At 71.0% G+C, this 115,343-nt stretch carries 99 protein-coding genes, 2 pseudogenes and 1 riboswitch (2 of these 102 running past the window's edge); of the genes and pseudogenes, 79 read left to right on the top strand and 22 right to left on the bottom strand.

The features are described 5' to 3' along the window. The 11 genes and pseudogenes from thrS to LX14_RS15560 form a co-directional block, all read left to right on the top strand. Positions 1-1,771, top strand: the 3' portion of a protein-coding gene (gene thrS, locus LX14_RS15610; protein ID WP_253648263.1) for a threonine--tRNA ligase. The gene continues 284 nt to the left of window position 1, outside the view; the window shows 1,771 of its 2,055 coding nt (coding positions 285-2,055); its start codon lies beyond the left edge, outside the window; the stop codon is at positions 1,769-1,771. Further along, positions 1,768-2,325 carry an ATP adenylyltransferase gene (locus tag LX14_RS15605; protein ID WP_253648262.1) on the top strand — a complete coding sequence of 186 codons (558 nt, stop codon included), beginning with the start codon at positions 1,768-1,770 and terminating at the stop codon, positions 2,323-2,325. The genes thrS and LX14_RS15605 overlap by 4 nt, the downstream gene beginning before the upstream one ends. Before the next feature lie 4 nt (positions 2,326-2,329). After that, positions 2,330-3,016 (top strand): phosphatidylinositol phosphate synthase, encoded by a 687-nt coding sequence (gene pgsA, locus LX14_RS15600; RefSeq protein ID WP_253648261.1) that lies wholly within the window; start codon positions 2,330-2,332, stop codon positions 3,014-3,016. Next, entirely contained in the window at positions 3,013-3,939 is a 927-nt protein-coding gene (locus LX14_RS15595) for a phosphatidylinositol mannoside acyltransferase (protein ID WP_253648260.1), read from the top strand. Before pgsA ends, LX14_RS15595 begins: the two co-directional genes overlap by 4 nt. After that, a complete protein-coding gene (locus LX14_RS15590; protein WP_253648259.1) occupies positions 3,936-5,060 on the top strand; it encodes a glycosyltransferase family 4 protein in 1,125 nt (374 codons plus the stop codon). Before LX14_RS15595 ends, LX14_RS15590 begins: the two co-directional genes overlap by 4 nt. A 48-nt stretch (positions 5,061-5,108) precedes the next feature. Continuing rightward, a pseudogene (locus LX14_RS15585) lies at positions 5,109-5,597 on the top strand (LemA family protein); the annotation flags it as partial. Positions 5,598-5,773: 176 nt separating this feature from the next. Beyond that, positions 5,774-6,706, top strand: a complete 933-nt coding sequence (pdxS, locus tag LX14_RS15580) for a pyridoxal 5'-phosphate synthase lyase subunit PdxS (protein WP_253648258.1) — start codon at positions 5,774-5,776, stop codon at positions 6,704-6,706. Positions 6,707-6,776: 70 nt separating this feature from the next. Next, the gene (locus LX14_RS15575) at positions 6,777-7,568 is read left to right on the top strand and encodes a PP2C family protein-serine/threonine phosphatase (RefSeq protein WP_253648566.1); all 792 of its coding nucleotides are present in this window, start codon (positions 6,777-6,779) and stop codon (positions 7,566-7,568) included. A 91-nt stretch (positions 7,569-7,659) separates the two neighbouring features. Further along, on the top strand, positions 7,660-8,520 hold the full coding sequence (locus tag LX14_RS15570; protein WP_253648257.1) for an acyl-CoA thioesterase: 861 nt from the start codon (positions 7,660-7,662) through the stop codon (positions 8,518-8,520). After that, positions 8,517-9,119, top strand: a complete 603-nt coding sequence (gene pdxT, locus LX14_RS15565) for a pyridoxal 5'-phosphate synthase glutaminase subunit PdxT (RefSeq protein WP_253648256.1) — start codon at positions 8,517-8,519, stop codon at positions 9,117-9,119. The genes LX14_RS15570 and pdxT overlap by 4 nt, the downstream gene beginning before the upstream one ends. A 114-nt stretch (positions 9,120-9,233) precedes the next feature. Next, on the top strand, positions 9,234-9,986 hold the full coding sequence (locus LX14_RS15560) for a YebC/PmpR family DNA-binding transcriptional regulator (RefSeq protein WP_253648255.1): 753 nt from the start codon (positions 9,234-9,236) through the stop codon (positions 9,984-9,986). A gap of 6 nt (positions 9,987-9,992) precedes the next feature. Here LX14_RS15560 and LX14_RS15555 read toward each other — a convergent pair whose 3' ends face one another. After that, the gene (locus tag LX14_RS15555; protein ID WP_253648254.1) at positions 9,993-10,598 is read right to left on the bottom strand and encodes a nucleoside/nucleotide kinase family protein; all 606 of its coding nucleotides are present in this window, start codon (positions 10,596-10,598) and stop codon (positions 9,993-9,995) included. 101 nt (positions 10,599-10,699) lie between these two features. Here LX14_RS15555 and ruvC point away from each other — a divergent pair, with 101 nt between their 5' ends. The 8 genes from ruvC (at position 10,700) to LX14_RS15515 (ending at position 19,346) form a co-directional block, all read left to right on the top strand. Further along, the gene (ruvC, locus tag LX14_RS15550; RefSeq protein ID WP_253648253.1) at positions 10,700-11,248 is read left to right on the top strand and encodes a crossover junction endodeoxyribonuclease RuvC; all 549 of its coding nucleotides are present in this window, start codon (positions 10,700-10,702) and stop codon (positions 11,246-11,248) included. Beyond that, entirely contained in the window at positions 11,245-11,847 is a 603-nt protein-coding gene (gene ruvA / locus LX14_RS15545; protein WP_253648252.1) for a Holliday junction branch migration protein RuvA, read from the top strand. Before ruvC ends, ruvA begins: the two co-directional genes overlap by 4 nt. Continuing rightward, entirely contained in the window at positions 11,844-12,947 is a 1,104-nt protein-coding gene (ruvB, locus tag LX14_RS15540; RefSeq protein ID WP_253648251.1) for a Holliday junction branch migration DNA helicase RuvB, read from the top strand. Before ruvA ends, ruvB begins: the two co-directional genes overlap by 4 nt. Before the next feature lie 127 nt (positions 12,948-13,074). Then, positions 13,075-13,461 (top strand): preprotein translocase subunit YajC, encoded by a 387-nt coding sequence (gene yajC, locus LX14_RS15535; protein WP_253648250.1) that lies wholly within the window; start codon positions 13,075-13,077, stop codon positions 13,459-13,461. Positions 13,462-13,631: 170 nt separating this feature from the next. Next, the gene (gene secD / locus LX14_RS15530; RefSeq protein WP_253648565.1) at positions 13,632-15,122 is read left to right on the top strand and encodes a protein translocase subunit SecD; all 1,491 of its coding nucleotides are present in this window, start codon (positions 13,632-13,634) and stop codon (positions 15,120-15,122) included. Further along, positions 15,119-16,324 (top strand): protein translocase subunit SecF, encoded by a 1,206-nt coding sequence (gene secF, locus LX14_RS15525; protein ID WP_253648249.1) that lies wholly within the window; start codon positions 15,119-15,121, stop codon positions 16,322-16,324. The genes secD and secF overlap by 4 nt, the downstream gene beginning before the upstream one ends. Further along, positions 16,321-16,872, top strand: a complete 552-nt coding sequence (locus tag LX14_RS15520; protein ID WP_253648248.1) for an adenine phosphoribosyltransferase — start codon at positions 16,321-16,323, stop codon at positions 16,870-16,872. The genes secF and LX14_RS15520 overlap by 4 nt, the downstream gene beginning before the upstream one ends. A 29-nt stretch (positions 16,873-16,901) precedes the next feature. After that, on the top strand, positions 16,902-19,346 hold the full coding sequence (locus tag LX14_RS15515; protein WP_301283720.1) for a RelA/SpoT family protein: 2,445 nt from the start codon (positions 16,902-16,904) through the stop codon (positions 19,344-19,346). Positions 19,347-19,400: 54 nt separating this feature from the next. Here the strand turns inward: LX14_RS15515 and LX14_RS15510 are convergent, their stop codons facing one another. After that, a complete protein-coding gene (locus LX14_RS15510; protein ID WP_253648247.1) occupies positions 19,401-20,444 on the bottom strand; it encodes a peptidylprolyl isomerase in 1,044 nt (347 codons plus the stop codon). Positions 20,445-20,669: 225 nt separating this feature from the next. On the opposite strand from LX14_RS15510, the gene LX14_RS15505 reads away from it, so the two are divergent. Together LX14_RS15505 and hisS are read left to right on the top strand one after the other, a co-directional pair. Next, positions 20,670-21,392: an MBL fold metallo-hydrolase gene (locus LX14_RS15505; RefSeq protein WP_253648246.1), complete on the top strand. Its 723-nt coding sequence runs from the start codon at positions 20,670-20,672 to the stop codon at positions 21,390-21,392. After that, positions 21,389-22,693 (top strand): histidine--tRNA ligase, encoded by a 1,305-nt coding sequence (gene hisS, locus LX14_RS15500; protein ID WP_253648245.1) that lies wholly within the window; start codon positions 21,389-21,391, stop codon positions 22,691-22,693. The genes LX14_RS15505 and hisS overlap by 4 nt, the downstream gene beginning before the upstream one ends. A 7-nt stretch (positions 22,694-22,700) precedes the next feature. On the opposite strand, the gene LX14_RS15495 is transcribed toward hisS, so the two are convergent. The 3 genes from LX14_RS15495 to ypfJ form a co-directional block, all read right to left on the bottom strand. Further along, positions 22,701-24,347, bottom strand: coding sequence for an ABC-F family ATP-binding cassette domain-containing protein (locus tag LX14_RS15495; protein ID WP_253648244.1), 1,647 nt, complete (start codon positions 24,345-24,347; stop codon positions 22,701-22,703). Beyond that, a complete protein-coding gene (locus tag LX14_RS15490; protein WP_253648563.1) occupies positions 24,344-25,936 on the bottom strand; it encodes a DUF885 domain-containing protein in 1,593 nt (530 codons plus the stop codon). The genes LX14_RS15495 and LX14_RS15490 overlap by 4 nt, the downstream gene beginning before the upstream one ends. Positions 25,937-26,082: 146 nt before the next feature. Further along, positions 26,083-26,946, bottom strand: a complete 864-nt coding sequence (ypfJ, locus tag LX14_RS15485; protein WP_253648243.1) for a KPN_02809 family neutral zinc metallopeptidase — start codon at positions 26,944-26,946, stop codon at positions 26,083-26,085. Positions 26,947-27,093: 147 nt separating this feature from the next. Here ypfJ and aspS point away from each other — a divergent pair, with 147 nt between their 5' ends. The 14 genes and pseudogenes from aspS (at position 27,094) to aroB (ending at position 45,532) form a co-directional block, all read left to right on the top strand. Next, positions 27,094-28,902, top strand: coding sequence for an aspartate--tRNA ligase (aspS, locus tag LX14_RS15480; protein ID WP_253648562.1), 1,809 nt, complete (start codon positions 27,094-27,096; stop codon positions 28,900-28,902). Positions 28,903-28,916: 14 nt separating this feature from the next. After that, entirely contained in the window at positions 28,917-29,882 is a 966-nt protein-coding gene (locus LX14_RS15475; RefSeq protein ID WP_253648242.1) for a DUF389 domain-containing protein, read from the top strand. Continuing rightward, positions 29,854-32,481, top strand: coding sequence for a circularly permuted type 2 ATP-grasp protein (locus LX14_RS15470; RefSeq protein ID WP_253648241.1), 2,628 nt, complete (start codon positions 29,854-29,856; stop codon positions 32,479-32,481). Before LX14_RS15475 ends, LX14_RS15470 begins: the two co-directional genes overlap by 29 nt. Before the next feature lie 101 nt (positions 32,482-32,582). After that, positions 32,583-33,476, top strand: a complete 894-nt coding sequence (locus LX14_RS15465; RefSeq protein WP_253648561.1) for a transglutaminase family protein — start codon at positions 32,583-32,585, stop codon at positions 33,474-33,476. Between the two features lie 96 nt (positions 33,477-33,572). Further along, the gene (locus LX14_RS15460) at positions 33,573-34,703 is read left to right on the top strand and encodes a hypothetical protein (protein WP_253648240.1); all 1,131 of its coding nucleotides are present in this window, start codon (positions 33,573-33,575) and stop codon (positions 34,701-34,703) included. A 13-nt stretch (positions 34,704-34,716) separates the two neighbouring features. Next, a complete protein-coding gene (locus tag LX14_RS15455) occupies positions 34,717-36,144 on the top strand; it encodes a replication-associated recombination protein A (RefSeq protein ID WP_372505403.1) in 1,428 nt (475 codons plus the stop codon). Between the two features lie 112 nt (positions 36,145-36,256). Then, positions 36,257-38,926 carry an alanine--tRNA ligase gene (gene alaS, locus LX14_RS15450; RefSeq protein WP_253648238.1) on the top strand — a complete coding sequence of 890 codons (2,670 nt, stop codon included), beginning with the start codon at positions 36,257-36,259 and terminating at the stop codon, positions 38,924-38,926. Further along, on the top strand, positions 38,923-39,411 hold the full coding sequence (gene ruvX, locus LX14_RS15445) for a Holliday junction resolvase RuvX (RefSeq protein ID WP_253648237.1): 489 nt from the start codon (positions 38,923-38,925) through the stop codon (positions 39,409-39,411). The genes alaS and ruvX overlap by 4 nt, the downstream gene beginning before the upstream one ends. Next, positions 39,408-41,186, top strand: coding sequence for an endolytic transglycosylase MltG (locus LX14_RS15440; RefSeq protein WP_253648236.1), 1,779 nt, complete (start codon positions 39,408-39,410; stop codon positions 41,184-41,186). The genes ruvX and LX14_RS15440 overlap by 4 nt, the downstream gene beginning before the upstream one ends. Next, the gene (locus LX14_RS15435) at positions 41,177-42,031 is read left to right on the top strand and encodes a shikimate dehydrogenase (protein WP_253648235.1); all 855 of its coding nucleotides are present in this window, start codon (positions 41,177-41,179) and stop codon (positions 42,029-42,031) included. The genes LX14_RS15440 and LX14_RS15435 overlap by 10 nt, the downstream gene beginning before the upstream one ends. Before the next feature lie 96 nt (positions 42,032-42,127). Continuing rightward, positions 42,128-42,511, top strand: coding sequence for a prepilin peptidase (locus tag LX14_RS15430; RefSeq protein ID WP_253648234.1), 384 nt, complete (start codon positions 42,128-42,130; stop codon positions 42,509-42,511). A 79-nt stretch (positions 42,512-42,590) separates the two neighbouring features. Next, positions 42,591-43,811, top strand: a complete 1,221-nt coding sequence (gene aroC / locus LX14_RS15425) for a chorismate synthase (protein ID WP_308214125.1) — start codon at positions 42,591-42,593, stop codon at positions 43,809-43,811. Positions 43,812-43,873: 62 nt separating this feature from the next. Continuing rightward, a pseudogene (locus LX14_RS15420) lies at positions 43,874-44,347 on the top strand (shikimate kinase); the annotation flags it as partial. Between the two features lie 69 nt (positions 44,348-44,416). Beyond that, positions 44,417-45,532, top strand: a complete 1,116-nt coding sequence (aroB, locus tag LX14_RS15415) for a 3-dehydroquinate synthase (protein WP_253648559.1) — start codon at positions 44,417-44,419, stop codon at positions 45,530-45,532. Positions 45,533-45,569: 37 nt separating this feature from the next. Here the strand turns inward: aroB and LX14_RS15410 are convergent, their stop codons facing one another. Beyond that, entirely contained in the window at positions 45,570-46,055 is a 486-nt protein-coding gene (locus LX14_RS15410) for a B-4DMT family transporter (protein WP_253648233.1), read from the bottom strand. Between the two features lie 83 nt (positions 46,056-46,138). Between LX14_RS15410 and LX14_RS15405 the strand changes: the two genes are divergently transcribed. From LX14_RS15405 to LX14_RS15285, 25 genes are all read left to right on the top strand, one after another. Beyond that, complete coding sequence (locus tag LX14_RS15405) at positions 46,139-47,239, top strand: M24 family metallopeptidase (protein ID WP_253648232.1); 1,101 nt, start codon at positions 46,139-46,141, stop codon at positions 47,237-47,239. A gap of 70 nt (positions 47,240-47,309) precedes the next feature. Continuing rightward, positions 47,310-47,873, top strand: a complete 564-nt coding sequence (efp, locus tag LX14_RS15400) for an elongation factor P (protein WP_253648231.1) — start codon at positions 47,310-47,312, stop codon at positions 47,871-47,873. Positions 47,874-47,904: 31 nt separating this feature from the next. Next, positions 47,905-48,387: a transcription antitermination factor NusB gene (nusB, locus tag LX14_RS15395; RefSeq protein ID WP_253648230.1), complete on the top strand. Its 483-nt coding sequence runs from the start codon at positions 47,905-47,907 to the stop codon at positions 48,385-48,387. A 128-nt stretch (positions 48,388-48,515) separates the two neighbouring features. After that, the gene (gene pyrR, locus LX14_RS15390) at positions 48,516-49,133 is read left to right on the top strand and encodes a bifunctional pyr operon transcriptional regulator/uracil phosphoribosyltransferase PyrR (RefSeq protein WP_308214124.1); all 618 of its coding nucleotides are present in this window, start codon (positions 48,516-48,518) and stop codon (positions 49,131-49,133) included. Next, the gene (locus tag LX14_RS15385; RefSeq protein ID WP_253648229.1) at positions 49,133-50,074 is read left to right on the top strand and encodes an aspartate carbamoyltransferase catalytic subunit; all 942 of its coding nucleotides are present in this window, start codon (positions 49,133-49,135) and stop codon (positions 50,072-50,074) included. Before pyrR ends, LX14_RS15385 begins: the two co-directional genes overlap by 1 nt. Further along, entirely contained in the window at positions 50,075-51,412 is a 1,338-nt protein-coding gene (locus tag LX14_RS15380) for a dihydroorotase (RefSeq protein ID WP_253648228.1), read from the top strand. 56 nt (positions 51,413-51,468) lie between these two features. Next, the gene (locus LX14_RS15375) at positions 51,469-51,999 is read left to right on the top strand and encodes a PH-like domain-containing protein (RefSeq protein ID WP_253648557.1); all 531 of its coding nucleotides are present in this window, start codon (positions 51,469-51,471) and stop codon (positions 51,997-51,999) included. Further along, positions 51,996-53,177 (top strand): glutamine-hydrolyzing carbamoyl-phosphate synthase small subunit, encoded by a 1,182-nt coding sequence (gene carA, locus LX14_RS15370; RefSeq protein WP_253648227.1) that lies wholly within the window; start codon positions 51,996-51,998, stop codon positions 53,175-53,177. The genes LX14_RS15375 and carA overlap by 4 nt, the downstream gene beginning before the upstream one ends. Next, a complete protein-coding gene (gene carB, locus LX14_RS15365; RefSeq protein WP_253648226.1) occupies positions 53,177-56,503 on the top strand; it encodes a carbamoyl-phosphate synthase large subunit in 3,327 nt (1,108 codons plus the stop codon). Before carA ends, carB begins: the two co-directional genes overlap by 1 nt. Beyond that, positions 56,500-57,324, top strand: coding sequence for an orotidine-5'-phosphate decarboxylase (pyrF, locus tag LX14_RS15360; protein WP_253648225.1), 825 nt, complete (start codon positions 56,500-56,502; stop codon positions 57,322-57,324). The genes carB and pyrF overlap by 4 nt, the downstream gene beginning before the upstream one ends. Before the next feature lie 406 nt (positions 57,325-57,730). Further along, complete coding sequence (gene mihF, locus LX14_RS15355; RefSeq protein ID WP_253648556.1) at positions 57,731-58,045, top strand: integration host factor, actinobacterial type; 315 nt, start codon at positions 57,731-57,733, stop codon at positions 58,043-58,045. A gap of 88 nt (positions 58,046-58,133) precedes the next feature. Beyond that, entirely contained in the window at positions 58,134-58,712 is a 579-nt protein-coding gene (gene gmk / locus LX14_RS15350; RefSeq protein ID WP_253648224.1) for a guanylate kinase, read from the top strand. A 106-nt stretch (positions 58,713-58,818) separates the two neighbouring features. Next, positions 58,819-59,106 (top strand): DNA-directed RNA polymerase subunit omega, encoded by a 288-nt coding sequence (gene rpoZ, locus LX14_RS15345; protein ID WP_253648223.1) that lies wholly within the window; start codon positions 58,819-58,821, stop codon positions 59,104-59,106. Positions 59,107-59,143: 37 nt separating this feature from the next. Beyond that, a complete protein-coding gene (coaBC, locus tag LX14_RS15340; protein ID WP_253648222.1) occupies positions 59,144-60,406 on the top strand; it encodes a bifunctional phosphopantothenoylcysteine decarboxylase/phosphopantothenate--cysteine ligase CoaBC in 1,263 nt (420 codons plus the stop codon). Positions 60,407-60,572: 166 nt separating this feature from the next. Next, complete coding sequence (metK, locus tag LX14_RS15335) at positions 60,573-61,802, top strand: methionine adenosyltransferase (RefSeq protein WP_372505401.1); 1,230 nt, start codon at positions 60,573-60,575, stop codon at positions 61,800-61,802. Between the two features lie 70 nt (positions 61,803-61,872). Continuing rightward, the gene (locus tag LX14_RS15330) at positions 61,873-63,915 is read left to right on the top strand and encodes a primosomal protein N' (protein WP_253648220.1); all 2,043 of its coding nucleotides are present in this window, start codon (positions 61,873-61,875) and stop codon (positions 63,913-63,915) included. Between the two features lie 96 nt (positions 63,916-64,011). Beyond that, positions 64,012-64,602, top strand: coding sequence for a peptide deformylase (def, locus tag LX14_RS15325; protein WP_253648219.1), 591 nt, complete (start codon positions 64,012-64,014; stop codon positions 64,600-64,602). Next, positions 64,599-65,546, top strand: a complete 948-nt coding sequence (gene fmt, locus LX14_RS15320) for a methionyl-tRNA formyltransferase (protein ID WP_253648218.1) — start codon at positions 64,599-64,601, stop codon at positions 65,544-65,546. Before def ends, fmt begins: the two co-directional genes overlap by 4 nt. After that, positions 65,501-67,039: an RsmB/NOP family class I SAM-dependent RNA methyltransferase gene (locus LX14_RS15315; protein WP_301283784.1), complete on the top strand. Its 1,539-nt coding sequence runs from the start codon at positions 65,501-65,503 to the stop codon at positions 67,037-67,039. The genes fmt and LX14_RS15315 overlap by 46 nt, the downstream gene beginning before the upstream one ends. A 50-nt stretch (positions 67,040-67,089) precedes the next feature. After that, positions 67,090-67,743, top strand: coding sequence for a ribulose-phosphate 3-epimerase (gene rpe / locus LX14_RS15310; RefSeq protein WP_253648555.1), 654 nt, complete (start codon positions 67,090-67,092; stop codon positions 67,741-67,743). A gap of 52 nt (positions 67,744-67,795) precedes the next feature. Beyond that, entirely contained in the window at positions 67,796-68,782 is a 987-nt protein-coding gene (gene ribD, locus LX14_RS15305) for a bifunctional diaminohydroxyphosphoribosylaminopyrimidine deaminase/5-amino-6-(5-phosphoribosylamino)uracil reductase RibD (RefSeq protein WP_253648554.1), read from the top strand. Between the two features lie 61 nt (positions 68,783-68,843). After that, positions 68,844-69,003, top strand: a riboswitch (FMN riboswitch). Between the two features lie 52 nt (positions 69,004-69,055). After that, a complete protein-coding gene (locus LX14_RS15300; RefSeq protein ID WP_253648216.1) occupies positions 69,056-69,697 on the top strand; it encodes a riboflavin synthase in 642 nt (213 codons plus the stop codon). Further along, the gene (locus tag LX14_RS15295) at positions 69,694-71,016 is read left to right on the top strand and encodes a bifunctional 3,4-dihydroxy-2-butanone-4-phosphate synthase/GTP cyclohydrolase II (protein ID WP_253648215.1); all 1,323 of its coding nucleotides are present in this window, start codon (positions 69,694-69,696) and stop codon (positions 71,014-71,016) included. The genes LX14_RS15300 and LX14_RS15295 overlap by 4 nt, the downstream gene beginning before the upstream one ends. Then, the gene (gene ribH / locus LX14_RS15290; RefSeq protein ID WP_253648214.1) at positions 71,013-71,498 is read left to right on the top strand and encodes a 6,7-dimethyl-8-ribityllumazine synthase; all 486 of its coding nucleotides are present in this window, start codon (positions 71,013-71,015) and stop codon (positions 71,496-71,498) included. Before LX14_RS15295 ends, ribH begins: the two co-directional genes overlap by 4 nt. Next, positions 71,495-71,968, top strand: coding sequence for a PH domain-containing protein (locus tag LX14_RS15285; protein WP_253648213.1), 474 nt, complete (start codon positions 71,495-71,497; stop codon positions 71,966-71,968). The genes ribH and LX14_RS15285 overlap by 4 nt, the downstream gene beginning before the upstream one ends. Positions 71,969-72,299: 331 nt before the next feature. Here LX14_RS15285 and LX14_RS15280 read toward each other — a convergent pair whose 3' ends face one another. Beyond that, positions 72,300-74,270 (bottom strand): gamma-glutamyltransferase family protein, encoded by a 1,971-nt coding sequence (locus LX14_RS15280; protein WP_253648212.1) that lies wholly within the window; start codon positions 74,268-74,270, stop codon positions 72,300-72,302. Between the two features lie 52 nt (positions 74,271-74,322). Here LX14_RS15280 and uvrC point away from each other — a divergent pair, with 52 nt between their 5' ends. From uvrC to ppc, 9 genes are all read left to right on the top strand, one after another. Continuing rightward, positions 74,323-76,422 carry an excinuclease ABC subunit UvrC gene (gene uvrC, locus LX14_RS15275; RefSeq protein WP_253648211.1) on the top strand — a complete coding sequence of 700 codons (2,100 nt, stop codon included), beginning with the start codon at positions 74,323-74,325 and terminating at the stop codon, positions 76,420-76,422. Then, positions 76,419-77,390, top strand: coding sequence for an RNase adapter RapZ (rapZ, locus tag LX14_RS15270; protein ID WP_253648210.1), 972 nt, complete (start codon positions 76,419-76,421; stop codon positions 77,388-77,390). The genes uvrC and rapZ overlap by 4 nt, the downstream gene beginning before the upstream one ends. Further along, positions 77,387-78,448 carry a gluconeogenesis factor YvcK family protein gene (locus LX14_RS15265; protein WP_253648209.1) on the top strand — a complete coding sequence of 354 codons (1,062 nt, stop codon included), beginning with the start codon at positions 77,387-77,389 and terminating at the stop codon, positions 78,446-78,448. Before rapZ ends, LX14_RS15265 begins: the two co-directional genes overlap by 4 nt. 103 nt (positions 78,449-78,551) lie before the next feature. Then, positions 78,552-79,529, top strand: a complete 978-nt coding sequence (gene whiA, locus LX14_RS15260) for a DNA-binding protein WhiA (protein WP_253648553.1) — start codon at positions 78,552-78,554, stop codon at positions 79,527-79,529. A gap of 124 nt (positions 79,530-79,653) precedes the next feature. Next, entirely contained in the window at positions 79,654-80,673 is a 1,020-nt protein-coding gene (gene gap / locus LX14_RS15255) for a type I glyceraldehyde-3-phosphate dehydrogenase (RefSeq protein WP_253648208.1), read from the top strand. A 14-nt stretch (positions 80,674-80,687) separates the two neighbouring features. Continuing rightward, complete coding sequence (locus LX14_RS15250) at positions 80,688-81,899, top strand: phosphoglycerate kinase (RefSeq protein WP_253648207.1); 1,212 nt, start codon at positions 80,688-80,690, stop codon at positions 81,897-81,899. Positions 81,900-81,903: 4 nt separating this feature from the next. After that, positions 81,904-82,692, top strand: coding sequence for a triose-phosphate isomerase (gene tpiA / locus LX14_RS15245; RefSeq protein ID WP_253648206.1), 789 nt, complete (start codon positions 81,904-81,906; stop codon positions 82,690-82,692). A gap of 74 nt (positions 82,693-82,766) precedes the next feature. After that, positions 82,767-83,000 carry a preprotein translocase subunit SecG gene (secG, locus tag LX14_RS15240; RefSeq protein ID WP_253648205.1) on the top strand — a complete coding sequence of 78 codons (234 nt, stop codon included), beginning with the start codon at positions 82,767-82,769 and terminating at the stop codon, positions 82,998-83,000. Between the two features lie 67 nt (positions 83,001-83,067). Further along, positions 83,068-85,899, top strand: a complete 2,832-nt coding sequence (gene ppc / locus LX14_RS15235) for a phosphoenolpyruvate carboxylase (RefSeq protein ID WP_253648204.1) — start codon at positions 83,068-83,070, stop codon at positions 85,897-85,899. Between the two features lie 70 nt (positions 85,900-85,969). Here the strand turns inward: ppc and pgl are convergent, their stop codons facing one another. From pgl to tkt, 5 genes are read right to left on the bottom strand one after another with little or no spacing between them, the layout of a single operon-like run. Further along, positions 85,970-86,710, bottom strand: coding sequence for a 6-phosphogluconolactonase (gene pgl, locus LX14_RS15230; RefSeq protein ID WP_253648203.1), 741 nt, complete (start codon positions 86,708-86,710; stop codon positions 85,970-85,972). Next, positions 86,707-87,630, bottom strand: coding sequence for a glucose-6-phosphate dehydrogenase assembly protein OpcA (locus LX14_RS15225; RefSeq protein ID WP_253648202.1), 924 nt, complete (start codon positions 87,628-87,630; stop codon positions 86,707-86,709). Before LX14_RS15225 ends, pgl begins: the two co-directional genes overlap by 4 nt. Positions 87,631-87,661: 31 nt before the next feature. After that, the gene (zwf, locus tag LX14_RS15220) at positions 87,662-89,203 is read right to left on the bottom strand and encodes a glucose-6-phosphate dehydrogenase (RefSeq protein ID WP_253648201.1); all 1,542 of its coding nucleotides are present in this window, start codon (positions 89,201-89,203) and stop codon (positions 87,662-87,664) included. 8 nt (positions 89,204-89,211) lie between these two features. Further along, complete coding sequence (gene tal, locus LX14_RS15215) at positions 89,212-90,330, bottom strand: transaldolase (protein ID WP_253648200.1); 1,119 nt, start codon at positions 90,328-90,330, stop codon at positions 89,212-89,214. Continuing rightward, positions 90,327-92,435: a transketolase gene (gene tkt, locus LX14_RS15210; protein WP_253648199.1), complete on the bottom strand. Its 2,109-nt coding sequence runs from the start codon at positions 92,433-92,435 to the stop codon at positions 90,327-90,329. The genes tal and tkt overlap by 4 nt, the downstream gene beginning before the upstream one ends. Positions 92,436-92,739: 304 nt before the next feature. Between tkt and LX14_RS15205 the strand changes: the two genes are divergently transcribed. Beyond that, positions 92,740-93,714 carry a heme o synthase gene (locus LX14_RS15205; protein WP_372505421.1) on the top strand — a complete coding sequence of 325 codons (975 nt, stop codon included), beginning with the start codon at positions 92,740-92,742 and terminating at the stop codon, positions 93,712-93,714. Between the two features lie 15 nt (positions 93,715-93,729). Here LX14_RS15205 and LX14_RS15200 read toward each other — a convergent pair whose 3' ends face one another. After that, positions 93,730-94,713 carry a quinone oxidoreductase family protein gene (locus LX14_RS15200; protein WP_253648197.1) on the bottom strand — a complete coding sequence of 328 codons (984 nt, stop codon included), beginning with the start codon at positions 94,711-94,713 and terminating at the stop codon, positions 93,730-93,732. A gap of 59 nt (positions 94,714-94,772) precedes the next feature. Between LX14_RS15200 and LX14_RS15195 the strand changes: the two genes are divergently transcribed. Next, on the top strand, positions 94,773-95,120 hold the full coding sequence (locus LX14_RS15195; RefSeq protein WP_253648196.1) for a hypothetical protein: 348 nt from the start codon (positions 94,773-94,775) through the stop codon (positions 95,118-95,120). A 27-nt stretch (positions 95,121-95,147) separates the two neighbouring features. Here the strand turns inward: LX14_RS15195 and LX14_RS15190 are convergent, their stop codons facing one another. The 4 genes from LX14_RS15190 to mptB form a co-directional block, all read right to left on the bottom strand. After that, positions 95,148-96,098, bottom strand: coding sequence for a COX15/CtaA family protein (locus LX14_RS15190; RefSeq protein WP_253648552.1), 951 nt, complete (start codon positions 96,096-96,098; stop codon positions 95,148-95,150). Positions 96,099-96,163: 65 nt separating this feature from the next. Continuing rightward, positions 96,164-96,973 (bottom strand): ABC transporter permease, encoded by an 810-nt coding sequence (locus tag LX14_RS15185; RefSeq protein WP_253648195.1) that lies wholly within the window; start codon positions 96,971-96,973, stop codon positions 96,164-96,166. Beyond that, positions 96,970-97,905, bottom strand: a complete 936-nt coding sequence (locus LX14_RS15180) for an ABC transporter ATP-binding protein (RefSeq protein WP_253648194.1) — start codon at positions 97,903-97,905, stop codon at positions 96,970-96,972. Before LX14_RS15180 ends, LX14_RS15185 begins: the two co-directional genes overlap by 4 nt. Positions 97,906-97,975: 70 nt before the next feature. Then, complete coding sequence (gene mptB / locus LX14_RS15175) at positions 97,976-99,781, bottom strand: polyprenol phosphomannose-dependent alpha 1,6 mannosyltransferase MptB (RefSeq protein WP_372505420.1); 1,806 nt, start codon at positions 99,779-99,781, stop codon at positions 97,976-97,978. A 262-nt stretch (positions 99,782-100,043) separates the two neighbouring features. On the opposite strand from mptB, the gene LX14_RS15170 reads away from it, so the two are divergent. Genes LX14_RS15170 through LX14_RS15140 form a run of 7 tightly spaced genes read left to right on the top strand, consistent with a single transcriptional unit; the run spans position 100,044 to position 106,552 of the window. Beyond that, a complete protein-coding gene (locus LX14_RS15170; protein WP_253648193.1) occupies positions 100,044-100,886 on the top strand; it encodes a helix-turn-helix transcriptional regulator in 843 nt (280 codons plus the stop codon). After that, entirely contained in the window at positions 100,873-102,324 is a 1,452-nt protein-coding gene (gene sufB, locus LX14_RS15165; RefSeq protein WP_253648192.1) for a Fe-S cluster assembly protein SufB, read from the top strand. Before LX14_RS15170 ends, sufB begins: the two co-directional genes overlap by 14 nt. Positions 102,325-102,365: 41 nt before the next feature. Continuing rightward, complete coding sequence (gene sufD / locus LX14_RS15160) at positions 102,366-103,556, top strand: Fe-S cluster assembly protein SufD (RefSeq protein WP_253648550.1); 1,191 nt, start codon at positions 102,366-102,368, stop codon at positions 103,554-103,556. Between the two features lie 45 nt (positions 103,557-103,601). After that, positions 103,602-104,375, top strand: a complete 774-nt coding sequence (gene sufC / locus LX14_RS15155) for a Fe-S cluster assembly ATPase SufC (RefSeq protein ID WP_253648191.1) — start codon at positions 103,602-103,604, stop codon at positions 104,373-104,375. A gap of 34 nt (positions 104,376-104,409) precedes the next feature. Then, complete coding sequence (locus LX14_RS15150) at positions 104,410-105,684, top strand: cysteine desulfurase (RefSeq protein WP_253648190.1); 1,275 nt, start codon at positions 104,410-104,412, stop codon at positions 105,682-105,684. 5 nt (positions 105,685-105,689) lie between these two features. Then, complete coding sequence (gene sufU, locus LX14_RS15145) at positions 105,690-106,184, top strand: Fe-S cluster assembly sulfur transfer protein SufU (RefSeq protein WP_253648189.1); 495 nt, start codon at positions 105,690-105,692, stop codon at positions 106,182-106,184. Beyond that, positions 106,181-106,552 carry a metal-sulfur cluster assembly factor gene (locus LX14_RS15140; protein WP_253648188.1) on the top strand — a complete coding sequence of 124 codons (372 nt, stop codon included), beginning with the start codon at positions 106,181-106,183 and terminating at the stop codon, positions 106,550-106,552. The genes sufU and LX14_RS15140 overlap by 4 nt, the downstream gene beginning before the upstream one ends. A gap of 30 nt (positions 106,553-106,582) precedes the next feature. Here the strand turns inward: LX14_RS15140 and LX14_RS15135 are convergent, their stop codons facing one another. Both LX14_RS15135 and LX14_RS15130 read right to left on the bottom strand, forming a co-directional pair. After that, positions 106,583-107,773 (bottom strand): lycopene cyclase family protein, encoded by a 1,191-nt coding sequence (locus LX14_RS15135; RefSeq protein ID WP_253648187.1) that lies wholly within the window; start codon positions 107,771-107,773, stop codon positions 106,583-106,585. Beyond that, positions 107,766-108,551 carry an SDR family oxidoreductase gene (locus LX14_RS15130; protein WP_253648186.1) on the bottom strand — a complete coding sequence of 262 codons (786 nt, stop codon included), beginning with the start codon at positions 108,549-108,551 and terminating at the stop codon, positions 107,766-107,768. Before LX14_RS15130 ends, LX14_RS15135 begins: the two co-directional genes overlap by 8 nt. A gap of 98 nt (positions 108,552-108,649) precedes the next feature. Between LX14_RS15130 and LX14_RS15125 the strand changes: the two genes are divergently transcribed. Further along, positions 108,650-110,278, top strand: a complete 1,629-nt coding sequence (locus LX14_RS15125; protein ID WP_253648185.1) for an ABC-F family ATP-binding cassette domain-containing protein — start codon at positions 108,650-108,652, stop codon at positions 110,276-110,278. 21 nt (positions 110,279-110,299) lie between these two features. Here LX14_RS15125 and LX14_RS15120 read toward each other — a convergent pair whose 3' ends face one another. The 3 genes from LX14_RS15120 to LX14_RS15110 all read right to left on the bottom strand — a co-directional run. Continuing rightward, a complete protein-coding gene (locus tag LX14_RS15120) occupies positions 110,300-111,823 on the bottom strand; it encodes an acyl-CoA synthetase (protein ID WP_253648184.1) in 1,524 nt (507 codons plus the stop codon). A gap of 68 nt (positions 111,824-111,891) precedes the next feature. Continuing rightward, on the bottom strand, positions 111,892-112,464 hold the full coding sequence (locus tag LX14_RS15115) for a TetR/AcrR family transcriptional regulator (protein ID WP_253648183.1): 573 nt from the start codon (positions 112,462-112,464) through the stop codon (positions 111,892-111,894). A gap of 92 nt (positions 112,465-112,556) precedes the next feature. Then, positions 112,557-115,343 carry the 3' portion of an aconitate hydratase gene (locus tag LX14_RS15110; RefSeq protein ID WP_253648182.1) on the bottom strand. Its footprint extends 18 nt past the window's final position, so the window shows 2,787 of its 2,805 coding nt (coding positions 19-2,805); its start codon lies beyond the right edge, outside the window; its stop codon occupies positions 112,557-112,559.

Here is a 115,343-nt window from a genome sequence, read left to right as displayed (position 1 = left end):
CGGTCCGCCGATCACCGATGGCTTCTACTACGACTTCGACGTCGCCGAGCCGTTCACGCCCGAGGACCTGGCGGCCCTCGAGAAGAAGATGAAGCAGATCATCAAGTCGGGGCAACGGTTCTCCCGTCGCGTGTACGAGTCCCTCGACGCCGCGAAGGCCGAGCTGGCGGGCGAGCCGTACAAGCTCGAACTCGTCGACGACAAGGGCTCCGCCGACGACCCCGAGGTGATGGAGGTCGGCGGGGGCGAGCTCACCGCCTACGACAACCTCAATCCCCGTACCGGCGAACTGATCTGGTGCGACCTCTGCCGAGGCCCGCACGTCCCGACCACCAAGTACATCGCGGCGTTCAAGCTCACCCGCAGCTCCGCCGCCTACTGGCGCGGTGACCAGGCCAACGCCGGTCTGCAGCGCGTCTACGGGACGGCGTGGGAGTCGACCGAGGCGCAGGACGCCTACCTCGAGCTGCTCGCCGAGGCCGAGAAGCGTGACCACCGGCGTCTCGGTGTCGAGCTCGACCTGTTCAGCTTCCCCGACGAGCTCGGTTCGGGCCTGCCGGTGTTCCACCCCAAGGGCGGCATCATCCGCAAGGAGCTCGAGGACTACTCGCGGGCGAGGCACTCCGCCGCGGGGTACGAGTTCGTCAACACCCCGCACATCACCAAGGGGCACCTCTTCGAGGTGTCGGGGCACCTGGACTGGTATCGCGACGGCATGTTCCCGGCGATGCACGTCGACGAGGAACTCAACGAGGACGGCACCGTCCGCAAGCCGGGCCAGGACTACTACCTGAAGCCGATGAACTGCCCGATGCACAACCTGATCTTCCGGTCGCGGGGACGGTCGTATCGCGAGCTGCCGCTGCGCATGTTCGAGTTCGGGTCGGTCTACCGGTACGAGAAGTCCGGGGTCATCCACGGACTGACCCGCGTGCGTGGCATGACCCAGGACGACGCCCACATCTACTGCACCCGCGAGCAGATGGCCGGCGAGCTGACGTCGTTGCTGACCTTCGTCCTCGACCTGCTGAAGGACTACGGCCTCGACGACTTCTACCTCGAGCTCTCGACGCGGAACCCGGAGAAGTCCGTCGGCTCGGACGACGCCTGGGAGGAGGCGACCGCGACGCTGGCCCAGGTCGCCGCCGAGTCCGGGCTCGACCTCGTCCCCGACCCGGGCGGTGCGGCCTTCTACGGCCCGAAGATCTCCGTGCAGGTCAAGGACGCACTCGGGCGGCACTGGCAGATGTCGACCATCCAGCTCGACTTCAACCTGCCCGAGCGGTTCGAGCTCGAGTACACCGGCAACGACGGCGCCAAGCACCGCCCGGTGATGATCCACCGCGCCCTGTTCGGCTCGATCGAGCGCTTCTTCGGTGTGCTCACCGAGCACTACGCGGGCGCGTTCCCGGCGTGGTTGTCGCCGGTCCAGGTGATGGGCATCCCCGTCGCGGAGGACTACGTCCCGCATCTGCAGGGCGTGGTCGACGCGTTGCGCGAGCAGGGCATCCGGGCCGAGGTCGACGCGTCCGAGGACCGGATGCAGAAGAAGATCCGCAACCACACCACGGGTAAGGTCCCGTTCATGATGCTCGCCGGCGACCGCGATCTGCAGGCGGGCGCCGTCAGCTTCCGGTTCCGCGACGGCACGCAGGTCAACGGGGTTCCCACGGCCACCGCGGTGGACGCGATCGTCGACTGGGTGCGCCGCCGCGACAACGCCTCGCCGAGTGCGGCCCACTTCGACCAACTGGTCTCGGAGCCGACGTGACCGAGGAGTCGATCCGCGACGAGGGCGCCGGCGAACCCGACCGGTTGACCCGTCTGTGGAGCCCACACCGGATGTCGTACATCACGGGGTCGATCAAGTCCCCGGCCGGAGGGTCGGCGTCGTCGAGCCACCCCTTCATCGACATCCCGCTGATGTCCGACGAGGACGGTCTCGTCGTCGCGCGCGGGGAGAGCGTCTACTGCGTGCTCAACCTGTACCCGTACAACCCGGGCCACTCGATGGTCGTGCCCTACCGGCAGGTGGCCGACCTCGAGGACCTGACACTCGCCGAGAGCACCGAGTTGATGGCGTTCACGCAGCGGCTCATCCGTGCGATCAAGTCGGTGTCACGTCCGCACGCGTTCAACGTGGGACTGAATCTCGGTGCGGCAGCAGGCGGTTCGCTGGCCGAACACCTGCACATGCACGTGGTGCCGCGCTGGGGCGGCGACGCCAACTTCATCACCGTGATCGGTGAGACCAAGGTGATGCCGCAGCTGCTGCGCGACACCCGGGAACTGCTCGCCCAGGCGTGGTCCGCCGTCGAGGGATGAGCTGATGGCCCGTTTCCTGAGCATCCGAGGTCGCGCGGGGATGAGCAAGGTCAACGTCCCCATCGCGCGGGTGCTGCTGAAGGCGGGTCTCACGCCCGACTCGATGACCGTCATCGGCACCGTCGCGTCGGTCGTGGCCGCGGTGACCCTGTTCCCGATGGGCCACCTGCTGGCCGGGTCGCTGGTGATCTGGCTGTTCGTCATGTTCGACATGATCGACGGGACGATGGCCCGCGAACGTGGGGGCGGCACGCGTTTCGGCGCCGTCCTCGACGCGACGTGCGACCGCATCGCCGACGGCGCGATCTTCGCGGCGCTGGGTTGGTGGTGCCTACAGACCGAGCACCACCCCGTGCTGTTCGTGGGCATGATGATCTGTCTCGTCACCTCGCAGGTCATCTCGTACGCCAAGGCGCGCGCGGAGGCCAGCGGTCTCGACGGCAACGGCGGGCTCATCGAGCGCCCCGAGCGGCTCATCATCATCCTGGTCGGCGCCGGCATCAGCGAGCTCGGCATGCCGTGGCTGATCCACGTCGCGGTGTGGCTGCTCGCGGTCGGCAGCGTCATCACCGTCGGGCAACGGATGCTGTCGATCTCGCGATCACCGGGTGCCCGCGATCTCCTCCCGATCGACGCGCCTGCAGCGCCCGTCGGAGACACGCCGACCGCAGAGCAGGACCCGACTCGGTGAGCCTCGCCGAACGCGCCGCCGCGCTCGGCTACGGCGCGGGGTGGTCACTCGTGCGCCGACTACCCGAACCCTGGGTGCGGGCGGCGTTCGACGCCGCCGGTGGTCGCGCGGGTGGCAACGGCGGACCACAGCAGTTGCGACGCAACCTCGCTCGGGTGCTCGCCGTCGACGCCGACGATGTCCCCGACGAGCTCATGCGCGCGGCGACCCGGTCCTACGCGCGGTACTGGCGCGAGGCGTTCCGGTTGCCGTCGATGGACTTCGCCACCGCCGCATCGCGTGTCCACGTGGCGCCCCCGGATCTCGCCGAATTCGAGAAGGCGTACGCGCAGGGTCGCGGAGTGGTGTTCGCCCTGCCGCACAGCGGCAACTGGGACATGGCCGGGGTCTGGTTGGTGAACCGCATCGGCGGGTTCTCCACCGTCGCCGAGCGGTTGCGCCCGGAATCGCTCTTCGAGCGGTTCGTGGCATACCGCGAGAGCCTGGGGTTCGAGATCTTCCCGCTCAGCGGGGGAGAGACGCCCCCTTTCGAACTCCTCGCCGACCGCCTCCGCGCCGGCGGCGTGGTGTGCCTGCTGGCCGAGCGTGATCTCGCCGAACACGGTGTGCCGGTGACGTTCTTCGGCGAACCGACCCGGATGCCCGCCGGCCCGGCCAAGTTGGCCATCGAGACCGGTGCGGCACTGCTTCCCGTCCACCACTGGTTCACCGACACCCACGGCTCGCAGATCTCGTGCGACCCACCGGTCGACGTCAGCGGAGGCCTCGCCGCGGCGACGCAGGCCATGGCGGACGTGTTCGCGCGCAACATCGCCGCCCATCCGCATGACTGGCACATGCTGCAGCCGCTCTGGGAGGCCGACTGGTCACAGCGGCGGCGTGAGCGCATCGGCGACGCGTCCGACGGCGGGGGCGCCCGGTGAAGATCGGCATGATCTGCCCGTATGCCTTCGACACCCCCGGGGGTGTGCAGGCCCACGTCGTGGAACTCGCCCAGGTGTTCATCGAGCGCGGACACAGCGTCAGCGTCCTCGCGCCGGCCGGCGACGACGTCGTCCTGCCCGACTACGTCGTCTCGGTCGGGCCGGCGCTCGCGATCCCCTACAACGGCTCGGTGTCGAAGGTGAACTTCGGTCCCGCGGCCTACCGCCGCCTGCGCACGTGGATCCGCGACGGCGAGTTCGACGTGTTGCACGTGCACGAGCCGAACGCGCCGAGCATCTCGATGCTGTCGCTGTTCGTCGCCCAGGGGCCGATCGTGACCACCTTCCACACCTCGACGACGAAATCGTTGTGGCTGAGCATCTTCCAGGGAATCCTGCGCCCGTACCACGAGCGGATCGTCGGCAAGATCGCCGTGTCGGAGTTGGCCCGTCGCTGGCAGATGGAATCCCTCGGCTCCGACGCCGTCGAGATCCCCAACGGCATCCACGTCGCCGCCTTCGCCGACGCCGAGCCGCTCGACGGTCACCGCCGCGAAGGCAAGACCATCCTGTTCCTCGGCCGGTACGACGAGCCACGCAAGGGCATCGACGTGCTGATGCGGGCACTGCCGTCGATCGTCGCCGCCGTGCCCGACGTGTCGGTGCTCGTGGTCGGCACCGGTCACGAGCGGGCCCTGCGGCGCCGCGCGGGAGCGTTGTCGGACCATCTCGAGTTCCTCGGTCAGGTCGACGACGCCACCAAGGCCCGCGCCCTGGCGTCGGCGGACGTCTACGTCGCCCCGAACCTCGGCGGGGAGAGCTTCGGCATCGTGCTCGTCGAGGCGATGGCCTCCGGCGCGGCGGTCGTCGCCAGCGATCTCGATGCGTTCCGGCGCGTCCTGGACGACGGGCGCGGCGGTCGACTGGTCCGGGCGGGCGAACCCGCGGCCCTCACGACCGCGGTGGTCGAACTGCTCCGGGACGACGAGGCGCGCGCGGATCTCGTCCGGACCGCCCACGAGGTCGCACTGCGCTACGACTGGTCCCGCATCGCCGACCGCATCCTGCAGGTCTACGAGACCGTGACCGTCGGCGCCGACCCCGTGTTCGTCAGCGACTGACGCCCGGCCCACACGTCCCCGCCCGACCCCGAGGAGGAATCAACCCCGATGACGGTGTCCGCACTGACCGTCCTCATCATCGCGATCGTCGTCGTGGTGATCGGTGTCGGCGTGGGGTGGGTCTACAAGACCGCCAACCGCCTCGACCGGCTCCACGTCCGCGTCGACCTCGCCTGGCAGGCCCTCGACGGCGCCCTGGCCCGGCGTGCCGTGGTGGCGCGGGCCATCGGGTCGGGGCTCGGTCCCGACGGTCGCGAACTCATCGCGTCCGCCGACCGCGCCGAGCGTGCCGATCGCGGCGACCGGGAGGTCGCGGAGAACGCGGTGTCGGCCCAGCTCGCGGGGGTCGACCACTCGACCCTGCGCGCCCAGTTGGTGTCGGAGCTGGCCGACGCGGAGACCCGGGTGATGATCTCGCGGCGCTTCTACAACGACGCCGTCCGCGACACCCTCACCCTGCGCCGGCGTCGGCCGGTGCGGTGGTTGCAGCTCGGTGGCACGGCGCCCGAGCCGCGCTACCTCGAGATCGTGGAGCGCGTCTCTCCCTGATCGCGCCCGCTGCACGCCGGTGTGAGCCCGCGCACGGGCTTGCGGCGTCCCCCTACCCGTGCGCCTAAACTCTCGGTGGACAGCAGCTGTACGCGCCACGCGTCCGGCTCCGCGCACCATGGCGGTGCGCGTGACCACGGGTAATTCAGGAGACGAAGACCACGATGACCACCGTCAACGGCCACGGACACGACTCGACCGAGTCCACCGCACCGACGGGAGCGGGCACGGCGCGCGTGAAGCGCGGCATGGCCGAGATGCTCAAGGGCGGCGTGATCATGGACGTCGTCACCCCCGAGCAGGCCAAGATCGCCGAGGACGCCGGAGCGGTCGCCGTGATGGCGCTCGAGCGCGTCCCCGCCGACATCCGCGCCGAGGGTGGCGTGTCGCGCATGAGCGACCCCGACATGATCGACGGGATCATCGCCACGGTGTCCATCCCGGTGATGGCCAAGGCGCGCATCGGGCACTTCGTGGAGGCGCAGATCCTGCAGAGCCTCGGTGTCGACTACATCGACGAGTCCGAGGTCCTCACCCCCGCCGACTACACCCACCACATCGACAAGTTCGCGTTCACCGTCCCCTTCGTGTGCGGTGCGACGAATCTCGGTGAGGCACTGCGCCGGATCACCGAGGGCGCGGCCATGATCCGGTCGAAGGGCGAGGCCGGGACCGGCGACGTCTCCAACGCGACCACCCACATGCGGACCATCGGTGGCGAGATCCGGCGCCTCACGTCGCTCTCGCCCGAGGAGCTCTACCGCGCGGCGAAGGACCTGCAGGCCCCCTACGAGCTGGTCGCGGAGGTCGCCCGTCTGGGCCGGCTGCCCGTCACCATGTTCACCGCCGGTGGCATCGCCACCCCGGCCGACGCGGCGATGATGATGCAGCTCGGTGCCGACGGTGTGTTCGTGGGATCCGGGATCTTCAAGTCCGGCAACCCCGCCGAGCGTGCGGCCGCCATCGTGCAGGCCACCACGTTCCACGACGATCCCGACGTCCTGGCGAAGGTGTCGCGGGGACTCGGTGAGGCGATGGTCGGCATCAACGTCGAGCAGATGCCCGTCGCGCACCGCCTCGCCGAGCGCGGCTGGTAGGCACGACGATGGGTCGGGGGACCACGTCGTGGCGAGACGCCCGACGTCCACACCGGTCGAGAGCGACACGGTGAGCACCGACGCGGTCCCGTTCCGTGACGCGACCGTCGCGGGCGTCCAGCGGCGGGGCGACCTGGAACTCCTGTGGTCGGCCGTCAGCGACGTCGGCCTGGTCCGGGAGACCAACGAGGACGCGGCTTTCGTCGCCGACGGCCGTTTCCTCCTCGCGGACGGCATGGGCGGTCACGACGGCGGTGAGGTGGCCAGCGAGAACGCCCTGACCGCTCTCGCGACGGTGCAACCCGGCGAGATGGCGCAGACCCGCGAGGCCGTGGTCACCGCACTCGGCGACGCCCAACACCGCATCGAGGACATCTCCCCGGGCAGCGGCCGCCGGGCGGGCACCACGGTGACCGGCGCGGTCGTGGTGACGTACGAGGACGTCGATCAGTGGCTGGTCCTCAACATCGGCGACTCGCGCACGTACCGGTGGTCGCCGGACTCCTTCGAGCAGGTCACGTCCGACCATTCGCAGGTCCAGGAACTCGTCGACGCGGGGTATCTCACGCCGGAACAGGCTCGCGTGGACCCGCGCCGCAACGTCATCACCCGGGCGCTCGGCGCCGGCATGGACGCCGAGGCCGACTTCTTCCTGTTCCCGGTGGTCCGGGGCGAGGTGCTCCTGGTCTGCTCCGACGGCCTCACCGGTGAGCTGCCGGACGGCGAGATCGCGGCCATCGTCGCCGAGCACGCTGTGGCCGACGGTCCGGATCCGGCCGCGCTCGCCACGGAGCTGGTGCAGGCGACACTCGCGCTCGGGGCCCGTGACAACGTCACCGTCGTCGTCGTGATGGTGCGCTGAACCACATCGGGACGCCGCGATGTCGGCATTCCGGGCCCCGGATGGGAAGATCTGACCCCGTGACCAGCTTCCCCCGGGTATCGGTGTCCTGATGGCGACCATCGAAGAGATCCTCGAACTCGAACGCGTCGACGCCGACATCTACCGCGGCAAGGCGCACACCAGCCAGCTGCAGCGCACCTTCGGTGGGCAGGTGGCCGGTCAGGCGTTGGTGTCGGCGACACACACCGTCGCCCCGACCCATCGCGTGCACTCCCTGCACGGCTACTTCCTGCGGCCGGGCAACCCTGATGCGCCGACGATCTTCCTCGTCGACAGGATCCGTGACGGCCGGTCGTTCTGCACGCGTCGGGTCACCGGCGTGCAGGACGGTGAGGCGATCTTCACGATGTCCGCGTCGTTCGGTGTGCCGTCGGAGGGGCTGACCCACCAGGACTCGATGCCGCCCGCCCCCGATCCCGACGATCTGTCCGATCAGCGGGAGGAGATGACCGAGGCCCAGCGCTCGGTCTTCCGCGAGTGGGAGAACTTCGACCTGCGGATCGTCCCGAAGGACCAGCTGGTCACCAACCCGCACTTCGCGTCGCAGCAGCGTGTGTGGTTCAAGTACCGCCACCCGCTCCCCGACGACCAGGTCTTCCATGTCTGCACGCTGGCGTACATGAGTGACATGACGTTGCTCGGGTCGGCGAAGGCGATCCACCCGGACGAGAACCCGCAGAGCGCGTCGCTCGACCACGCCATGTGGTTCCTGCGACCCTTCCGCGCCGACGAGTGGCTGCTCTACGACCAGACGTCACCGTCGGCGGGGGACGGCCGTGCGCTGACCCAGGGCCGCATCTTCGACCGCGACGGTCGGATGGTCGCCGCCGTCACGCAGGAGGGACTCGCCCGGACCGGGCGACCCATGCCAGTCGACCAGCACGCCAAACGCTCCGGTCAGGACGCGTGACCCCCCGCGTCGGGGTCCTCGCGCTGCAGGGCGACGTCCGCGAACACGTCGCCGCCCTCGCCTCCGCCGGCGCGACCGGTGTCGCCGTCCGCCGCCCCGAGGAGCTCGACGGCCTCGCCGGCATCGTCCTGCCCGGCGGCGAGTCCACGACGATGAGCCGACTGCTCGGACTGGTCGGACTGTTCGAGCCGCTCCGGGAGGCACTCGCCGCCGGACTGCCCGCCTTCGGGTCGTGCGCCGGGATGATCCTGCTCGCGTCGGAGGTGCTCGACACCCGCCCCGACGCGCGTCACCTCGACGCCCTCGACATCACGGTGCGGCGCAACGCGTTCGGCCGTCAGGTGCAGTCCTTCGAGACCGATCTCCCCGTCGACGGTGTCCCGGGCGAGCCCGTGCGGGCGGTCTTCATCCGGGCGCCCTGGGTGGAGGCGACGGGTCCCGGTGTCGAGGTGCTCGCGCGCGTCCCGGACGGTCCTGCCGCGGGGCGCGTCGTCGCGGTCCGGCAGGGGTCGGTGCTGGCGACGTCGTTCCACCCGGAGGTGACGGGCGACGGCCGCGTGCACCGCATGTTCGTCGACATGGTCTCGGCGAGCGCCTGACCCGCGATGACGTGCGGGTAGACTCGGCCCGCTGACGAGACGAGTGTGTGTGCGACCGCCGACCCCGGGTAGTCCCGGACGACGACGGCGGCTGCGGAGAAAGGGGCATGTGCGATGAGCGGCCATTCCAAATGGGCCACCACCAAGCACAAGAAGGCGGTGGTGGACGCCAAGCGCGGCAAGATGTTCGCCAAGCTGATCAAGAACATCGAGGTCGCGGCGCGCACCGGTGGTGGTGACCCCGCCGGCAACCCCACCCTCTTCGACGCCATCCAGAAGGCCAAGAAGTCCTCGGTCCCCAACGACAACATCGAGCGTGCCCGCAAGCGCGGCGGTGGCGAGGAGGGTGGCGGCGCCGACTGGCAGACCATCACCTACGAGGGCTACGGGCCCAACGGCGTCGCCATCCTCATCGAGTGCCTGACCGACAACCGCAACCGTGCGGCCGGCGAGGTGCGCACGGCGATGACCCGCAACGGCGGCACCATGGCCGACCCGGGCTCGGTCTCCTACCTGTTCACCCGCAAGGGTGTCGTCACCCTCGAGAAGCACGGCCAGAGCGAGGACGACGTCCTCACCGCCGTCCTCGACGCCGGAGCCGAGGAGATCACCGACCTCGGCGACTCGTTCGAGATCCTCAGCGAGCCCACCGATCTCGTCGCCGTCCGCACCGCGCTGCAGGTGGCGGACATCGACTACGACTCCGCGGAGGCCAGCTTCCGGGCGTCGGTCGACGTGCCCGTCGACGCCGAGGGTGCCCGCAAGGTGTTCAAGCTCATCGACGCGCTCGAGGACTGCGACGACGTGCAGGAGGTCTACAGCAACGTCGACGTCTCCGACGACGTCCTCGCCGAGATCGACGCCTGAGCCGCGTCAGTCCTGCCGGAGTGCGGGTCGCTCGGGGTGCTCGTAGCGCACCTCGAGATCAGCGGGATCGGATCCCGCCGCGTGCTCGAGCAGGGGAGTGATGGTCCACTGCTCAGTGTCCGGGGTGCGACGCCGGAGCGCCCCCTCACTCATCCGCAGCGCGACGGTCACGTCCACATCGAGCTCGCTGCCGACCAGCAGGGCCCCGGCGATCAGCACCACCTGATCCGCACCGGCGTCCCGCGGGGTGTCCCGGAACGACCGGTCCCGGTCCGGGTCCCAGAGGCGCGGTAGCCACGTGCCCCGCTCGCGCAGCGCGTCGACGACCTCACGCCGGAGCGCCGGATGGTCGAACCATGCTGTGCGGTAGGAGTGTTCGTCGGTGCGGCCCCATTCCATGCGGAGCGACGCGGGTCGCAGCCAGTGGCGTGTGTCGACGACGTCGGCGGCGCGTCCCGTCGAGCGCAACAGGTGCGCCACCTCCTGCGCCAGGGCGACGGGATCGGCCGCGTCGGCCCCGTCCACGGCGACGACCACCCGGCCGCGGCGGGCGGCGATCGTGTCCGCGCATTCCCGGACGAGTCCCTCGGGGGTCAGTGGTCGGTACCGCATCGGCTCCCATTGTCCCGTGTCGGTCCGCGGCGACGTCGGCCGCGCCGGTTAGGATCTCGAACAACTGTTCGTCTCGATGGGTGTCCCCGGAGGTCGTGAGAGTGCGTGTGATGGGAGTCGACCCCGGGTTGACGCGGTGCGGTATCGCGCTGGTGGAGTCCGGCGCGGGTCGCGCGGTGACCGCCCTCGACGTCGACGTGGTGCGTACCCCGACCACGATGGAGCTCGCGGAGCGCCTGCTCGCGGTGCACACCGCCGCAGCCCACTGGCTCGACACCCACCACCCCGACGTCGTCGCCGTCGAGCGGGTGTTCGCGCAGAACCAGGTCAGCACCGCGATGGGCACCGCGCAGGCCGGTGGCGTGGTCGCGCTCGCCGCGGCGCAGCGCGGGATCCCGGTCCGGTTCCACACCCCCAGTGAGGTGAAGGCCGCGGTCACCGGGAGCGGACGGGCCGACAAGGCCCAGGTGACGGCCATGGTCACCCGCATCCTGGGGATGCAGACCAAACCGAAACCCGCCGACGCCGCCGACGCGCTGGCGTTGGCGATCTGTCACTGCTGGCGCGGTCCCATCGCGGAGCGCCTCGCCCAGGCGCAGGCCCGCGCCGCGGGAGCGGGCGGCACGCGGACCTCGTGGGTGCAGCGATGATCGCGTCGCTGCGAGGACCGGTCATCCACATCGCGCTGGACCACCTCGTCATCGAGTGCGCCGGCGTCGGCTACCGCGTGCTCACCACCCCGTCCACGCTCGCCGGGGTGCAGCGGGGGACCGAGACGACGCTGCTGACGTCGATGATCGTGCGCGAGGACTCGATGACGCTGTACGGCTTCACCGAGCCCGATGCTCGCGACCTGTTCGCGCTGCTGCAGACGGTCACCGGTGTCGGCCCGCGGCTGGCGCTGGCCACGCTCGCGGTTCTGGAGCCCTCGGCGCTGCGCGCCGCACTCGCCGATTCCGACACCAAGGCGCTGTGCACGGTTCCCGGTGTCGGCAAGCGCGTGGCCGAACGCCTGGTGGTCGAGCTGCGCGACAAGGTCGACCGCCCCCACGCCGGCCCCGCCGAGGGTGGCGGACTCGCCGTGTCGATGAGCGTCCGCGACCAGGTCGTCGAGGCCCTCGTCGGCCTCGGCTTCGCCGTCCCGGCCGCGGAGAAGGCGGTGACCGCGGTGCTCGCCGACGACCCCGACGCCGACTCCGCCCGCGCCCTGCGCGCGGGCCTCGTCCTGCTCGGGAAGACCACCCGGTGACCGACGACGACCTCGACGACGACCGCGCCGTCAGCCCGTTCACCGTCGCCTCCGACGGCGATCTCGACGCGGGCCTGCGCCCGAAGTCGCTGGCGGATTTCATCGGTCAGCCCCGCGTGTGTGAGCAGCTCGAGCTCGTCCTGGCCGGTGCGCGCGGGCGTGGCGGCACGCCGGACCACATCCTGCTGTCGGGCCCGCCGGGGCTGGGCAAGACATCGCTGGCCATGATCATCGCGGGCGAGATGGGCTCCGCGATCCGCGTGACGTCGGGCCCGGCGTTGGAACGCGCCGGGGATCTGGCGGCGATGCTGTCGAACCTCGTCGAGGGCGATGTCCTCTTCATCGACGAGATCCACCGGATCGCCCGCCCCGCGGAGGAGATGCTGTACCTCGCGATGGAGGACTACCGCGTCGACGTGGTGGTGGGGAAGGGCCCCGGCGCCACCTCCATCCCGCTCGACGTCGCCCCGTTCACCCTGGTCGGCGCGACCACCCGCTCGGGGTCGCTGACCGGCCCGCTGCGGGACCGGTTCGGGTTCACCGCCCACATGGAGTTCTACGAACCGGCCGAACTCGTGCGGGTGCTGGTGCGCTCGGCGGGGATCCTCGGGGTGAGCATGCGACCGGACGCCGCGACGGAGATCGCCGGACGGTCCCGCGGCACGCCCCGTATCGCCAACCGCCTGCTGCGCCGCGTCCGCGACTACGCCGAGGTCCGCGGCGACGGCACCGTGACGCTCGACGTCGCCCGTGCGGCCCTGCGTGTCTACGACGTCGACGAACTCGGGTTCGACCGTCTCGACCGTGCGGTCCTCGACGCCCTGGTCCGTGGTTTCGGTGGCGGACCGGTGGGGGTGTCGACGTTGGCGGTCGCGGTCGGGGAGGAGCCGTCGACCGTGGAGGAGGTGTGCGAGCCGTTCCTGGTGCGTGCCGGAATGATCGCGCGCACCCCGCGGGGCCGCGTGGCGACCGCCGCCGCCTGGCACCACCTGGACCTGACGCCGCCTGCCGGGGCCATGACGGGCGCTTACGGCGTGCGGACTCGTGACCTGCAGAGCGAGGCTCTCTTCGACACCGACGACGGACCGCCCGGGATCTGAGCGTCGCCGCGGTCCCCGGCGTGGCGCCCGGAAGGGCCCGCTCGGCGGGTCGGATGGCACACTGGACGCGTCCCGTCGACCCCCGAGGCGTCGACACACCCTTCTGTTCACGAGGTCGTTTCACCCCATGGAAATCCTGTTCCCGGTCATCCTGCTCATCCTGGTCGGCTTCATGCTGCTCACCGCCCGCCGTCAGAAGAAGGCACAGGCGCAGACCCAGCAGATGCAGGACTCGTTGCAGATCGGCTCGCGGGTGCAGACCACGTCGGGCGTCTACGGCACCGTGACCGGCCTCGACGACGGTGTCGTCGACCTCGAGCTCGCCCCGGGATACGTCACCCGCTGGAACCGGCTCGCCGTCCGTGAGGTCGTCCACGCCGACGACCTGAGCAGCTCGTTCCCCGGCGCGCCCGTCGCCAAGGCCTCCGACGACACCGAGGGCGGCGGCACCGAGGGCGACGCCGTCGCCGACCGTCGCGTCGCTCTCGAGAAGGACTCCGAGCGGGAGGTCTGAGGGCCGCACCCCGCGCGCACCGGTTGCCCGCGGGGTCCACGTAGCCTGTCTGCGGACCGTCGGCACCCCGACGGTGTTCCACCTGCTTCACCCGAGGAGTCGTTGCGCCCGTGGCCCCGTCCAAACGCGAGACCCCGCCCCTGGTCATCGTGGGCGCATTCCTGCTGCTCATGGTGATCGTCTATGTGCTCGTGTTCTTCACGGGTGGGGGCGGCGCGAAGCCCAAGCTCGGTATCGACCTGCAGGGCGGCACGCGCGTCACCCTCACCGCCCGCACGCCGGACAACAGCGCCCCGGCGAAGGATCAGCTCGACCGGGCCAAGCAGATCATCGAGCAGCGCGTCAACGGTCTCGGTGTGTCCGGGTCCGAGGTGATCATCGACGGCAGCAACCTGGTGATCACCGTCCCTGGCACCGACGGCCGCCAGGCCCGGACCCTCGGGCAGACCGCCCGGCTGTACGTGCGGCCCGTCGTCGACGTCAAGGCGGCGACACCCATGCAGCCGGTGCAGCAGCCCGCGGATCAGCCCGCGGCCCAGGCGATCGCCGCGGCGAAGGCGGCGCGCCAGGCCCCGGCGAACGCAAACACCACGCAGCTCGAGGCTCAGCTGGCCAAGACGAACTGCAACCCGCGCAGCACCGATCCGCTGCAGGGCAACGACGACCCGAACCAGTTCCTGGTGTCCTGCTCCCAGGACGGGGCGCAGGTCTACCTCCTCGGCCCGGAGATCATCGACGGCCGCGACATCGCCAACGCGACGGCCACCACCACGCAGCAGAGCGGCGCCTGGATCGTGCAGGTGGAGTTCCGCGGTGCCGCTCGCGACTTCTGGCCGAAGTACACCGGCGAGAACGTCGGCAAGCAGACGGCCTTCACCCTCGACTCGCGGGTCGTCAGCGCCCCGCAGATCCAGGGCGCCATCACCACCCCCACCACGGAGATCAGCGGCAACTTCGACCAGGCCGGAGCCAAGGACCTCGCGAACGTCCTGAAGTACGGGTCGCTGCCACTGTCGTTCAAGTCGTCCGACGCCGAGACCGTGTCGGCCACACTGGGTCTGGCGTCGCTGCGGGCGGGCCTCATCGCCGGCGCGATCGGCCTCGTCGCCGTGCTGATCTACGCGTTGCTGTACTACCGCATGCTCGGCTTCCTCACCATGCTGTCGCTGGTCGCGTCGGGCGTCATGGTCTACGGCATCCTGGTGCTGCTCGGACGGTGGATCAACTTCACCCTCGACCTGTCCGGCATCGCCGGACTCATCATCGGCATCGGCATGACGGCCGACTCGTTCGTCGTCTACTTCGAACGCATCAAGGACGAGATGCGGGAGGGCAGGAGTTTCCGATCCGCGGTACCGCGCGGCTGGGCACGCGCCCGCCGCACCATCTGGTCGGGCAACGCCGTCAGCTTCATCGCCGCCGCCGCCATCTACTTCCTGGCCATCGGTGAGGTCCGCGGGTTCGCCTTCACCCTCGGCCTGACGACCATCCTCGACATCGTCGTCGTCTTCCTGGTGACGCATCCGCTGGTGGTCCTGGCGAGCCGGAACTCGTTCCTGGCCAAGCCGTCGGTCAACGGGCTGGGTGCCGTGTCGCAGGTGGCGCGGGAGCGCAGAGCCGCCGCGGCGGGACAGACACGGCAGGAGGAGGCGCTGCGATGAGCAAGGACACCCAGACCGCCCGTGACACCGATGTGGTGATCGAGGACGACGCCACCGAGGCGCGCAACCGGTCCGTGGCGCAGAAGCACTCGCTGCTGTCGCGTCTGTACACCGGCACCGGAGCGTTCGAGATCGTCGGCAAGCGGCGCATGTGGTTCTCGATCACCGCGGGCATCGTCGCTATCTGCCTGCTCTCGATCGTCTTCCGCGGCTTCACCCTCGGCATCGACTTCGAGGGCGGCACCCAGATCTCGTTCAAGAACACCTCGCAGACCTCGACGTCGGCGGTGGAGAGCGTCTTCTCCGACACGCTCGGTCGTGACGCGGAGTCGGTGCAGACCGCGGGCTCGGGGTCGAGCGCGACGGTCCAGGTCCGTACCTCGACGCTGTCCCAGGCCGAGACCGAGGAGGTCACGCGGGCGCTGTCGCAACGGTTCGGTCCGACGCTCACGGCCGACGACATCAACTCCTCCGACGTCAGCTCGACCTGGGGCGGGGAGGTGACGCAGAAGGCCCTCATCGCGCTCGCGGTGTTCCTCGTGATCGTGCTCGTCTACATCGCGGTGCGCTTCGACAAGGAGATGTCGCTGGCCGCGATGGCGACCATGTTCTTCGACATCATCGTGACCGCCGGTGTGTACTCGCTGGTCGGTTTCGAGGTCACCCCGGCGACGGTCATCGGTCTGCTCACCATCCTGGGCTTCTCGCTCTACGACACCGTCGTCGTGTTCGACAAGGTCGAGGAGAACGTCCGCGGCGTGCTGCACACCACCCGTCGGACCTACGCCGAACAGGCGAACCTGGCCGTCAACCAGACCCTCATGCGGTCCATCAACACGACGGTCATCTCGGTCCTGCCGATCATCGCGCTGATGATCATCGCCGTGTGGTTGCTCGGCGTCGGCACCCTCAAGGACCTCGGGCTCATCCAGCTCGTCGGCGTCGTCGTCGGCACGTTCTCGTCCGTGGCGTTCGCCACGCCGTTGCTGGTGACGCTCAAGGAACGGCGCAAGGACATCCGCGACCACACCCGCAAGGTCCTGGCCCGTCGCGCCGGCACCGACGGCACGGACACGGCCCTGGCCGCAGCCGCGCCCCGACGAACGTCGCTGTCGAAGTCCTCGAGGTCCTCGTCACCGACCCCCACGGCCGACGACGTCGCCGACGCGCGCCCGTCCGGCAAGCGGAACCGACGACGGTGACCGCTCCTGCCCTGGATCGGGCGCGCGACGCGATCGCAGCCCACACCCGGCTCGTCCCCGACTTCCCGGAGCCGGGGATCCAGTTCAAGGACCTCACACCCGTCCTCGCCGATCCCGACGGGCTCGCGTCGGTCACCGCCGCCCTGGCGGAGGCGGCCGGTGAGGTCGACCTGGTCGCCGGCATCGACGCCCGCGGGTTCCTGCTCGGCGGTGCCATCGCCCTGCATCTCGGGGTCGGGGTGGTGGCGGTCCGCAAGGCCGGCAAGCTCCCGCCGCCGGTGCATGCCGAGAGCTACGACCTCGAGTACGGCTCCGCCTGCCTGGAGATCCCCGCCGACGGTGTCGCGCTCGCCGGACGCCGCGTGTTCGTCGTCGACGACGTCCTGGCGACCGGCGGCACCCTCAACGCCGCCATCGCCCTGCTCACCGCCGCCGGCGCACGGGTCGCGACCGCGGCCGTCGTCATGGAGATCGACGGACTCCCCGGTCGCGACGTCGTCCTCGCCGCCCACCCGGACCTCGTCCTGACGGGTCTGACCACGGGGTGAGGGCTACCATCGCGTCCGAGGAGGTGTAGATGGCCGACGACACCACCACGGGCGCACGGCGCGACGCGTCCACCGACGTCGCGCCCGGCGATCCGCGCCCCGAGGCCGTGCACCCAGGGTCGACGGACACCGGCGCGGGCGGCGCCGACACCACCGCGAGCGACACCGCGCCGACCGAGGCGCCCACCGCCGCCGAGGCCGTCGCGCACTCGTCGGGGTCCTCGGCATCACGGCGTGTCCGGGCCCGCCTGGCGCGGCGGATGACCGCGACGCGCAACCCGATCCGGCCGGTCCTGGAGCCGCTCGTCGCCCTGCACCGCGACCTGTACCCCAAAGCCGACGTCGTGCTGCTGCAGCGCGCCTACGACGTCGCCGAACGCCATCACGAGGGCCAGTTCCGCAAGTCCGGTGACCCCTACATCACCCATCCGCTGGCCGTGGCGACGATCCTCGCCGACCTCGGCATGGACACCACGACGCTGGTCGCGGCGCTGCTGCACGACACCGTCGAGGACACCGGGTACAGCCTCGAGGCGCTCGGCGCCGATTTCGGCGACGAGGTCGCGCACCTCGTCGACGGGGTGACGAAGCTCGACAAGGTCGCGCTGGGCAACGCCGCCGAGGCCGAGACGATCCGCAAGATGATCATCGCGATGGCTCGCGACCCGCGGGTGCTGGTCATCAAGGTCGCCGACCGACTGCACAACATGCGGACCATGCGCTTCCTGCCACCGGAGAAGCAGGCCCGCAAGGCGCGCGAGACCCTCGAGGTGATCGCGCCGCTGGCCCACCGCCTGGGCATGGCGACGGTGAAGTGGGAACTCGAGGACCTCGCGTTCGCGATCCTGCACCCGAAGCGGTACGAGGAGATCGTGCGACTCGTCGCCGACCGTGCGCCGTCCCGCGACACCTACCTGACCAAGGTCCGCAACGAGATCACGGCGTCCCTCACAGCCGCTCGGATCACCGCGACGGTGGAGGGACGCCCGAAGCACTACTGGTCGATCTACCAGAAGATGATCGTCAAGGGCCGCGAGTTCGACGACATCCACGACCTGGTCGGCATGCGCATCCTGTGCGACCAGATCCGTGACTGCTACGCCGCGGTCGGGGTCGTGCACTCGCTGTGGCAGCCGATGGCCGGACGGTTCAAGGACTACATCGCGCAGCCGAGATTCGGTGTGTACCAGTCGCTGCACACCACCGTCGTCGGACCGGAGGGCAAGCCGCTGGAGGTGCAGATCCGTACCCGCGACATGCACCGGACCGCGGAGTTCGGCATCGCGGCGCACTGGCGCTACAAGGAGACCCGCGGCCGCAACGGCGCCAAGCACGACGACGCCGCCGAGATCGACGACATGGCGTGGATGCGTCAGCTCCTCGACTGGCAGCGGGAGGCCGCCGACCCGGGTGAGTTCCTCGAGTCGCTGCGCTACGACCTCGCGGTCAAGGAGATCTTCGTGTTCACCCCCAAGGGTGACGTGGTGACGCTGCCCGCGGGGTCGACCCCGGTCGACTTCGCCTACGCCGTGCACACCGAGGTCGGTCACCGATGTATCGGCGCCCGGGTCAACGGACGGCTCGTCGCGCTGGAGCGGACGCTCGAGAACGGCGAGGTGGTGGAGGTGTTCACCTCCAAGGCCCCCAACGCCGGTCCGTCGCGCGACTGGCAGGGCTTCGTGGTCTCACCCCGGGCGAAGGCCAAGATCCGCCAGTGGTTCGCCAAGGAGCGTCGCGAGGAGGCCCTGGAGGCCGGCAAGGACGCCATCGCCAAGGAGGTCCGTCGCGGCGGACTCCCGTTGCAGCGACTGATGAACGCCGAGTCGATGGCGGCGATCGCCGCCGAGCTCCGCTACGCGGACGTGTCGGCGCTGTACACGGCGATCGGCGAGGGCCACGTGTCCGCGCGCCACGTCGTCGGGCGTCTCGTCGCCGCGCTCGGTGGGATGGACGGCGCGGAGGAGGAACTCGCCGAACGGTCCACGCCGTCGACGATGCCGTCGCGCCCGCGCCAGACCGGGGACGCCGGTGTCGTGATCCCCGGCGCCGACGGGGTGCTCGCGAAACTCGCGAAGTGCTGTACGCCGGTGCCCGGCGACGAGATCATGGGCTTCGTCACCCGTGGCGGCGGCGTCAGTGTCCACCGCACCGACTGCACGAATGCCGGTGCGCTGCAGGATCAGTCGGAACGCATCATCGAGGTCACGTGGGCGCCGTCGCCGTCGTCGGTGTTCCTCGTCGCCATCCAGGTCGAGGCGCTGGACCGGTCACGCCTGCTCTCGGACGTGACGCGTGTCCTCGCCGACGAGCGCGTGAACATCCTCTCGGCGTCGGTGACGACCAGCCGCGACCGTGTCGCCATCAGCAAGTTCACGTTCGAGATGGGTGACCCCAAGCACCTGGGTCACGTCCTCAACGTGGTGCGCAACGTGGAGGGCGTGTACGACGTCTACCGCGTGACGTCCGCGTCCTGACCCACGCCGCCCCGCCCCCGAGCGTGCTCACGCCCGGCGGGATGCGGCAGAGCGTCAGGAGACGGTGGCCTTCTCGACCGTGACGGGGAGCTTGGGTGTGCCGTCACCCTGCGTCGGCGCATAGGTCACCGCGCCGGTCTGCGGGTCCTGCGACGGGCGGATCGTCGGGGTGATGCCGCCCTTGGAGACCTTGTCCAGGATCGGCAGGCCCGAGGGGTCGACGGACCCGATGACGGTGTAGTTCGGCGGCAGCTGACTGTCGTTGATGACGAGGAACATCTGCGCCGAGCCGGTGTTCTGGCCCTGCGCCTGTCCGCCCTGACCCGACTGGTACTGGTTCGCGATGGCCACGGTGCCCCGCGGGTACACCGCGGTGCTCGGGACGCCGAGCGCCGCGAGCTGCGGGTCCTGCGGCACCACCTTGAGGTTTGTGGGGAACTCGTCGGGGCTGGTCCACCCGGGGCCGCCCGCGCCGGTGCCCGTGGGGTCGCCGCACTGCAGGACCGCGATCTTCCCGGCGCCGCCCTCGGTGAGGCGGTGGCACGGGGTGTCGTTGTAGTACCCCTCCTTGATGAGGGACACCACGGCGCCGACGTTGCACGGCGCCTCGGAACGCTTCAGCGTGATGGGCAGCGTTCCCTGCGTGGTGACGAAGGTCGCCTGCAGGTCGCCCTTCTTGAGCTGACGGTCCGCGGGGACCTGCTCCTTGCGCTGCTTGGACTTGCCCTGGACGAACTGGTCGCGGAACTGTTCGGCGAGCGTGCGCTGCTCCGGCGAGAGGTTCGCCGGCACCTGCGGCGGCGTCGCGAAGGGGTCCTGGTCCGCCGGTGTGGGCGTGTACGCACAGGCCACGTAGCGCGCCTTCTCGCGGTCGTCGAGGACCTTCTTGGTGATCAGGGTGGCGCCGGTCGCGACGACGGCGACGACGACGACCAGCGACGTCGTCAGGATGATGCGCTTGCGGCGCCGTGCGGCCGCCTGCTGGGTGGTGAGGCGCTGCTCGAGCTTCCGCTTGGCCTCGGCGCGTCGCTGTTCGTTCGTGAGGTGGTCGCCGTCGCCCGGGGTGTCGTCCCCGCCGGGGTGCTCGGTGTTCGCCACAGCTCTCCTGACCTCGATCGATGACGGTGACCCGACCTCGTGCCGGGGCCCGCGCACACCCATCCGGGGCGCGGTCGACGGTGCGTCGCGGTCGATCTGCGACGCCCGGTGCCGGTGTGAGTGTGCCAGCAGTACCTGTGAACTGTGCCGCCCGGGTCGCTGGGGCGCAGGTCCGTGGGCGTGTTTGCCATGATGGTGGTCTAACCACGACAGGAGCGCCCACGCATGCTGATCACCGGGTTCGCCGCCGGCGTCTTCGCGACGAACTGCTGGATCGTCGCCGACCGGCCGGGCGCCGACGCCGTGATCGTGGACCCGGGCCAGGATGCGGCCCCCGCCGTGGCCGAGCTGGTGAGCGAACACGACCTGCATCCCGTCGCGGTCCTGCTGACCCACGGGCACCTGGACCACACCTGGGACGCGGTGGCGGTCTGCGAGCAATACGGCATCCCCGCCTACATCCATCCCGCCGACCGGGCGATGCTGTCCGACCCGGCCGCGGGTATCGGTCCCGCACTGTCGTCCCTCATCGGGGACCTGACCTTCTCCGAGCCGGAGAAGGTGATCGACTTCGTCGACGGCGAGGCCGTGGAGCTCGCCGGGATCCGCTTCGACGTCGACGCCGCCCCCGGCCACACCCGAGGATCGGTCCTGCTGTCCACCACGGTCGTCACCGACGACGCGGACGTCCCGGTGTGCTTCGCCGGCGACGTGTTGTTCGCGGGGTCCATCGGCCGGACCGACCTGCCCGGCGGCGACCATCAGCAGCTGCTCGACAGCATCGCCGCCACCCTGCTCACCCGCACCGACGACACCCAGGTCTTGCCCGGACACGGGCCGCAGACGACTGTCGGCCGCGAGCGGGCCACCAACCCCTTCCTCGCGGGCCTGCCGGGATCCCGTCCCGACGCCGCCTCGCACCCCACGAAAGGACGCCACGGACTGTGAGCGCCGACGCGCCATCACCGACCAGCCCCGCAGCCTCGGCCCCCACGGCCTTTCAGGCACCGCGGGGTGTACCCGACTACCTGCCGCCGGCGTCGTCGCGGTTCCTCGCCGTGCGCGACGAACTGAGCCGCGCCGCGCGTCTGGCCGGGTACTCCCACGTCGAGTTGCCGGTCTTCGAGGACACGGCGCTCTTCGCCCGCGGGGTGGGGGAGTCCACCGACGTGGTGTCGAAGGAGATGTACACCTTCGCCGATCGGGGCGAGCGGTCGGTGACGTTGCGTCCCGAGGGCACCGCCGGGGTGATGCGGGCGGTGATCCAGCACGGTCTCGATCGCGGCCAGCTGCCGGTGAAGCTGACCTATCACGGCCCGTTCTTCCGGTACGAGAAGCCGCAGACCGGCCGCTACCGCCAGCTGCAGCAGGTCGGTGTGGAGGCCATCGGTGTCGACGATCCCGCACTCGACGCCGAGGTCATCGCCATCGCCGACGAGGGTTTCCGTCGCCTCGGGCTGACCGGTTACCGGCTGGAGCTGACCTCACTGGGTGACGACACCTGCCGGCCGCAGTATCGGGAGGCGTTGCAGCGGTTCCTTTTCGGGCTTGACCTGGACGACGAGACCCGGCGCCGTGCGGAGATCAACCCGTTGCGCGTCCTGGACGACAAGCGCCCGGAGATCCGGGCCGCCACCGCCGACGCGCCCCTCATGCTCGACCACCTCTCGGACTCGGTGGCCGAGCACTTCGCCGCGGTCCGGCGTCACCTCGACGCCCTGGGCGTGCGCTACGAGGTCAACCCGCGCCTGGTCCGCGGGCTCGACTACTACACGAAGACCACCTTCGAGTTCGTCCACGACGGTCTCGGCGCGCAGTCGGGGATCGGTGGGGGCGGTCGCTACGACGGCCTGATGCGGCACCTCGGCGGCAAGCAGGAGCTGTCCGGCATCGGATACGGACTGGGCGTGGACCGCACCGTGCTCGCGCTCGAGGCGGAGGGCATCACCGCCAACGACCGGCCCCGCTGCGTCGTGTTCGGTGTCCCGATGGGCGATGCCGCCCGCGACCGGATGGTCGCCCTCGCCGGTGAGCTGCGATCCCAGGGTGTCGCCGTCGACATCGCCTACGGCGGACGGGGTCTCAAGGGCGCCATGAAGGCCGCGGACCGGTCCGGCGCCCGCTTCGCACTCGTGCTCGGCGACCGCGAACTCGAGGCGGGTCAGGTCGAGGTCAAGGACCTCACCGACGGCTCGCAGCGCACCGTCGCTCTCGACGCCGTCGTCGCCGAGGTCGCCGGGACCGTCTGAGGCACGCTCACACGAGCGTGTCCTCGAGCCGTCCGGCGTCCATCGACCACCGACGGGTCGCGCGGACGGTGTCGAGCATGCGGCGGTCGTGGGTGACCAGGAGCAGGGTCCCGTCGAACGACTCCAGCGCGGACTCGAGCTGTTCGATGGCGGGCAGGTCGAGATGGTTGGTGGGCTCGTCGAGGACGAGCAGGGTGACGCCACGGGCCTGCAGCAAGGCCAGGGCGGCGCGGGTGCGTTCGCCGGGGGACAGGCTCACCGCGGGGCGCAGCGCGTCGTCGCCGCGCAACCCGAACTTGGCCAACAGGGTGCGCACGTCGGGTTCGGTCCACTCCGGGACCTGCGCCCAGAACGCCTCGGTCAGCGAGTGCTCACCGACGAACGCCCCGCGGGCCTGGTCGATCTCACCGACCTCGACACCCACGCCGTGGCTCACCGAACCGCGATCCGGTGTCGTCCGGCCCAGGACGACCGACAGCAGTGTGGTCTTGCCGGACCCGTTGGGGCCGGTGAGCAGGATGCGGTCACCGGCGTCGATCCGGGTCGTGATCGGACCCAGGGTGAACGCGTCCCGGGTGACGACGACGTCCTGCAGGGTCGCCACCACGCCGCCACCCCGCGGCGCGCGCGCGATCTCCATCCGCAGCTCCCACTCCTTGCGGGGCTCCTCGACGACGTCGAGCCGGTCGATCCGTCGCTGCGTCTGCCGTGCCTTCGCCGCCTGCTTCTCGGTGGACTCCGCCCGGTGCTTGCGGGTGATCTTGTCGCCGTCGGTCGCCTTGCGTCGGGCGTTGCGCACCCCGTGTTCGAGCCAGTTCTGCTGTGTGCGGACGCGGTCCTCGAGGGTCGTCCGGGTGTCGGCGTACTCGTCGAACCGTTCGCGGGCGTGGCGCCGCGCCACCTCGCGCTCGACGAGATACGCCTCGTAGCCACCCGAGTACGCCGCGATCGTCTGCTGCGCACGGTCCAGCTCGACGATGCCCGTCGCGCACCGCGCCAGGAACTCCCGGTCGTGACTGACCAGCGTCGTGGCGGCCGTGGACTCCCGGACGAACCGTTCGAGGCGGGCGAGGCCCGCGAGGTCGAGGTCGTTGGTCGGTTCGTCGAGGAGCAGGATGTCGTGGCGGGACAACAGGATCGCGGCGAGACCGGCGCGGGCCGCCTGCCCGCCCGAGAGCGCCGTCATCGCAAGGTCCGCCGAGACGTCGAGTTCGACGTCGGCCAGCACCGCGCCGACACGTTCCTCGAGATCGGCCCCACCCAGCGCCAGCCACCGCTCCAGGGCCGGCGTGTAGGGATCGGCGTCGCCGGCCGACGGGTCGGCCAGCGCGGCGGCCGCGCTGTCCATCGCCTCCTGCGCCGCGAGGACCCCGGTGCGGCGGGCGAGGAAGTCGCGCACGGTCTCACCGGGGATCCGGTCGACCTCCTGCGTGAGGAGGCCGACGGTGGCGTCAGGTGGGGACACCTCGACGACACCGGTGTGGTCGGCGGTGGACACCCCGGCGACGAGCGACAGCAGCGTCGACTTGCCCGCGCCGTTGGCACCGACGAGCCCGACGACGTCCCCGGGGGCGACCACGAGATCGAGATCCTCGAAGAGGACGCGGTTGCCGTGTGAGGCACCCACTCCCGCGAGTCGCAGGACCGCGCTCACGAACCGATCAGCTCCGACCGCAGCACGTCGAGGCTCACCCCACCCAGGCGCAGGGCCCTGGTGTGGAAGTCCTTGAGTGACGCGTCGGGGTGGGCGGCGGTGAACTCGTCGCGTGCCTGTTCCCAGATGCGTTGCCCGAGTGCGTAGGACGGCGCCTGACCCGGCCAGCCCATGTAGCGGTTGAGCTCGAAACGCAGGACCGTACGGTCCATCGCGACGGCGGCGGTGAGGAACTCCCACGCCTTCTCCGCGTCCCAGGTCCCGCCCCCGACCGAGTCGGGTGCCTGCAGGCCGCAGTGCACACCGATGTCGACGACGACCCGGGCCGCCCGCAGGCGCTGCGAGTCGAGCATGCCCATCCGGTCGCCGTCGTCGTCGAGCCATCCCAGCGACGCCATCAACCGTTCGGCGTAGAGCGCCCAGCCCTCACCGTGACCGGAGGTGAACGACGCGAGCTTGCGCCACCGGTTGAGCTCGGGGCTGACCATCGCCGACCCGATCTGCAGATGGTGCCCGGGCACACCCTCGTGGAAGACGGTCGTCGTCTCCTGCCACGTGTGGAAGACGGTCTGCTCTGGCAACACCGACCACCACATGCGGCCGGGACGGCGACGGTCCTCGCTCGGTGCCGTGTAGTAGATGATCCCGGTCGCCGACGGCGCCAGCCGACACTCGAGTGCGGTGAGGTCGGCGGGGATGTCGAAGTGCTCGTCGCGCACCGCGTCCAGCGACCGGTCCGACAGGTCCTGCATCCACGCGACGAAAGCGTCGCGGTCAATCATCTGGTAGCGGGGGTCGTCGTCGAGCGCGGCCAGCGCGCCCGCGACCCCGGCGCCGGGGGCGATGCGTGCGGCGAGTTCCTCCTGCTCGGCGACGATGGATCGCAGGTGGTCGAGGCCCCAGGCGTAGGCCTCGTCGGGATCGATGTCGGTGCCCACGAACTCCGCGGAGTGCAGACGGTAGCGATCGCGTCCCACGGCGTCGGCGGGATCGGACCGGTCGAGGACCTCGTCGCGCAGATATCCCTGCAGTCGTGTGAACGCCTCGCCGGCGGCCGAGTGCGCGAGGTCCAGCACACCAGCGACGGACGGGTCGGCGGCGGTCGCGCGGTCGACGGTGGCGCGGACCGCGTCGGCCGCGGTCCCGCACTGCAGCGCCACCTGCTCCACCTGACGGCGCGCGGGAGCCGGGCCCGTGGTCAGACGTCGGGCAAGGCCGGCGATCACGGTGTCGACGGCGACGGGCAGAGCGGTCACGCGGGACACGACGGCGTCGCGGTCGTCGGCGGTCTCGACCGGCATCAGATCGAAGACGTCCCGCAGGTTCTGCAGAGGCGACTCGATGACGTTGATCTCCCCGAGCCGCAGACCGGCGTCGTCCACGGCGATCGACCGACGGAGCTGGTCGGTCATCGTGGCGACCGTGACCCGGTCGACGTCGTCGACGACGGGCGCCGCCGACAGGCGACGGACCGTGTCCCGCGCGATGTCGGTGCGTTCGGCGACGGCAGCGGGGGAGTAGTCGGTCAGCCGTGAGTCATGGCCCGGCACACCGAGCCCCGTGGCGAGCACCGGGTCGGCCACGCACATCCGCTCGAGGTGGTCCTCGGCGATCGCGTCGACCTCGGTGGGGGTGCGGGCGGGGGTGCTCACGATGGGACTCCTTCGTCGCTGTCGGTGTCAACGGCTCGTGCGCGTCCGTCCCGGGATCTCGGACGGTCGCCGGGTGTGGTGGGTCAGAGAGTGCGGGTGGAGAACGTGTCGCACGTCGCCGGGTCGCCGGAGCGGTACCCGGTGGTGAACCAGCGGGTCCGCTGGGCGGCGGAACCGTGGGTCCATCCCTCGCTGTCGTCGCGTCCCGAGAGGGTGTCGTCGCCGATGGCCTTGGCCGTCTGGATCACGTCGGCGATCTGCTGGTCGGTGATGGGCTCGAGCATGGCGCCGGCGCCCTTGTCGGCGTGTTCGGCCCAGACCCCGGCGTAGCAGTCGGCCTGGAGTTCGAGCCGCACCGATCCGGAGGTGGCTCCCTTCGACCCGAGCCGCTGCGCCTTCTCCATGGTGCCCATGAGGTTCTGCACGTGGTGCCCGAACTCGTGGGCCACCACGTACTCCTGCGCGAGGGGTCCGTCGCTGCCGCCGAGCTGATCGGACAGGGTGGTGAAGAACGTCGGGTCGAAGTACGCGGTGCGGTCGCCGGGGCAGTAGAACGGGCCGACCGACGACGACGCCGATCCGCATCCGCCCGTCGAGATCGCGTCCGCGAAGATCACGGTGCGCGGCTTCTCGTACCCGCGCACGAGCGTCGGCCACACCCGGTCGAGGCTGTTGGTGGTGGCGACGATCCGACAGATGCTGTCGGAGTTGGCCTTCGCGACGGTGCAGCTGTCGATCTGCTGCTGGATCGCCTGATTCGTGGTGCCCTGCGGTGCCGACGTGCCGGAGTCGCCGCCGAGGATGTCGCCGGGGTTGACGCCGAAGAGGACCGCCACGATCGCGACGACGAGTCCGACGCCACCGCCGAGGGCGACGCGGCCCCGTCCGCCGCCACCACCGCCGGACACACCGCTGGTGTCGAGCGGACCGTCACCCTGGAACGTCATGCCACCCCTCGCGCCGCGTGGCCCGGCGAGGAGTCACGCCGGACATCCGCCCCCGACGGCTGTCGAGTCGGACATCTGATCGTACGTAGGATGAGCGACGCCGTGGGGCCGACCGCCACCACCGACTCCACCGTCGAAAGGACGCACGTGCTGCGCACGCATTCCGCCGGATCCCTCCGCGCCACCGACGCCGGGGGCTCGGTCACGGTCGTCGGCTGGGTGGCCCGCCGCCGCGACCACGGCGGTGTGGTCTTCATAGATCTGCGCGACAGCACGGGCCTCGTGCAGGTCGTGTTCCGCGACGAGGCCGTCGCCGAGGCCGCGCACCGTCTGCGCGCCGAGTTCTGTGTGCGCGTCGTCGGTGACGTCGAGGTCCGCCCGCAGGGCAGCGAGAACGCGGCCCTCGCCTCGGGTGCCGTCGAGATCAACGCGACCGACCTCGAGGTGCTCAACGCCTCGGCGCCCCTGCCGTTCCAGCTCGACGAGACGCCGGGCGAGGAGGCGCGTCTGCGCTACCGCTACCTCGACCTGCGTCGCGAGGGCCCGGGGAACGCCCTGCGACTGCGCTCGAAGGTCAACGCCGCCGCGCGGGGTGTCCTGGCCGGCCACGACTTCGTCGAGATCGAGACCCCCACGCTGACGCGCTCGACGCCGGAGGGCGCGCGCGACTTCCTCGTGCCCGCACGCCTGCGTCCCGGGTCGTTCTACGCACTCCCGCAGAGCCCGCAGCTGTTCAAGCAGCTGCTCATGGTGGCCGGGATGGAGCGGTACTACCAGATCGCGCGGTGCTACCGGGACGAGGACTTCCGGGCCGACCGCCAGCCCGAGTTCACCCAGCTCGACGTGGAGATGAGCTTCGTCGACCAGGACGACGTCATCGCCCTGGCCGAGGAGATCCTCGTCGCGCTGTGGTCGCTGATCGGTGTCACGGTGCAGACCCCCATCCCACGCATGACCTACGCCGACGCGATGCGTCGTTACGGCAGCGACAAGCCCGACCTGCGGTTCGACCTCCCCCTTGTCGAGTGCGCGGAGTTCTTCTCCGACACCCCGTTCCGCGTGTTCCAGGCCGAGTACGTCGGTGCGGTCGTCATGCCCGGCGGCGCGAGCCAGCCGCGACGTCAGCTCGACGCGTGGCAGGAGTGGGCCAAGCAGCGCGGCGCGAAGGGCCTGGCCTACGTCCTCGTCACCGAGGACGGCACCCTCGGTGGGCCGGTCGCGAAGAACCTGTCCGACGCCGAACGCGAGGGCCTGGCCGCCCACGTCGGGGCGAAGCCCGGCGACTGCGTCTTCTTCGCCGCCGGCGGGGCCAAGACCTCCCGGGCACTCCTCGGTTCCGCCCGCGGTGAGATCGCCCGGAAGCTCGACCTCATCGACGACACCGCGTGGGCCTTCACCTGGATCGTCGACGCCCCGCTGTTCGAGCCGACCGCCGACGCGACCGCCGGTGGCGACGTCGCGGTCGGATCCGGCGCGTGGACCGCGGTGCACCACGCGTTCACCTCGCCCAAGCCCGAGTCGCTCGACACCCTCGAGTCCGACCCCGGTGCGGCACTGGCCTACGCCTACGACATCGTCTGCAACGGCAACGAGATCGGCGGCGGCAGCATCCGCATCCACCGCCGCGACGTCCAGGAGCGGGTCTTCGCGATCATGGGCATCGACAACGCCGAGGCGCAGGAGAAGTTCGGGTTCCTCCTCGACGCGTTCTCCTACGGCGCTCCGCCGCACGGCGGCATCGCCTTCGGCTGGGACCGCATCACCGCGCTGCTGGCGGGGGAGTCGTCTATCCGTGAGGTCATCGCCTTCCCCAAGTCCGGCGGCGGCGTGGATCCCCTGACCGATGCACCCGCGCCGATCACCCCGGCGCAGCGCAAGGAGTCCGGGATCGACGCGAAGCCCGCACCGCGGGGCGACGCCGAGGCCGCGGCCCCGGCAGCACCGCCGCAGGGCTGAGTGGACACGCGCGGGTGCTCCACCTGCGGGTGATCGTCCCGACCGCCGGGTCCGACGAGGTCGTCGGGTTCCTGCGGTCCGCGGTCGGCGCGACGCACCTCGTGGTGAGTCCAGGTGCCGCCATCGACCCTGCCGGCGACCTCGTGCAGGCCGACGTGACCCGGGAGGCGGCCGACGCAGTCCTCGACGGCCTCACCGGGCTCGGTGTCCACCGCGAGGGTTCGATCACTCTCGAACCCCTCGACACCGTGATCTCCGATGCGGCGATACGTGCGGAACGGGAGGCGCCCGGTGATCCCGACGACGCCATCGTCTGGAACGAGCTCACCCGGCGCACCCGCGACGACGCCACACTGAGCGTCACCTTCCTCGCGTTCCTGGTCATCGCGTGCCTGCTCGCCGCCGTCGGCGTCGTCACCGATTCACCGGTGACGGTCGTCGGCGCCATGGTCGTCGGACCCGAGTTCGGTCCGTTGGCGGGGATCGCCGTGGGGATCGTCGCGCGTCGCGCCGACCTCGCCCGACGGTCGCTCGTCGCGCTGCTCGTCGGCTTCCCGCTGGCGATGGTCGTCACCGGTCTGGGTGCCGTGCTGGCCGAGGCGACCGGTCTGGTCGAGCTGCGCGATGTCACCGCGGCCGATCAGGTCGACTTCATCTACCAGGTCGGGGTGTTCTCGTTCGTCGTCGCGATCCTCGCCGGGGCGGCCGGGATGCTGTCGCTGGTGTCGGCGAAGTCGGCGGCGCTCGTCGGGGTGTTCATCTCGGTCACGACCGTGCCCGCGGCGGGATACGCGGTCATCGCCGCCACGCTCGGCCAGTGGGCCGTGGCCGCCGAGTCGGCCGCACAGCTGGTCGTCAACATGCTCGGCATCGTCCTCGCCGGTGTCGCGGTGCTCGTCGTCCACGACCTCGTCGCGCGTCGCCGGGCCGCAGCCACAGTAGGGTCCACGGGTGAGCTCGGTACCGACACCACGCGCTGACGCCGCCCCCGCGGGTCTCGTGGAGGGCTACCGGCGGAGCCGCTTCTCGCTGTTCGACCTCGTCGGCCACGACACCGTCTCGGACACCGCAGGCCACGACGAGTTCTTCGACACCGACGGGTCCGTCCGACCGCAGTGGTCGGACCTGGTGGACGCCTACGCCCGCGCCGGCGAGGCCGGTCTCGCACGTACCGATCTGCGGCTGGCGGGGATGGTGGCCGACGAGGGGATCACCTACACACCGACCGGCGCGACGAGCACGACGGTCGACCCGGTCACGTGGGAACTCGACAGCGTGCCCCTCGTCCTGGACGGTGACACCTGGGCGGACGTCGAGGCCGGTGTGGCGCAACGCAGTCGGCTCCTCGACGCGCTGCTGACCGACCTGTACGGCCCACAGCGCACCATCGAGACCGGGATCGTCGCGCCGGAGATGGTCTTCGGTCATCCGGGGTGGATCGCCAAGGTCGCCGCGGGCGCGGCCGTCGGGTCACGCGCGTTGTTCCTGCACGCCGCCGACCTGGGCCGCCTCGCCGACGGCAGCATGACGGTGTGGGGTGACTACACGGGCGCGCCGTCGGGGATCGGGTACGCGATGGCGGACCGCCGCCTCGTCTCGCGCGCACTGGCCGGGCCGTTCGGGCGGGCGGTCCCGCGTCCCATCACCTCGTTCGCCGCGACCCTGCGGGTGTCGCTGGTCGACGCGGCGCCCTCCGGGGTGGAGGACCCCACGGTGGTGGTGTTGAGCCCCGGCTCGCTGTCGGAGACCTACTTCGACCAGATGTACGTCGCCTCGCAGCTCGGTGTCCCGTTGGTGGAGGGGTCGGACCTGCTGGTGCGGGGCGGCGCCGTGTACATGCGGTCCCTGGGCAGCCTCAAACGCGTCGACGTGATCCTGCGCCGGGTCGACGCCGCCTGGTGTGATCCGCTGGACCTGCGGACGGACTCCCGGTTGGGGGTGGCGGGGCTGGTCGAGGCGATCGCCCGCGGGTCGGTGACGGTGGTCAACACGCTCGGCAGCCAGGTGGTCGAGAACCCGGCGCTGCACACCCGGGCCGCCGCGCTGTCGCGCGCCCTGCTCGACGAGGACCTGCTGCTGGCACCGGTCGACACGTGGTGGGCGGGCGACGCGAGCGGCTGCGCCGAGATCACCACGCGCATCGGTGATCTGGTGCTCGACAACGTCCACACCGGTGAACGGCTGCTCGGCCCGCACCTCGACGCGTCGGCGCGGGAGGACCTCCGCGCCCGCGTGCAGGCACAGACATGGCAGTGGGTCGGACGCGCGTGTCCCACCTTCTCCGTCGCGCCGAGTTCCACCCGCGTCGGCCCGGGGGGACCGCGATCGGGGCGTCTGCGACCCGCCCCTGTCGGGGTGCGTACGTTCGCCGTCGCGCACGGCTCCGGGTACACCGTCATGCCGGGCGGGCTCGGACTGGTACTCGCCGACGGGGCCCCCGGCGGTGCCATGGTGTCGGTGGCCGCGAAGGACGTGTGGGTGGTGGCGCCGGAGCCGTCCGACGGCGCCCGCGTCGCCGAGACCGTCGCGGCGGTGTCGATGCCGAGCACCGGTGCCGCCATCGACCGGTCGGCGCTGTCCCCCCGGGTGCTGGCCGATCTGTTCTGGCTCGGTCGGTACGGCGAACGCGCCGAGCAGACCGTCCGGATGGTGCGCGTCGCCTGCGAACGCCACCAGTCGCAGCGGCACCGTCCCCGCCCCGATGACGTCGACGTGGTGCGCCGCTACCTCGACGGCGTCGCGACGGCCACCGGCACCGAGCACCTGCTCCACGACGACGACGATCCCGTCCGCGTCCTGACGCGCATGACGACGAACCGCACCGTGCCGGGGACGCTCGCCCACGCCCTGGACCACCTCGCGGCGTCGGCACGCGCGGTCCGCGATCAGATGTCCACCAGCACATGGATGGTGCTGGGCACCGTGGAGCGGGCCATGGCGGATCTGCGGACGGAGGACGACCCCGACCTGTCCGACCTGGCCCGTGCGCACGAACACATGCTGTACGGCCTGCTGGCGATGGCGGGGTTGCAGGCCGACTCGATGGTCCGCGACCCCGGGTGGCTCTTCATGGACGCCGGACGCCGCCTCGAGCGCATCATCGCCGTCGCCGAACTGCTCCGCGGCGTCGCGGTCGATCCCGGGGACGCCGTCGTCGAACAGGGTCTGCTCGACGCGTTCCTCGTCGCCAACGAGTCGTCGGTGATCTACCGACGCCGCAACCGTGGTGTCCTGCGCCTGCGGTCGGTGCTGATGCTGTCGGTCCTCGACGAGACCAACCCCCGGTCGGTGATCCATCAGCTCGACGCGCTGCGCGACGACAGCGAGCGCCTGCCCGACGAGGTCCGCTCCGCCGGGGTGGACCGGACCGTGGGCGATCTCGTCGCCGACCTCCGCCGCGTCGACGTCGCCGACCTCGTCGCCGTCGACGAGACGGGCCGCCGGGCCGAGCTCGACCGGCTGCTCGGTGGGCTGTCGGCCGGTGCGCGATCCATCTCGGACCTGTTGGGCCGCACGCGCTTCGCGCCGCCCCGTGACCTGCAGCCCCTCTGGGGCGGCGCACGATCGCAGGTCCCGTGACCCCCGACATCACCACCACCACCACCACGGACGCCGCGGCCCCGCACTCCGCCGCGACGGAGACCGCGCTCCCGGTCACGGCCGGGACCCGGCGTTACGCCGTGACCCACCGGACCACCTACGACTACGACGCCGTCGTCGGTGCGTCCTTCGGCCGGTGCCATCTGCTGCCCCGCGACATGCCCGGCCAGCGTGTTCTGCGATCGGCCGTCACCGTCGATCCCGAACCGGCCGACCGGTCGACCGGCGTCGACGTCTTCGGCAACGCCGACACGTACTTCCACGTCCGCACGCCGCACCGACGCCTCGAGGTGACCGGGACGTCGCTCGTCGAGGTCGACCCGATCCCGCCGGACCTCGTGGAGCGCGGCGTCGCCCTCGACCCGTGGGAGGACCACCGGCCCGGCGCGACCCGCCACCCGCGGTCGGTCGTCTACGTCCTCGACCTCACGCCGCCGGAGATCACCGAGGCCGTGCACGAGTACGCCGAGGGCGTCCTGACGCCGGGGCGGCCCCTCATCGACGTCGTGCGCGACCTGACGACCCGCATCAACACCGACTTCACCTACCGGTCCGGGTCGACCGCGGTCAGCACCCGTGTCGACACCGTCATGGCGCGCCGCGAGGGCGTGTGCCAGGACTTCGCCCGTGTGGCCGTCGCCTGTCTGCGCAGCAGGGGACTCGCCGCGCGGTACGTCTCCGGGTACCTCGCCACCGAACCGCCCCCGGGGCGGGAGCGCGTCGTCGGTGCGGATGCGAGCCATGCGTGGGCCGCGGTCGGCACCTCCGACGGCCGGTGGATCGCGTTCGACCCCACCAATGACACGCTGGTCGGTGAGAGGCACGTCACAGTTGCCTGGGGACGTGACTATGATGATGTTCCGCCGCTGCGTGGCGTGATCTACACCGACTCGACGTCGAGCACGATCTCGGTCTCGGTCGATGTCGCCCCGCAGCCGCCGACGCCCGACAACCGGGCGGACGCCCGCACGTAAGAAGAGCCGTGCGGGTCACTGGGCCCGTCGACTGCGAACGGACGCGACACCGCGCGAGCGGGGGCGTCGCTGTCGCGTTGGGTAGGTTGAACACCGATGACCGTGATCACCGAACCGCGCCTCGCCGGCGCCGTCGCGACCGCAGAGCGCGTTCTCAGCTCGCGAGCCGGCGTACAGGTGGGTCTCACCGATCCGGAGGATCTCGGGGGCAGCGGTCGCACCGACGTGGTGCGTGTGCGCGTCGCCTCCAACCCCGTGACCATGGACCGGACCCTGGTGGTCAAGGTCTGGCCGACCGACGAGCCCGGCGACGCGTTCGCCCGTGAGCTCGCGTCGTACAAATACGCCACCGCGCTCCCGACGCCGTCGCGTCCCGGCCCGCATCTCATCGCGTTCGACCACCGTGCCCGGGTCATCGTCCTGAGCGACCTCGGCCACGGCCGGTCGATGTCCGACCTGCTCGCCGGGGCCGATGCGGACTCCGCGGCCCGCGCGGTCAGTGCCTGGGGCCAGGCCCTGGGTCGCATGCACGCCGCCACCGTCGGCGGCGAACAGGACTTCGCCGCGCTGCTGCGTCATGGGCCCGACCGCAGCACCGCCGAATCGCTCGCCGTCCACCTCGACGCCGGGGTGTCCCAGGCGCCGTTGATCCTCACCGAGGTGCTGGGTGTCGGAGCGGTCCCGGAATTCGTCGACGTCCTGCGCCGCGGCGCGGACCTCGTCCGCGAGGGGGAGCACCGCGCGTTCAGCCCGTCGGACGTCGGCCCGCCCAACATCCTCATCAACGACGCCGGCGTGCAGTTCATGGACTACGAGTGGGGCGGCTTCCGCGACGCCACCCTCGACATCGCGTACGCGATGCTCACCTGCGTCGGCGATCTGGCCCCCGGGCTGCGCAGCCGCCGCGACGACCTGACGACGTCCATGGTCGACGCCTGGCGGTCGGAGGTGCAGTCGATCTGGCCCGCACTCGGCCATGACGGCGAACTGCACCGCAAGCTCATCGTCGCCCGCACCCTGTGGGTGTGGATGTCGACCCTGTGGCTGCTCCCGGTCGACCTCGGCGACGACAGTCATGCACGTGGCCTGGCCCTGCGCACCGGCGATCCGTCGCTGGTCGTCGGCCGGTGGCGCGATCTCGTGGCGGCGGCCCGGCGTGCGGCGCCCGACATCGCCGACTGCGCCGAGTCGATCGCCGAGGCGCTGGACGCGGCCTGGCTCCGGTGAGACCGCACGGCGGGTGCCGGTGAGCGACCGCGACACGCTCGACGGCACCGACGACCAGGGTCTCTTCGACGCCCCTGCCGCGCCCGGTGACCCGCTCCCGGCCGCGTCGACCCCGGCGGCCCCGACGTCGGGACCGCTCGCGGTCCGGATGCGACCGGGATCGCTCGACGAGGTCGTCGGACAGGGACACCTGCTCGCGCCCGGATCCCCGCTACGACGCCTCATCGACGGCTCCGGAGCGGCGTCGGTGCTGCTCTACGGCCCGCCCGGCACGGGCAAGACAACGCTGGCGTTCCTCATCTCGTCGGCCACCGGACGACGGTTCGTCGCGCTGTCGGCGCTGTCGTCGGGGGTGAAGGAGGTGCGGGCGGTCATCGAGACGGCCCGCCGCGCCCTCATCGCCGGCGAACAGACCGTCCTGTTCATCGACGAGGTCCATCGCTTCTCCAAGACGCAGCAGGACGCGCTGCTCGACGCCGTCGAGAACCGCATCGTCCTGCTCGTCGCGGCGACCACGGAGAACCCGTCGTTCTCGGTGGTCGCGCCGCTGTTGTCCCGGTCGCTGGTGCTGCAGCTGACCCCGCTGTCCGACGACGACCTGCGCGTCGTGCTCAGCCGCGCCGTCGACGACCCGCGGGGCCTGGACGCCCGGGTGTCGGTCTCGACGGAGGCCCTCGACCACATCGTCGCCCTCGCCGGCGGCGACGCGCGCCGCGGCCTGACGGCCCTGGAAGTCGCCGCGGCCGCCGCGCAGGACCGCGCCGACGGGAGCGGGACACCCACGGTCGAGCTGCCCGACGTCGAGTCCGCGATGGACCGCGCCGCGGTGCGCTACGACCGGGACGGTGACCAGCACTACGACGTGACCAGCGCGTTCATCAAGTCGATCCGCGGCAGCGACGTCGACGCCGCGGTGCACTACCTGGCCCGGATGATCGCCGCGGGGGAGGACCCCCGCTTCATCGCCCGGCGGCTGATGATCCACGCCAGCGAGGACATCGGGATGGCCGACCCGACCGCGTTGCAGACGGCGGTCGCCGCCGCGCAGGTGGTCGCCCTCGTCGGGATGCCCGAGGCCAAGCTCGCGCTGACCCAGGCGACGATCCACCTCGCCACCGCCCCGAAGTCGGGCGCCGTCGTCGCGGCCATCGGTGCGGCGATGTCGGATGTCGGCGCGGGCAAGGCGGGCGCTGTCCCCGCGCATCTGCGCGACGGCCACTACGCGGGCGCGGCCGCCCTCGGCAACGCGCAGGGCTACCGCTATCCGCACGACGACCCGGGCGGCGTGCTCCCGCAGCAGTACCCACCCGACGAGCTGGTCGGCGTCGACTACTACCACCCCACCGACCACGGCAACGAGCGGTCCATCGCCACGCGGGTCGAGAGACTGCGGGCCATCGTGCGCGACACGTGGGGCGGGAGTGGACGGTCGCACCGGTAGGGTGGACTCGCTCTGCCGGGCCCACCTGGGCGACCGGCGCCCCCGTGGCCGCAGTGACGGCCGGACTCCACGTCCGGGGTGGGCACCATGCGGACAGTGAGGACCACAGAAGGTGCAGACCCACGAGATCAGGAAGCGATTCCTCGATCACTTCGTCGCGGCCGGTCACACCGAGATCCCGAGTGCCTCCCTCGTCCTCGACGACCCCAACCTGCTGTTCGTCAACGCCGGGATGGTGCCGTTCAAGCCGTACTTCCTCGGCGAGCGCACCCCGGAGTCCCCCCGCGCCACCAGCATCCAGAAGTGCGTCCGCACCCTCGACATCGAGGAGGTGGGCATCACCACCCGCCACAACACCTTCTTCCAGATGGCGGGCAACTTCTCCTTCGGCGACTACTTCAAGCGTGAGGCGATCGCCTTCGCGTGGGCACTGCTGACGAACCCCGTCGCCGACGGCGGCTTCGGCATCGACCCGACCCGACTCTGGCCGACGGTCTACCTCGACGACGACGAGGCCGAGGCGATCTGGCGCGACGAGATGGGTGTGCCGTCCGAGCGGATCCAACGCCGCGGCATGAAGGACAACTACTGGTCCATGGGTGTCCCCGGTCCCTGCGGCCCGTGCTCGGAGATCTTCTACGACCGCGGACCGGAGTACGGCGTCGAAGGTGGCCCCGAGGCCGACGAGGACCGCTACATCGAGATCTGGAACCTCGTCTTCATGCAGAACGAGCGGGGGGAGGGCACCACCAAGGACGACTACCCGATCCTCGGCCCGCTGCCGCGCCCGAACATCGACACCGGCATGGGTGTCGAGCGCGTGGCGACGATCCTGCAGGGCGTCGACAACGTCTACGAGACCGATCTGCTCAAGCCCGTCATCGACACCGCGGAGCGACTGACCGGCCGCACGTACGGTGCCGGCGGCGAGGACGGGCACGCCGCCGACGTGCGCTTCCGCGTCATCGCCGACCACGCCCGCACCGCGGTGATGCTGATCTCCGACGACATCACGCCGGCCAACGACGGGCGCGGGTACGTGCTGCGGCGACTGCTGCGTCGCATCGTCCGCTCCGCGCGCCTCCTCGGCGCCGAGCAGCCGACGATGGGCGACTTCGTCGACACCGTCATCGCGACCATGTCGCCGTCGTATCCCGTCCTCGCCGAGAAGGCCGCGTCGATCCGCGCCACCGCGGTGGCCGAGGAGCAGGCGTTCCTCGGGACGCTCGCCGCCGGATCGAGACTCTTCGACGACAGGGCCACCGCCACCCGGGAGGCCGGACGCACGGTGATCAACGGCACGGACGCGTTCACCCTCCACGACACCTACGGCTTCCCGATCGACCTCACCCTCGAGATGGCGGCCGAGGCCGGACTGTCGGTGGACGAGCAGGGGTTCGCCGACCTGATGCGCGAGCAGCGGCAGCGCGCCAAAGCCGATGCGCAGGAGAAGAAGTCGGGTCACGCCGACCTGTCCGTGTTCCGCGAATTCCTCGACCGCGGCCCGACGGAGTTCACCGGCTTCGACGAGCTCGTCAGTGACGCAACGGTTCTCGGTCTGGTGACCGGGACCACGACGGTCCCGGTGGCCACCGCGGGCGCCACCGTCGACGTCATCCTCGACCGCACGCCGCTCTACGCGGAGTCCGGCGGCCAGACCGCCGACGTCGGCTCCATCTCGACGTCGGCGGGAGCGCGGGCGCGCGTCACCGACGTCCAGAAGGTCGCCAAGTCCGTGTATCGCCACAGGGTGACCGTCGAGGCGGGGGAGTTCGCCGTCGGAGACACCGTCCTCGCGAGCGTCGACCCGCAGCACCGCCGTGGCGCGACCCAGGGCCACTCCGGCACCCACCTCGTCGGCGCCGCGCTGCGGCAGGTACTGGGTTCCGGTGCGACGCAGGCGGGTTCGCTGAACCGGCCGGGATACCTCCGATTCGACTTCCGGGCGAACGGTCCGTTGGACGAATCCCAGCGCGCCGAGGTCGAGGACATCGCCAACGCCGCGGTCGAGTCCGACCACGAGGTCCACACGTTCGAGACCGGCCTCGACGAGGCCAAGGCGATGGGCGCCATGGCGCTGTTCGGGGAGAACTACGGCGACCGCGTGCGTGTCGTCGAGATCGGCGGGCCGTTCTCCATGGAGCTGTGCGGCGGTACCCACGTCGGGTCATCGGCGCAGGTGGGCCCGGTCACCCTGATCGGGGAGTCGTCGAACGCATCCGGCGTTCGCCGTGTCGAGGCCTACGTCGGACTGGACTCCTACCGGCACCTCGCCCGCGAGCGCGCGCTGTTGGCTGCGGTCTCGTCGACGCTGAAGGTCCCCGGCGAGGACGTCCCCGACCGCGTCGCGACGCTCGTCGAGCGGTTGCGTGACGCCGAGAAGAGTCTCGAGAAGCTCAAGGCGGAGGCCGCGCGCGCGTCGGCGTCGTCGGTCCTCGACGACGCCGTGCGTGTCGGCGACACCCTGGTGGTGGCGGCGCGCCTGGCGGACGGTCTGACCGGGGGCGATCTGCGGTCGCTCGCGACCGACCTGCGGGGGAAGCTCGGCGGGGAACGGGGCGTCGTCGCCCTCTTCTCTGTCACCGACGGCAAGGTGCCGTTCGCGGTCGCCGTCACGCCCGCGGGACGGGACGCCGGACTCTCGGCGGGTGCGATCGTCGCAGATGTGGCCCCCGTCGTCGGGGGACGCGGCGGCGGCAAGCCGGATCTCGCTCAGGGCTCGGGGACCGACCCCGGCGGGATCGACACCGCCGTGACCCGCGTGCGACGGGCCGCCGGGTGAGTGGACCGGTGGCGTCCCACCCCCGAGGTCGTCGACTCGCCGTCGACGTGGGGAGTGTGCGCATCGGCGTCGCCACATGTGATCCTGACGGGATGCTGGCGACACCGGTCGAGACCGTGCCCCGTGTCGGCGACGGACGCGATCTGCGTCGACTCGCCGACCTCGTGACGGAGTACGACGCCGTCGAGGTGATCGTCGGCCTGCCGCGCAACCTCCGCGGGGAACACGGCCCGGCCGCCCAGGCGGTCACCGCCTTCGCCGACAGCCTGCGCACCCGAGTCGACCCCGTGCCGGTGACGATGCACGACGAGCGCATGACCACCGCGGTGGCGGGACGGGCACTGCGTGCCGGGGGCCGGACGTCGCGACAGCAGCGCGCGATCATCGACCAGGCCGCCGCGGTCGAGATCCTGCAGTCCTGGCTGGACCAGCATCTGCGCCGACCCCACGACCGTGACGACCTGACCGGGACCGTCGACCGATGAGCGACAACCCGAACCGTCACCACCGGCGCCCCACCGACGGGGACACCGCCGACGGCCGTTTCCTGCCCCGGGTCGAGCCCGGCGCACACCCCCACGCCCACCGCAGGGCCCGCCCGGGACCCGACGACGGCGGCCCCCCGCGTGCACCCCGCCCGCGGATCCCGAGGGAGAACCAGGCCGGCACAGGCCGACAGGTCCCCGTCGACCCCTACGCGGCCGGGTGGACGGAGCCGCGCCGCGCCCGGCCCGAGGTGATCCCGCCCGCCGAACCCGCCGGTCTCGACCCCCGCGCCCGCGCCGACAGTCCCGCCTATCGCGACGGCGCCACCCCGCGCCGCGACGAGCAGTGGGAGCGCCCGCTGCGCGGGCAGCAACGCGACGTGTCGACCTCCGACGCTGTCACTCGCAGTTGGGCCCCGGTCGATCCCCGCGTCCGTGACCCCCGCGTCGACGACACCGAGGCCCGCGGTGCCCGGTTCGACGACACCGAGGCGCGCGACAGACGCGCGTTCGCCCCGCCCGAGACGGACGGGGGCCCGACCGCCCCCCCGCTCGACCGCACGGTCGACGACCGTGACCGTCGCGGTGCCGGTGACCGCCCACGCCGCCGTGGAGGCGCCGCCACCGCCCGCACGCGCCGCCGCCGCCGTCGTGTCGCGCTCGCCGGGGTCCTCGTCGTCATGGTCGCCCTCGTGTGCGGACTCGGGTACGCCGGACTGCGACTGACCGGGTTCTTCGTCGACGACGAGGACTTCAGCGGCAGCGGTGGGCGCGGGGACGTCCTGGTCCAGATCCCCGACGACGCCTCGCTGACGCAGTTTGGCCAGATCCTCACCGATCAGGGCGTCGTCGGCAGCGTGCGCGCGTTCACCGACGCCGCCGACGGCAAGCCCATCTCGGCCGGCTTCTACAAGCTGCGGACCCACATCTCGGCCTCGTCGGCGGTGTCGATGCTCGACGGCGACGACAACCGCGTCGGACGGTTGGTGATCCCCGCCGGACGCCAACTCGACACGAAGCAGTCCTCGGACGGGTCGGCCACCACCGGCATCTTCGCGATGCTGTCGCAGGCGACGACCGTCACCATCGACGGGAAGCGTCGCGGCGTCACCGCCGAGCAGCTCGCCCAGGCTGCGGCGACCGCGAGCCCCGCCGACCTCGGTGTGCCGTCGTGGGCGACCGACCGCGTGCAGCAGCTGACCGGCGACCACCGCCGCATCGAGGGACTGATCGCGCCGGTCGCGTGGGAGGCGATCGACCCGTCCCTGTCGCCGACCGCGATGCTGCGCTACCTGATCTCCACCAGCGCTGGATATTTCGAGCGGTGGGGTCTCACCCGTGAGGGCAGCAGCGGGCTCGACCCGTACCAGACGCTGGTCGCGGCGTCGGTGGTCGAGAAGGAGGTCGCTGACCCCGCCGACTACGGCAAGGTCGCCCGCGTCATCGTCAACCGCCTGGCGAAGAACCAGAAGCTGGAGATGGACTCGACGGCGAACTACACCGCCGCGGTGGTCAACATCGACGTGTCCGGCGACGCCTACACCGCGGACACGAAGTGGAACACCTACCGCGTCACCGGGCTGCCGGCCACCCCGATCGGCTCGGTGGGGGAGAACGTCGTCGCCCCGACCGTCGACCCGCCGGCGGGCAACTGGTTGTACTTCGTCGCGGTCGACGCGCAGGGCACCACCGTCTTCACCGACGACTACCAGCAGCACCTGCGCAACCGTCAGCGCGCCTGCGACAACAAGGTGCTCTCCGTCGGGTGCCAGTGAGCCGTACCCCCGAGGTCGCAGGCGGATCCGTGCGGCACGCAGCGGTCCTCGGTCACCCGATCGACCACTCGCGCTCGCCGGATCTGCACCTCGCGGCATACCGGGCGCTGGGTCTGGACGGGTGGACCTATGACCGCATCGACTGCACCGAGGACCGCCTGCCCGCGCTCGTCGACGCTCTCGACGAATCGTGGGTGGGGCTGTCGGTGACCATGCCGGCCAAGGTGGCCGCGCTGCGACATGCCGATACCACGACCGATCGGGCGCGACTCGTCGGCTCGTCGAACACGCTGGTGCGGACCGCATCCGGTGGATGGCACGCCGACTGCACCGACATCGACGGTGTCACCGGCGCTCTCGCCCGGATCGGGGTCACCGACCTCACGAGTCGCGACGCGATCCTGCTCGGGGCCGGCGGGACCGCTCGCCCGGCGCTCGCCGCGCTGCACGCCGCGGGCGTCGCCGAGGTGGGCGTGGTCGTCCGGGACGCTGCACGCGCGGGGGACCTCCGACAGCTCGCCGACGATCTCGGCGTCGCGGTCGTCGTCCTGCCGTTCGAGGATGCGCCCGAACTGCGCGACCGGTGCGCGCGGGCCGGTGTCGTGGTGAGCACCGTGCCCGTCGCTGCTGCCGCCGTGATCGCCGACGCCGTCGCGTCGACGACGCACCTCGTCGACGCCATCTACGACCCGTGGCCCACACCGCTGGCCTCCGCGGTGGAAGCGGGCGGCGGTGTGGTCGCCGGAGGTCTCGTCATGCTGGTGAACCAGGCGTACGCACAGGTGGAGGCCTTCACCGGACGACCTGCACCCCGGGCCGAGATGGCGGCTGTCGTCGGCCTCTGAGCCGCACTGTCCCCAGAACCGACTCCATCCCCAGGATCACGTCCCCGGGCGCGGCAATCCGTCGCGGTGTCCCGTCGGACGCCGCACGATCCCGGGGTGGAGATCCCCGTCGTCGCGTGGCTGCTGGTGCTGTCCGGGACCGACCTGCGGGAGCAGCGCCTCCCCAACGCGCTGACCCTGCCGGGTGTCCTCGCGGCCCTGTCGGGCGCCGCTGGGGACACGTCCGTCGCGCTCGCGGTGCTCGTCGCCGTCACGCCGTATGCGGTCGCCTTAGCGGTGCGCGGATGCGGCGCGGGGGACGTGAAGCTCGCGGTGGTGGTCGGGGCACTCGCAGGTGACCCGCTGAAAGCGTCCGGCGCCGTGGTGCTGGCCGCGGTCCTGACCCTGGTGGCGGCGCCCGTCGCCGCCCGCGCCCGCGCCGGCCGCGGCATCGCGCACGGTCCGGCGATGGCCGCGGCGGTGCTCGTGGTCGGTCTGTGACCGGCGGCGTCCGCCGTCCGCGTCGTCGCAGGCCCCGCGCGATGCGGGAGTGCCGCGTGGGTCGTGGGATGATGGCGACGTGTTGCGCTGGATCACCGCCGGAGAATCGCACGGACCCGCCCTCGTCGCCCTCGTGGAGGGGATGGTGGCGGATGTCGCCGTGACCTCGGACGACGTCGCCGCCCAGCTCGCCCGTCGCCGCCTGGGCTACGGCCGCGGCGCACGGATGAAGTTCGAGGCCGACGCCGTCAGCATCCTCGGTGGCGTGCGGCACGGACGCACCCAGGGCGGACCGGTCGCCATCCAGATCGCCAACACCGAGTGGCCCAAGTGGGAGACGGTCATGGCGGCCGACCCCGTGGACCCGGCTGAGCTCGACGGGATCGCGCGCAACGCGCCGCTGACCCGCCCGCGCCCCGGCCACGCCGACTACGCCGGGATGCTGAAGTACGGCTTCGACGACGCCCGGCCCGTGCTGGAGCGGGCCAGCGCGCGGGAGACCGCGGCCCGCGTCGCCGCCGCGACTGTCGCCCGCAACTTCCTGCGTCAGGTGGTGGGCGTGGAGATCCTGTCGCACGTCGTCACCATCGGCGCGTCGGAGCCCGTCGACGCCCCGGCGCCCGGTCCGGCGGATCTCGACCGCATCGACGCGAGCCCGGTCCGTGCCGCTACCCCCGAGGCGGAGGCGGCGATGATCGCCGAGATCGAGGCGGCGAAGAAGGACGGCGACACCCTCGGCGGTGTCGTCGAGGTGATCGCCACCGGCCTGCCGATCGGACTCGGCTCCCACGTCAGCGGTGAGCAGCGCCTCGACGCCCGCCTGGCCGCCGCGCTCATGGGCATCCAGGCGATGAAGGGTGTGGAGGTCGGCGACGGCTTCGCCACCGCCCGTCGCCGCGGCAGCCGAGCACACGACGAGATGGTCCCCGGTCCCGACGGCGTCCTGCGGTCCACCAACCGCGCGGGTGGACTCGAGGGCGGCATGACCAACGGCGAGGACCTACGGGTGCGCGTCGCCATGAAGCCGATCTCGACGGTGCCGCGCGCGCTGTCGACGGTGGACATGGCCACCGGCGAGCAGGCCTCGGCCATCCACCAGCGCTCCGACGTCTGCGCGGTGCCCGCCGCGGGCGTCGTCGCCGAGGCGATGGTCGCCCTGGTGCTCGCGCAGGCCGCGCTGGACAAGTTCGGTGGGGACTCCGCGCGGGAGACCGCCGACAACGTCGCCCGCTACCGCGCCGCCGTGGCCGAGAGAACCGCTGTCCTGGCCGCCGAGGCGGCCGTGCACGCCGACCTGTGACCGTCCCGGATCCGGGAGCCGGCGGCACCGCCGGTCGACCGCGGGTCGTGCTCGTCGGGTTCATGGGTGCGGGGAAGTCCACCGTGGGCGCGGCGTTGGCGCGGATCTGGGGCAGCGACTTCGTCGACACCGACGCGGAGATCGTCCGGCGGACCGGCCGCACGGTCGAGCAGATCTTCGCCGACGACGGCGAGCCGGGGTTCCGGGCCGTCGAACTCGACGTGATCGCCGACGTCCTGGCCCGTCACGACGGTGTCGTCGCACTGGGTGGGGGTGCGGTCACCACGGCCGCCGTGCGTGACCTGCTCGCCGACCACCGTGTCGTCCACCTCGACGTCACCCCGGAGGTCGGGTACGCCCGCGTCCGCGGGAGCGACCGACCCCTGCTCCGCACGGCGCCCTCCGACGGCGCACCCGATGACGGTGCGGCGCAGCGGTATGCCGATCTGCTCGCCGCACGGGCGCCGCTCTACGCCGCCGTCACCGACCACCGCGTGGACACCACCGGCACCGCCGAGGAGATCGCCCGCGGCATCGTCGAGGAGATCGACCGACGCGACGGCCACGACAGCGTCGCCGCACCCACCCCAGCAGGAGGCACAGCCATGTCGACACCCGAACCGGTGCGCATCCACGTCGCGACCGCGGACCCCTACGACGTGGTGATCGGCCGTGGGCTGCTCACCGATCTCGTGGCCGCCGCGGCGGGGGCGTCGCGGGTGGCGATCCTCTACCAGCCGCCGCTCATGCAGACGGCCGAGGCGGTGCGCGAGGCGCTGGCCGCCGCCGGCCTCGACGCGCACCGGGTGGAGATCCCCGACGCCGAGGCCGGCAAGGACCTCGCCGTCGCCGCCTTCTGCTGGGAGGTGTTCGGCCGCATCGGCATCACCCGCAGCGACCTCGTGGTCGGACTCGGCGGGGGAGCGGCGACCGATCTGGCCGGGTTCGTCGCGGCCACGTGGATGCGCGGGGTACCGGTGATCCACCTGCCCACCACGCTGCTGGGGATGGTCGACGCCGCCGTGGGCGGTAAGACGGGTATCAACACCGACGCCGGGAAGAACCTCGTGGGGGCGTTCCACGAGCCGTCGGCGGTGTTCGTCGACACCGGGACCCTCGAGACGGTGCCGCACAACGAGATCGTGGCCGGGCTCGCCGAGGTCATCAAGACCGGGTTCATCGCCGACCCCGAGATCCTCGACATCATCGAGGCCGACCCGGCCGCCGCGACCGACCCCACCGGTCCGGTCCTGCCCGAGCTCATCCGGCGATCGGTCCAGGTGAAGGCCGACGTCGTCGCAGCCGACCTCAAGGAGTCGTCGCTGCGGGAGATCCTCAACTACGGCCACACCCTCGGCCACGCGATCGAGCGTCGGGAGAAGTACCGCTGGCGCCACGGGGCGGCTGTCGCGGTCGGCCTGGTCTACGCCGCCGAACTCGGTCGACTGGCCGGTCGACTCGACGACGCGACCGCCGATCGCCATCGCAGCATCTGCGAACTGGTCGGGCTGCCGACCACCTACGACCCCGATGCGTTCGGCGACCTGCTGGCCACCATGGGCGGGGACAAGAAGAACCGTGCCGGGATGCTGCGATTCGTCGTCCTCGACGGACTGGCGAACCCGGGACGGCTCGAGGGCCCGGATCCCGGGCTGCTCGTCGCCGCCTACTCGGCGGTCGCGGGGAGCGCGACGCAGGGCTCCACGGGGATCCTGCTGTAGGACGGAGCCGGCAGGAGGACCCCGGAACCCCGGAGACTCAGGCGTTCTGCTTCTGCAGGCTGGGCCGGGTCTCCTCCGGCTGGTCACCCTGCTGGCGACGGCGCTGACGGCGGGCGAGGAAGCGGCCCACCGCGGCGCCGACCATCGCGGGCAGGAACACCAGCAGTGCGGTGAACGAGCCCCCGGCGAACAACTCGATGAGAAGGCTGTTCCGGCCCATGCCGGCGAAGACGTAGTTGGCCAGCGCCCACCCGATCACGCCGGCGAGCACGCCCGCGAGAAGGCCGGCCTTGAGCCACCGCATCGTGAGGTCGGCGTAGTCGTCGGGGTCGTCGTGGGCGCGCCCGTCGACGATCCCGTCGATGCCGCCCCAGATGAGGGGGATCAGGACGACGGCGGCGACGGCGATCGTCTTCCACAGCAGCCCGTGCAACGGGCTGTGCACGATGGCCATCCCGAGCAGGACACGAGCGACGATGTGGACGGCCGCCAACGGCAGTCCCCGGAGCAACCACGACACCATGGCGCGAAGCGTAGCCCACGGACACACCCGTGATGTGCTGCACCACACACTCGGCGGCGGGGCATCCCGGTAGCGTTGCGTCGATGATCGACCCGACGACCACCCACCGCGCCCGGCGCGACCTCCTGCGCACACGGCTGCAGCAGGTGGGTGCCGACGCGATGCTCGTGTCGGACCTGATCAACGTGCGCTACCTGTCCGGTTTCACCGGGTCCAACGCCGCCCTGGTCGTCACCCCGGAGCCCGCGGGGGACCTCATCGCCACCGACGGGCGCTACACGACCCAGGTGGGGGAGCAGTCGCCGGACCTCGAGGCCGTGATCGACCGTGCCTGCGCGGCGGCCCTGCTGGGTCGGGTCGGGGGCTCGGGGACCACCGTCGCGGTCGAGGAACACGCGCTCACGGTCACGGCGTGGCGGGCGCTGGCGGAACTCGCCGAGTCCGACGGGGGTCGTCTCGTCGCCTCGGGTCGGCTCGTCGAGGACCTGCGCATGATCAAGGACGACGACGAGATCGCCCTGCTCCGCGAGGCCTGCATGATCGGGGACACCGCACTCGCCGCACTCGTCGACGACGGTGTCCTCGTCCCGGGCCGTACCGAACGCGAGGTCGCCCGGGCGCTCGAGTTCGGCATGTACGCGGCCGGCGCCGACGACATCGCCTTCGAGACCATCGTCGCGACCGGGGCGAACTCGGCCATCCCGCACCACCGACCCACCGACGCCGTCCTGCGTGCCGGGGACTTCGTGAAGATCGACTTCGGGTCGGTCGTCGGGGGCTACCACTCGGACATGACGCGCACCTTCGTGCTCGAGCACGCGGCGGACTGGCAACGGGAGATCTACGAGCTGGTGGCGGCGGCGCAACGGACCGGACGCGAGGCACTGCACCCGGGAGTCGACGCCGCGGGCGTCGACGCGGCGGCGCGGACGGTCATCGCCGACGCGGGTCACGGCGAGCACTACGTGCACGGACTCGGCCACGGGGTGGGTCTGCAGATCCATGAAGCGCCGTCGATCGGCGCCACCGCGACGGGTACACTCCCATCCGGTGCTGCAGTGACCGTCGAGCCCGGTGTGTATCTCCCCGGCCGAGGCGGGGTGCGTATCGAGGACACCCTGGTCGTCCGCGAGGACGGCGCAGAGCTGCTCACCACCACCGACAGGACATTTCGGATCGTCTAGTCCGTGCGCTCTGCGCGGTACCAGCGGTCATGTGCCCGCGTGACGGGCGAGAAGGAGCGAGGCTTCACCAGTGGCGACCACCGCGGATTTCAAGAACGGTCTCGTGCTGCGCATGGACAACCAGCTGTGGCAGATCCAGGAGTTCCAGCACGTCAAGCCGGGCAAGGGCCCCGCGTTCGTGCGGACCAAGATCAAGAACGTCCTCAGCGGCAAGATCGTCGACAAGACGTTCAACGCCGGCGTGAAGGTCGAGACCGCGACCGTCGACCGCCGCGACATGACCTACCTCTACAACGACGGCACCGACTTCGTCTTCATGGACTCCGAGAACTACGAGCAGGTGTCGGTGAGCCCGTCCACGCTCGGCGGCGGTGAGCGCTTCCTGCTCGAGGGCATGAAGGTTCAGGTCGCCATGCACGAGGGTCTGCCGCTGTACGTCGAGCTGCCCGTGACCGTCGAGGTCGTCGTCGCCCAGACCGACCCGGGCGTCCAGGGCGACCGCTCCACCGGCGGCACCAAGCCCGCGACGTTGGAGACCGGCGCGGAGATCCAGGTGCCGTTGTTCATCAACACCGGCGACAAGCTCAAGGTCGACTCGCGCGACGGCAACTACCTCGGGCGCGTCAACTCGTGATCGCCGCCGCCCGGCGCACCCCGCTGCTCCCGTGAAGAAGCCCGGCACACGGCACCGCGCGCGCAAACGCGCGGTGGACCTGCTCTTCGAGGCCGAGGCGAAGAACGTCTCCCCGGTCGACCTCGTCGCGGAGCGCCGCGAACTCGTCCGTGACGACGAGAGCATCGGTGTGGTGGCCGAGTACACCGAGCGCATCGTGACCGGCATCGCCGCGGACGGACCGCAGATCGACGCCGTCCTGCAGTCGCACCTCAAGGAGTGGACGCTGCCGCGTCTGCCCGCCGTGGACCGGGCGATCCTCCGGCTCGCCGCGTGGGAGCTGTTCAACACGGTCGACGTCCCGCCGGTCGTCGTCGTCGACGAGGCCGTCGAACTCGCCAAGGAGCTCTCCACCGACGACTCACCGGGTTTCGTCAACGGGGTGCTGGGTCGCATGGTCCATCTCGCGCCACAGGTCCGTGCGGCCGCTGCCGCCGGTGCGCCGTCGGGGGAGACCCCCCACACATCCGCCTGATCGCGCACCCCACGACCTCCGGTCGCCTCGCGCGCGCTGCTATCGTGATGCCCGCCGGACACCGTCCGGCACAGACAGACATCCTTTAACGATCCGTCCCGTGAGGCGGAGAAGGAGGTCTCCCTTCGGTGAGCCCATCGCCCTCCGGTACGTCCCCGGCCTCGTCCGGCGGCGCGTCCCGCGTCCTGCTCGACGCCTCCGACGTCACCCGCACCGTGGCCCGCATGGCGCACCAGATCATCGAGAAGACCGCGGTCGACTCCGCCGACGCCCCGCGCGTCGTGGTCCTCGGCATCCCGACCCGCGGCACGATCCTCGCCCAGCGGCTCGTCGAGCGCATCGCCGAGTTCTCCGGCGTCCGACCGGGTGTGGGCTACCTCGACATCACGCTCTACCGCGACGACCTCCGCGGCCGGCCGCACCGCCCGCTCGAACGGACGTCGGTGCCGGCGGGCGGCATCGACGGTGCACTCGTCGTCCTCGTCGACGACGTCCTCTTCTCCGGACGCACGGTCCGCGCCGCGCTCGACGCCCTGCGGGACCTCGGCCGACCGGCCGTCGTCCAGCTCGCGGTCCTCGTCGACCGCGGGCACCGCGAGCTGCCGATCCGCGCCGACTACGTCGGCAAGAACATCCCCACCGCCCGGTCGGAGGACGTGGGCGTGCGGTTCTCCGAGCACGACGGTGTCGACGAGGTCCTCATCACCGGTGACGCGGCGCCGGCCGGCACGGTCGGGACGGTGTGATGCGTCATCTCCTCGGCGTCGACGACCTCGACGCGACCTCGGCGGGCGAACTCCTCGACGACGCCGAGCGATTCGAGCAGGCGCTCCTCGGCCGGGAGGTGCGCAAGCTCCCGACCCTGCGTGGGCGCACGGTCATGACGATGTTCTACGAGAACTCCACGCGCACACGGGTGTCCTTCGAGGTCGCCGGCAAGTGGATGAGCGCCGACGTCATCAACGTCAGCGCCTCGAGTTCCTCCGCGGGCAAGGGGGAGTCGTTGCGCGACACCGCCAAGACGCTGCACGCGGCGGGGGCCGATGCGCTCGTCGTGCGCCACCCCGCATCGGGTGCGGCACACCAGATCGCCCGCTGGACCTCCGAGGACGGTCCCGGGCCCGCGATCATCAACGCCGGCGACGGCACCCACGAACACCCGACGCAGGCACTTCTCGACGCCCTCACCCTCCGGCAACGCCTCGGGACGCTGGAGGGCAGGCGGATCGGCATCGTCGGCGACGTGCTGCACTCGCGGGTCGCCCGCTCCAACGCGCATCTGCTGGCGACCCTGGGGGCGACGGTGGTGCTCGTCGCCCCGCCGACGTTGCTGCCCGTCGGTGTCGAGCAATGGCCGGTGCAGGTGAGTCATCACCTCGACGCCGCCCTGCCGAGCCTCGACGCCGTGATGATGCTGAGGGTCCAGGCCGAGCGGATGACCGGCGGGTTCTTCCCGTCGGCCCGCGAGTACTCGATCCGCTACGGACTGTCCGACCGGCGCCTGGCGCTCCTGCCCGACGACGCCGTCGTGCTGCACCCCGGTCCGATGCTGCGCGGCATGGAGATCGGGTTCTCCGTGGCCGACTCGCCCCGCGCGACGGTGCTGCAACAGGTGACCAACGGGGTGCACGTGCGGATGGCCGTGCTCTTCCGACTGCTGGTCGGGACCGACGGGGAGGTGGGCTAGATGGCTGACGCCACCGACGGCGACACGAGGGTGTCGTTGCTGCTGCGTGCGGTCCGACCGTACGGCGAGGGCGACCCGGTGGACATCGCCGTCCGCGACGGGGTGATCGTGGCGATCGGTGCCGGTCTCGACGTCGAGGCCGACGAGGTGGTCGACGGCGCGGGCGGCGTCGTCCTCCCGGGCTTCGTCGATCTGCACACGCATCTGCGCGAGCCGGGCCGCGAGGACACCGAGACGATCGAGACCGGTTCGGCCGCAGCGGCTCTCGGGGGGTACACCGCGGTCTTCGCCATGGCCAACACCGACCCGGTCGCCGACACCGCAGTCCTCACCGACCACGTGTGGGCGCGCGGGCAGCAGGTCGGCCTGGTCGACGTCCACCCGGTCGGCGCGATCACCGTGGGTCTGGGAGGGGAGAGGCTCGCCGAGCTGGGCGCCATGGCCGACGGTGTCGCCGGGGTCCGAATGTTCTCCGACGACGGCAAGTGCGTGCACGACCCGCTGCTCATGCGCCGGGCCCTGGAGTACGCCCGCGGGCTCGACGTCCTCATCGCGCAGCACGCCGAGGAGCCACGGCTCACCGTCGGCGCGATCGCCCACGAGGGGCCGCAGGCATCGCGTCTCGGACTCGCCGGGTGGCCGCGGTCGGCCGAGGAGTCGATCGTCGCCCGCGACGCCATCCTCGCCCGCGACGCCGGCGCCCGCGTACACATCTGTCATGCGTCGACGTCGGGCACGGTGGAGCTGCTGCGGTGGGCGAAGGCGCAGGGCATCGCGATCACCGCCGAGGTGACACCGCACCATCTGCTCCTCGACGACTCGCGGCTGCAGACCTATGACCCGGTGAACAAGGTCAACCCGCCGCTGCGGGAGTCGTCGGACTGCGCGGCGCTGCGGGCGGCCCTCGCCGAGGGTGTGATCGACTGCGTCGCCACCGATCACGCCCCCCACGCGGCGCAGGACAAGTGCTGCGAGTTCGCCGTCGCACGACCGGGCATGCTCGGCCTGCAGACGGCCCTGTCGGTGGTGGTGGCCACGATGGTCGCCCCCGCGGACGGCGGTGCCCCCGGGCTCGACTGGCGCGGCGTCGCGCGCGTGATGAGCGAACGGCCCGCGCAGATCGTGGGCCTGCCCGACCAGGGCCGACCCGTGGACGTCGGGGAACCGGCGACCCTGACCGTGGTCGACCCCGACGCGTCGTGGACCGTGCGGGCCGACGACCTCGCGAGCATCGCCGAGAACTCGCCGTTCGACGGCATGACGCTGCCCGCCCGTGTGACCGCCACGGTCCTGCGCGGACGGATCACGGCGTTCGACGGGAAGGTGCGACCACTGTGACCAGCGTGCTCATCGTCGGGGTGGTCCTGCTCGCGTGGATCGGTGTCGTCGGGCTGATGGTGCGCGGGTGGCGCAACCGCGGTCACCGACAGGCCGACCGCATCGGCGCCTTCCCCGAGGTCCCCGCCGCGGTGGGCGCCGCGCAGGTGGGACCGCACACCGGCCTGTACCTCGGGTCGACCATCGCGCCGAGCTGGCAGGACCGGGTCGCCGTCGGTGACTACGGCGACCGCGCGTCGGCGGAGATGTCGCTGCACCCCGAGGGGATCCTCATCGACCGCTCCGGGGCCAACCCGATCTGGATCCCCCGGTCGTCGGTGACCGCCATCCGCACCGAGCGCGGCATCGCGGGCAAGGTGATGACGGCCGACGGCGTCCTGGTGATCCGGTGGGTCCTGCCCTCGGGCACCGAGATCGACTCGGGGGTGCGCGCCGACGACAAGGGCGTCTACCCGCAGTGGATCCGCGAGGACCCCCGGTCCCACCCGCCGACACCCTCCCCGGGGACCGAACCGCCGCCGGACGGCCCGCCCGCGGCCGCCGACGCCACCACGACGACCGACACCGAAGAGGACGGACATCCATGACCGCCGCAGTACTGGTACTCGAGAACGGACAGGTGTTCACCGGCACCGCGTTCGGGGCCACCGGACAGACCCTCGGCGAGGCGGTGTTCTGCACCGCGATGACCGGTTACCAGGAGACGCTGACCGACCCCAGCTACCACCGGCAGATCGTCGTCGCGACCGCACCGCAGATCGGCAACACCGGGTGGAACGACGAAGACGGTGAGAGCCGCGAGGGTGCGACCGACGGCACGAGCACCGGCGGGCACATCTGGGTGGCCGGGTACGCCGTCCGCAACCCGGCACGGCGCGTGTCGAACTGGCGCGCGAACCGCAGCCTCGACGACGAGCTCGAGCGTCAGGACATCGTCGGCATCGCCGCGATCGACACCCGCGCCGTCACCCGGGTCCTGCGCGACAACGGATCCATGCGCGCGGGCATCTTCTCCGGGGACGCCCTCGCGCACGGTCCCTCCGGGGTCGACACCGACGCCCTGCTCGACCGCGTCCGATCGCAGCCCTCGATGGCCGGTGCCGACCTCGCCGGCGAGGTGAGCGCCGACGACGCCTACGTCGTCGAGCCGGTCGGGGACCACCGCCACACGGTTGTGGCCGTCGACCTCGGCATCAAGACCAACACCCCGCGGATGTTCGCGCAGCGCGGGATCCGGGTGCACGTGGTGCCCGCCGGGACCGAGATCGCGGCGATCGACGACATCGCACCGGACGGTGTGTTCCTGTCCAACGGACCCGGCGACCCCGCGACCGCGGACGGGCCGGTCGCCCTCGCCCGCGGGGTGCTCGAGCGCGAGATCCCGCTCTTCGGCATCTGTTTCGGCAACCAGATCCTCGGGCGGGCCCTGGGGCTGGGCACCTACAAGATGCGTTTCGGCCACCGCGGCATCAACATCCCGGTCATCGACCACACGACCGGCCTGGTGTCGATCACCGCGCAGAACCACGGCTTCGCGCTCGAGGGTGAGGCGGGCGCCGAGTTCGACACCCCCTTCGGACGTGCCCGCGTGAGCCACACCTGCGCCAACGACGGCACCGTCGAGGGTGTCGAGCTGATCGCCGGCGACGCCTTCTCGGTGCAGTACCACCCGGAGGCCGCGGCCGGTCCGCACGACGCCGCCTACCTGTTCGACCGTTTCCTCTCACAGCTGGACGCGCGTGCCGCGCAGAAAGGCCGGGGCTGATGCCACGCCGTACCGACCTGTCCCACGTCCTCGTCATCGGCTCGGGCCCGATCGTCATCGGGCAGGCGTGTGAGTTCGACTACTCGGGCACGCAGGCGTGCCGGGTGCTCCGCGCCGAGGGTCTGCGCGTCAGCCTGGTGAACTCCAACCCGGCGACGATCATGACCGACCCGGAGTTCGCCGACGCCACCTACATCGAGCCCATCACGCCCGAGTTCATCGAGAAGGTCATCGAGGCCGAGCGCGACAACGGCCACCCGATCGACGCGGTGCTCGCCACCCTCGGTGGACAGACCGCGCTCAACGCCGCGGTCCAGCTGCACGAGCGGGGCATCCTCGCCAAGTACGACATCGAGCTCATCGGCGCCGACTTCGACGCCATCCAGCGCGGTGAGGACCGCCAGAAGTTCAAGGACATCGTCGAGAAGGTCGGCGGGTCCAGTGCGCGCAGCCGCGTCTGCTTCACCATGGACGAGGTCCGCGACACCGTCGCCGAGCTCGGCTTCCCGGTCGTGGTCCGACCCTCGTTCACGATGGGTGGCCTCGGGTCCGGGATGGCCTACGACGACGCCGATCTCGATCGCATCGCCGGCGGTGGTCTGGCCGCGTCGCCGACCGCCAACGTCCTCATCGAGGAGTCGATCCTCGGGTGGAAGGAGTACGAGCTCGAGCTCATGCGCGACGGCAACGACAACGTCGTCGTCGTGTGTTCGATCGAGAACGTCGACCCGGTGGGCGTCCACACCGGCGACTCGGTGACCGTCGCGCCGGCGATGACCCTCACCGACCGCGAGTACCAGGTGATGCGGGACCTCTCCATCGACATCCTGCGCGAGGTCGGTGTCGACACCGGCGGCTGCAACATCCAGTTCGCCGTCGACCCCACCGACGGACGTCTCGTCGTCATCGAGATGAACCCACGCGTGTCGCGGTCCTCGGCACTCGCGTCGAAGGCCACCGGCTTCCCGATCGCCAAGATCGCCGCCAAGCTCGCCGTCGGCTACCGGCTCGACGAGATCGTCAACGACATCACCGGCGAGACCCCCGCCTGCTTCGAACCCACCCTCGACTACGTCGTCGTCAAGGCGCCGCGGTTCGCGTTCGAGAAGTTCCCCGGAGCCGACGACACACTCACCACCACCATGAAGTCGGTCGGTGAGGCGATGAGCCTCGGCCGCAGCTTCGCCGAGGCACTCGGCAAGGTGATGCGGTCGCTGGAGACCAAGGCGGGTGGGTTCTGGACCGAGTCCCGACCCGACGTCCCCCTCGAGGAGATCCTGGCCGAGATCGCGACCCCGCGGGACGGACGGCTCTACCGGGTCATGGCCGCGTTCGACGCCGGCGCCACGGTGGAGCAGGTGTTCGACGCGACCGAGATCGACCCGTGGTTCCTCGCCGAGATCGAGGCGATCGGGGAGATGGGTCGTCGGGTGCGCACGGCGCCGACCCTGGACGCGGACCTCCTGCGGGAGGCCAAGGGATCCGGGCTGTCGGACCGCCAGATCGCCGCTCTGCGCGACGATCTCGCCGACGAGCCCGCCGTGTCGGCGCTGCGCGCCGAGCTCGGGGTGACGCCGGTGTACAAGACCGTCGACACCTGCGCCGCCGAGTTCGAGGCGAAGACGCCGTACCACTACTCCACCTACGAGTCCGATCCCGCGGCGACCAGCGAGATCGCGCCGCAGACCGAGCGCGAGAAGGTGCTCATCCTCGGGTCCGGTCCGAACCGCATCGGTCAGGGCATCGAGTTCGACTACTCGTGCGTCCACGCCGCGACGACGCTGTCGGAGGCCGGGTTCGAGACGGTCATGGTCAACTGCAACCCCGAGACCGTCTCCACCGACTACGACACCGCCGACCGCCTCTACTTCGAACCGCTGACGTTCGAGGACGTCATGGAGGTCTACCGCGCGGAGTGCGCGTCGGGGACCGTCCGTGGCGTCATCGTCCAGCTCGGTGGACAGACGCCGCTGGGCCTCGCGCGACGCCTCGAGGACGCGGGCGTGCCCATCGTCGGCACCTCACCGGCGGCCATCGACCTCGCCGAGGACCGCGGCGAGTTCGGGAAGGTGCTCGACGCGGCCGGACTGCCCGCCGCGAAGTACGGCATGGCCACGACGTTCCCCGAGGCCCGCGCGATCGCCGCGGACATCGGCTACCCCGTGCTGGTGCGGCCGTCCTACGTCCTCGGCGGACGCGGCATGGAGATCGTCTACGACGAGCCGGCCCTCGAGGGCTACATCTCGCGCGCCACCGAGCTGACACCCGAACACCCGGTCCTCGTCGACCGGTTCCTCGAGGACGCAGTCGAGATCGACGTCGACGCCCTGTGCGACGGCACCGAGGTCTACATCGGCGGCGTCATGGAACACATCGAGGAGGCGGGCATCCACTCCGGCGACTCGGCGTGCACCCTGCCGCCGGTCGCGCTCGGACGCACCGACGTCGCCGCCGTCCGTCGGTCCACGGAGGCCCTCGCGAAGGGCATCGGGGTCCGGGGACTGCTCAACGTGCAGTACGCCCTCAAGGACGACATCCTCTACGTCCTCGAGGCCAACCCCCGCGCGAGCCGCACCGTGCCGTTCGTCTCCAAGGCGACAGCCGTGCAGCTCGCGAAGGCGTGCGCCCGCGTGATGCTGGGTTCGACGATCGCCGAACTCCGCGAGCAGGGGATACTGCCGCCGACCGGCGACGGCGGCGAGCTGCCGGTGAACGCGCCGATCGCGGTCAAGGAGGCCGTGCTGCCGTTCAACCGGTTCCGGCGCATCGACGGTTCGGGCGTGGACTCACTGCTGAGCCCGGAGATGAAGTCGACCGGCGAGGTGATGGGCATCGACGCCGATTTCGGGCGGGCGTTCGCGAAGTCCCAGACCGCGGTGTCGGGCTCGCTGCCGACGTCGGGCGCGATCTTCGTGTCGGTGGCGAACAAGGACAAGCGGTCGCTGCTGTTCCCGGTGAAACGCCTGGCGGACCTCGGTTTCGAGATCCTCGCCACCGAGGGCACGGCGGAGGCACTGCGCCGCAACGGCGTCGCCTGCACGCAGGTGTTCAAGCACTCCGACACCGACCTGCCGCCCGGTGAGCAGACGATCGTGGAGAGGATCCGCGGCGGTGAGGTGTCGATGGTGATCAACACCCCGTTCGGCAACTCGGGTCCGCGCATCGACGGCTACGAGATCCGCAGTGCGGCCGTCTCGAAGAACATCCCCTGCATCACCACCGTGCAGGGAGCGGGTGCGGCGGTGCAGGGGATCGAGGCGGCGCTCGTCGGTGACATCGGGGTGCGGTCGCTGCAGGAGCGCCACGCCGCGATGCGCCGGCCGTGACCGCGGACTTCACCACCCGCGTCCGGGCGGTGATCGGGGAGCGGGGGCGACTCTGCGTCGGCATCGACCCGCACCCGGCGCTGCTGGAAGGGTGGGGGCTCGACGACGACGCGGACGGTGTGCGTGCGTTCACCGAGACCGTCGTCGAGGCCATCGGCCACAGGGTGGCCCTGGTGAAGCCGCAGGTGGCCTTCTACGAGCGGCACGGGTCGGCGGGTGTCGCCGTCCTCGAGGACGCGATCGTCGCTCTCCGGGCGGCGGGTGCGCTGGTCGTGGCCGACGCCAAGCGCGGCGACATCGGGACCACGATGGCCGCCTACGCCCACACGTGGCTGAACGATGCGTCCCCGCTGTGTTCCGACGCGATGACCGCGTCGCCCTACCTCGGCGTCGGTGCCCTGGAGCCCGCGGTGTCCCTCGCCGACGAGACCGGTCGCGGCGTGTTCGTGCTCGCACGGACGTCGAACTCGGAGGGGGCGACACTGCAGACCGCCGTCACCGCGGACGGGCGGACCGTCGCACAGGCCGTCGTCGACGACGCGGCCGCCCACAACGCCCGGGGTCCGGCCGCCGTGGGGCTCGTCGTGGGCGCGACACGGGAGCACGGGTTGGACCTGCACGCACTCGGTGGCCCCATCCTGGCGCCGGGTCTCGGTGCCCAGGGCGCCACCGCGCCCGATCTCGCCCGGGTCTTCGCCGGCACCACGGAGCTGCTGTTGCCGTCGGCGTCGCGCCAGGTGCTGGCCGCCGGGCCCGACCGCTCGGCGGTCGCCGCGGCCGCGGATGCGTTGCGCGACGAGGTGGAGAGCGCGCTGCGCTGAGCGGTCCACGCCGGTCTGATGCAGGTCAGGGGCGTTCCGACACGCGCGGGCGCGGATCCGATCGCGACGGATCGTGCCAGGAACCCCCCGTCACATGCGTCACACCGCGCGCCCGCGCCCGACTTGCTCGGAGGGTGCGGGTCAGATCGTCACGAACCGTTGTCGCGCAACCGGTTTCAGGCTTCCGCACGGGTGTTCGCGGCGATGCGGCCCGCTCGGCCCGGGCCTTCGGTGTGCGGGCCCTACAACACCGTCTCTAGTGCGGAAATGCCGGGGTGGGGGTCGCGAATCGCAGGTTGCGTCGGTACGGTCTGGAATCGCTGTCGGCGAACCCCACCGGGCTACCGGCAGCCGAGAACACCCGAGCAGTGCTGTGAAACGCAGTTCTATGAGTACGGAGGAACCCGTGGCCCTTCCCCAGTTGACCGCCGAGCAGCGCGCCGCTGCTCTCGAGAAGGCTGCTGCCGCCCGCAAGGCGCGCGCCGAGCTCAAGGAGCGGCTCAAGCGAGGAGGCACCGACCTGACGCAGGTGCTGAAGGATGCCGAGACCGACGAGATCCTCGGCAAGATGAAGGTCTCGGCGCTTCTCGAGGCCCTGCCGAAGGTCGGCAAGGTCAAGGCGCAGGAGATCATGACCGAACTGGAGATCGCCCCCACGCGCCGTCTGCGTGGACTCGGCGACCGCCAGCGCAAGGCGCTGCTGGCGAAGTTCGAGAACTGAGGCAGTCGTCAGCACGACAGGGGGCGAACTGAGGTCGCACCCGGACGACGGAGACGGCGACCGCGCGTCGCACCGGAGGGGCCGACTGGTGGTACTGGTCGGCCCCTCCGCCGTCGGCAAGTCCAGTGTCGTCCGACGGGTGCGCGAACTGCTGCCGGACCTCGTCTTCATCGTCTCGGCCACCACCCGCGCGCCGCGGACCGGCGAGGTCGACGGCGTGGACTACCACTTCGTCGACGAGGCGCGGTTCACCGAGATGATCGCCGACGGTGAGCTGCTCGAGTGGGCCGAGATCCATGGCGGGCTGCAGCGCTCCGGCACACCGGCAGCCCCGGTGCTCGCCGCTCTCGCCGACGGGGTCCCTGTCCTCGTCGAGGTCGACATCGCCGGTGCGCGGGCCGTGGCGCAGCGCATCCCGGAGTCGGTCTCGGTCTTCCTGGCCCCGCCGAGCTGGGAGGAACTGGTCCGCCGACTGACCGGTCGCGGCACCGAGAGCGCCGAGGTGATCGCCCGCCGACTGCAGACCGCGCGCGAGGAGATGGCCATCGCGGACGAGTTCGATCACGTGATCGTCAACGACCATGTCGACCAGGTGGCGCAGGAGTTGGTATCCTTGCTGGTCGGACGTGAGCAGGACGCCCCCGCGTGGGACCCGGCTCGTCCCTGAGAGAGACCACCGACGTCCCGGTCATCGACCACCGGAGCATCAACGCCGCAGTGCGGCGACATCGAGCGGCTGTCCCCGTGACAGCCGCAGACCGTGAGGAACACTCGTGAGCACGCCCTTGAACACCGACGGCACCACCCCCGCGTACGACACCCCGCTCGGCATCACCAACCCGCCCATCGACGAGCTGCTGGACCGCGCGTCGTCGAAGTACGCGCTGGTCATCTACGCCGCGAAGCGTGCGCGTCAGATCAACGACTACTACAACCAGCTCGGCGACGGCATCCTCGAGTACGTCGGCCCGCTGGTGGAGCCGGGTCTGCAGGAGAAGCCCCTCTCGATCGCCATGCGCGAGATCCACACCGACCTGCTCGAGCACACCGAAGGCGAGTGACGTCCGTGGTGACACGGTCGACGTCGGCCCTGCACGGGTGACCGGCGCCGGTTCCCGTCGGGTCGTCGTCGGGGTCGGAGGGGGCATCGCTGCCTACAAGGCGTGCTCGCTGATCCGCCATTTCTCCGAGGCCGGCCACGACGTCCGCGTCATCCCGACCCGCGCGGCGCTCGAGTTCGTCGGCGCCGCCACCTTCGAGGCGCTGTCGGGCAACCCGGTCACGCCCGAGGTCTTCGCCGACGTCGAACACGTCCCGCACGTGCGCATCGGGCAGGAGGCCGACCTCGTCGTCGTCGCCCCCGCCACGGCCGACCTCATGGCCCGAGCGGCCTCCGGTCGCGCCGACGACCTGCTGACCGCCACCCTGCTCACCGCTCGGTGCCCGGTGGTGTTCGCGCCCGCGATGCACACCGAGATGTGGGAGCACCCCGCAACACAGGCCAACGTCGCCACGTTGCGCGCCCACGGCGCCACGGTCCTGCGCCCCGACTCGGGCCGGCTGACCGGCAGCGATTCGGGTGCCGGTCGCCTGCCCGAGCCGGGGGAGATCGGTCTGCTCGGGGACGTCCTGCTCGAACGCCCTGACGCCCTCCCGTACGACCTCGCCGGACGGCGGGTGCTCATCAGCGCCGGCGGGACCCGCGAGCCCCTGGACCCGGTCCGCTACCTGGGCAACCGCAGCTCGGGCAAACAGGGATTCGCCCTGGCCCGTGCCGCAACCCATCGCGGCGCGCACGTGACACTCGTCGCCGGGTCGTCGACCGGTCTCACCGCACCCTCGGGCGTCGACCTCGTCGAGATCACGACGGCCGCCCAGCTCGCCGACGAGATCACGGCGCGGGCGTCCGACGCCGACGTCGTCATCATGGCGGCCGCCGTCGCCGACTTCCGACCCGTGCACGTGGCCGACTCCAAGATCAAGAAGGACGCCGGGGAGAAGACCACCCCGCCCGCGATCGAGCTGACCACCAACCCCGACATCCTGCGCGGCCTCGTCGCGGCGCGCGAGGCGGGCGACGGGCTCGCGGAGACGGTGATCGTGGGATTCGCCGCCGAGACCGGCGACGACCGCGGCGGTGTCCTCGACCACGGTCGCGAGAAGTTGGCCCGCAAGGGGTGCGACCTGTTGGTCGTCAACGCCGTCGGCGACGGCAAGGCGTTCGGCACCGACGACAACACCGGGTGGCTGCTCGCGGCCAACGGGTCGGAGACGGCACTGCCGCTGGGATCGAAAACACTCATGGCGAGCCGAATACTGGACGCCGTGACAGCGTTGCTGCCCGGGTCTTCGGGCGACTGACCACCCCCGACGGCGGTGACCCTGCGGGTCACCGACCAGCGGCGGGGGTGTGTAGGTTGTTCCTCTGGCAGGGGGAGTGACCACACGGGGACGGTTCACGACCGCGGCGGGACATCCCACCGCACCGCCCCACGCGACGCCGACCGGCGTCGGACTTCGAGAGGAAATGATGACTTCAGGCCAGAGTTCCGCGGGGACGTCGCGACTGTTCACCAGTGAGTCGGTGACCGAGGGTCACCCGGACAAGATCTGCGACGCCATCAGCGACTCGATCCTCGACGCCCTCCTCGAGCAGGATCCCGCCTCGCGTGTCGCGGTCGAGACCCTGGTCACCACCGGGCAGGTCCACGTCGCCGGTGAGGTCACCACGTCCGCGTACGCCGACATCCCCAGGATCGTCCGCGAGAAGGTCCTCGAGATCGGGTACGACTCGTCGTCGAAGGGCTTCGACGGTGCCACCGCCGGCGTCAACGTCGCCATCGGTGCGCAGTCGCCCGACATCGCCCAGGGTGTCGACAACGCCTACGAGGCGCGGGTCGACGGTGAGACCGACGAGATCGACAAGCAGGGTGCCGGCGACCAGGGCCTCATGTTCGGGTACGCGACCTCCGAGACCCCCGAGTTCATGCCGGTGCCCATCGCGCTGGCCCACCGCCTGTCGCGCAAGCTGACCGAGGTGCGCAAGAACGGCACGCTGCCGTACCTGCGCCCGGACGGCAAGACCCAGGTCACCATCGAGTACGACGGCGACAAGCCGGTCCGTCTGGACACCGTGGTCCTGTCGACGCAGCACGCGGCCGACATCGACCTGGTGAACATGCTCACCCCCGACATCAAGACCCATGTCGTGGACGCGGTCCTCGCCGATCTCGAGTTGCCGTCGCTGGACACCAGCAACCCCCGTCTCCTGGTGAACCCCACCGGCAAGTTCGTCCTCGGTGGGCCCATGGGTGACGCCGGTCTGACCGGCCGCAAGATCATCGTCGACACCTACGGCGGCATGGCGCGTCACGGTGGCGGCGCGTTCTCCGGCAAGGACCCCTCGAAGGTGGACCGCAGCGCCGCGTACGCCATGCGGTGGGTCGCGAAGAACGCGGTGGCCGCGGGCCTCGCGACGCGCATCGAGGTCCAGGTCGCCTACGCGATCGGCAAGGCCGCCCCCGTCGGACTGTTCGTCGAGACCTTCGGCACCGAGACCATCGACCCGGTGAAGATCCGCCAGGCGATCAGCGAGGTCTTCGACCTCCGTCCCGGCGCGATCATCCGCGACCTCGACCTGCTGCGCCCGATCTACGCGCCCACCGCGGCGTACGGGCACTTCGGCCGGACCGACATCTCGTTGCCGTGGGAGAACACCGACCGCGCCGACAAGCTGAAGGCCGCAGCGGGCGTCTGACCCGACACACCCGCGGCCCGCGGACCGTCACGGTCCCCGGGCCCGACAGACACCACCGACGCCACCGGCGATGAGCCCGCGCGCAGCCACCACCGCGCCCGCCGCCCATCTGCCGGTGGCGTCGGTGCTCGTGATGCTGGGTCTGTCGCATCTCGACCGACTGTTCGACTACGAGGTCGGCGCCGACCAGGACGCCGACGCCGTCCCCGGGGCGCGCGTCCGGGTGCGCTTCGCCGGCCGACTCGTCGACGGGTTCGTCGTCGACCGGCTCGCGGCCAGCGACCACACCGGCCGCCTCGGCCGCCTCGACCGTGTCGTCTCACCGGAGCCCGTCCTCACCCCGGAGGTCTTCGCGCTGTGCCGCGCGGTCGCCGACCGGTATGCGGGCACGCTCACCGACGTGGTGCGCCTGGCCATCCCGCCCCGCCACGGACGCACGGAGACCGCCACACCGCCGGCGTCCGTCGATCGGCAACCGCCACCCGCTCCGGACCCCGCGGACTGGGCCGCCTATCCCGCGGCGGGATCGCTGTTGACCGCCCTGTCCTCCGGCGGCGCACCGCGCGCCGCGTGGCAGGCCCTGCCTGGTGAGGACTGGCCCGCCCGTATCGCCGATCTCGCCGCCGCGACCGTCGCCGGCGGACGCGGGGTGATCGTCGTCGTCCCTGATCAGCGTGACCTCGACCGCGTGGAGGCCGCGTGCCGGGTCCACCTCGCCGACCGGGTGGTCGCGTTGTCCGCGGGCCTGGGCCCGTCGGCCCGGTACCGCCGCTGGCTGCGTGTGCTCCGCGGCGACGCCGACGTCGTCCTCGGCACACGCAGTGCTGCGTTCGCACCCGTGCACGACCTCGGTCTCGTCGTCGTGTGGGACGACGGCGACGACAGCCTCACCGAACCCCGCGCGCCCTACCCCCACCCCCGCGAGGTGGCCGTCCTCCGATCGGCCGCCGGGGCATCCGGGTCCGGGGGATCCGGGCTCGTCCTCGCGGGGATCGCCCGGACCGCCGAGACCCAGGTGCTGGTGGCCTCGGGCTGGATGCACGACCTCGTCGCCGACCGCTCGACGGTCCGTGACCGCATGCCGCGCATCCGCGCCATCAGCGACGACGACCGGACGGTCGCGCGTGACCCACTCGCGCGGGTGGCCCGTCTGCCCGCGATCGCCTTCGACGCCGCCCGATCGGCCCTCGCCGCGCAGGCGCCGGTGCTCGTCAGCGTCCCCCGTCGCGGCTACCACCCGTCGTTGGCCTGTGCACGGTGCCGGACACGGGTGCGGTGCCGCCGCTGTCACGGGCCGATGCGCGCGGACTCGGCCGGCGCGTTGCGGGAGGCGTCGCCGACGATCACCTGTGGGTGGTGCGGGCGGCACGAGTCGTTCCGCTGCGTCGAGTGCGGTGACACCCATCTGCGGGCGACCAGCTCGGGCGCCCGCCGCACCGCCGAGGAGCTCGGCAAGGCGTTCCCGGGCGTGCCCGTCCTCACCTCCGGCGGTGATCAGATGGCCGATCGAATCGATCCGGGTGCGCGGTTGGTCGTGGCCACGCCGGGTGCCGAACCCGTCGTCGACGGCGGTTACGGCGCGGCGATCCTGGTCGACACCTGGGCACAGCTCGACCGGGCCGACCTGCGGGCGGGGGAGCAGACCTTCCGGCGGTGGACCGCGGTCCTGGCGGGCGTGCGCGCCGCGGCGCAGGGCGGCACCGCGGTCGTCGTGGCCGATGCCGGCCTCCCGGTGGTGCAGGCCGTCATCCGCTGGGACCCCGTCGGGTTCGCGGCCCAGGAACTGTCGCAGCGCTCCGAACTGGGGTTGCCGCCCGCGGTCACCATGGTCTCGGTGGACGGGACCGAACGGTCGGTCGCCGCGTTCGTCGACACCGTGGAACTCCCGCCGGAGGCCGAGGTGCTCGGTCCCGTCGACCTCCCCGCCGACGCCAGGCCCCCCGCGGGCTGGGACGGGGAGACCTCCGGGGCCCTCACCCGGATCCTGGTGCGGACACCCCGCGCCCACGGACGTGCCCTCGTCACGGCCCTGAAGGCGGCGCAGGTGCATCGATCGGCCGCACACGACACCGGACCGCTGCGCATCCAGGTCGACCCACCCACCGTCGGGTGAGCGCGTCCGGGCCGTGCCTGGTCCGCCGCCTAGACTCGACAACCGGTCCGTCGACGTGCTGTCGCCGGGCGTCTCGGTTCCCGGAGGAGGTCGTCGGTGGCGGTACGTGAGATCCGGTTGTTCGGCGACCCCGTGCTGCGGACGCCGACGCCCGAGGTCACCGACTTCGGGCCCGATCTGCACCGGCTCGTCGACGACATGCTCGAGACGATGGACGCCTTCCACGGCGCCGGCCTCGCCGCCCCCCAGGTGGGCGTCGGGGCGCGGGTGTTCGTCTACGACTGCGGGGGCCGCCGCGGGCACGTCGTGAACCCCGTGTGGACGGCACTGGACGACACCACCCAGACCGGGCCCGAGGGCTGCCTGTCCATCCCGGGCGTGCAGGCCGCGTGCACCCGCGCCGCCCGCGTCGCGGTGACCGGCGTCGACCGAGACGGGGCGCCGGTGAGCATGGAGGTCGACGGCATCCTCGCCCGTGCGGTGCAGCACGAGACCGACCACCTCGACGGTGTCCTGTTCCCGCAACGACTCGACCCGGACGCCCGCCGCGCCGTGATGCGCGTCGTCCGTGCGACCGGCTGGTTCGTGGCCGGCCAGACCGTCACCGACGACCCCCGTGTCGACCACCCCGTCTGGGTGGGCGACGGTCGGCCGGCACCGGAGCTCGCGGCGGAGGCAGTGCGATGAGGGTGGTCTTCGCCGGCACGCCCGAACCGGCGGTGCCGTCGCTCCGGCGACTGCTCGCCTCCGACGACCACGAGGTCGTCGGCGTGCTCACCCGTCCCGACGCCGCCGCCGGCCGGGGGCGTGGGGTCACCCGGTCGCCGATCGGGGTCGTCGCCGACGAGGCGGGGATCGAGGTGGCCACGCCGCGACGTCTCACCGATCCCGATGCGCGGGCGGCGTTGGACCGGTTCGCGCCGGACTGCTGCGCCGTCGTCGCCTACGGTGCGCTGGTCCCGCCCGACCTGCTCGACCTGCCGCGGCACGGGTGGATCAACCTGCACTTCTCGCTGCTGCCCGCCTGGCGCGGTGCCGCCCCGGTGCAGGCGGCGATCGCCGCGGGTGACGAGTTCACCGGGGCCAGCACCTTCCGCATCGAGGCGGGCCTGGACACCGGGCCCGTGTTCGGCGCGCTCACCGAACGCGTCCGACCCGACGACACCAGCGGTGTCCTCCTCGACCGGCTCGCGGACGCCGGTGCGCAACTGTTGCTGTCGACGCTCGACGGGATCGACCGCGGTGAACTGGTCGCCGTCCCGCAACCGGCCGACGGCGTCAGCCTCGCCCCGAAGATCGAGGTGGCCGACGCCCGCGTCGAATGGGGACTGCCCGCCCACGTCTTGGATCGCCGGATCCGGTCGCGGACACCCGAACCCGGCGCCTGGACCGAACTCGGTGACCTCCGGCTCAAGATCGGCCCGGTGACCGTCGTCGACGCGGCCCGGGACGGGACAGACGTGCCGGACCTCGCGCCCGGTGCGATCGCCGCCTCGAAGAAGGACGTGTACGTGGGTACCGCGACCTCCCCCGTCCGGCTCGGGTCGGTCCAGCCTCCCGGGAAGAAGCCCATCCCCGCCGCGGACTGGGCGCGGGGCGCCCGCCTCGACGCGGACGCGGTGTTCGCGTGACGCGCCCGGCCCACGTCCGGGACAAGCCGGTCGACGCGGCGCGGGCAGCGGCCCGCGACGTCCTGCGCGCGGTGCGCGAACGCGACTCCTACGCCAACCTCGTCCTTCCCCGGCTGCTGCGCGAACGCCACATCACCGGCCGAGACGCGGCGTTCGCCACCGAACTCGCCTACGGCACCTGCCGGACCGCCGGTGTGCTCGACCAGATCATCGCCGCGGCGGCCAAGCGGCCGGTCACCGAGATCGACCCGACCTTGCTCGACGTCCTCCGCCTGGGCTCCTACCAACTGCTGCGCACCCGCGTCGGCTCGCACGCCGCGGTGTCCACCTCCGTCGACCTGGTGCGGTCGGAGGCGGGCCAGGGTCCGGCCGGGTTCTGCAACGCCGTGTTGCGCAAGGTCTCCCAGCGCGACGAGGAGCTGTGGACCGAGGAGCTGGCGCCGTCGATCGCCGAGGACCCCGTCGGCCACCTCGCGTTCCGCTACGCCCACCCGCGGTGGATCGCCGACGTGTTCGCCGACGCCCTGAGCACCCCCACACGTCGGGTGGGTGCCGGTGAGCTGCAGGCCGCGCTCGCGGCCGACGACGCGCGCCCCGAGGTGCACCTGGTGGCCCGCCCCGGCCTCATCACGGCCGACGAGCTGGCCGCGACGACCGGCGGCGAGGTCGGTCGGTGGTCGCCGTACTGCGTCTACCTCCCCGGCGGGGACCCCGGCGCCCTCGACGCCGTGCGCGAACACCTCGCCGGCGTGCAGGACGAGGGGAGTCAGCTGGTGGCGCGCGCGCTGTCGATGGCACCGCTCGACGGCGCCGACGGCGGACGGTGGCTCGACCTCTGTGCCGGACCCGGTGGCAAGGCCGCGCTGCTGGCGTCGCTGGCCGACATCGACGGTGCGCACGTCGACGCGGTGGAGCCGGCCGAGCACCGCGCGGAGCTGGTGCGTCAGGCCACCGCCGGCCTGGCGGTGACGGTGCACGTCGTCGACGGCCGCGAGAGCGGTCTGGATCCCGGCTACGACCGGATCCTCGTCGACGCACCGTGCACAGGGCTGGGGTCGCTGCGGCGCCGCCCCGAGGCCCGGTGGCGACGCACTCCGGAGGACGTCGCGCCGCTCGTCACCCTGCAGCGCGAGCTGTTGACCGCGGCCGTCGGACTGCTGCGGCCCGGCGGTGCGCTGGTCTACTCCACCTGCTCCCCGCACCCGGAGGAGACCCTCGGTGTGGTGCGTGCCGTCGCCGAGTCGACGGGAGCCGTCCTGTCCGACGCCCGCGGTCTGGTCGGCGTGGACGCAGCGGGGACGGATTCCGTCGGGGTGGACACCGATCCCGCCCACGGCACCGTGCAGTTGTGGCCGCACCGACACGGGACGGACGCGATGTTCCTGGCGCTGCTCACCGTTCCCGTCCCGACCGACGACGCCGCGGGCGAGGACGACCGTGCGGGCGAGGCCGACGTCACGGCGACCGTCGGGACCGCCGACATCGCGCCCTAGACTCACGGGCCATGTCCTCCGCGCACGCCCGGGTCCGTCCCGACCAGCCGATGATCGCCCCGTCGATCCTGTCCGCCGACTTCGCCAACCTCGCCCGTGAGGCCGACGCCGTCCGCGGCAGCGACTGGCTCCACGTCGATGTGATGGACGCGCACTTCGTCCCCAACCTGACCCTCGGGCTGCCGGTGGTGCAGAGCCTGCTGGGCGCCACCGACATCCCCATCGACTGCCATCTGATGATCGAGGACCCGGGTCGCTGGGCGCCGCCGTACGCCGAGGCCGGGGCGTACAACGTCACGTTCCACGCCGAGGCCACCGACGACCCGACCGCGGTCGCCCGCGACATCCGGGCCGCCGGCGCCAAGGCCGGGCTCAGCATCAAGCCGGGGACCGCGCTCGATCCCTACCTCGACATCCTCGGGTCGTTCGACACGCTGCTCGTGATGAGCGTCGAGCCGGGGTTCGGCGGTCAGTCGTTCATGCCCGAGGTCCTCGACAAGGTGCGCACCCTGCGGACCCGCATCGATGCCGACGACCTGCGGATCCTCGTCGAGATCGACGGCGGCATCAACGCCGACACGATCGAGCAGGCCGCCGAGGCCGGGGTCGACTGCTTCGTGGCCGGGTCCGCGGTCTACGGCGCCGACGACCCCGCTGCCGCGGTGCAGGCGCTGCGGGCGCAGGCCGCCGCCGTCCGCGGCTGACGACGTGTCCGACGACGTGCTCGGTGCGCACCCCGATGACCTCGTCGAGGCGATGGATCTCGCGATGGCACAGGGGCTGGCGGCCTGCGGTGTCAGTACACCGAACCCCCCGGTCGGGGCCGTCGTCCTCGACGCCCACGGTGTCGTCGTCGGTGCCGGGCACACCCAGCCCGTGGGCGGACCGCACGCGGAGGTGATGGCGCTGCGTCAGGCCGGGGCCGCGGCCGCGGGCGGGACGGCGGTGGTCACCCTCGAACCCTGCGACCACGTCGGCCGGACCGGTCCGTGCACGCGGGCACTGCTCGCCGCGGGGATCGCGCGGGTGGTCTACGCGGTCGACGATCCCGATCCCTTCGCCGGCGGGGGAGCGGGCACGCTGCGCGCATCCGGCGTCGACGTCGTCGCAGGGCAGTCCACGGGGGCCGCGTCGGACGGAGCACTCGCCGGGTGGCTGCACCGACGCCGCACGGGACGACCCCGCGTCACCGTCAAGATCGCCGCGACCGTCGACGGCCGGGTCGCCGCACCCGACGGCACGAGCCGATGGATCACCGGCCCGGTGAGCCGGGAACAGGTCCACGCCGACCGTGCGCGTCTCGACGCGATCGTCGTGGGCACGGGCACCGTCCTGGCCGACGACCCCGAACTCACCGCGCGGTACAGCGACGGCTCACCGCGCCACCGGCAGCCCCGCCGGATCGTCCTCGGCCACAGTGGTGTCCCCGCGGGCGTCCGGATGCGCAGCAGTGGTGAACCGCCGGTCGAGGTGCGCTCGCACGACCCTCTCGACGCCCTCGCCGCCGCCGGGGACGCGCTCGACGTCCTCGTGGAGGGCGGCCCGACGGTGCTCGGCGCGTTCCTCGCCGCCGGCATCGTCGACCGCGTCCAGGTCTACCTCGCCCCGATGGTCCTCGGGGCCGGCCGGTCGGCCGTGGACGACGTCACCGTCGCGACGTTGACCGATGCGCGTCGTTTCCGTCGGGTCGCGGTCACCGAACTCGGCGACGACATTCTCCTCACCCTGGTCGCAACCCCCTGACCGGCGGTTTCGCCCTCAACGCGTTCCGGTCCCCGGTCCGTTCTGTGCTAGCGTCGGAACCGCAAGTTCTCAGGGCGGGGTGCAATTCCCCACCGGCGGTGACGGCGTACGCGTCGAAGCCCGCGAGCGCCCGGACGACGACCGACAGGTTGGCGCCGGGGTCAGCAGATCCGGTGTGACTCCGGAGCCGACGGTCACAGTCCGGATGAGAGAGAACTGTCGTGGCCGTGCCGGCCGCGGACGTGCTGCCCTGAGTCGACGACAGGAGGCACGGTGTTCACCGGCATCATCGAGGAACGCGGCGAGATCATCCGCCGCGAGGACCTCACCGACGCGGCCCGGTTCGTGATCCGCGGGCCCCTCGTCACCAGCGACGCCGCCCACGGCGACTCCATCGCGGTCAACGGGGTCTGTCTGACCGTCGTCTCCGCTCCCACCGACGGCACCTTCGCCGTCGACGTCATGGCCGAGACGCTGCGCCGCAGTTCGCTGGCCGCACTCGACGCGGGCGCGCCGGTCAACCTCGAGCGCGCGATGGCCGCGGGTGGTCGTTTCGGCGGCCACATCGTGCAGGGCCACGTCGACGGCACCGGGACCGTCGCCGCGATCACCCCGTCGGAGAACTGGACGGTCATCCGCATCGCGATCGCCGGTCACCTCGCGCGGTACGTCGTGGAGAAGGGGTCCATCACCGTCGACGGCGTCTCGCTGACCGTCTCCGCGACCCCGGCCGACCCCACCGGCGACAGCTGGTTCGAGATCTCCCTCATCCCCACCACCCTCGACGTCACGACCCTGGGTCGACTCGCGGTCGGGGACACCGTCAACCTGGAGGTCGACGTGATCGCGAAATACGTCGAACGGCTGGCCGTCCCGCACGCGCGGGACCGCCGCGAGAGCGAGGCACCCGCATGACCGACATCCACCCGGACGTCACCACACCGATCGTCGACGCCGCCCACGGTGGCGTCGTCCTCGACAGCGTCGACCGCGCCATCGCCGACATCGCCGCGGGCAAGGCCGTCGTCGTCGTCGACGACGAGGACCGCGAGAACGAGGGTGATCTCATCTTCGCCGCCGAGAAGGCCACCCCGGAACTGGTGGCGTTCATGGTGCGCTACACCTCGGGTTACCTCTGCGTACCGCTCGACGGCGCCGACTGCGACCGGCTCGGTCTGCCGCCGATGTACTCGGTGAACCAGGACAAGCACGGGACCGCGTACACCGTGACCGTCGACGCCCGCGAGGGGATCGGCACCGGCATCTCCGCCTCCGATCGGGCGGCGACGATGCGGCTTCTCGCCCAGCCGTCCAGCACGGCAGGCGATTTCACGCGCCCGGGCCACGTGGTGCCGCTGCGCGCGAAGGAGGGTGGCGTGCTGCGCCGACCCGGCCACACCGAGGCCGCCGTCGACCTCGCCCGTCTGGCCGGTCTCGCCCCCGCCGGCGCGATCTGCGAGATCGTCTCGCAGAAGGACGAGGGCGCGATGGCCCAGACCGACGAGCTTCGGGGCTTCGCCGACGAACACGGTCTCGCACTGATCTCCATCGCCGACCTCATCGCGTGGCGTCGCCGCAACGAGAAGCACGTCGTGCGCGTGGCCGACGCGCGGATCCCGACCGAGCACGGCACCTTCCGTGCGGTCGGGTACACCAGCGTCTACGACGACGTCGAGCACGTCGCCCTCGTCCTCGGGGACATCGGCGGGCCCGGCAACCGGGGCGAGGACGTCCTCGTCCGGGTGCACTCGGAGTGCCTCACCGGCGACGTGTTCGGCTCCCTGCGGTGTGACTGCGGACCCCAGCTCGACAAGGCCATGTCGATGGTCGCCGCGGAAGGGCGCGGGATCGTGCTCTACATGCGCGGCCACGAGGGGCGCGGTATCGGGCTGATGCACAAACTGCAGGCATATCAGCTGCAGGACAACGGATCCGACACCGTCGACGCCAACCTGGAGCTCGGCCTGCCCGCCGACGCGCGGGACTACGGACTCGGTGCGCAGATCCTCGCCGACCTCGGCGTGACGTCCATGCGACTGCTGACCAACAACCCGGCCAAACGGGTCGGCCTCGAGGGGTACGGACTGCAGATCGTCGAGCGTGTCCCGATGCCGGTGCGCCCCAACGCGGAGAATCTGCGCTACCTGCGGACCAAGCGTGACCGCATGGGTCACGACCTCGCCGGCCTCGACGACTTCGCCGCCGACGACCTGGGAAGCGGGGAAGGCGCATGAGCGGCTCCGGCGAACCCGTCGTCGAACTCGGGGCCGCGAGCGGACTCCGGTTGGCGGTGGCCGCGTCGCAGTGGCACGCCGAGATCTGCACCGCACTGCTCGACGGCGCCCTGCGCGTCGCGAAGGACGCCGGGCTGACCGACCCGACCGTCGTCCGGGTGGCCGGCGCCATCGAGTTGCCGGTCATCGTGCAGGCGTTGGCGCGCACCCACGATGCGGTCGTCGCACTGGGTGTCGTCATCCGCGGCGAGACACCCCATTTCGAGTACGTGTGCGATGCGGTCACCGCCGGACTGACACGGGTGTCGCTCGACGAGTCCACCCCGGTCGGCAACGGCGTGCTCACCACCCTCGACGAGGCGCAGGCTCTCGCGCGCGCCGGGCTGCCGGGCTCGACCGAGGACAAGGGTGCCCAGGCGGCCACCGCCGCACTCGCGTCGGCGATCACGCTGGCGGAGCTGGCCGCGCGGGAACAGCGGTGAGCGAGGTCGCCTCCGGCGACCGCGACGGGTGGGAACTGGTCCACCGGTCGGTGCGCACCCCGCGGATCGCGATCGTCATCGCGACGATCGTCATCGCGATCCACGTCGTCGTCGGTGTCCTGCTGCGTGTCTCGGACACCGGCGTGCAGTTCCGTGTGTCCGACCAGGTCGGGCTCGCCCTGATCGGCGTCGTCATCGGACTCGCGATCCTGACCTTCACCCGCCCGCGCATCCGGGCCGGCGCCCAGGGCGTCGAGGTCCGCAACCTGGTGGGGGAGAAGACCTTCGGATGGGATGTCGTCGAGGGCATCTGGTATCCCGACAAGGGTCGGTGGGCGCGCCTCGAACTCCCCGACTACGAGAACGTCCCGGTGATGGCGATCCAGGCCGCCGACGGGCCGCTCGCCGTCGCCGCGATGGAGCGGTTCCGAGAACTCCACGCCCGCTACACCGCCGACGCCCCGTCCTGATCCGGCCGATCGCCCACACCCCACCCGTCGAGTGGGCGGTTGGAGACGTCGGTTGGGCGGTTGGACACGTCGGTTGGGCGGTTGGACACGTCGACTGGGCGGTTGGACACGTCGACTGTGCAGTTGGAGGGGTCGAGTGGGCGTCGCGACCTCAGACGCGTCGCCAACTGCCCACTCGACGTACGAAAGTGCCCAGTGGAGGTCTCCAACCGCCCACTCGATGTACGAAAGTGCCCAGTGGAGGTCTCTAACCGCCCACTCGACGTACGTGAGTGCCCACTCGACGGGTGAGGGTCGAGGGGGAGGGGTGAGGGGTGAGGGGTGAGCGGACCTAGCGCGTGTCCCCGGCGACGACGCCTTCGCGTCGGGGGTCGGCGCCACCGATCCATCCGTCCCCGTCACGCATGATCGCCCCCAGCCCGGAACTCTGGTCGGCCACCGACACCTGATGTCCCAGCGAGCGCAGTCGCTGCACCAGGGGATCGTGGTCACCGTTGTCGGCGGCGTCGATGTCAGGGTGCTCGCCCCCGACGTTCGTCGTCGGACCGTTCGCCGCCCCGAAATCGACCGCGGACACCGCCTGTTGCGGGTCGAGTCCCCAGTCGAGCATCGACACCAGCGTCTTGACGACGAACTGGATGATGACCGAGCCGCCGGGCGACCCCATCGTCCCGACAGGCGCGCCCCGGGACCCGTCCGGCTGCGCCGCGAACAGCAGTGTCGGCGACATCGAGCTGCGCGGTCGCTTGCCGGGGGCCACCCGGTTCGGCAGGGGACGTCCGTCGTCGCCGACGGGCGTCGCCGAGAAGTCCGTCAGCTGGTTGTTGAGGACGAACCCGTCGACGAGGTGGAACGAGCCGAAGGACGACTCGACCGTGGTCGTCATCGACGCCATGTTGCCCTGGCGGTCGACGATGGAGATCTGACTCGTCCCGTGCTCGGGGGTGTCGCGCCCCACCGGGACGTCACCGAGATCGCCGTGTCGGGCCGTCCCCATCGACCGTCTCGGATCGATCAGCGCGGCCCGGGAGCGCAGGTACGCGGGATCGGTGAGCGCCGCCGGCGACCCACCCGGGAGCGGGACGAAGTCCGTGTCGGCCACATAGGCATCGCGGTCGGCGTAGGCCAGTCGTTCCGCCTCGGAGACGAGGTGGACCGCCTCCGCCGACGGCCGGCCGCCGTTGCGGTCCGTCGTGGTCGGACCCATCGACGCCAGGTCGAACGACGAGAGGATCCCCAGCGTGGAGGCGACGGTGATCCCACCCGACGACGGCGGCGGCATGCCGCAGAGCACGTGGTCGCGGTACCGCGTGCACAGCGCGGTGCGTTTCTTGGCCCGGTAGCCCGCGAGGTCGGCCTCGGTGGTGAGGCCCGGCGTCATGCCGCCGGTGGTCCGTCCGATCGCCTCGACCACGTCGCGGGCGATGGCGCCGGTGTAGAACGCGTCGGGGCCATCGGTGGCGATCGCGCCCAACGTCTTGGCGTACGCCGGGTTGGTGAGGACCGTGCCCGCGGTCTTGGGCGACCCGTCGGGTTGCAGCAGGTACTGCCGGGCCTCCGCGTCGTTGGCCAACTGTGCGCGGCTGTCGGCGATGGCCGCGGCCATGCGCGGGCTGATCGCGAAACCGTCGTCGGACAGCGAGATCGCGGGGTCGAACAACGACCGCCACGACTTCTCACCGTGGTCGTCGTGCGCCATCTCGAGCATCCGCAGCACGCCGGGCGTGCCGATCGAGCGACCGCTCGCACGCGCCGAGGGGATCGGCGCGCGGGGGTCGGTGGCGCTGATGCGCCGGAGGTAGTCGTCGGTGGCCGCGGCGGGCGCCGTCTCCCGCCCGTCGTAGGCCTGGACCGAGTTCGACGCCTTGTCGTAGTAGACGAGGAACGCCCCGCCGGCGATCCCCGTCGCCTGCGGTTCGACGAGTCCGAGGACGGCCTGGGCGGCGACGAGCCCGTCGGCGGCGGTCCCGCCCTCCGACACGACATCGCATGCGGCTTTGGTGGCGAGCGGGTTGGCGGTGACGACGGCGAACGTGCGGGTGCGCACCGGCGTCAGCCCGGAGCGGTATCCCGTCGCCACCTCCGGTGCCGTCGAGATGTCGCGGGACGACGGTGTCGCATCGGATGGATTCGTGGCCCCCGACTGCGGCGCACCCGTCGCGGTGGCGGTGGAGCAGACCCCGGCGGAGGCCTCGTCGGAGGACGGCGACGAGCACGCCCCGACCCCCAGAGCCATGGCCGCGACCAGGCATGTCGCACGGATCCAGGTCGTCGTGGGACCGCTCGTGGCGCGTACCGGCATCGTGCAGACGCTAGCCGACCGGCCCGTCGGAGGGGCGTACTAACCTGGACCGGTGCCCGATCCGACCACGTACCGCCCGGCGCCGGGGACCATCCCGACCGCGCCGGGCGTCTACAAGTTCCGGGACCCGCACGGCCGCGTGATCTACGTCGGCAAGGCGAAGAACCTCCGTCAGCGCCTCACCTCGTACTTCGCGGATTTGTCGGGGCTGCACCCTCGGACACGCCGCATGGTCACCACCGCGGGATCGGTCGAGTGGACCGTCGTGACCACCGAGGTCGAGGCACTGCAGCTCGAGTACAACTGGATCAAACAGTTCGACCCGCGGTTCAACGTCCGCTACCGCGACGACAAGTCGTATCCGATGCTCGCGGTGACCCTGAACGAGGAGTACCCGCGCCTGTTCGTCTATCGCGGCCCGCGGCGCAAGGGGGTTCGGTACTTCGGTCCGTACGCGCACGCCTGGGCGATCCGCGAGACGCTCGACCTGCTGACGCGGGTGTTCCCGGCCCGCACGTGCTCGGCCGGAGTGTTCAAGCGGCACGGACAGATCGATCGCCCGTGCCTGCTGGGCTACATCGACAAGTGTTCGGCGCCCTGCGTCGGTCGTGTGGACGCCGCCGAGCACCGCCAGATCGTCGAGGACTTCTGCGACTTCCTCGCCGGCCGGACCGACCGGATGATCCGGAATCTCGAGAACCAGATGGCCACGGCGGCCGAGGATCTCGACTTCGAGCGTGCTGCCCGCCTCCGGGACGACGCGGGTGCCCTGCGACGGGCCCTGGAGAAGCAGGCGGTCGTCCTCGGCGACGGCACCGACGCCGACGTGATCGCGATGGTCGGCGACTCCCTCGAGGTGTCGGTGCAGATGTTTCACGTCCGCGGCGGCCGGGTGCGGGGTCAACGGGGCTGGGTGGTCGAGCGCGTCGACGACCTGTCCGGCTCCGACGGCACCGACGCACAGGACGAGAATTCACAGGAGGCCTCGAGCGCAGACCTCGCCGAGCAGGTCGGTCAGTTCCTCACACAGTTCTACGGCGAACAGGTCGATCAGGCGTCCACCGTCGACGACGGCGAACCCGGTGGGTTGGAGAGCGTCCCGCGCCAGGTCCTCGTGCCGGTCCTCCCGCCCGACGCCGACGAGTTCACCGCGTGGTTGAGTTCGCTCCGGGGTGCGCAGGTGAGCCTGCGGGTGCCTCAGCGCGGCGACAAGAAGGCATTGTTCGACACCGTCGAGCGCAACGCCGGCGAGGCCCTGACGCAGCACAAGCTCAAGCGCGCAGGCGATCTCACGACACGGTCGGCGGCGCTCACCGAGATCCAGGAGACCCTCGGCCTTGACGACGCCCCGCTGCGCATCGAGTGCATCGACATCTCCCACGTGCAGGGCACCGACGTCGTCGCCTCGCTGGTCGTGTTCGAGGACGGGTTGCCGCGCAAGTCCGACTACCGCCACTACGGCATCAGGGAGGCCGCGGGCGACGGCCGCAGCGACGACGTCGCGTCCATCGCAGAGGTGACGCGCCGCCGGTTCCTGCGCCACCGTGCCGACGCCCACCGCAGCGATCCCGCCGACCCCGGTGCGACGGTCTCGTCGGCATCGGATCCGTCGGCCCCGGTCGGGTCCGGTGACGCGGCGGGGGACAACGGTGGGGACATGGCACCGGAGGCCGCCATCGATCCCGCCACCGGCCGTCCCCGGCGATTCGCCTACCCCCCCAACCTGTTCGTCGTCGACGGCGGCGGGCCACAGGTCCGGGCTGCGGCCGACGTGCTCGACGAACTCGGTGTCACCGACGTCGCCGTCATCGGTCTCGCGAAGCGTCTCGAGGAGGTGTGGACCCCCGACGACGAGGATCCCGTGATCTTCCCCCGCTCCAGCGAGGCGTTGTTCCTGCTGCAGCGGGTCCGCGACGAGGCGCACCGGTTCGCCATCACCTACCACCGGAGCAAGCGCAGCAAGCGGATGACGGCGTCCGCTCTCGACGGTGTGCCCGGGTTGGGGGAGACGCGCCGGAAGGCCCTGGTGACCCACTTCGGTTCGGTCGCACGGTTGAAGAAGGCGTCGGTCGAGGAGATCGCCGGTGTGCCCGGTATCGGGCCGTCCACCGCCGCCGCCGTCCAGCGTGCGCTCGGGGAGGCGGCATCGTGACCGGCGACGGGCCGACGGCCGGCGGAGGACCCACCGACGGTCTGCCGTCGGAGGACGGCGCAGGACGGGGGATGGACGTCCTTCTGGTGACGGGGATGTCGGGTGCGGGACGCGGGACCGTCGCCCGCCTGCTCGAGGATCTCGGGTGGTACGTCACCGACAACGTCCCCTCCACGCTGATCCCGCGGACGGTGGTCGTCGCCCGCGAGCAGGACCCCGGCCTGACCCGCGTCGCCGCCGTGATGCGCACGCCGAGCGCCGCTTTCGCCGCCGGGGTGAGCGACGTCCGGGCCGGACTCGAGTCGACCGGGGCCGATGTGCGGTTGCTCTTCCTCGATGCCGACGACGCCGCCCTGGTGCGCCGTTACGAACAGGTCCGACGCCGACATCCGTTCCAGCAGAACGGGACCCTGGTCGACGCGATCGCCCGGGAACGCGCCGCGCTCGCCGGTGTCTCGGAATCGGCCGACCTCGCCGTCGACACCTCCGGGCTGTCGGTCACGGCGCTGCGCACCATCGTCGACAACGCGTTCGCCCAACCCGCGGGCACAGACGTCCAGATCACCCTGCAGTCGTTCGGCTTCAAGTACGGCGTCCCGATCGACGCCGACCTCGTCGCCGACGTCCGCTTCCTCCCCAACCCCTACTGGGTGGCGGACCTGCGGGAGCTGACCGGCCGGGACGCCCCGGTGTCGCAGTACGTGCTCGACCAACCCGGGGCCGACTCCTGGCTGGAGGCCTACGAGCGGGTCATCCGCCTGACAGCGCAGGGCTACACCCGAGAGGGCAAGCGCTACATGACCGTGGCCATCGGGTGCACCGGCGGCAAACACCGCAGCGTGGCCATGTCCACCGAACTGGCCCGTCGTCTCGCGTGTGCCCGAGACGACGACTGGCCGGGCGGGCGATTCGCCGACCTCACCCCGTTCGACGCCCGCGCCGTGCACCGAGACCTGGGGCGCGAATGACCGGCGCGACAACGGATCTGCGCTCGGTGGTGGCCCTGGGTGGCGGGCACGGTCTGCACGCCACGGTCACCGCGCTGCGGAGGGTGTTCGACCACGTCACCGCGGTCGTGACCGTCGCCGACGACGGCGGTTCGTCGGGTCGCCTGCGCTCGGAGCTCGGGGTCATCCCGCCGGGTGATCTGCGGATGGCACTGGCCGCCCTGCTCGAGGCGGACGCGGACGGGTCGGGCGATCCCTCCGCGCGGTGGGCCTCGGTGCTGCAACACCGGTTCGGCGGCCGGGGGGCGCTGGCGGGACACCCCGTCGGCAACCTGCTGCTCGCCGGTCTCGCCGATCATCTCGGTGACCCGGTGGCGGCGCTGGACGCGATGGTGGAGCTGTTCGGCCTCACCGGCCGCGTGCTGCCGATGTCGACGGTGCCGCTGAGCATCGAGGCCGACGTCTCGGGACTCGAGGACGACCCGCGCATCAGTCGGTCGATCGTCGGTCAGGTCGCCGTGGCCACGACGCCAGGCAAGGTGCGTCGCGTCCGGCTGCTGCCCGCCGACGCGCCCGCCTGCGACGCCGCGGTCGAGGCGATCGAGTCCGCGGACCTCGTCACGCTCGGCCCCGGGTCGTGGTTCTCCAGTGTCATCCCGCATGTCCTCGTGCCGGCCCAGCTCGCCGCGCTGAAGGCGACCCGGGCCCGCCGGCTGCTCTTCGTCAACCTGGCTCCGGAACCGGGTGAGACGAGCGGGTTCTCGGTGGAACGCCACCTGCACGTGCTGCACGCCCACGCCGACGACCTCCGCATCGACGACGTCGTCGTCGACGGCTCGTCGGTGCCGTCGGACACCGAACGCGACCACGTGGCGCGCGCCGCGGCACGCCTCGGTGCGCGGCTGCATGTCGGTGATCTCGCCCGGCCCGGGACCCAGGTACACGACCCGGCAAAAGTCGCGGCGATGGTGCATACCCTGACCCGCACCGGCCGGGGTGGCTACTCTGACGAGGCCGAGCCGTCCGGTGGGGCGACGGACGGAGACGGTGCCGGGGGAATCGACACATCGGCGGGGTGAACGGCGGGGCACCCCTGCGAGGACAACGCGTGTGGGGTCACGCGGACGCGACGAGACGACACTCCGGGCCGCGGCCCGGGCAGGAGGACGACAACCGGTGGCGATGACAGCGGCCGTCAAGGACGAGCTCAGCCGGCTCGTCGTGACACAGACGAGTTGCCGCAAGGCGGAGGTGTCGGCTCTTCTGCGCTTCGCCGGTGGTCTGCACATCGTTGCCGGGCGGGTCATCGTCGAGGCCGAGGTGGACCTCGGCAACGTCGCCCGTCGCCTGCGCAAGGAGATCTTCGACCTCTACGGTTACAACTCCGAGGTGCACGTCCTGCGGGGCGGCGGCATCCGCAAGGGGTCGCGGTACGTCGTCCGTGTGACCAAGGACGGTGAGGCGCTCGCCCGCCAGACCGGTCTGCTCGACATGCGTGGCCGTCCGGTGCGCGGCCTGCCCGCGCACGTCGTCGGTGGCGGTGTCTCCGACGCCGAGGCCGCCTGGCGTGGCGCCTTCCTCGCACACGGTTCGCTCACCGAGCCCGGTCGCTCGTCCGCCCTCGAGGTCAGCTGCCCGGGCCCGGAGGCGGCACTCGCCCTCGTCGGCGCCGCCCGCCGCCTCGGCGTGCCCGCCAAGGCACGCGAGGTCCGCGGTGCCGATCGGGTCGTCATCCGCGACGGGGAGGCCATCGGCGCACTCCTCACCCGCATGGGCGCGCAGGACACCCGGCTCACGTGGGAGGAACGCCGGATGCGGCGCGAGGTGCGGGCCACCGCCAACCGCCTGGCCAACTTCGACGACGCGAACCTGCGACGGTCCGCGCGCGCGGCGGTCGCCGCGGCTGCACGCGTCGAGCGCGCGCTCGACATCCTCGGCGAGGACGTCCCCGGTCACCTGCTCGCGGCCGGACGACTGCGCGTCGAGCACCGTCAGGCGTCGCTGGAGGAACTGGGCCAGCTCGCCGATCCGCCGATGACCAAGGACGCCGTCGCCGGACGCATCCGCCGCCTGCTGTCGATGGCGGACAAGAAGGCCCTCGCCGAAGGCCTCCCGGACACCGAGTCGGCCGTCACCGCGGATCTGCTCGACGACGCCTGAATCCCACGCGCCCGCGTCACGCGGGCACGGACCGCCCGTCGCGGGTCACGGGCCGCCCGATTAGGGTGATCGGTGACCGCGGGCCGTGGGGCTCGCACCATCGGTACAGCAAAGGGAGCACAACGTGACCGTTCGGGTAGGCGTCAACGGATTCGGCCGCATCGGCCGGAACTTCTTCCGCGCGGTCGAGGCCCAGAAGGCACTCGGCACCACCGACATCGAGATCGTGGCGGTCAACGACCTCACCGACAACGCCACCCTGGCGCACCTGCTCAAGTTCGACTCGATCCTCGGCCGCCTCGACGCCGACGTGTCCCTCGAGGGCGACGACACCATCGTCATCGGTGACGCGAAGCTGAAGAGCCTGTCGGTCAAGGAGGGCCCCGCGGCCCTGCCGTGGGGCGACCTCGGCGTCGACGTCGTCGTCGAGTCGACCGGCATCTTCACCAAGCGCGACAAGGCCCAGGGCCACCTCGACGCCGGTGCCAAGAAGGTCATCATCTCCGCGCCCGCGTCCGACGAGGACATCACCATCGTGCTCGGCGTGAACGACGACAAGTACGACGGCAGCCAGAACATCATCTCCAACGCCTCGTGCACCACGAACTGCCTCGGCCCGATCGCCAAGGTCCTCAACGACGAGTTCGGCATCGTCAAGGGCCTCATGACCACGGTCCACGCCTACACCCAGGACCAGAACCTGCAGGACGGCCCGCACGCCGACCTGCGTCGCGCCCGCGCCGCCGCGATCAACGTCGTGCCCACCTCGACCGGTGCCGCCAAGGCCATCGGTCTGGTGCTGCCCGAACTGAAGGGCAAGCTCGACGGCTACGCCCTGCGCGTGCCCATCCCCACCGGCTCGGTCACCGACCTCACCGCGCACCTGCGCACGGCGGCCACCGCCGACGAGATCAACGCTGCGATGAAGGCCGCCGCCGAGGGGCCGCTCAAGGGCATCCTGAAGTACTACGACGCGCCGATCGTCTCCTCCGACATCGTCACCGACCCGCACAGCTCGCTGTTCGACGCCGGTCTGACGAAGGTCATCGACGACCAGGCCAAGGTCGTCTCCTGGTACGACAACGAGTGGGGCTACTCCAACCGCCTCGTGGACCTCATCGGTCTCGTCGGCAAGTCCCTCTGAGCGGCCCGCACACGATGGCGCTCTCCACGCTGACCGATCTCCTCGACACCGGGGTGTCCGGCCGCATCGTCCTGGTGCGCTCGGATCTGAACGTCCCGCTCGACGGGTCCGCCATCACCGACCCGGGGCGCATCGTGGCCTCGGCGCCGACCATCGCCAAGCTGGCCGAGGCCGGCGCGTCGGTGATCGTCACCGCGCACCTCGGTCGCCCGAAGGGCGAACCGGACCCGAAGTACTCACTCGGCCCGGTCGCGCAGCGGCTCGGCGAGGAACTCGGCCGCAACGTGCAGCTCGCGTCCGACGTGGTCGGCACCGATGCGCTCGCCCGGGCTGAGGGCCTCACCGACGGTGACGTCCTGCTGCTGGAGAACATCCGGTTCGATCCGCGGGAGACGTCCAAGGACCCGGCGGAACGGCAGGCTCTGGCGAAGGCCCTCGTCGAGCTGGTCGGGGACGACGGCGCGTTCGTCTCGGACGGGTTCGGCGTGGTCCACCGCGAGCAGGCGTCGGTCTACGACGTCGCGAAGTTGCTGCCGCACTACGCCGGTGACCTCGTCCGCTCCGAGGTGGAGGTGCTCCGCAAGCTCACCGCGGAGGTGGAGCGCCCCTACGCGGTGGTGCTCGGCGGGTCGAAGGTCTCCGACAAGCTCGGCGTCATCGAGGCGCTCGCCCCCAAGGTCGACACGCTGGTCATCGGCGGGGGCATGGCGTTCACCTTCCTTGCCGCGCAGGGGTACTCGGTGGGGACGTCGCTGCTGCAGGACGATCAGATCGACGTCTGCAAGGACCTGCTCGAGCGGTTCGGGGACGTGATCCACCTCCCGGTCGACGTCGTCGTCGCCGACGCGTTCGCCGCGGATGCGAACGCGAAGACCGTCGCGTCGTCGGAGATCCCGGACGGGTGGATGGGGCTCGACATCGGCCCGGAGTCGGTGAAGCGTTTCGCCGCCGTGTTGTCCGGTGCGCGCACCGTCTTCTGGAACGGCCCGTCGGGCGTCTTCGAGTTCGAGGCGTTCGCCGCCGGGACCCGGGGGGTCGCCGAGGCCATCGCGGCCGCCACCTCCGGCGGGGCGTTCAGCGTCGTCGGTGGCGGTGACTCCGCGGCGGCGGTGCGGTCGCTCGGTCTGCCCGACAGCGACTTCTCGCACATCTCGACCGGCGGCGGTGCGTCGCTGGAATACCTGGAGGGCAAGAAGCTGCCCGGCCTGACGGTTCTGGAGGACTGACTCGGTGGCCACGCGCAAGCCGCTCATCGCGGGCAACTGGAAGTGCAACCTCAACCACCTCGAGGCGATCGCCCTGGTGCAGAAGATCGCGTTCGCCCTGCCGGCGAAGTACTTCGCGCATGTCGACGTCACGGTCATCCCGCCGTTCACCGACATCCGCAGCGTCCAGACGGTCGTCGACGGTGACAAGCTGCTGCTGACCTACGGCGCCCAGGATCTCTCCCGGCACGATTCCGGTGCGTACACCGGGGAGATCAGCGGGTCCTTCCTGGCCAAGCTGGGGTGCTCGTACGTGATCGTCGGGCACTCGGAGCGGCGGACGCTGCACGGCGAGACCGACGAGATCGTGCTGGCCAAGGCGAGCGCCGCGCTGCGTCACGAACTCACCCCGATCGTCTGCATCGGCGAGGGGCTCGAGGTGCGAGAGGCGGGCGACCACGTCGCCCACAACGTGGCGCAGCTGCGGGGCTCGCTGGCCGGTCTCACCGCCGAACAGATCGCGAACGTCGTCATCGCCTACGAGCCGGTGTGGGCGATCGGGACCGGTCGGGTCGCGTCGGCCGCCGACGCCCAGGAGGTGTGCGGCGCTGTTCGTGCGACCGTGCGGGAACTCGCCGGCGACGACGTCGCCGCCGGGGTCCGGGTGCTGTACGGCGGGTCCGTGAACGCCAAGAACGTGGGCGAGATCGTCGGTCAGACCGACATCGACGGCGCCCTCGTGGGCGGGGCCTCGTTGAAGTCCGACGAGTTCGCGACACTGTCGGCCATCGCGGCCGGCGGACCGCTTCCCTGAGCGACCCCCACGACACGTACACTCACACGGTGCGCGGCCGGGTTCGGTCGTGCGCCGACGACCGGAGGATTCGAGTGAAGTTCGCGTTGGACATCGGACTGGTGATCACCAGTGTGCTCATGGTGGTCCTGGTGCTGCTGCACCGCGGTAAGGGCGGCGGCCTGTCGTCGCTGTTCGGTGGCGGCGTGCAGTCGAGCCTGTCCGGCTCCAGCGTCGTCGAACGCAACCTCGACCGACTGACGATCTTCGTCGGCGTCATCTGGTTCATCTTCATCCTCGGCATTGGGCTGGACATCAAGCTGTCCTGACCTCGGACACCGGCCCGAACGGGTCGCGTGCCCAGCGTCGTCCGCCGTCGGCGGGGATACTGGGTCGATGACGGACACCAGCGCCCCCACCGAGATCGACGCGACGTTCGCCGCACCGTCGGACGCACCCGTCGCGTCCACCGCGACCGGGCGGGCGGCGACAGAGCCACTGCGACAGGACATCCGGCTCCTCGGCGGTCTCCTGGGCGACGTCGTCCGCGAACACGCCGGTGAGACCATCTTCGATCTGGTCGAGCGGTCGCGGGTCGAGTCGTTCCGTGTGCGACGCTCCGAGATCGACCGCGGCGAGCTGGCCGACATGCTCGCCGGCGTCGACACCGCGGAGGCGATCCCGGTCATCCGGGCGTTCTCCCATTTCGGCCTGTTGGCCAACCTGGCCGAGGACATCCACCGTGAACGGCGCCGTGCGGTCCATGTCCGGGCCGGCGAACCGCCGGTGGCGAGTTCGCTGGCCGCCACCTGGTCCGCACTGGCCACAGCGGACCTCTCCGACGAGCAGGTCGGCGAGGCCCTCGCCGACGCCGCCGTGATCCCCGTCATCACCGCTCACCCCACCGAGACCCGTCGTCGGACGGTGTTCGAGGTGCAGCGGCGCATCACCGACCTCATGCGGTACCGGGACCGCACCGATCTGACCCCCGACGAGGACGCGGAGGTCACCGAGGGCCTCCGGCGACAGATCCTCACCCTGTGGCAGACCGCGCTCATCCGCCTCGAACGACTCCGTATCGAGGACGAGATCGAGGTCGGACTCCGCTACTACGACGCATCCTTCTTCGACGTGATCCCGACGCTGAACGCGTCGCTGCGTGATCACCTGCGTGAGCAGTACCCGGCGGCCGGGCTGTCCGACGACCCGATCGTGCGCATGGGGTCGTGGATCGGTGGGGACCGGGACGGCAACCCCTTCGTCACGGGCGACGTGGTGGCGCTGGCCACCGGGCGCGCGGCCCGGACCGCACTCGACCATCACCTCGGAGAACTGACGACCCTCGCCCAGGAACTGAGCATGTCGTCCCGGCTGGTGTCCGTGAGCGACGCTCTCGTCGACCTCGGGGGCGCGGACCCCGGTGACGTCGCCGCCGACGAGCCCTACCGACTCGCGCTGCGCCACATCCGATCGCGGCTGCTGGCGACCGTGCGTGACCGCTTCGGCGGGGACGCGGAGGCGCCCGGTCCGCTCGACGACCCGTCGGCGGAACCCTATGCGGTGGCCACGGACCTGCTCGCCGACCTCGATGTCGTCGATGCGTCGTTGCGCGAGAACAACGACTCGGCCCTCGCCGACGACCGTCTGCTGCGTCTGCGGGAGTCCGTGCGCACGTTCGGTTTCCACCTCTCGGGCCTCGACATGCGTCAGAACTCCGACGTGCACGAGGAGGTCGTCGCCGAGCTCCTCGCGTGGGCCGGTGTCCACGACGACTACGCCTCGCTCGACGAGGACGACCGGGTGCAGATCCTCGTCCACGAACTGTCGCATCGGCGCCCGCTGATCGGACCGGGCGCGGAGCTCGGGGAGCTCGCTGCCAAGGAGGTCGCGATCGTGCGTGCGGCGGCCGCCGCGGTCGCCGCCTACGGGCCGGAGGCGGTGCCGAACTACGTGATCAGCATGTGCACGTCGGTCAGCGACATGCTGGAGGCGGCGCTGCTGCTCAAGGAGGCGGGCCTGTTCGACCCGGGCGCCGCGGGGGAGTCACCGACGTGCACGGTGCGCGTGGTCCCGCTGTTCGAGACTATCGAGGACCTGCAGCAGGGCGCGGCGACGCTGCGCGCCGTCCTCGCCGTGCCGCTGTACCGGGCCGTGGTCGCCGCACAGGGCGACACCCACGAGATCATGCTCGGCTACTCCGACTCCAACAAGGACGGCGGCTACATGGCCGCCAACTGGGCGCTGTACCGCGCGGAACTCGACCTCGTCGAGGCCGCGCGCGAGGCCGGCATCCGGCTGCGGCTGTTCCATGGTCGCGGGGGCACGGTCGGTCGCGGTGGCGGTCCGAGCTACGACGCGATCCTCGCCCAACCGCCGGGGGCGGTCCAGGGCGCCCTGCGTCTCACCGAACAGGGTGAGGTGATCGCCGCGAAGTACGCCGAACCCGTTCTCGCCCGGCGCAATCTGGAGACCCTGGTCGCCGCGACGCTGGAGTCCACCCTGCTCGACGTCGAAGGGCTCGGCGACGACGCGGACGCGGCGTATGCGGTCCTCGACGAGATCGCCGCCCTCGCCCGTGCCGCGTACTCGGCCCTCGTGCACGAGACCCCGGGCTTCGTCGAGTACTTCACCACCTCGACGCCCCTGTCGGAGATCGGTGCCCTGAACATCGGCAGTCGGCCGGCGTCGCGCAAGCAGACGGAGAAGATCTCCGACCTGCGCGCCATCCCGTGGGTCCTGTCGTGGACGCAGTGCCGCGTGATGCTGCCCGGGTGGTACGGGACGGGGTCGGCGTTCGAGCAGTGGGTCGGCGACGACGCCGAGCGCCTCGAGACGTTGCGTCGGCTCTATCGGACGTGGCCGTTCTTCCGGACCGTGCTGTCCAACCTCGCGCAGGTGATGGCCAAGTCGGATCTGGGCCTGGCGGAGCGCTATTCGCATCTCGTCGCCGACGAGGACCTGCGGTCGCGGGTGTTCGGCATGATCACCGACGAGCACCGTCGCACCATGGCGATGTACTTCGCGATCACCGAGACCGACGACCTCCTCGCCGACAACCCGTCGCTGGCGCGGTCGGTGTTCAACCGGTTCCCGTACCTCGAACCGCTCAACCTGCTGCAGTTGGAGTTGTTGCGGCGCTTCCGGTCCGGCGACGACTCACCGCAGGTGCGTCGCGGCATCCAGCTGACGATGAACGGCCTGGCGACCGCACTGCGCAACAGCGGCTAGCGCCGGCCGCCCACTCGACGTCCACAACCGCCCACTCGACGTCCACAACCGCCCACTCGACGGGGTGACGTCAGAGGTCGGCGGATGCTGCGGCGTCGACGAACCACACCGTCGCCTCGGTGCCGCCCACCGATGCGCACGGCCACGCCGCCGGATCCCCGCCGCCGACGCCCGCGGCCGTGGCCTCCGCCTTGTCGGCACCGGCGACCAGGAACCACACCTGGCGGGCACGGGTGACTGCGGGGACGGTCAGGGTGATGCGCCGCGGCGGCGGCTTGGGCGAGTCCTCGACCGCGACGACCGTCCGCTCACGCTCCGCGAGTGCATCGGTGTGGGGGAACAGCGAGTTGATGTGGCCCTCGCCGCCCATCCCCAGCAGGTGCACGTCGAAGGCCGGCGTCGACCCCCCGTCGCCCCGCTCCTGGAGGAGACGCGCGTAATCGGTAGCGGCGGCATCGATGTCGTCGCCGAACTCACCGTCCGACGGCGCCATCGCGAACACCCGTGCCGGGTCGACGTCGACGTGGTCGAGCAACGCCTCGCGTGCCTGGCCGTGGTTGCGTTCGTCGTCGTCGTCGGGAACGAAGCGGTCGTCGCCGAACCAGATGTCGACGGACCGCCAGTCGATCTGTGAGCCGTTGTCGCGCAACCACTCCAGCAGCGCGATCCCGTTGCTCCCGCCGGTGAGGACGATCGACGCGGTGCCCCGGTCGCGCTGCGCGGCGACCACGGTCTCGACCAACCGGCGACCGGCCGCGTCGACGAGCTCGGTCTTGTCGGTGACCTCGACGACCTCGGGTCGAACACTCACGCCGGTACCTCCGCCTCGGGTCGGGACAGGCGCTGCACACCCTGCAGCGCCAGGTGATAGATCTCGTCGGGGTCGAGGCGACGCAGTTCCTCCGCGATGCACTCGCGGATGCCGCGGGTCGCCATCGCGATGCGCCCGTCGGGCTTGCCCGGGTTGCTGAGCACCGCGGTGTTGTTCTGGTCGACGGCGAGCACCAGCGGACCCGACGCGCGGTCGAGCCGGATCTCGAAACTCCCCACGGTGCGGACGACGTCCACACCGAGCTGCGACCGCAGCCAGCCGGCGAGCAGGTCGATCGACGGCGACCGCGCGGGACCCGCGACGGTGGCCGACGTGACCGGCTCGAACGGCGGCCGGTCCAGTGACGCGGTGAGGATCGCACGCCAGTAGGTGATCTGCGACCAGGCCAGGTCGGAGTCACCGGGGGAGTAGGACTCCAGCCGCGTGGCGAGCACGGCGTCCGGGTCGGACGCATGACCTGCATCGGTGATCCGGCGGGTCGCCAGGCGTCCCAGAGGATCTCCGGCGGGGTCGGCGGGTGCGTCACCCGGCCACCACGTCACGACGGGGGTGTCGGGCAGGAGGAAGGGCGTCACCACGCTGGACGCGTGTCCGGTCAAACCGCCGTAGAGCCGCAGCACGACGACCTCCGAGGCACCCGCGTCACCGCCGACGCGGATCTGCGCGTCGAGGCGTGTGGCTGCCGCGGGGTTGCCCAGCGACACCACGATCACGCGACACGGGTGCTCCCGACTGGCCTCGTTCGCCGCGTCGATCGCACCCTCGGTCGGCTGCCCTTCGGCGGCACACACCACGAGGGTCAGCACACGGCCGAGCGTGACCGCGCCGCCGCTCTCGCGGATGGTGACGAGCTTCTTGCTCACCTTCTCGGTGGTGGTGGCCGGGAGGTCCAGGATCACCGGAGGGGCTCCTTCACGGGGGAGTGGTGGGTCACGGACGACGCCAGGTGCGTCCGACGCGGTTCATCATCTCGTCGGCCGATCGCGGACCCCAGGTGCCGGACTCGTAGGTGTCGGGGCGACCCGAGTCGGCCCATGCCCGCAGGACGGGGTCGAGGATCTTCCACGACAGCTCGACCTCGTCGTTCACGGGGAACAGCGACGGCTCACCGAGCAGGACGTCGAGGATGAGGCGCTCGTAGGCCTCCGGGGAGGACTCGGTGAACGCCTGGCCGTAGCTGAAGTCCATGTTGACGTCACGGACCTGCATGCTCGACCCGGGAACCTTCGACCCGAACCGCAGCGTGATGCCCTCGTCGGGCTGGACGCGGATCACCAGGGCGTTCTCGCCGAGCTCCTCGGTCATCGTCTTGTCGAACGGGAGGTGCGGGGCCCGCTTGAAGACCAGGGCGATCTCGGTCACCCGGCGGCCCAGCCGTTTCCCGGTCCGCAGGTAGAACGGGACACCCGCCCAGCGGCGGCTGTCCACCTCGACGGCGATGGCGGCGTAGGTCTCGGTGATGGAGTCCTGGGCGAACCCCTCCTCGTCGACGAGGCCGGGCACCTCGGTGCTGCCCTGCCACCCGGGTCCGTACTGCCCGCGCGCGGTGTTCAGCTCCAGGGGGAGCACGTTGCGGGTCGCCGACAGGACCTTGATCTTCTCGTTCTGCAACTCGCGCGGCTCGAACGAGACGGGCTCCTCCATCGCCACGAGGGCGAGCAGCTGCAGCAGGTGGTTCTGGATGACGTCCCGTGCGGCGCCGATGCCGTCGTAGTAGCCGGCACGGCCACCGAGGCCGATGTCCTCGGCCATGGTGATCTGCACGTGGTCGACGTAGTGCGAACTCCACAGGGGATCGAACAGCTGATTGGCGAACCGCAGGGCCAGGATGTTCTGGACGGTCTCCTTTCCCAGGTAGTGGTCGATCCGGAACACCGCGTCCTCCGGGAAGACCCGGTTGACCACGGCGTTGAGTTCCTGCGCGCTGGTGAGGTCGTGGCCGAACGGCTTCTCGATGACGACGCGTCGCCAGTGCTCGTCGGTCTGATCCGCCAGGCCCGACCGCTGCAGCTGCTCGCAGACGGTCGGGAAGGCCCCGGGCGGGATCGACAGGTAGAACGCGTGGTTCCCGTCGGTGCCACGCTGCCGGTCGAGGTCGGCGAGGACCTCCGACAGCTGATCGAACGCGGCGTCGTCGTCGAAGGCCCCCTGCACGAAGCGGAAGCCCTCGGACAGGCGCTCCCACACCTCCTCGCGGAACGGGGTCCGCGAGTGTTCGCGGACGGCGTCGTGCACGATCTGCCCGAAATCCTGGTCGTCCCAGTCCCGTCGGGCAAACCCGACCAGGGCGAAACTCGGTGGCAGCAGTCCGCGCGCGGCGAGGTCGTACACGGCCGGCATGAGCTTGCGCCGGGCGAGGTCGCCGGTGACGCCGAAGATGACCAGGCTGCACGGCCCCGCGATCCGGGGCAGACGCTTGTCGCGTGAGTCCCGGAGCGGGTTGGACCACGCGGTGTCGATGGTCGCGGTCACCGGCGGCGTCAGCTCTTGGCGGAGTCGAGCTGCTCGCTCGTCGCGTCGAGCAGCTCGCCCCAGGCCTTCTCGAACTTCTCGACGCCCTCGTTCTCGAGGGTGAGGAAGACGTCGGTGAGGTCGATGCCCAGGTCGGAGATCTTCGCGAAGACCTCCTCGGACTCCGGTCCGCGTCCGATGAGCGACTCGGTGTTCACCTCGCCGTGGTCGGCGAAGGCGTCCATCGTCTTCTCCGGCATGGTGTTGACCGTGTTCGGGGCGACGAGTTCGCTGACGTACAGCGTGTCGGGGTAGTCGGGGTTCTTCACGCCGGTCGACGCCCAGAGTGCGCGCTGGGGGAGCGCACCGTCGGCGAGCAGCGCCTGGAAGCGGGACCCGACCTCGAACACCTGCTGGTAGGCGACGTACGCCAACCGGGCGTTGGCCAGTGCGGCCTTGCCCTTGAGCTCGACGGCGTCGGGCGTGCCGATCGCGTCGAGCCGACTGTCGACCTCGGTGTCGACGCGGGAGACGAAGAACGACGCCACCGACAGCACCGTCGACAGGTCGTGCCCGGCGGCCTTCGCCTGCTCGAGGCCGTCGAGGTAGGCGTCCATCACCAGGCGGTAGCGCTCGACAGAGAAGATCAGCGTCACGTTGACGCTGATGCCCTCGGCCAGGGTCTTGGTGATCGCCGGGATGCCCTCTTCGGTGGCCGGGATCTTGATGAACATGTTGGGCCGGTCGACCGTCTTCCACAGGTCGATCGCCTGGGCCGCGGTCTTGTCGGCGTCGTGGGCGATGCGGGGGTCGACCTCGATCGACACGCGACCGTCCACACCGTTGGTCGCGTCGTAGACGGGACGCAGCACGTCGCAGGCGTTGCGGACGTCGTCGGTGGTGATGGTGCGGATCGCGGAGTCGACGTCGGCACCGTGCGACGCGAGGTCGTTCACCTGGTCGTCGTAGGCCGAGCCCGACGACAGTGCGGCCTGGAAGATCGACGGGTTGGTGGTGACGCCCACGACCGACTTGGTCTCGACGAGCTCGGCGAGGTTGCCCGACGAGATGCGCTCGCGCGACAGGTCGTCGAGCCACACCGACACGCCGGCGTCGGAGAGGGCCTTGAGGTTCGGGTTCTGGCTCATGCGGATTGTCCCTTCACGGACGTGATGGAGCGCTGCGCTGCGGCGACGACGGCCTCGACGGTGAAGCCGTACTCGCGGAACAGTGTCTGGTAGTCGGCGGATTCACCGAAGTTCTCCAGCGAGATGATCTCGCCGTGGCCGCCGACGATCGGGTACCACGGCATCGCGATCCCCGCCTCGACGGAGACGCGGGCCGCCACGGTGGGCGGCAGCACCTGGTCGCGGTAGTTCTGGTCCTGGCTCATGAACCACTCGACACACGGCATGGACACCACGCGCGTGCCGATGCCCTTCTCCTCCAACGAGTTCGCACCGTCGACGGCGAGCGAGAGCTCGGATCCGGTGGCCACGATGATCACCTCGGGCTCGGGCGTCGAGGAGTCCTTGAGCACGTATCCGCCCTTGGCGACGCCCTCGGCCGAGGTGCCCTCCAGGATCGGGATGTTCTGGCGGGTCAGGGCCAGACCGACCGGGCCGCTGCTCGACGAGCGCGCGATGACCGACTTCCACGCGTACGCGGTCTCGTTCGCGTCACCGGGACGCACCACCGACAGGTTCGGGATGGCGCGCAGCGCGGCGAGGTGCTCGATGGGCTGGTGGGTGGGGCCGTCCTCGCCCAGACCGATCGAGTCGTGCGTCCACACGTAGATCGGGTCGATGTCCATCAGCGAGGCGAGGCGCACCGCGGGGCGCATGTAGTCGGAGAACTGCATGAACGTGCCGCCGTAGACGCGCGTGGGGCCGTGCAGCACGATGCCGGACAGGATCGCACCCATCGCGTGCTCGCGGACACCGAAGTGCAGTGTGCGCCCGTAGGGCTCGGCGTCCCAGTCGTCGGTGGAGATCGACGTCGGGCCGAAGGACTTCGCACCCTCGATGGTGGTGTTGTTGGAGCCGGCGAGGTCGGCCGAGCCGCCCCACAGCTCGGGCAGCACCGGGCCGAGCGCACCGAGCACCTTGCCCGACGCCGACCGGGTGGCGACCGCCTTGTCGCCCGGGTTCCAGGTGGGGAGCACATCCGCCCACCCCTCCGGCAGTTCGTCCTTGGTCAGGCGGTCCAGGAGCGCGCGACGCTCGGGGTTCGCCGACGACCACTTCTCGAACTCGTCGGACCACTGCTCGTGGGCGTGGCGTCCCCGCTCGAGGAGTCCGCGGGTGTGCGCGATGACGTCGTCGTCGACCTCGAAGGTCTTCTCCGGGTCGAACCCGAGGATCTTCTTGACCTCGGCGACCTCGTCGTCACCCAGGGCCGCACCGTGTGCGGCACCGGTGTTCATCTTCGTGGGCGCCGGGAAGCCGATGATCGTCCGCAGGATGATGATCGACGGCTTGTCGGTGACGGCCTTGGCGGCCTCGACGGCCTCGAGGATGCCGGTGACGTTCTCGCCGCCCTCGACGTACTGGACGTGCCAGCCGTAGGCCTCGTAGCGCTTGGCGGTGTCCTCGCTCAGGGCGATGTCGGTGTTGTGCTCGATGGAGATCTTGTTGTCGTCGTAGAAGACGACGAGGTTGCCGAGCTGCTGCGTACCGGCGAGCGACGACGCCTCGGAGGTGATGCCCTCCTCGATGTCGCCGTCGGAGGCGATCGCGTAGATGAAGTGGTCGAAGATGCTCTGACCCTCGGGAGCGTCCGGGTCGAACAGACCGCGCTCGCGGCGGGCGGCCATGGCCATGCCCACCGCCGAGGCGAGTCCCTGGCCCAGCGGGCCCGTGGTGATCTCCACGCCGCGGGTGTGCCGGAACTCGGGGTGACCGGGGGTCTTCGACTTGAACGTCCGCAGCGCCTCGAGATCGGACAGCTCGAGACCGAACCCTCCGAGGTACAGCTGGATGTACAGGGTCAGCGACGAGTGACCACACGACAGGATGAAACGGTCACGACCGAGCCACGCCGTGTCGTTCGGGTCGTGGCGCATGATGCGCTGGAAGAGCGTGTAGGCCAGCGGCGCGAGGCTCATGGCCGTACCGGGGTGACCGGATCCACACTTCTGGACCGCGTCGGCGGCGAGAACCCGGATCGTGTCGACGGCGCGGGTGTCCACGTCGGTCCAGTCGTCGGGGTGCGACGCCTGGGTGAGGGAACGGATCTCGTCTGTCACAGCCACGATGTGGGGATCTCCTGTATCGATGTCGGTGCGGTGCCGAAGTACGGGGATGGGGTTCGGCGTGCGGACGGGGCGACCACGTGCTCAACCCTAGTCGCCGTACCCATCGCCGGGAGCCCGGACATGGGGCGGTGTCGACCGTGCGGGCCCTGTGTCCGTTTGTGGTCGGCGGGGTGGGTCCGTCTACCATTCCCTGTAGTAGACGCGCGCTCCGTCGCCCGATCGGGCCCGGCACGCGCGCGGGGTCAGCCGGCACGCGACGATGCGCACCGGGTCGACGAGCGTAGCGGGAGAACCAGTGGAGATGGGTCACAGCGGCGGCGCTCGTACGTCGGCCGCCCCCCGGCCCCCCGCGGGTGACCCCGGTCCGTCGACACCGCTGCGCCGCGCCCGCGATCTCGTCCTCGCCTACATCGCGCTGACCAAGCCGCGCGTCATCGAACTGCTGCTGGTCGCGACGGTGCCCGTGATGCTCCTGGCCGACCGCGGATCGGTCGACATCGGGCTGATCGCCGTGACCCTGGTCGGTGGATGGCTCGGGGCGGGCAGCGCCAACACGTTGAACATGGTCGTCGACGCCGACATCGACCAGAAGATGAAGCGCACCGCCCGCCGCCCCCTGGCCCGACAGGCCGTCGGCCGGTGGCATGCGCTGGCGTTCGGCATCGTGCTCGGTGCGGCGTCGTTCGTCGTCCTGTGGCTGTTCGCGAACCTGCTGGCTGCGCTGCTCGTGATGGCGACCATCGCGTTCTACGTCGGCGTCTACACGATGATCCTCAAGCGCCGGACCTGGCAGAACGTGGTGTGGGGCGGTGCCGCCGGGTGCATGCCGACGCTGGTCGGGTGGGCCGCGGTCACCGGCAGCCTGTCCTGGCAGCCCGTGGTGCTGTTCCTGGTGATCTTCTTCTGGACGCCGCCGCACACCTGGGCCCTGGCGATGCGCTACAAGGAGGACTACGCGGCGGCCGGTGTGCCGATGCTGCCGGTCGTCGCCACCGAGCAGCAGGTCGCCCGACAGATGGTCTTCTACACCTGGGCCACGGTCGCGGCCACGCTCGTGCTGGTCCTCGCCACGGGGTGGATCTACGCCGCCGTCGCCGTGGCGGCGGGCGCATGGTTCCTGCGTGCCGTGCACAAGCTGTACGCCTCGACGCAACGCGGCGAGCCGATCGCGCCGCTGCGGGTGTTCCTGCAGTCCAACGAGTACCTGGCGATCGTCTTCTGCGGTCTCGCCCTCGACTCGGTCATCCACCTGCCGACGGTGCTCGCGACCTTCTGATCGCCCGCGCCCGGGTCAGGGGATGAGCGCGATCGATCCGGTGGTGGCCCGCGCCTCGAGATCGGTGTGCGCCTGCTGGGCCTGATCCAGCGGATAGCGGTGGTCCACGCGCATGGGCACGGTCCCGTCGGCCACGGCACCCATCACCGCCGAGGTGCGCCAGGCGAACTCCTCTGCGTCGGCGATGTGGTGCGCCAGGGTCGGGCGGGTGACGAACAACGACCCCAGCCCGTTCAGACGTTGCAGGTCGAACGGGGGGACAGGACCGCTCGCGGCGCCGAACAGCGCCACGGTTCCGCGTCGAGCCGTCGCGAGGAGGCTCTGTTCGAACGTGTCGGCCCCGACGCCGTCGTACACGGCGACGACACCCCGTCCGTCGGTGAGATCGCGCACCGTCGAGCCGACGTCGTCGCCGTAGCGCAGGACGTGCGCCGCCCCTGCGTCCCGGGACAGCTGCTCCTTGGCGTCCGTCGAGACGGTGGTGATCACCCGGATGCCGCGTGCGGCGGCCAACCGGGTGAGGATCAGTCCGACGCCGCCGGCCCCGGCGTGCATGAGCACCGTGTCGGGGCCGCCCGGGTCGTCGCTGCCGCGGGGGTGGGACACACCGTCGAGGAGGTAGTGCGCGGTGCACCCCTGGAGCAGGACCGTGGCGGCGACGGCGTCGTCGACGCCGTCGGGGACGACGACAGCCCTATCCGCCGGGACCACCACGAGCTCCGCGTAGCTGTTCGGGACGTCGCACCACGCGACGCGGGTCCCGACCTCCGGGTCGGACACGCCGTCACCGACGGCGACGACGGTGCCCGCACCCTCCGTCCCGGGGATGTACGGCGGGGTGGACGGGTAGTACCCCGACCGCAGGTAGGTGTCGATGAAGTTGACCCCGACCCCGCCGACGCGGACCAGCAGGTCACCGGGACCGGGCGTCGGGTCGTCGACGGTCACGGGCTCGAGGACCTCGGGTCCGCCGTGGCGGGACACATGGACTGCACGCATGGGTCCGTTCTACGCCCGGGCGCGGGGAACCGACCCACCGCCCCGATAGGATCCGTGGCATGGCTGAGCAGAACGCACCGGAGAGCACGGACTCCGAGAAGACCGGTTCGCCGGCGCGCGCGCCGAAGGCCGCGGTCGCGGCCGCGACCCGCTTCGTGCGCCGCGGCGGCGGTGCCGCGAGCGCCGTCATCGAGCCGATCGGGGCCTCCGGGGTACGCATCCTCATGGTCGCCCAGGACGGCGGTGTGATCGGTGACCAGGTCGTGGCCGACGTCGCCACCGCACACGCCGTGGTGGACGCCGTGGAGGGCCTCACCACCGCCGAGTGGGACCGCGAGCTCAGCAGCGTCGCGACGCCGCGCCCGGGCCACTGGAAGCAGATGGCGGGCTGGGTCGCCAACACCTGACGGACAGCTCGATCCCGTCCGGCGGGGTCAGCCGAGTTCGGCGGCCTCGCCGCGGGCGCGGATGTCGGCGTCAACCTGTGCGGGAATCAGCCGCCGGGGGCGCAGCGACACCCACAGCGCGGCGGTGGCCGCGACGCATGCCGCCGCGCCCGCCACGTGCAGCACGACGAGACCCTCGGGGATGCCGGTCGCGTACTGCGTGATCCCGATCGCGGCCTGCACGACGATGGTGGCGACGACGACGTACAGACGTCGACGGATGGCGGGCGAGGCCCCGACCGCGGCGAGACCGAAGCCCAGCGCCACGATGAGCGCGAGGTAGGCGACCATCATCTCCGCGTGGAAGTGCACGAGGGTCGTGATGGCCACCGCGAGACGCGGGACGGGCTTCTCGATGCTGGCGTCACCCGCGTGGGGTCCGGCGCCGGTCACCATGGTCCCGGCGACGAGGACGACGGCCATGATCGCGCCCGAGAGGGCGGTCAGCCACCGCAGCGGCGTCGGCACGAGGGGGAGTGCCTCGCCGTCGTCGGGTTCGCGCACCTTCTCCAGGAGCAGCACCGACAGCCACACCATCGCCATGGAGACGAGCAGGTGGATCGCGACCGTCCACCACAGCAGGCCCGTGAGCACGGTGATGCCGCCGATGACGGCCTGCGCGACCGTCGACAGGGGGATCAACCAGGCGTAGACCTTCACCTCGCGACGACGCTTCGCGCGGACCACGGCGATCACGATGGCCGCGGCGGTGGCCACGACGGCGAAGGTGAGCATCCGGTTGCCGAACTCGACGGCCTGGTGGATGCCGGCGACCTCCTGGTGCGGCTCGGGGGTGAAGCTCCCCGGGAAGCACTGGGGCCACGTCGGGCAGCCCAGGCCGGACGCGGTCACCCGCACGATGGACCCGGTGACGGCGATGCCCGCCTGGGTCACCACCACCAGGACGGCGATCACCACCTGGACGCGCCGGGAGACCATGGGCAGGAGATCGACGAGTCGTGTGAAGCCGCGGTAGAGCACGAGACCGATGGTATCGCCGCGACTCAGGTGAACCGAAAACAGCGGACGGCGGCCGCCGCGGCGACGACGCCCCACGCGATGAGGACGCCGAAACCGACCCAGTCGACCGACAGGCGCGTCGCCTGGTGCAGCGCCTCGGCGAGCGCACCCGACGGCGAGCACCGCGCCACCCAGCGCACGGCCTCGGGCACCGACGACCCGGCCACGACGAGGCTGCCGATGCCGATGAAGACGAACCACGCGATGTTGGCCAGGGCGAGCACGATCTCGGCGCGCAGCGTCCCGCCGAGCAGCAGTCCGAGCGCGGAGAAGGTCAGGGTGCCGATCGCGATGGCCACCGCCCCGACGAGGAGTCCACCCGGGCCGACGTCCCACCCGAAGGCGACACCGATCGCACCGAGGACGACGGCCTGCAGCACGACGACGATGGCGACGGCGATCGACTTGCCCGCGATGACCCCCCACCGGGGGAGCGGTGTGGCACCGAGTCGTTTGAGCGCCCCGTACCGCCGGTCGAAGCCGACCGCGATCGCCTGACCGGTGAACGCCGTCGACATGACGGCCACGGTCATGATCGCGGGCACGAACCGGTCCGCGCGCGACTCGCCGTGGGTCGCGATCGGCAGCAGGCACAGGCCGATGAGCATCGTGACGGGGATGAACAGGGTGAGCAGCAGCTGTTCGCCGTTGCGCAGCAGGAGTCGCAGCTCCATGCGCGACTGCGCCATGAGCATCTGCAGGACCGGTGCGGGCTGGGGGCGTGGGGTGAACTGCCCGGGGGTGAACCGGGGACCGCCGGAGGGGCGACGTCCGTCGGCGCGTAGGTCGGTCATCCGCGGAGGTCCCGTCCGGTGAGGTCGAGGAAGACGTCCTCGAGGCTGCGTGTCTCCACCCGCATGTCGGTGGCCAACACGTTGATGCGGGCGCACCACGCGGTCACCGCGGCGATGACCTCGGGGGTCACCGGGCCGGCCACGAGATAGGTGCCCGGCGTGACCTCGCTGGTCTCGTATTCCTCGGCGAGGATCGAGCGCAGCAGGTCCAGGTCGAGGCCGCGGGGGGCACGGAACCGCAGCTCGTTCTCGGCGCCGCGGCTGGTCACCTCGGCGGGGGTGCCGTGGGCGACGACCCGGCCCCGGTCGATGATCACGAGGTCGTCGGCGAGCTGTTCGGCCTCGTCCATGAGATGGGTCGTCAGCACGACGCACACGCCGTCGGAGCGGAGGCTGTCGATGAGTTCCCACACGAGGATCCGCGCGGCCGCGTCGAGTCCCGCGGTCGGCTCGTCGAGGAAGACCAGCTCCGGACGCCCGACCAGGGCGCAGGCGAGACCGAGCCGTTGCTGCTGACCGCCGGAGAGGCGACGGTAGGCGGTGCGTTGGGCCTCCCGGAGGCCGAGCGTGTCGAGCAGCCAGTCGGGGTCGATCGGGTCGGCGGAGTAGGCCGCGCACAGGCGCAACATCTCGCCGGCACGGGCACCCGGGTAGGCGCCGCCGCCCTGCAACATCACGCCGATACGGGGGCGCAGGGCCTCGTTGTCGGCGATGGGGTCGAGTCCGAGGATGCGGACGGTGCCGTCGTCGGGGGCGAGGAAGCCCTCGCAGATCTCGACGGTGGTGGTCTTGCCGGCCCCGTTGGGTCCGAGCAGCGCGACCACCTGGCCGCGCTCGGCACGCAGGTCGATGCCGTCGACAGCGGTCGTCCCGTCATAGCGTTTGACGAGGCCCGCGACATCCACGGCCGCAGCTCCGGTCGGGCTGTTCACGAGGACAACACTATGCGCCGCGCGGGCCGGTCCCGCCGTGGGGCAGTGCGACCGCGTCGTGCGGCCGCGATCACCGGAGCCGCTGGTCGGCGGCGCCGACCCGGGGTGTGTCGTTCGTCGCAGAGGACTCGACGGGGGACCGTACGGCCGTCGACGACGGATCGTCGTACGACGACGCGTCGGCGACGGGGTCGGATGCGCTCCCCGCGGTGTCGTCGCGGGCGCCGTCGTGGTCTCGCTCACGGCCTCGCCGCTGACCCCACGGCCGCTCGAAGAACACCGCGGTGAGCACGGCGGTCAGCAGGATCGAGGCGACGATGGCCTCGGCGAGCTGAAAGCCCCGGGTCCCGGCGCCGGTGGGGAGCACCACGACGGCGATGACGGCGGACACGGCGATCGCGACGAGGCGGAACCACCGTCCGGTCGCCCACGCGGCCAGCGGGATGATCGCCCACAGCAGGTACCACGCCTGCACGAACGGGAAGAAGACCACGAAGGTCGCCATCGCGATGCCGAGGGCGCCGAGGGGATGGACGCGGCCGGCCAGCGCGGCGAGCAGCCACCGCACGATGAAGACGCCCGCGATCAACTCGCCGATCGGCCGGGCGACGTCGAGCATGGCCTGGGTGTGGTCGCCGAGGCCGAGCACCACCCCGACGCGACCGCCGGTCACCCCCAGCAGCGTCGGCATCGACATCCACGACCGGACGACGTCCCCGGTGCTCAAGGTCTTGGTCCAGCCGAAACCGAGCCCCGTCCCGACGCACAGTCCCCCGATGACCACGGCGGCGACGGCCAGCAGCAGGCCGGCCGATCCCGCGAGCGCGATCACCGACCGCCGGGATCGCACCCACCACTGCGAGCGGGGCGCGTGCCGCAGCGCGGGCAGGGTGGCACCCCAGCGACGCGCCAGGGCGATGCCGACGAACCCGAGGGCCAGCAGCGAGGCGATCTTCACCATCGACGACGCTGCGATCACCGTCGCGCCCGCCAGCAGGAGCCATCCCGTCGCCGACGGCATCCATGATCCGGGGCGCCGCAGTCGGTGGGGGGAGTCGATGGCGCGGAAACACACCTCGATGCCGGCCAGCATCATGCCGAGCATCAGTGCCTCGTTGTGGATGCCACCGACGAGATGCAGGATCAGCAGCGGGTTGAGGGCCCCGAGCCACAGCGCGGCGACCGGCGAGACACCGCAGCGTCGCGCGAGGCGGGGGAGTGCCCACACCACCAGGCCGACGCCGACCAGGGCGACCACTCGGTGCAGCAGGATCGCGGCGGAGAGGTTGTCGCCGGTGATGTTCGTGATGGCCTTGCCGATCCAGAGGAACAGCGGGCCGTACGGGGCGGGGGTGTCGCGCCACAGGTTCGGCACCGACCGGGTGAAGACGTGGTCGACACCCAACCCTCGGACGGGGCTGATCTTGTACGGGTCCATCCCCTTGGCCGCGATCGCACTCTGCGCCAGATAGGAGTAGATGTCCTTGCTCAACAGCGGGGGCGCCACGACGATCGGCGCGAGCCACACGAGCAGTGTCCGATCCGCCTGACGGCGCGTCATCCGCCTCTCCGGACGAGACCCGCCGAGCACCTCGACGGTGAGCCGACCGACCGCGAACCGCCCCAGCATGAGCCAGGCGAGGACGAGGACGATGGTGCCGGTGATCGACAGGGTCAGCGCCGTGGTCCACATCCGCGAGGGCAGCGACAACAGACGCATCCCGGCGATCGGGTTCTGCAGGACGGGGACCGCGCCGGTGCCCAGCGAGCCGATCAGGATGAAGATCGAGCCGACGGCGCCGAAGACGCGGATCTTGGCCAGCGCGGCGCTCTCGGCGGGGAGCAGGGGCCCGACCTCGGGTTCGCGGTCGTGCATGCGGGCGACCGAGACGCCGTAGTCGCCGGGTCGATCCGCGGGAGGTGCGGTGCGTCGTCGGCGCAGCCCGAGGTAGCTCGCCGCGCTGCGCGCGCGACCGGTGAGCGCACCGATGGGGCTCGGGCGCGCCGCGGGGTCAGACACGAGTGCAGACTATCCGGCGGCGTCGCGGGACACGCCTCTCCCGACCGCGCGGGGCGCGTGCCGGGGGGATAGGTCACCCTTGCTGGCACCGTGGTCGGAATTAGGTGACACTTGTGTGGTGAAAACCTCGTCAGCCGACGCGCGCTCCGCGGAGCCGCACGTCACGATCGGTGCGGAGGGCCAGACCCGGTCCGCCGTGATCGCGTTGCTGCTCGAGCACGGGCCGTGCACGGCGAGCGAGATCGGCGACGCGCTGGGGGTCAGCGCCGGTGGTGTCCGACGTCACCTCGAGGCCCTGATCGCCGACGGGCGGGTGACATCCGGCGAGTCGTCGCGGTACGCCCGGCGGGGACGCGGCCGCCCCGCCAAGCAGTTCCGGCTGACCTCCCGCGGGCGCGGCGGCCTGCCCCACGCCTACGACGACCTCGCCGGCGCGGCCATGCGTCGTCTCCGTGACATCGGCGGCGACGCCGCCGTCCGCGCGTTCGCGGCCGATCGCATCGGTGATCTCGTGACCGGCGTCGAGCCCACCAGCCCGGAACGCGCCGAGAGCGACCCCGACGCCGTCGAACGCACCGCCGGACAGATTGCCGAGGCGCTGACGCGGTCGGGATACTCTGCCGACACCCGGCGGGTGGGCAACGGCGTCCAGATCTGCCAGCACCACTGCCCGGTCGGCCACGTCGCGACCGAGTTCCCCGAACTGTGCGAGGCGGAGACCGAACGGTTCACCGCGCTGTTGGGCACCCACGTCCAGCGGCTCGCCACGATCGCCAACGGCGACTGCGCCTGCACCACCCATGTCCCGCTCACCTCCCCGACCTCCACCGGCGCCCCTGCGGGCGACCGGGACGATCGATCCCCCGGCCCCGGCCGGGACCGATCATCACCGGCGGCCGACGTACAGCCCCCGTCGCCGACCGCCACCACCCATCGAGAGGACTCCGATGACCGTCACTGACCCCCGCACCTCTGCAGGCGCGACCTCCCCGTTGACGCAAGAGGAGACCATCGCCTCCCTGGGCACCTACGGCTACGGATGGTCGGACTCCGACGTCGCGGGCGCGAGCGCCCAGCGCGGCATCAACGAGGCCGTCGTCACCGACATCTCGTCGAAGAAGAGCGAGCCCGAGTGGATGCTCGCCGCGCGTCTCAAGGCGCTGCAGACGTTCGACCGCAAGCCGATGCCGAGCTGGGGCAGCAACCTCGACGGCATCGACTTCGACAACATCAAGTACTTCGTGCGGTCCAGCGAGAAGCAGGCGGCCACCTGGGACGACCTGCCCGCCGACATCAAGAACACCTACGACAAGCTCGGCATCCCCGAGGCCGAGAAGCAGCGTCTGGTCTCCGGTGTCGCCGCGCAGTACGAGTCCGAGGTCGTCTACCACTCGATCCGTGAGGACCTCGAGCAGCAGGGCGTGATCTTCCTCGACACCGACACCGCGCTCAAGGAGCACCCGGACCTGTTCCGGGAGTACTTCGGGTCCGTGATCCCCGCCGGCGACAACAAGTTCTCCGCGCTGAACACCGCGGTGTGGTCGGGCGGCAGCTTCATCTACGTGCCGAAGGGTGTCCACGTCGACATCCCGCTGCAGGCGTACTTCCGCATCAACACCGAGAACATGGGTCAGTTCGAGCGGACGCTGATCATCGTCGACGAGGACGCCTACGTGCACTACGTCGAGGGCTGTACCGCGCCGATCTACAAGACCGACTCGCTGCACTCCGCGGTCGTCGAGATCATCGTCAAGAAGGGCGGTCGGTGCCGGTACACGACCATCCAGAACTGGTCGAACAACGTCTACAACCTGGTCACCAAGCGCGCCAAGGCCGAGGCCGGCGCGACCATGGAGTGGGTCGACGGCAACATCGGCTCGAAGGTCACCATGAAGTACCCGGCAGTGTGGATGACCGGTGAGCACGCCAAGGGCGAGGTGCTCTCGGTGGCGTTCGCCGGGCCCGGACAGCACCAGGACACCGGCTCGAAGATGGTGCACCTCGCGCCGAACACGTCGAGCAACATCGTCTCGAAGTCCGTCGCCCGGGGTGGCGGACGGGCGTCCTACCGCGGACTGGTCCAGATCAACCGCGGCGCGCACGGCAGCCGGTCCACGGTGAAGTGCGACGCGCTCCTGGTCGACACCATCAGCCGCAGCGACACCTACCCCTACGTCGACATCCGTGAGGACGACGTCACGATGGGCCACGAGGCGACGGTGTCCAAGGTCAGCGACGACCAGCTCTTCTACCTGATGAGCCGCGGTCTGACCGAGGACGAGGCGATGGCGATGGTCGTGCGCGGCTTCGTCGAGCCCATCGCCAAGGAACTGCCCATGGAGTACGCGCTCGAGCTGAACCGGCTCATCGAGCTGCAGATGGAAGGATCGGTCGGTTGAGTTCGGCAGGCATCCCCTCGGGGACGACCCCGTCCGGTGTGATCGGCGCGGTGGCGGGGGAGAACCCCGTCCACCCGGTGACCAACAAGGGCGAACTGTTCACCTCCTTCGACGTCGACGCCTTCGAGGTGCCGTCGTCGAAGGACGAGGCGTGGCGGTTCACGCCGTTCCGCCGTCTGCGCGGACTGCACGACGGATCGGCGACAGCGTCCGGGGCGGCGACGGTCGACGTGACGGGCGCCGGGGACGGCGTCACGGTCGAGACCGTCGGTCGCGACGACTCGCGACTCGGTGAGGGCGGCGTCCCGTTCGATCGTGTCGCGGCCGCCGCGTACTCCGGCTTCACCGAGGCCACCGTCGTGTCGGTGGCCACCGAGGTCGAGGTCGCCGATCCCGTCACCGTCACGATCACGGGCCCGGGCGCCGGTGTGGTGGCATTCGGCCACCTGCAGATCCGCCTCGGACGACACTCCCGCGCGACCGTCGTCATCGACCAGGTCGGCAGCGGGACGTACGCGGAGAACATCGAGTTCGTCGTGGGCGACGGTGCGGCGCTGACCGTCGTCGACGTCCACGACTGGGCCGACGACACCGTCCACGTCGCCACCCACCACGTCCGCCTGGGTCGGGACGCGGCGATCCGCCACTTCGCGGTCAGCCTCGGCGGCGACCTGGTGCGGATGAGCCCGCTGGTGCACTTCGACGGTCCCGGCGGCTCTGCCGAGATGTGGGGGCTCTACTTCGCCGACGCCGGCCAGCACCTCGAACAGCGTCTCCTCGTCGACCACTCGCAGCCGCACTGCAGGTCCAACGTGGTCTATAAGGGCGCCCTGCAGAGTGACGTCGACGCGACCGGCCGGGCGACCGACCGTTCGCGCGAGGCCCACACCGTCTGGGTCGGCGACGTCCTGATCCGGGCCGAGGCCGAGGGCACCGACACCTTCGAGCTGAACCGGAACCTCGTCCTCACCGACGGCGCCCGGGCCGACTCCGTGCCCAACCTCGAGATCGAGACCGGCGAGATCGTCGGTGCCGGACACGCCAGTGCGACAGGCCGATTCGACGACGAGCAGCTGTTCTACCTGCAGGCCCGCGGCATCCCGGAGGACCAGGCGCGACGTCTCGTCGTGCGGGGGTTCTTCGCCGAGATCATCGCCAAGATCGGTGTGCCCGACCTGCGCGAGCGTCTCGAGGCGGCCATCGAGGCCGAACTCGAGACCGCCGGCGTCTGACGCCCGCCCCACCGACCACCCACGCCCGACCCACGAAGGACTTCCGTGACCACTCTCGAGATCCGCGACCTCCACGTCGACGTCGCCGGCAGCGACTCCGACGCCGAGCCCATCCACATCCTCAAGGGCGTCGACCTGAGCATCTCCTCGGGTCAGACCCACGCCATCATGGGCCCCAACGGCTCGGGCAAGTCGACGCTCTCGTACGCCATCGCCGGTCACCCGAAGTACACCGTGACGTCGGGGTCGATCACCCTCGACGGTGAGGACGTGCTCGCGATGAGTGTCGACGAGCGCGCTCGCGCGGGTCTCTTCCTGGCGATGCAGTACCCCGTCGAGGTGCCCGGTGTGTCGACGTCGAACTTCCTGCGGACCGCGGCGACCGCCGTCCGCGGCGAGGCGCCGAAGCTGCGGCACTGGGTCAAAGAGGTCAAGGAGGCGATGACCGAGCTCGAGATCGACGCGTCGTTCGGCGAGCGCAGCGTCAACGAGGGCTTCTCGGGCGGCGAGAAGAAGCGCCACGAGATCCTGCAGCTCGGTCTGCTGAAGCCGAAGATCGCCATCCTCGACGAGACCGACTCCGGCCTCGACGTCGACGCGTTGCGGATCGTCTCCGCGGGCGTGAACTCGTTCAAGGAGCGCGAGAACGGCGGCGTGCTGCTGATCACGCACTACACCCGGATCCTGCGCTACATCGCACCCGAGTTCGTCCACGTGTTCGTGGGTGGCCGCGTCGTCGAGTCCGGCGGACCGGAACTGGCCGACGAGCTCGAGGAGAACGGCTACGTCCGTTTCACCGGGGCCGGCGCGTCCGCCTGACGCCGCCCACCAGCTGCACGAACGAGGTGACCGCATGACCACCACCGTCCACTCGCCCACCCTCGACGTCGAGGCGTTGCGCGCGGACTTCCCGATCCTGGGCCGTACGGTCCGGGACGGGAAACCGTTGGTGTACCTCGACTCCGGTGCGACCTCGCAGCGTCCGCTGCCCGTGCTCGACGCCGAGCGGTACTTCCTGACGCACCACAACGCGGCGGTCCACCGCGGCGCACACCAGCTCGCCGAGGAGGCGACGGACGCCTACGAGGGCGCCCGCGCCGACATCGCCGCGTTCATCGGTGCCGTCGACGACGAGATCGTGTTCACCAAGAACGCGACCGAGGCGATCAACCTCGTCGCCTACACCCTCGGTGACGACCGCAGCGCGGACATCCTCGGCGGCACCCGTCTGGGGCCCGAGCACACCGTCGTGGTCAGCGAACTCGAGCACCACGCGAATCTCGTTCCCTGGCAGGAACTCTGCCGTCGCACGGGTGCGACCCTGCGCTGGTTCGGGGTGACCGGGGACGGTCGCATCGACCTCGACTCGCTCGCCCTCGACGACTCGGTCGCGGTCGTCGCGGTGACACACCAGTCGAACGTCACCGGGGCCGTCACCGATGTGGCCGAGGTGGTGCGTCGCGCCCGGTCCGTCGGTGCGCTCGTCGTGCTCGACGCCTGCCAGTCGGTGCCGCACATGGCGGTGGACGTCCGCGCACTCGACGTCGACTTCGCCGCGTTCTCGGGCCACAAGATGTTCGGCCCGTCGGGTGTCGGTGTGCTGTACGGCAAGTCGGCCCTGCTGGCGCAGCTGCCGCCCTTCATCACCGGTGGATCGATGATCGAGACGGTGACGATGGAGGTGTCGACCTACGCGGCGCCACCGCAGCGGTTCGAGGCCGGCGTCCCGATGACCTCACAGGTCGTCGGACTGGGCGCGGCGGTGCGCTACCTGAACGACCTCGGGATGGACGCGGTCGCCGCGCACGAGCACACACTCACCGCGCACGCTCTCGACCGGTTGTCGGAGATCGACGGTGTACGCATCGTCGGACCTGCCGACGCCACCGACCGCGGCGGGGCGATCTCCTTCGTCGTCGACGGCATCCACGCCCACGACCTCGGTCAGATCCTCGACGACGAGGGTGTCGCCATCCGCGTCGGACACCACTGCGCGTGGCCGCTGCACAAGCGTTTCGGCGTCGCCGCGACCGCACGCGCGTCGTTCGCCGCGTACAACACCCTCGACGAGGTCGACGCCCTCGCCGACGCGATCGGCACCGCACGACGCTTCTTCGGGGTGGGGTGACGCCGGTGCGGATGGAGCAGATGTACCAGGACGTCATCCTGGACCACTACAAGCACCCGCACGGTCGCGGCCTGCGTGAGCCCTTCGGCGCCGAGGTCCACCACGTGAACCCCACCTGTGGTGACGAGGTGACCCTGCGTGTCGCGGTGTCGGACAGCACGATCGCCGACATCTCCTATGACGGGCAGGGATGCTCGATCTCGCAGGCCGCCACCTCGGTCCTCTTCGACCAGGTGGTCGGTCTCGACATCGACGACGCGCTGCGCACCGTCGACGCCTTCACCGAGATGGTCACCTCCCGGGGCGCCGTCGACGGTGACGAGGACGTCATCGGCGACGGGATCGCGTTCGCGGGTGTGTCGAAGTACCCCGCGCGCGTGAAGTGCGCACTCCTCGGCTGGATGGCGTTCAAGGACGCGTTGGGCCGCACCGACACCGAGGGCCGGATCGGCACCGCCGCCACCGCCTCCACCGACGAGACACTCAGGAGCACACCATGACCGAAGCACAGCAGGACGCCCCCGCGGCGGTTCCCGCCGAGGTGCAGACCTCACTGCCGTCCGTCGACGACGTCGAGGAGGCGATGCGCGATGTCGTCGACCCCGAACTCGGCATCAACGTCGTCGACCTCGGACTCGTCTACGGCATCGACGTCGACACCGACGCCGTCGCGAAGATCGACATGACCCTGACCTCGGCGGCCTGCCCGCTGACCGACGTCATCGAGGACCAGTCGCGCGCGGCGGTCGTGTCGAGCGGACTGTGCACCGACATCGAGATCAACTGGGTGTGGCTGCCGCCGTGGGGCCCGGACAAGATCACCGACGACGGTCGTGAGCAGCTCCGGGCGCTCGGCTTCACCGTCTGATCGTTCCTCGGGGTCGACCCGAGACGCCGGTCAGTGGCGACCGGGCACGCTCCAGGCCGGACGCCGCACGGCGCCGCGCGCGATGCGGATCGCGGCGCCCGCACCGACGATCGGCATGAGTGCCGCCATCGCCGCGGCAACGGCCCCGAGGTCGTCGCGCTCACTGAGGTAGGCGTCGCGCCGGGTCGGGTCGAGCTGGAAGAACCCGTCGAAGAAGTCGACGGTCGCCGCGGCGTCGAGCCCGAGGATCACGTTGAGGCCACGCCGCCGCAACGCGTGCACCGCGCGTGCCGACGACGGCCACAGGGCGTCGGTCACGTCACGACCGTCGACCACGGCGCCGACGACGTCGTCGGCCAGTCGCAGTGACGTCGCGACGCTGTACCCGGTCGCCGGGTGCATCAGGCCACCCGCGGCGCCGAAGCGCGTCGGGCCGGGACGCCACGGACGGTCGCCACCCCCGTCGAGGGTGAACCGCACCGACTCACGGGGGGCGTCGGCCACCCGGCCGGGGTCGACACCGGTACGGGCCAGACGCCGCAGCAGCCGTGCCCGCAGCTCGGTCACGGGCACAGGGGGATCCGCCGCCAGACACGTCTCCTCCAGCAGCACAGTCCCGTCGCCCATCGGGATCGCGTACAGGAACGTCGGGGGCAGCGTCCGTCCGTCCGAGCCGACCGTGGGGCGCCCCAGGGGGCGACCGTCCGGATCGCGCCAGTCCATCAGCACGGCCGCCTCGTCCCCGAGGACCGCTGCGGCGTCGCCGGCGTCGACGAACACACCCGCCGCCGTCTGCACCGGGCCGGTGGGGTCCGAGCCGCGGGCGTCGATCACGGTCGACCCCGCGAACACACGACCGTCCGCCAGCAGGACCGCCCGCGTGTCGACGCCGGCAACCATCCCGGCGCACTCGGCGTAGCCGCCCGAGAGGTCCGATCGCAGGATGTCGGAGTCGAGGACGACATAGGGCCGCGCGATGCGATGCCGACGCCCGGTGAAGACGCTGACGACGGGAGCGGTCGACGCCACGGTCTCCGACGACAGCCACGGGGGAAGTTCGTCGCGCCATGCGGCATAGGTCGCCGTCCACCGCCGCCCGGGGTGCGGATCGACGACGACGACGTCGAGGCCTGCGGCCGCGGCCCGGTGCGCAACGGCCCGCCCCGCGGGGCCGGCACCGACGACGACGAGGTCGTGGCGCGCGTCCGGGCGGTCAGCCACCGGCGAGGAGCCCGCCGTCGAGGGTCACGGTCTCACCGGTGATCCACCCCGACGCGTCGTCGACGAGGAACGCGACCAGGTTCGCGACGTCGGGTGGTGTGCCGAGGCGCTTCATCGGGAACCGTGCGGCGACGGCCTGTTCGTCGGCGCTGTAGAGGGCCTCGGCGAACTGCGTCTTGACGATGTTCGGGGCGATCGCGTTCACCCGGATCCCGGGACCCAGCTCGGCGGCCAGCTCTGCGGTGAGGCGGATCAACGCGGCCTTCGACGCACCGTAGGCGGCGATGACCCCGGTGGACCGCAGGCCGGCGGTGCTGGCGATGTTCACGACGGCACCCCCGGTGCGGCTCATCCCCGCCCGGAAGCACTCCTGGACGAACCCGAGGGCGGCGACGACGTTGACGTCGAAGATCTTGCGGACCGCGTCGAGGTCGGCGTCCATCAGTGGCCCGTAGACCGGATTGATGCCGGTGTTGTTCACGAGGATGTCGACCGTTCCCCGGTCGCGTGCCGCCTCGGCGACCGCCGCACGGCGATCGTCGGCGGACCCCGTGTTCGCGACGACCGTGCGCACGTCCGCGTCGGGGGCAGCAGCGGCGATGGACTCCTGCGCCGCGGCGAGAGCGTCGGGTTTGCGGCCCGTGATCGTGACCACGGCCCCGCGGACAGCGAGTTCGGTGGCCGTGGCCAGGCCGATACCGCGGCTGGCGCCGGTCACCAGGGCCGTGCGGCCGGACAACGGGCGGGAGGACGGGGCGGGGGATGTCACATCGGTCACACCCGACGACGGTAGTCGAGTCCCACGAGTGCCCCGGCCTGGTGATCCTGGGCTCGGCCCACAGATCCGGTTTGCGTGTCTCCGTAGACTTGACCGTCGTGATCACGGCAACGGACCTCGAGGTGCGGGCAGGCGTGCGGACCCTGCTGTCCGCACCCGGTCCGGCGCTGCGCATACAGGCGGGCGACCGCATCGGACTCGTCGGACGCAACGGCGCCGGCAAGACGACGACCATGCGGATCCTGGCAGGTGAGGGCGAGCCCTACGCCGGCAGCGTCGCCCGTACCGGCGAGGTCGGCTATCTCCCGCAGGACCCCAAAGAGGGCGACCTCGGCATGTTGGCGAAGGACCGCGTGCTGTCCGCCCGGGGTCTCGACACGATGGTGCGCGACATGGAGAAGTCGCAGGCGTTGATGGCCGAGGCCGCCGACGACGCGACCCGCGACAAGGCCATCGCCCGCTACGGCCGCCTCGAGGAGCGGTTCTCCTCACTGGGTGGATACGAGGCGGAGTCGGACGCGGCGCGTATCTGCCACAGCCTGGCCCTGCCGGATCGCGTCCTGGGGCAGCCCATGTCGACGTTGTCGGGTGGTCAGCGACGTCGCATCGAGTTGGCCCGCATCCTGTTCGCGGCGTCCACGGGTGGCGGCAAGTCGAACACGACGCTGCTGCTCGACGAACCGACCAACCACCTCGACGCCGACTCGATCACCTGGCTGCGCGCGTTCCTGCAGAACCACGACGGCGGGCTGGTGGTCATCAGTCACGACGTCGAACTCCTCGGCGACGTGGTCAACAAGGTCTGGTTCCTCGACGCCGTCCGCGGCGAGGCCGACGTCTACAACATGGGCTGGTCGAAGTACCTCGACGCCCGTGCGACCGACGAGCAGCGGCGCAAGCGGGAGCGCGCCAACGCGGAGAAGAAGGCGGGCGCGCTGCGCGTGCAGGCCGCCAAGCTGGGCGCGAAGGCCACGAAGGCCGCGGCCGCACAGCAGATGCTCAAGCGTGCCGACAAGATGATCGACGCCCTCGACGAGGAGCGCGTGTCCGACCGCACCGCGAAGATCCGCTTCCCCGAGCCCACCGCGTGCGGCAAGACGCCGTTGATGGCGTCGGAGCTCACGAAGACCTACGGATCGCTGGAGATCTTCACCGGCGTCGACCTCGCCATCGACCGGGGCAGCCGCGTCGTCGTGCTCGGGTTGAACGGCGCGGGCAAGACGACGTTGTTGAAAATCCTCGCCGGTGTGGAGAAGCCGGATCTGGGCACCATCGAGCCGGGTCACGGGCTCAAGCTGGGGTATTTCGCCCAGGAGCACGACACCATCGACGACATGGCGACTGTGTGGGAGAACATCCGGCACGCGGCCCCCGACGCGGGCGAGCAGGACCTCCGGGGCCTGCTCGGCGCCTTCATGTTCACCGGGCCCCAGCTCGAGCAGCCCGCGGGAACCCTGTCGGGCGGTGAGAAGACACGGCTCGCGCTGGCGGGCCTTGTGTCGTCGGCGGCGAACGTGCTGCTGCTCGACGAGCCGACCAACAACCTCGACCCGATCTCGCGGGAGCAGGTGCTCGACGCCCTCCGGACCTATGCGGGGGCTGTCGTCCTGGTCACCCACGACCCCGGCGCCGCGGCGGCGCTGGAGCCCGAGCGTGTGATCCTGCTGCCCGACGGTACGGAGGACCACTGGTCGGCGGAGTACCAGGAGCTCATCGAGCTCGCATGACTCGGACTCGCGTGAGTCGACTCAGATGTAGGCGGCCTTGAGCTTCCCCTTGACCAGCTTGCCGGTCGGCGTGCGGGGGAGTTCGTCGACGAAGTCGTAGCTGCGCGGGGCCTTGTAGGCCGCGAGCTGCTCACGGGTGAAGGTGTCGAGTTCGGCGGCGAGCTCGTCGGAGGCGGTGTATCCGTCCTCGAGCTGGACGCAGGCTTTCACCTCTTCCCCGAACTCGTCGTTCGGGATGCCGATGACGGCGACGTCGAAGACGGCGGGGTGTGCGATGAGGACGTTCTCGGCCTCCTGCGGGTAGATGTTCACCCCGCCGGAGATGATCATGAACGCCTTGCGGTCGGTCAGGTAGAGGTAGCCCTCGTCGTCGACATGCCCGATGTCGCCGGTGGTGGCCCACAGCGGGTGGTCGGGATGCTCTGCGGCCGAGGTCTTCTCGGGATCGTTGTGGTACTCGAAGGCCCGGGCCTCGCGTTCGAAGTAGACCGTCCCGGTCTCGCCGACGGGCAGCTCCGCACCGCTGTCGTCACACACGTGGATGACGCCGAGCAGCGGTTTGCCGACCGATCCGGGGTGGGCCAGCGACTCCTCCGAGTTGATGAAGGTGCCGCCGATCGCCTCCGTCGACGAGTAGTACTCGTAGATGACCGGGCCCCACCAGTCGATCATGGCGCGCTTGACGTGGACGGGACACGGCGCGGCGGCGTGGATCGCGGCCGTCATCGACGAGACGTCGTAGCGGTCGCGGACCTCCGCCGGCAGCTTGAGCATCCGGACGAACATGGTCGGGACCCACTGGCTGTGGGTCACCTCGTACGCCTCGATGAGCCGCAGCGACTCCTCGGGATCGAAACGGTCCATCACGATGACGGTCCCGCCCACCGACTGGGTCATCCCGCAATATCGCAGCGGCGCAGCGTGATACAGCGGCGCGGGGGAGAGGTAGACGGTGTCGGCGTCGAACCCGTACATCCCGGAGAAGATCACCGTGTAGATGTCGGGGACCTCGTCGACCTCGCCCTCGGGCAACGGGGGCTGGATGCCCTTCGGGCGGCCGGTGGTGCCCGACGAGTAGAGCATGTCGTGGCCGCGGGGCTGGCTCGCGGGCTTCTCGGGGGACGCACTCGCCAGCACGTCGTCGTAGGACTCGAAGCCGTCGATGCCGCCCCAGGCGATGCGGTGTTCGAGGGTGGTGACCTCCGCGGCGTCGGCGACAGCACCGGCCGACGCCGCGGAGGCGAACAGGACACGCGCACCGCAGTCGCCGAGGATGAAGTTCGTCTCGGCGGCGGTCAGGTGATGGCTCACCGGCGTGATGTAGAGCCCGGACCGCAGTGCGGCCCAGTAGACCTCGAAGACCCGCAGGTCGTTGGTGGACACGAGCGCGATGCAGTCACCGCGGCGGAGTCCGAGTTCCCGGAGATGGTTCGCCAGCCGGATGGAGCGCTCGTCGAGTTCGGCGTAGGTGATCTGCTCACCCGTCGCCGGGAGGATGGCTGCGGGCTTGTCCGGCGTCGTCGCCGCGAACACTCCTGGGAACATGGCGACAGGATAACCACACCTATGCCGACGATGGAACAGATTCGCAGAAGTGTCGCTTTGCGACGGACCTATTCGCCCCGGGGTCGGCGGACGGACTCCTCGACGAGATCGAGGACGGCGTGCAGATCGCGGCCGCGGTGGCCCGACGCGAGGCGGGTGATGAGTCCGTCGAGGACGAGATCGAGATAGGCCACGATGACGCCTGTCGGCAGATCGTCGCGCAGGCGACCGGCACTGCGCTGACGTTCCAGGCGGGCCATCGTCGCCGTCTCGAGATCGATGGACCGTGCCACCCACTCGGACCGGAAATCCGGGTCCGATCGGAGCTTGCGCGCGATCTCCAACCGCGTGCCGAGCCAGTCGAAGTCCTCGGGGTGGTCGAGCATGTCGCGCATGACCTGGACGAGTCCCTGCTCGGCCGCGACGTCGGCCATCCGCTCGGCGTCCTCGTGCGCCAGCGACAGGAAGAGGGCTTCCTTGTCACGGAAATGGTGGAAGATCGCGCCGCGCGAGAGCCCGGTCGCCTCCTCGAGGCGGCGGACGGTCGCGCCGTCGTACCCGTGCTCGGCGAAGCATCGACGGGAGCCGTCGAGGATCTCCCGACGACGTGCGGCCAGATGGTCGTCACTCACCCGTGGCACGACGGCGCCCCTTCCTGCGAAACGGTGATGATGTCCGTACGCCCCGGCTCTCGGGGGAGAACCGGGGCGTACGGGTGTCGGGTCGGCCCGACTCAGCTGCCGATCATGTTGCGCAGCACGTACTGCAGGATGCCGCCATTGCGGTAGTAGTCGGCCTCACCGGGGGTGTCGATGCGCACCTTCGCGTCGAACTCCACCTTCTTGCCGTCCTCCTTGGTGGCGGTGACGTGCACCGTCTCCGGCGTGCTGCCGTTGTTCAGCTCCTCGATGCCGGTGATGTCGAACGTCTCCGTGCCGTCGAGGCCCAGCGACTTGTGCGACTCGCCCTCGGGGAACTGCAGCGGGATGACGCCCATGCCGATGAGGTTCGAGCGGTGGATGCGCTCGAAGCTCTCGGTGATCACCGCGCGCACACCGAGCAGGCTGGTGCCCTTGGCCGCCCAGTCACGCGACGAGCCGGTGCCGTACTCCTTGCCGCCGAGCACGACGAGCGGGGTGTCCTGCGCGGCGTAGTTCTGCGCGGCGTCGTAGATGAACGACTGCGGTCCGCCGTCCTGGGTGAAGTCGCGGGTGTAGCCACCCGACACCCCGTCCAGGAGCTGGTTCTGCAAGCGGATGTTGCCGAACGTCGACCGGATCATCACCTCGTGGTTGCCACGACGGGCACCCAGGGAGTTGTAGTCCTTGCGGGCCACACCGTTCTCGTCGAGGTACTGCGCCGCCGGGGTGCCCGGCTTGATGGTCGAGGCGGGGGAGATGTGGTCGGTGGTGACCGAGTCGCCCAGCTTCGCCAGGACGCGTGCGCCCGAGATGTCCTTCACCGGCGCCGGCTCACGCTGCATGCCCTCGAAGTACGGGGGCTTGCGGACGTAGGTCGACTTCTGGTCCCACTCGAACGTCTTGCCGTCCGGGGTGGGCAGGCCGCGCCACCGCTCGTCGCCCTTGAACACGTCGGCGTAGTCGGCCGCGTACTGCTCCGGCGAGATCGACTCGGCGATCGTCTTCTGGATCTCCTCACCCGAGGGCCAGATGTCCTTGAGGAAGACGTCGTTGCCGTCTGTGTCCTGACCCAGCGGGTCGGACTCGAAGTCGAAGTCCATCGTCCCGGCCAGGGCGTAGGCGATGACCAGCGGCGGCGACGCCAGGTAGTTCATCTTCACGTCCTGGTTGATGCGACCCTCGAAGTTGCGGTTGCCCGAGAGCACCGCGGTGGCGGTGAGGTCGTTGTCGTTGATGGCCTTCGAGATCTCCTCGGGCAGCGGGCCCGAGTTGCCGATGCACGTGGTGCAGCCGTATCCGACGAGGTAGAAGCCGAGCTTCTCCAGGTACGGCCACAGCCCGGCCTTCTCGTAGTAGCCGGTGACGACCTGTGAGCCCGGTGCCATCGACGTCTTCACCCACGGCTTGCTGGTGAGGCCCTTCTCGACCGCGTTGCGGGCGAGGAGTGCGGCACCGATCATCACCGACGGGTTCGAGGTGTTGGTGCAGCTGGTGATCGACGCGATCGTCACGATGCCGTGGTCGAGGATCATCTTCCCGCGCTCCGTCGACTCGACGGTCACAGGGTTGGACGGGCGACCCTCGGCGTTGCGTGCGGCCGAGTGCAGGGGAGCGGAGTCGTCGTCGGCGAAGCTCAGCGTGGCCGGGTCGGAGGCCGGGAAGGTCTCCTCGACGGCGTCGTCGAGCTTGCTCTGCTCGCCGCCCGTGCCGTCACCGACGTAGTTGTGGATGTCCTTGCGGAAGGCGTTCTTCGCGTCCCACAGCTCGATGCGGTCCTGCGGACGCTTCGGGCCGGCGATCGACGGGACCACCTCGGCGAGGTCGAGCTCGAGGTACTCGGAGTACACCGGCTCCTTGTCGCCGTCGTGCCACATGCCCTGTTCCTTGGCGTACGCCTCGACGAGGTCGAGCGTCTCCTGGCTGCGGCCGGTCAGCTTGAGGTAGCTGATGGTCTCCTCGTCGATCGGGAACATCGCGCAGGTCGAGCCGAATTCCGGGCTCATGTTGCCGATGGTGGCGCGGTTGGCCAGCGGCACCGCCGCGACACCCTTGCCGTAGAACTCGACGAACTTGCCGACGACGCCGTGCTTGCGCAGCATCTCGGTGATCGTCAGGACCACGTCGGTGGCGGTCACGCCGGGCTTGGTCTCACCGGACAGCTTGAAGCCGACGACGCGGGGGATGAGCATCGAGATGGGCTGGCCGAGCATCGCGGCCTCGGCCTCGATGCCGCCGACGCCCCAGCCCAGGACGCCCAGGCCGTTCTCCATGGTGGTGTGCGAGTCGGTGCCGACGCAGGTGTCGGGGTAGGCCACGCCGTCGCGGACCATGATCGAGCGCGCGAGGTGCTCGATGTTGACCTGGTGGACGATGCCGGTGCCCGGGGGGACGACCTTGAAGTCGTCGAACGCGCCCTGGCCCCAGCGGAGGAACTGGTAGCGCTCCTCGTTGCGCTGGTACTCGATCTCGACGTTGCGCTCGAAGGCCTGCGCGTTGCCGAACGCCTCGATGATCACCGAGTGGTCGATGACCATCTCCGCGGGCGCGAGCGGGTTGACCTTGTCGGGATCGCCACCGAGCTCCTGTACGGCCTCACGCATCGTGGCGAGGTCGACGATGCAGGGCACACCGGTGAAGTCCTGCATGATCACGCGCGCCGGCGTGAACTGGATCTCGATGCTGGGGTCGGCCTCGGGGTCCCATCCGGCGATCGCCTGGATGTGCTCCTTGGTGATGTTCGCACCGTCCTCGGTGCGCAGCAGGTTCTCGGCGAGCACCTTCAGGGCGTACGGGAGGCGGTCGACGCCGTCCACGGCACTGAGGCGGTAGATCTCATACGAGTTGTCGCCGACCTCCAGCGTTCCCTTGGCGCCGAACGA

The sequence above is a fragment of the Williamsia deligens genome, from assembly GCF_024171765.1.
Classification (GTDB): domain Bacteria; phylum Actinomycetota; class Actinomycetes; order Mycobacteriales; family Mycobacteriaceae; genus Williamsia_A; species Williamsia_A deligens.
Note: the sequence above shows the minus strand (reverse complement) of the source record. Positions and strands in the feature narration are given on the sequence as shown.

What these genes read in the sequence shown, in the direction of transcription:
- pgsA (WP_253648261.1), top strand. Translation starts at nt 2,330, where the DNA reads ATGGCCCGTTTCCTGAGCATCCGAGGTCGCGCGGGGATGAGCAAGGTC.
- pdxS (WP_253648258.1), top strand. Translation starts at nt 5,774, where the DNA reads ATGACCACCGTCAACGGCCACGGACACGACTCGACCGAGTCCACCGCA.
- LX14_RS15570 (WP_253648257.1), top strand. Translation starts at nt 7,660, where the DNA reads ATGGCGACCATCGAAGAGATCCTCGAACTCGAACGCGTCGACGCCGAC.
- LX14_RS15560 (WP_253648255.1), top strand. Translation starts at nt 9,234, where the DNA reads ATGAGCGGCCATTCCAAATGGGCCACCACCAAGCACAAGAAGGCGGTG.
- LX14_RS15555 (WP_253648254.1), bottom strand. Translation starts at nt 10,598, where the DNA reads ATGCGGTACCGACCACTGACCCCCGAGGGACTCGTCCGGGAATGCGCG.
- ruvA (WP_253648252.1), top strand. Translation starts at nt 11,245, where the DNA reads ATGATCGCGTCGCTGCGAGGACCGGTCATCCACATCGCGCTGGACCAC.
- yajC (WP_253648250.1), top strand. Translation starts at nt 13,075, where the DNA reads ATGGAAATCCTGTTCCCGGTCATCCTGCTCATCCTGGTCGGCTTCATG.
- secD (WP_253648565.1), top strand. Translation starts at nt 13,632, where the DNA reads ATGGTGATCGTCTATGTGCTCGTGTTCTTCACGGGTGGGGGCGGCGCG.
- secF (WP_253648249.1), top strand. Translation starts at nt 15,119, where the DNA reads ATGAGCAAGGACACCCAGACCGCCCGTGACACCGATGTGGTGATCGAG.
- LX14_RS15515 (WP_301283720.1), top strand. Translation starts at nt 16,902, where the DNA reads ATGGCCGACGACACCACCACGGGCGCACGGCGCGACGCGTCCACCGAC.
- LX14_RS15505 (WP_253648246.1), top strand. Translation starts at nt 20,670, where the DNA reads ATGCTGATCACCGGGTTCGCCGCCGGCGTCTTCGCGACGAACTGCTGG.
- LX14_RS15490 (WP_253648563.1), bottom strand. Translation starts at nt 25,936, where the DNA reads ATGTGCGTGGCCGACCCGGTGCTCGCCACGGGGCTCGGTGTGCCGGGC.
- ypfJ (WP_253648243.1), bottom strand. Translation starts at nt 26,946, where the DNA reads ATGACGTTCCAGGGTGACGGTCCGCTCGACACCAGCGGTGTGTCCGGC.
- LX14_RS15460 (WP_253648240.1), top strand. Translation starts at nt 33,573, where the DNA reads ATGACCGTGATCACCGAACCGCGCCTCGCCGGCGCCGTCGCGACCGCA.
- LX14_RS15440 (WP_253648236.1), top strand. Translation starts at nt 39,408, where the DNA reads ATGAGCGACAACCCGAACCGTCACCACCGGCGCCCCACCGACGGGGAC.
- aroB (WP_253648559.1), top strand. Translation starts at nt 44,417, where the DNA reads ATGTCGACACCCGAACCGGTGCGCATCCACGTCGCGACCGCGGACCCC.
- LX14_RS15410 (WP_253648233.1), bottom strand. Translation starts at nt 46,055, where the DNA reads ATGGTGTCGTGGTTGCTCCGGGGACTGCCGTTGGCGGCCGTCCACATC.
- LX14_RS15405 (WP_253648232.1), top strand. Translation starts at nt 46,139, where the DNA reads ATGATCGACCCGACGACCACCCACCGCGCCCGGCGCGACCTCCTGCGC.
- LX14_RS15385 (WP_253648229.1), top strand. Translation starts at nt 49,133, where the DNA reads ATGCGTCATCTCCTCGGCGTCGACGACCTCGACGCGACCTCGGCGGGC.
- LX14_RS15380 (WP_253648228.1), top strand. Translation starts at nt 50,075, where the DNA reads ATGGCTGACGCCACCGACGGCGACACGAGGGTGTCGTTGCTGCTGCGT.
- LX14_RS15375 (WP_253648557.1), top strand. Translation starts at nt 51,469, where the DNA reads ATGGTGCGCGGGTGGCGCAACCGCGGTCACCGACAGGCCGACCGCATC.
- carA (WP_253648227.1), top strand. Translation starts at nt 51,996, where the DNA reads ATGACCGCCGCAGTACTGGTACTCGAGAACGGACAGGTGTTCACCGGC.
- carB (WP_253648226.1), top strand. Translation starts at nt 53,177, where the DNA reads ATGCCACGCCGTACCGACCTGTCCCACGTCCTCGTCATCGGCTCGGGC.
- metK (WP_372505401.1), top strand. Translation starts at nt 60,573, where the DNA reads ATGATGACTTCAGGCCAGAGTTCCGCGGGGACGTCGCGACTGTTCACC.
- LX14_RS15330 (WP_253648220.1), top strand. Translation starts at nt 61,873, where the DNA reads ATGAGCCCGCGCGCAGCCACCACCGCGCCCGCCGCCCATCTGCCGGTG.
- fmt (WP_253648218.1), top strand. Translation starts at nt 64,599, where the DNA reads ATGAGGGTGGTCTTCGCCGGCACGCCCGAACCGGCGGTGCCGTCGCTC.
- rpe (WP_253648555.1), top strand. Translation starts at nt 67,090, where the DNA reads ATGATCGCCCCGTCGATCCTGTCCGCCGACTTCGCCAACCTCGCCCGT.
- ribD (WP_253648554.1), top strand. Translation starts at nt 67,796, where the DNA reads ATGGATCTCGCGATGGCACAGGGGCTGGCGGCCTGCGGTGTCAGTACA.
- LX14_RS15295 (WP_253648215.1), top strand. Translation starts at nt 69,694, where the DNA reads ATGACCGACATCCACCCGGACGTCACCACACCGATCGTCGACGCCGCC.
- ribH (WP_253648214.1), top strand. Translation starts at nt 71,013, where the DNA reads ATGAGCGGCTCCGGCGAACCCGTCGTCGAACTCGGGGCCGCGAGCGGA.
- LX14_RS15280 (WP_253648212.1), bottom strand. Translation starts at nt 74,270, where the DNA reads ATGCCGGTACGCGCCACGAGCGGTCCCACGACGACCTGGATCCGTGCG.
- LX14_RS15265 (WP_253648209.1), top strand. Translation starts at nt 77,387, where the DNA reads ATGACCGGCGCGACAACGGATCTGCGCTCGGTGGTGGCCCTGGGTGGC.
- whiA (WP_253648553.1), top strand. Translation starts at nt 78,552, where the DNA reads ATGACAGCGGCCGTCAAGGACGAGCTCAGCCGGCTCGTCGTGACACAG.
- LX14_RS15250 (WP_253648207.1), top strand. Translation starts at nt 80,688, where the DNA reads ATGGCGCTCTCCACGCTGACCGATCTCCTCGACACCGGGGTGTCCGGC.
- ppc (WP_253648204.1), top strand. Translation starts at nt 83,068, where the DNA reads ATGACGGACACCAGCGCCCCCACCGAGATCGACGCGACGTTCGCCGCA.
- tal (WP_253648200.1), bottom strand. Translation starts at nt 90,330, where the DNA reads ATGAGCCAGAACCCGAACCTCAAGGCCCTCTCCGACGCCGGCGTGTCG.
- LX14_RS15205 (WP_372505421.1), top strand. Translation starts at nt 92,740, where the DNA reads ATGGGTCACAGCGGCGGCGCTCGTACGTCGGCCGCCCCCCGGCCCCCC.
- LX14_RS15200 (WP_253648197.1), bottom strand. Translation starts at nt 94,713, where the DNA reads ATGCGTGCAGTCCATGTGTCCCGCCACGGCGGACCCGAGGTCCTCGAG.
- LX14_RS15195 (WP_253648196.1), top strand. Translation starts at nt 94,773, where the DNA reads ATGGCTGAGCAGAACGCACCGGAGAGCACGGACTCCGAGAAGACCGGT.
- LX14_RS15190 (WP_253648552.1), bottom strand. Translation starts at nt 96,098, where the DNA reads ATGGTCTCCCGGCGCGTCCAGGTGGTGATCGCCGTCCTGGTGGTGGTG.
- LX14_RS15185 (WP_253648195.1), bottom strand. Translation starts at nt 96,973, where the DNA reads ATGACCGACCTACGCGCCGACGGACGTCGCCCCTCCGGCGGTCCCCGG.
- mptB (WP_372505420.1), bottom strand. Translation starts at nt 99,781, where the DNA reads ATGCACGACCGCGAACCCGAGGTCGGGCCCCTGCTCCCCGCCGAGAGC.
- sufB (WP_253648192.1), top strand. Translation starts at nt 100,873, where the DNA reads ATGACCGTCACTGACCCCCGCACCTCTGCAGGCGCGACCTCCCCGTTG.
- LX14_RS15150 (WP_253648190.1), top strand. Translation starts at nt 104,410, where the DNA reads ATGACCACCACCGTCCACTCGCCCACCCTCGACGTCGAGGCGTTGCGC.
- LX14_RS15140 (WP_253648188.1), top strand. Translation starts at nt 106,181, where the DNA reads ATGACCGAAGCACAGCAGGACGCCCCCGCGGCGGTTCCCGCCGAGGTG.
- LX14_RS15120 (WP_253648184.1), bottom strand. Translation starts at nt 111,823, where the DNA reads ATGTTCCCAGGAGTGTTCGCGGCGACGACGCCGGACAAGCCCGCAGCC.